The organism is Kocuria palustris (assembly GCF_007666205.1).
In the GTDB taxonomy this organism is placed as follows: Bacteria; Actinomycetota; Actinomycetes; order Actinomycetales; family Micrococcaceae; genus Kocuria; species Kocuria palustris_A.
Map to the genome: position 1 here is coordinate 55,875 of NZ_VDOR01000005.1, position 107,403 is coordinate 163,277.

The following is a 107,403-nucleotide window of genomic DNA, read 5'->3' on the forward strand; positions in this document are numbered from 1 at the left end:
CGCCGTGAAGCGCTCGGCGGGCAGCTCGGGAGCGTGGGAGGCGGCGATCAGGGCGTTCGTGTTGGCCGGATTGCCGACGACGACGGCGCGGAAGGACTCCGCGGCGCCGGCGCCGATCGCCCGCCCCTGCTCCGAGAAGATCCCGGCGTTCGCCTGGAGCAGGTCGGCGCGCTCTATGCCCCGGGACCGGGGCCGGGCCCCGATCAGCAGCCCGATCTCGCTGCCCTCGAAGGCCTGCACGGGGTCGTCGAAGACGTCGACGGACTCCACCAGGTCGAAGGAGCAGTCCGAGAGCTCCATCGCCACGCCCTCGGCCGCGCGCGCGGCCTGCGGCAGCTCCAGCAGGCGCAGCCGCACGGGGCGCTGCGGGCCGAGCAGATCGCCGGCTCCGGTGCGGAAGAGCGCGGCGTAGCCGATCTGTCCCGCGGCTCCCGTGACCGTCACGGTGATCGGGCTGAGGCGCTGCGCGCTGCTGCGCGGGTTCGGGTCCATGGCTGCTCCTGGCGTGGGTCCGGGCGAGTGATGCCCCTCACTCTAGAGCGCCCGGGCCCGCGGGTCAGGCGTCGATCTGCTCGGCGTCCAGGCGGGCCGCGCCCTCGATGATGAAGTCGCGCCGCGGGGCCACCTCGGAGCCCATCAGCAGCCCGAAGGCCCTCTCGGCCTCCTCGGCCTGGCTCATGGTGACCCGGCGCAGCAGCCGGTGGCGGATGTCCATGGTGGTCTCCGCCAGCTGATCGGCGTCCATCTCCCCGAGGCCCTTGTAGCGCTGGATCGGCTCCTTGTATGACCGGCCCTCCGCCTCGAGCCTCGCCAGCAGCTGCTGCAGCTGCGCCTCGGAGTACGTGTAGACGGTCTCGTTCGCCGTGGACCCCTTGGTGACGATCTCCACGCGGTGCAGCGGGGGCACGGCCGCGTAGACCTTGCCGGCCTCCACGAGCGGGCGCATGTAGCGGTAGAACAGCGTCAGCAGCAGCGTGCGGATGTGCGCGCCGTCGACGTCGGCGTCGGTCATCATGATGACCTTCCCGTAGCGGGCCGCATCGAGGTCGAACGTGCGCCCGGAGCCGGCGCCGATCACCTGGATCAGGGCGGCGCACTCGGCATTGGCGAGCATGTCCGGCAGCGAGGCCTTCTGCACGTTGAGGATCTTGCCGCGGATGGGGAACAGCGCCTGGTAGGCGGAGTCGCGGGCCATGCGGGCGGTGCCCAGCGCCGAGTCGCCCTCCACGATGAAGACCTCGGAGCGCTCGACGTCGGTCGAGCGGCATTCCACCAGCTTGGCGGGCATGGACGAGGTCTCGAGGGCGTTCTTGCGGCGCTGCGTCTCCTTGTGCAGCCGCGCCGAGATGCGCGACTTCATCTCCCCGACGACCTTCTCGAGCACCTGCCCGGCCTGGTTCTTCTGATCGCGCTTGGTCGAGGTCAGCGCCGCGGTGAGCTCCTTCTCCACGACCTTGGCGACGATCTGGCGCACGGCCGGCGTGCCGAGCACCTCCTTGGTCTGGCCCTCGAACTGGGGCTCCGCGAGCCGGACCGTGAGCACCGCCGTGAGACCGGCCAGGATGTCGTCCTTCTCGATCCGCTCGGTCCCGGCTTTGAGCCGGCGGGCGTTGGCCGAGATCTGCTTGCGGAAGACCTTGACCAGGGCCTGCTCGAACCCGCTCTGGTGCGTGCCGCCCTTGGGGGTCGAGATGATGTTCACGAAGCTGCGGAACTCGGTGTCGTAGCCGACCCCCCAGCGCAGCGCGACGTCGACCTCGCAGGTGCGCTCGAGGTCCTCGAGCCGCGAGCGGCCGCTGTCGTCGAGCACGGGGACCGTCTCGGTGAAGGTCCCCTCCCCCTGGAAGCGCCAGACGTCGGTCACGGATTCGTCGGCGGCCAGGAACTCGACGAACTCCGAGATGCCGCCGTCGTGCTGGAAGACCTCCTCGTGGGGCCCCGCCTCTCCGGCGGTGTCCGGCAGCCGGCGCTCGTCGCGCACCGTGATGCGCAGCCCCGGGATCAGGAACGCCGTGGTGCGAGCGCGCTTGACGAGCTCGTCGTAGGAGAACTGCGCATCGCGGGTGAAGATCTGCCGATCGGCCCAGTACCGCACGCGCGTCCCGGTCACGCCGCGCTTGGCCCGGCCCACGACCTCGAGCTCCGATTCGGCCACGAACGGCTCGAACGGCGCCTGCGGGCTGGGCGCGCCCTTGTCCTCGAACCGCCCGGGCTCGCCGTGGCGGAAGGACATCTGGTAGGTCTTCCCGCCGCGGTCGACCTGGACGTCCAGGCGCGAGGACAGGGCGTTGACGACGGAGGCGCCCACGCCGTGCAGTCCGCCGGAGGCCGTGTAGGACCCGCCGCCGAACTTGCCGCCGGCGTGCAGCTTGGTGAACACCACCTCGACGCCGGACAGGCCGGTGCGCGGCTCCTTGTCGATCGGGATGCCGCGGCCGTCGTCGTGGACCTCGACGCACCCGTCCCGATGCAGCACCACCGTGATCTGCTGCCCGTGGCCGGCCAGGGCCTCGTCGACCGAATTGTCGATGATCTCCCACAGGCAGTGCATCAGACCGCGGCCGTCGGTCGAGCCGATGTACATGCCCGGGCGCTTGCGCACGGCCTCGAGGCCCTCGAGCACCGAGAGGTGGCGGGCGTTGTACTCGGAGGTCGTGGGGGTCACGGCGGGAGCGCTCCTGCAGGTCGGGATCGGCGATCGGCCCGAGCGGCCGCGGGGCCGATCGCGATGGCGATGGGCCCCGCCGGACCAGCCGCGGGCGTCCTCAACTCTAGACCGGCGCCACGACACCTCGGCGTCGCCCCGACCGCCCCGCCCGGTGCGCGGGCAGCCCGGCCGCCGCGGGCCTCGTGCGCGGTGGGCGAAATCCCGCGCCCCGGGAAGCAAGCCGGGGGCGCTCGTGGTTCCATAGTCCGAACCGATGCACCGGCCCCACGCCGATGCGGTGCATCCGGCAGCGGTCCAGCGCCATGCTGGGCCGGAAGAGCCCGACCCGGCGCCGTGCGCCGGAGTCCGGACTCCGAGCACGAGGAGGAATCGTGAACACCACGCTTGAGACCCCAGAACTGAACGCCACCCACCGCTGCGACGCCTGCGGAGCCCAGGCCTACGTCCGCGTGGTCCTCGAGTCCACCGGCGGCGAGCTGCTGTTCTGCGCTCACCACGCCCGCGCGAACGAGGACAAGCTGCGGCCCATGGCCGCGCAGTGGCAGGACGAGACCGAGCGCATCTCCTGACGGCCGCTCGGCGTCCCGGCCCCCCGACCAGGGCCGACGAGCAGGGCCCCGCTCACCGATCGGTGAACGGGGCCCTGCTCGTGGCGCTGCCCGCGGCGCTGCGCGGTGCTCGGCTCAACCGACGCGCGTGAACAGATCGGTGCGCAGCTCGGCGGGGTCCATGCCCGGGCGGGGCTCCGTCGCGTAGACCTCCCAGAACGGGAGCTCGGGCGTCGCCCCGGCGGCCGACACGGCCCCCAGGAATCCGGTCCACGCCGCACCCAGCTGCTCGTAGCCGCCGAGGTGCGAGATGCGGGCGACCCGTCCGCCCGGCAGCCACGACGGCTCGAAGCGCAGGTCCCCCGCGGCGTCGATGACGGCCTCGGCCGGGCTGCTGAGCGGGAGCCCGACCTCGAAGTCGGCCGTCTCGTCGGGCATCCGGTGGTGCAGGCTGAACGCGGGCCGGCAGGGGTGAGACCGTGCCGGCCCATGGCCGGGAAGATCGCGCGGAACACCGCGTCGAAGACCTCCGGCATCCGGTCCGCCGGGTGGCCGTGGACCTTCACCACGAGGGTGGGGATCTGCGAGGCCTCGAAGATCTCGACCTCGCCCACCGGCTCGTCGCTCAGCTGCAGGCCGGAGGGCTGCTGGTCGTGGGGCATCGTGGCTCCTCGGCTCGGGCGGCCCGGCGGACCGCGGACGGGTCGTCGATCTCATCCTAGAGCCGGGCACCCCGAGATGTCCCCTCCCCGGGGACGGGCCGCAGAGGCGGCGCGCGCAGAGCTTCAGCCGATCCAGGAGTCGTCGACGGGGCCCTGGCCCCCGGCTGCGACGCGTGCCGCGCCGAGGATCAGGGCGACCGCGGCGGCCCCGGGATCGATGACGCCCTTCGACGCCTCGCCGACGTAGCTGGCGCGCCCGCGCCGGGCCGTGCCCTGAGCGGTGGCCTGGGCGGCCTCGACCGCGGCGCGCTCGGCGGCCTCGAGGGCCTGCGCGGCCTCCTGCCGCTGCTCGATCGCCGCGCCCACCGCGGCCGCGGCCGGCGCCAGGGCATCGACCATCGTCTTGTCCCCCACCTGCGCCTGCCCGTACTTCTGCACCACGGCCTGTCCGTCCGCCAGCGCCTGCGCGAGCTGCTCCAGGGTGAGCTGCCGGTCGTCGCCGGCCTTCGACAGCTCGCGGAACAGCATGCCGAACAGCGGCCCGCTCGTTCCGCCCACGCCCAGCCAGCCCCGGTACAGCGATGTGAGCCACTGCCGCCAGGACTCGGGGGCGGCGCGCTCGATCTCCCGGTCCAGCCCGGCGAGCGCGGTCCGCACGCTGGTGCCGAAGTCTCCGTCCCCGGCGCGGCGGTCGAGCTCCCCCAGGGTGTCGGCGGCACGGGCCAGCGTCTCGCGCGCGCCCAGGACGAAGTCCCGGCCGAACTGCGCGGGGGATGTGCTCAGCGTCGTCATGTCCGGTCTCCTCACCAGGTCAGGGCCGGGGTCCGCACGGGGGCGTCCCACAGCTGACGGGTCTGCTCATCCAGCGGCATCAGCGTGATCGAGATGCCGTGCATGTCCAGGCTCGTCACGTAGGACCCCACCAGGGACCGCCCGATGACGAGTCCCTCTCGCTGCGCGCGCCGGTGCGCGGCGCGGGCCACGAGGCTCAGCTCGAGCTGGGTCGCCGAGCCCAGGCCGTTGACGAATGCCAGGACCTCCTGGCCCCGCGGCAGCCCGAGGTGCTCCAGCAGCGGATCGAGCAGCAGCTCGGTGAGCCCGTCGGCGTCCGCGAAGGGAGCGCGGCGCGCCGCGCGCTCCCCGTGGATCCCCACACCGAGCTCGACCTCCCCGTCCGCGAGGTCGAACTGCGGCCGCTCGTCGCCGGGGGGCGTCCCTGCCGACAGTGCCAGGCTCATGGTCCGCGCGGAGGCGGCGGCGCGACGTCCGATCGCGGCCACCTCGGACAGGTCGGCCCCCTGCTCGGCGGCTGCGCCGCAGAGCTTCTCCACGATCAGGGTGGCCGCGGTCCCGCGGCGTCCGGGGCCGGCGCCGTCCTGCCCGTCGGTCGCGAGGTCGTCGTCGACGAGCACGATCTCGGTGTCGATCGCGTCGTCCCCGGCGATCTCCTCCGCGATGCGGAAGTTGAGGACGTCGCCGGTGTAGTTCTTGACGATCTGCACGACGCCGCGCCCGGAGTCGGCCGCTCTGGTGGCCTCCAGGACCTGCAGCGCGGTGGGGCCCGTGAACACGGCGCCGGCCACCGCGACGTCCAGCATCCCCGTGCCCACCATCCCGACATGCAGCGGCTCGTGCCCGGAGCCGCCGCCGGAGACCAGGCCCACCTTCCCCTGCGCCGGGGTCCGGCGCTTCACGAAGCGGTGCTCGGCGTCCAGGGCGAGCAGCTCGGGATGCGTCAGGACGAGCCCCTCGAGGGCCTGCGGCACCAGCTGGTCGGGGTCGTTGACGATGCTGCGGCGCATGGCTGCTCCTTGCACGGCGGTCGGGGGCGAGGACCGGTCCGCGGCCGCCGCGCATCGGCCGGGACCGTCGCGGAGCCGGCGGCGGCCGGACCTGCCGGGATCCGAGCCCAGGCTATGCGGTCGCGGCCCCGGGCGGGCAGGCCCCGCCCGTTAGCCGAGGATCAGTCCAGGTAGTCGCGCAGGACCTGCGAGCGCGAGGGATGGCGCAGCTTCGACATGGTCTTGGACTCGATCTGGCGGATGCGCTCGCGGGTCACCCCGTAGACCTTGCCGATCTCGTCCAGCGTCTTGGGCTGGCCGTCGGTGAGGCCGAAGCGCATGGCCACCACACCGGCCTCTCGCTCGGAGAGGGTGTCGAGCACCGAGTGCAGCTGCTCCTGGAGCAGCGTGAAGCTCACGGCGTCGGCCGGCACGACCGCCTCGGAGTCCTCGATGAGGTCGCCGAATTCGGAGTCGCCGTCCTCGCCCAGGGGGGTGTGCAGGGAGATGGGCTCGCGGCCGTACTTCTGGACCTCGACGACCTTCTCGGGCGTCATGTCCAGCTCCTTGGCCAGCTCCTCCGGCGTGGGCTCGCGGCCCAGGTCCTGGAGCATCTGGCGCTGGACGCGGGCCAGCTTGTTGATGACCTCGACCATGTGCACCGGGATGCGGATGGTGCGGGCCTGGTCAGCCATCGCGCGGGTGATCGCCTGGCGGATCCACCACGTGGCGTAGGTCGAGAACTTGAAGCCCTTGGTGTAGTCGAACTTCTCGACGGCGCGGATCAGGCCCAGGTTGCCCTCCTGGATGAGGTCCAGGAACAGCATGCCGCGGCCCGTGTAGCGCTTGGCCAGCGAGACGACCAGGCGCAGGTTGGCCTCCAGCAGGTGGTTCTTGGCCCGCTTGCCGTCGTGGATCACCCAGCGCAGGGCCTTGCGGTCCTCCTTGGAGAGCTTGTCCGCGTCCTCGCCCTTGTACTTGTGCTCGGCGAACAGCCCCGCCTCGATGCGCAGCGCGAGGTCGACCTCCTGCTCGGCGTTGAGCAGGGCGACCTTGCCGATCTGCTTGAGGTAGTCCTTGACGGGGTCGGCGGTCGCGCCGGCGGAGACGACCTGCTGCGCAGGGGCGTCGTCGTCGTCGTTGTTGGAGAGCACGAACCCGCGGACCGTGTCCGACTTGGTCTCGGTCTCCTTGCCCGTGCGCTTGGCGATGACCTCGGTGCCCGAGCGCGCCTTCTCGGCCTCGTCGCCCTGGATGACGACATCGTCGCCCTCGTCGGCGGAGTCCTCGGCCTCGTCCGCGGAGTCGAGGTCCTCGGCGGCCGCGTCCTGGAACTCGTCCTCCTCCGGCTCGACCTCGGCCGTGGCGGCGGCGAGCTTGCGGGGCGCCTCCGAGGGGGCCGAGGAGTCGTCGTCCGCAGGTTCCGCAGCCGCGGCGGTCTTCTGGGCCGCGGACCTGCTGGCCGCAGGCTTCTCGTCGGCCGCCTTCTTCCCGCCCGCGGTCTTCTTCTCGCCCGCCGTCTTCTTGGACGCGGTCTTCTTGGCGGCGGTCCTCTCGGCCGCCGGGGCCTTGGCGGCAGGCTTCTGCTGGCCCTCCTCCTGCGTGTCCGTCTTGGCGGCGGCCTCCTCCCCGGTCTCGGGAACCGAGGTCTTGGTCGACGAGGTCCGGGAGGCCGTGGACTTCGCGGCGCGGGACTTGGCGGCCGTGGACCTGGCCGCGCTCGTGCCGGTCCTGCGCGCAGCGGTGGTCTTCTTGGCCGCCGTCGTCTTCTTGGCCGCGGTCTTGGTCGTGGCGGCTCCGCCCGAGGACTCCGAGCCTGCGGCGTCGGCCCCGGCAGGGTCGCTCGTGCTCGCAGCGGCAGTCGTCTTGTTCTGGGCAGCAGGGGACACTGGTGACCTTTCCTCGCTAGACAGTGCGCACGACTCTTCAGCCATAACGCCTATGACCCTGTCAAGCCCCCGGTGCCGCGTGGCCGCTCCCGGTGGGCCTGAAGGGCCTACAGAGGGATCCAACCAGAGCCCCACTCCATTTGTTCCGCGATTCGCGGATGTCGCGGATCTTTTTTCGGCGGCCGCGGCTCACCTGCCCCGATGCCAGGCCGTGACCGGATCCGTGGCCCAGACGGGCACCGGGAACCGCGATCCGAGCAGCCGCGCCCTGGCAGCACCGGCATGTCCCGGGACGGCCTCCTCGGCCAGCTGCAGCCACTGGCTCGCCCAGCTGCCGCGCCCGCGGAAGCGCTCCAGGTGCGCCGTGGCCACCCACAGCCAGGCCTCCGCCTCCCGGAGGCAGGCGCTGCCGGACTCTCGGGCGGGAGCCCCGTGGAGCAGATCCAGCAGCAGCTCCAGCACGGACTCGAAGGCGGCCGCCCGGCCCCAGTCCGGTCGCCCGTCCCACCGGCCGCTGAGCACCGCCAGCATCCACCGCAGCTCGGCCCCGGCCGATCCGCCCGGGACGGCCGCGGCGGCCTGCTCCCACGCGACGGCCGCCGAGGCCGCATCGCCCGTGAGCACCGCGACGACCGCCGCATCGGAGCCCACCGGATCCATCACGACGCCGAGCAGATCGGCGAGACCGGCGGCGTCCAGCCGGGCGGCCGCCGCGGCAGCGCCCGCCGGCGTCGCGCACCCGGCGGCCGCCGGATCGAGCCCACCCGCCCGATCCGCTCCGCCGCGGGCTGCGTCGCCGGCGAGCACGGACTGCCATGCCGCGATCCCATCCGCCGCGCAGACCGCCGTTTCCGCTCCGCCCCAGCCGGTCCGCGAGCCGCAGCGCCGTTCGAGCTCGCGCACGAGCGCCCGGCAGTCCTCGACGCGCAGCGCCGCCTGCGCCTCTGCGGCGGCCTCGCCGCCACCGCCGGGCGCTGCCGGGACGCATGGCTCGCAGCGGCGCCGAGCGGGCCCGCGCGGCTCGTCCTCGCGCTCCGCCACGGCGCTGCCGGAGACCACCATGGCCGTCCACAGGGCGCTCGAGCGGATCTCCTCGAGCCGATGCAGGGCGCGGGGCTCGGCCTCTTCGAGATCGACCCAGTGCTCCGAGCCGACCTCCCAGGCTCCGGCCAGCGCGTGGCCCGACAGGGCCCCGGCCTCCCCGACCGCCTCGACCACGCGTTCGATCTCGTGGGGCGCCAGGCGCGTGCCCGCGATGAACACCGCCAGGTACACGCGGTCGCCGAGGACGTCGTGCTCGAGCAGGTCCGACAGCTCGGCCGTCCACTCGAGCACGGCGGCCTCGTCGGCCAGGACGCGGGACTCGGGAAGATCCACGCGCAGGCAGGGTCCGGGTGCACCCGCCGAGGCCGTGAGCAGCACGGCCGACCGGCGCGGCCAGCAGGCCAGGGTGTGCGGGATGATCGCCAGGAGATCCGCGGCGGTGCGGGCCACCGGGATGAACGGCTCGGCAGGCGCGGCGGCCGCTGCGCCGACGGGGGAGCCCGAAGCGACGGCCCGCGGGCTCGACGGCGCCGGGGCTGCGTCGCGCTGGTGGCGGGGGCCGGAGGACGGGGACTCGGCAGGCGATGCGTGGGTGCTCATGGGCACAGCGTGATCCGCGGAGGCACGGGCTCCGCTGCGTGGGGCGAGCGCATGCGCTCCCCGCCCCGCCGACCGGCCGCGGCCGGTCCTGTGGAGGCCTCAGACCGCCTGCGCGCCGTACTTGCCGCGCAGGCGTCGGGCCGAGAGCAGGCACAGGACCGAGCCGACCGCCGTGACCAGCAGCTGGGTGGCCATCGCGACCCGGAAGGCCGATGGCGAGTACAGCTCCTGGCTCACCCCCAGCGCGAGCTGCAGATCCAGCGCCGCGCCGATGAGGAAGATCGCGATCAGCCCGGCCACGAACCCGCCGACGTTCGCGATGCCCGTGGCCGTGCCGGTGCGCGTGCGCGGCGTGAAGGACTGGACGATGTTGAACGCGAGCATCGAGGCCGGCAGCGAGATCGCGATCATCACCACCGCCGCGAGCACGACCGGGAACGGCGCCTGACCGGGCCACGCCAGCAGCACGATCCAGGCCAGCGCGCCGCAGCCGATGACGGCGAAGGCCAGGCGCAGACGCCGGTGGGGCGCCCGCGAGACGATCCCGCCCAGCACGAGGCCGACCACGATGTTGGCCAGCACGAAGAACGTCATGATGAACGAGGCCTGCCCCAGCGACATCCCCTGCGCGTTCTGCAGGTACGGGTAGCCCCACATCAGGCCGAAGACGTTGCCGGGGAACTGGATGGTGAAGTGCAGCCAGAACGCGAAGCGCACGGCCGGATCGCGGAGGCTGCGCCGCAGCTGGACGCGGGTGCGCCGCAGCGAGGCGGAGCCGCCGGTGTCGGCGGCCCCCTGCGGCGTGTCGCGCAGGAAGGCCAGCACGAGCACGAGGGTCAGGACGGACAGTCCCGCCAGGGACAGGAACGACGGCACCCAGCCGGCGGCCGAGAGCAGGAGGCTGAACGGGATGACGGACAGCAGCTGGCCCAGGTTGCCGACAGCCCCCACGGCCATGGTGACCATCGGCGAGTAGCGCAGGGAGAACCACGCCGGGACGATCTTCAGGACGCAGACGAACGTCATGGCATCGCCGGCGCCCACGAACACGCGCGCCAGGACGCCCATCCCCACGGACTCGGCCATGGCCAGCAGCACCTGGCCCACGATCATCAGCGCGGCGCCCATGGCGACCATGCGCCGGGACCCGAGGCGATCGACCAGCACGCCCACCGGGATCTGCATCCCCGCGTAGATGAGCACCTGGAGCATGGTGAACAGGGACAGCTCCGAGGCGGCGGCACCGAAGCGGTCGGCGGCCTCGGTCGAGGCGACGCCGAAGCTCGTGCGCTGAGCCACTGCGACCATGTACGCGAAGACCCCGACCCCCATGACGAGGAAGGCCGTGCGCGAGTCGCGCTGCGGCACGGGCCGCGACGCCCCTGAGGACCTCACTGATCGTCGGATTCGGTGCGGTGCGCCAGGAACGCCTCGGCCGCGGCGCCGATCTCGTCGGCGTCCGGCAGATCCGCGGCGTCCCCCGCCAGCAGCGACCGGGGCGCGGCGCCGTCGACGGCCTCGTCGTAGCGCTGCTCGAGCTGGGCGATGACGGACTGGATCTCCGGCGACTCGCCGACCTGCTCCTCGATGCGCTGCAGCGCCTCGCGCGAGTCGTCGCGCAGGCCGTCGGTGGGGAAGGTCAGCGCCGTCGCGGCGGCGAAGTGCTCGAAGGCCGTCACCGCGATCTGCGGCAGCGTCGCCTCCGCCATGTACTGCGGGACGTGCACCGAGAAGCCCACGTGATCCACGCCGGCCTCGGCCAGGCGGATCTCGAGCTGCTGGGCCACGGACGAGCTCATCTCGATGATCGGCAGCCTGGTGAACGCCGAGCTCACCAGATCGGTCCGCGACCCGTGCGGGGTCACGAGGAAGGGCCGGGTGTGCGGCACCGGCATGGGGAAGCCGGTGACATCGGTGACGATCGAGGTCCCGAGCCGCTCCACGAGCTCCATGACCGCGTCCAGGAACCGGCCCCAGAGCAGGTCGGGCTCCGGGCCGGAGAGCAGCGTGAAGCGCTGCCCCAGCGGATCGGTCACCACGTGCAGGGCGAGCTCCGGACGGTCGATCCGCTCGAAGTGGTCCTGCACGAAGCGCACGTGCGGACGACGGGCGCGGTAGTCGTGCAACTGGTCGGTGTCGAAGCGCGCGACGACCTCCGAGGGCAGCTCCCCCAGCAGCGTCTCGCGCACCTGCTCCGCGAGATGCCCGGCATCCGCGTAGCCCGACAGCGCGACGATCATGGGGGCGCCGTGCATCCGGGGATCATCGAGCAGGCTCGGATTCGCCAGGTAGAGCTCGGATGCTTCAGCCACAGTTACTCCTCCGTCGACGTGCTGTGCGGCCCCGCCCGCGGCGGGATCGCTGTCCAGGGTCAAACCCGCTTCCGGGCCCGTTCTATTCCTGGCTGCTCCCGGGCCGCTGCGCCGCCGGGAGCGCCGCGGCCGCGGGTGCGGCGCGGCCGCATGCCGTCCAGTCTCGCACCGTCGGCGCCGGACTGCGCCCCGGACGCGTCCGGGGCGGCGGATACGATCGCCTCGTATGCCGGCCGGCGCGGCCGGGACGGACCTCCCGCAGACCCGCCCCCCGCCGCCTCCCGCCGGCACCGGGGCGCCCACCGCGCGCCGGCGACCACCGCGACCCAGAGGATGGAACAGCCCATGGCACGCTCCGCTCAGCACCGCAGCCCGGGACGCCGGCGCACCGGCGCCGACACGCCCGCCCGTCTCATCGACCTCGTGCCCTCCGCGGGCCTGCGCCTCGAGGCCAGCTCCAAGAAGGTGTCCTCGATCTCCGCCGATGCGCTCGTGCTCGGGGTGGAGAAGACCGCCGACGGCCCCGTCGTGGCCCTGCCCCTCGAGAGCAAGGGGCTGCCCGCGGACCTCCAGCTGCAGGCGGAGGCCCTGCGCATCACCGGAGCCGCCGACGAGGTCCGCACGCTGGCGGCCCCGTCCGGCGCGGCCTGGCCCGTGATCGTGCTGACCGGCCTGGGCGACGGCCGCGAGACCGACTCCCGGGAGGAGTCGCTGCGCCGCGCCGCCGGCGCCGCCGCCCGCTCGCTGGCCGATCGCGACCACGCGGTCCTCGCCCTGCCCGCTCAGACGCCGCAGGAGGCCGCCGCCGCGGCCGAGGGCGCGGCCCTGGGCGCCTTCGTGTTCGCCGCGCAGAAGCACACGACCCGCCAGTCCGCCGGCACCCCGCTGCAGCGGGCGACCCTCGCGGTCTCCGGCATCCCGTCCGGCAAGCTCGAACCCGCCCTGACCCGCGCCGAGACGCTCGGACGCGCCGTCGCCCTGTCGCGGACGCTGACCGATCTCTCCCCGGACACCGTCTACCCCGAGTCGCTGGCGGAGCTCGCCCGCGACCTCGCCGCGGCGGCGGCCCCCGGCGGCCGGGGCCGGCTCACCGTCGAGGTCCTGGCGGAGGACGAGCTCGCCGCCGGCGGCTACGGCGGGCTGATCGGCGTGGGCCAGGGGGCGGCCCATCCCCCGCGCCTGGTCCGCATCGGCTGGGAGCCCGCCAGGCCCGTGGACCACGTCGCGCTCGTGGGCAAGGGCATCACCTTCGACTCCGGCGGGCTGTCGCTCAAGCCGGGCACGGGGATGATGACCATGAAGTCGGACATGTCCGGGGCGGCTACCGTGCTGGCCACGGTCCTGGCCGCCGCCGAGGCCGGGGTCCCGGTCTCCACGACCGGCTGGCTGTGCTTGGCCGAGAACATGCCCTCCGGCACCGCGACGCGCCCCGGCGACGTCCTGCGCATGCGCGGCGGGCGCACCGTCGAGGTCCTGAACACGGACGCCGAGGGGCGCCTGGTCCTGGCCGACGGCCTCGTCGCCGCCCGCGAGGAGGACCCCGGGCTGATCGTCGACGTCGCCACGCTGACCGGCGCGCAGATGATCGCGCTCGGCAAGCGCACCGCGGGCGTCATGGGCGACGAGGAGGCCGTGGACGTGGTCGTCTCCGCCGCCGCGGACTCCGGCGAGGCCGTGTGGCCCATGCCGCTGCCCCAGCACCTGCGCGCCTCGCTGGACTCGCACGTGGCCGATCTGAAGAACATCGGCGACCGCGAGGGCGGAATGCTCGTGGCGGGGCTGTTCCTCCGGGAGTTCGGCGGTGCCGAGCACACCGGCTCCGCCGATGACCTCCGCCCCGCGGGACCCGCCGGCCCCTGGGCCCACCTGGACATCGCGGGCCCGTCGTTCAACGAGGACTCCCCGTGGGGCTACACGCCCCGGCAGGGCACCGGCATGGGCGTGCTGACGCTGTTCCGCGCGCTCGAGATCGTGGCCGGGCGCCCGGTCTGATCGCGCGGGCGCCGTCCCCGCGGTGACGAGGGCCGCACCGACCGCCGCGGCGCGGCCGTGCGGCGCGCTCGCCACCGCCTGGCGCCCGGGTGCGTCCGGGCTAGACTGAGCAGAAGCACAGCGGCCTCTCGACAGGGGCCCCAGCGCGGCGAAGACGCCGAGCGTTGTGGAAGAGATTGCAAGGGAGCGTCATCCGTGGCAGACAACGAATTCGACATCCTGGTGCTCGGCGGCGGCTCCGCCGGATATGCAGCGGCACTGCGCGGGGTCCAGCTGGGCTTCAGCGTCGCGCTGATCGAGAAGGAGAAGCTCGGCGGCACGTGCCTGCACTGGGGCTGCATCCCCACCAAGGCGTACCTGCACTCCGCCGAGCTGGCCTCCGAGGCCGAGCACTCGGAGAAGTACGGCGTGTCCATCGGCGACGTCACCGTCGACATGGCCAAGGTCCGCGAGTACAAGGACAGCATCATCGCGGGCAAGTTCAAGGGCCTGCAGGGGCTCGTGAAGTCCAAGAAGGTCACCGTCGTCGACGGCTTCGGCAAGCTGACCGGAGAGAACACGATCGACGTCGACGGCACGACGTACACCGGCAAGCACATCATCCTGGCCTCGGGCTCCTACTCGAAGACCATGGGCATCGAGATCCGCGACCGGATCATGACCTCGACCGAGGCCCTCGAGATCGACTGGACCCCCAAGTCCGCGATCGTCCTGGGCGGCGGTGTGATCGGCACCGAGTTCGCTTCGATGTGGAACTCCTTCGGCGTCGACGTCACCGTGATCGAGGGCCTGGACCACCTGGTCCCCAACGAGGATCCCGCGATCATCAAGATCCTCGAGAAGGAGTTCAAGAAGAAGGGCATCAAGACCAACCTGGGCACCTTCTTCGAGAAGGTCGAGCAGGACGACAACGGCGCCAAGGTCACGCTGGCCGACGGCAAGACCTTCGAGGCCGACGTCGTCCTGGTCGCCGTGGGCCGTGCCCCGCGCACCGAGGACATGGGCTTCGAGGAGGTCGGGATCCCCATGGATCGCGGCTTCGTCACCCCGAACGAGCGCCTGCACACCGGAGTGGGCAGCATCTACGCCGTCGGCGACATCGTCCCCGGTGTCCAGCTGGCCCACCGCGGCTTCCAGCAGGGCCGCTTCGTGGCCGAGGAGATCGCGGGCCTCGACCCGATCCCCGTCGAGGACATCAACATCCCCAAGGTCACCTTCACCGAGCCCGAGATCTCCTCGGTGGGCTACACCCAGCCCAAGGCCGAGGAGAAGTTCGGCAAGGAGAACGTCGAGGCCTTCGAGTACAACCTGCTGGGCAACGGCAAGTCCTCGATCCTCGGCACCGGCGGCATCGTCAAGATGGTGCGCGAGAAGGACGGCCCGATCATCGGCTTCCACGCGATCGGCAAGCGCATCTCCGAGCAGATCGGCGAGGGCCAGCTCATCGTCAACTGGGAGGCCTACCCGGAGGACGTCGCCCAGTTCATCCATGCGCACCCCACGCAGAACGAGGCCCTCGGCGAGGCCGCCATGGCCCTGGCGGGCATTCCGCTGCACGGCTGATGAGGCCCTTCGGCCGGCGGCGCCGACACGGTGCCGCCGGCCGATCTCGAGCACCGCACCGACCTGACGTCAGAAAGAGAATCTGAACATGTCTGAAACCGTGAACCTTCCTGCACTCGGTGAGTCCGTCACCGAGGGCACCGTGACCCGCTGGCTCAAGGAGGTCGGCGACGAGGTGGCCGTCGACGAGGCCATCGTCGAGATCTCGACCGACAAGGTGGACACCGAGGTCCCCTCGCCGGTGGCCGGTGTGATCGAGGAGATCCTGGTCCAGGAGGACGAGGACGTCGAGGTCGGCGCGCCGCTGGTCGTCATCGGCGACGGCTCCGGCTCGGGCTCCGACGGCTCGGACGACTCCGAGGCCTCCTCGGACGACGACTCCTCCGACTCCCAGGCCTCCGAGCAGAAGTCCGAGAAGGAGCAGCCGGCCGAGAAGCCGAAGGCCGAGACGAAGTCCTCGGGCGGCTCCGGCACCGAGGTCACCCTGCCCGCGCTGGGCGAGTCCGTGACCGAGGGCACCGTGACCCGCTGGCTCAAGGAGATCGGCGAGGAGATCGCCGTCGACGAGCCGCTGCTCGAGGTCTCGACCGACAAGGTCGACACCGAGGTCCCCTCCCCGGTCGCCGGCACCCTGCTGGAGATCCGCGTCCAGGAGGACGAGGACGCCGAGGTCGGACAGGTCCTGGCCGTCGTCGGCGACGCCGATGCCGCCCCGTCCTCCGATGACTCGGACGACTCCGCCGAGCAGGACTCCGACAAGGACTCCGGCGCCTCCGAGCAGAAGTCCGAGAAGGAGCAGCCGGCCGAGAAGCCGAAGGCCGAGACGAAGTCCTCGGGCGGCTCCGGCACCGAGGTCACCCTGCCCGCGCTGGGCGAGTCCGTGACCGAGGGCACCGTGACCCGCTGGCTCAAGGAGATCGGCGAGGAGATCGCCGTCGACGAGCCGCTGCTCGAGGTCTCGACCGACAAGGTCGACACCGAGGTCCCCTCCCCGGTCGCCGGCACCCTGCTGGAGATCCGCGTCCAGGAGGACGAGGACGCCGAGGTCGGACAGGTCCTGGCCGTCGTCGGCGACGCCGATGCCGCCCCGTCCTCCGATGACTCGGACGACTCCGCCGAGCAGGACTCCGACAAGGACTCCGGCGCCTCCGAGCAGAAGTCCGACGAGGAGATCGAGGACGCCGCCACGTCGTCGTCGACCCCCGAGGCCACCGACGAGGCCGCCGAGAAGAAGGCGGACTCCGGGGCCAAGGAGGACAAGAAGAAGGCCGATCAGGAGCAGGACTCGAAGAAGTCCGGCTCGGCCCGGAAGACGCCGGAGAAGGGGGAGTCCTCCGCTCCGGCGAAGAAGTCCGGCTCCGGCGATGCCGCGGGCTACGTGACGCCCCTGGTGCGCAAGCTCGCCCGTGAGAAGGGCGTCGACCTCAGCTCGATCGAGGGCACCGGCGTGGGCGGACGCATCCGCAAGCAGGATGTCCTGGCCGCCGCGGAGTCGGGTGCCCAGGCCCCGGCCTCGTCCGGCTCGGGCCAGCAGGGCGGGGCTCCGGTCGCCGACAGCGGCGAGCCGACCACCATCCAGCCGGTCTCCGAGAAGCGCGGCACCACGGAGAAGGCTCCGCGCATCCGCATGACGATCGCCAAGCGCATGCGCGAGTCGCTGCAGCAGTCGGCTCAGCTCACGCAGGTCACCGAGGTCGACATGACCCGCGTGGCGGCGCTGCGCAGCAAGGCCAAGAACCAGTTCCAGGAGAAGCACGGCGCCAAGCTGACCTTCCTCCCGTTCTTCGCCCAGGCCGTGGCCGAGGGGCTCAAGGCCAACCCGGCCCTGAACGCCACGTTCAAGGAGGACGAGAAGGAGATCATCTACAACGGCTCCGAGAACCTGGCGATCGCCGTGGACACCCCGCGCGGTCTGCTGGTCCCGGTCCTCAAGGACGCCGGCGACATGGAGCTGCCGGGCCTGGCCCAGGGCATCGCCGACCTCGGCGCCCGTGGACGCGACGGCTCGATCACCCCGGACGAGCTCGCCGGCGGCACCTTCACGATCACGAACATCGGCTCCTTCGGCGCCCTGTTCGACACCCCGATCATCAACCAGCCCCAGGTCGGCATCCTGGGCACGGGCACGATCGTGAAGCGCCCCATGGTCATCCAGGACGCCGACGGGAACGACGTCGTGGCCATCCGCCACATGTGCTACCTGTCGCTGACCTACGATCACCGCATCGTCGACGGCGCCGACGCCGGCCGGTTCCTCAAGGGCCTCAAGGCCCGTCTCGAGGAGGGTCGCTTCGAGGGCTCGCTGGGTCTGTGATCCCGAGCTGACCGAGGTCCCGTCGGGCCGAGCAGGCGGCTGACGCCGCTCGCCCGACGTCCAGCGGCCGCCCTGGGGAGGGCCCCGCACCGTGCACGCGGTGCGGGGCCCTCCCTCATGCGGTGGCTGAGATCACCGCGGTGAGACCGCTGCGCCGGCAGACGGCCTCCGGGCGACCGATAGGCTGACGAGCATGGCATTCGTGTACTCCCTCCTGGTCCTCGTCCACCTCTTCGGCGCCGCCGTCATCATCGGCACGTGGATCGCCACGTTCCGCAGCCCCACGGTCACCGCCTGGCAGTTCTGGTCCTCGGTGGTGATGCTCCTGTCCGGCCTGCTCCTGGTGGGCATCGCGGAGATGGGCGACGGCCCCGTCAACCACGCCAAGATCGCGGTGAAGCTGCTGCTGTCCATCGGCGTGTTCGTCGCCGCCCTGATCGGCCACCGCAAGGCCGCCAAGGGCGAGCCCGTCTCCACCGGCCTGGCCCACGGTGTGGGCGGCACCGCGCTGATCAACATGGCGGTCGCGGTCCTCTGGTGAGCTGACCGCGCGGCACCCGCTCCCCGGGGCCGCACTCGACCGATCCGACGACGAGCCGGGACCGATCCCCTTCGGTCCCGGCTCGTCGTCTGCACTCGGCGCGGCGGTCCTCACCTCCCGGGGCCCAGGCCGCCCGGGTCCGGGCATCAGCCCGGCACGACGTCCGCGATCCGCCACCGCTGCCGCTCGTCGACGACCAGGTGCACCGCGACCTCCTGCTCGATGACGGCGCGGCCCTCCACCTCCGGGTCCAGGCCCGTCCCGGAGGCCCGAGCCGTTCCCGACACGGCTGCCGTGCGCGGATCGCCCGGCCCGGGAGGAGGCTCGCCCTCGGCACCCGCGTCGCTCGGCAGCGGCCGGGCACGGGCCAGGACCATCGTCAGGTCCGAGAAGGCTCCCGAGCCGCGGGCGTCCTCCAGCGTGGCGCGGTCGTCGTGCAGATCGGAGGCCCCCGGAGCGTACACGGAGTCGAGCAGCCGCCGGTCGTCCTCGCGCAGGGCATCGGCGCGCAGGGAGATCAGGGCGGCCGCGGCGTACTCCGGGCTGTGCTCGGCGCTGACATCGGCGTCGGCCCCGTCCGTGTCTCCCGTCCCGGCCGTCCCGCCGCCGTGAGGGCCCTGTGGGTCCGAGGCAGCGCGGGTCGGCGCCGCCTCGGGCGCGGCCCCCGCCGGAGCAGTCCCGCCGTCGGGCGATGCGGCAGCGCTCGGCACGTCCGTCTCCTCCGCCGCGCCCGTCTCCCCCGGGGCCCGCGTCATGTCCGCCGCACCGCGACCCGCCGCCTGCCCCGCCGCGGAGGTCGCATCCGCGCCCCCGGTCACTCCTGAGAGGACCTGCCATCCCGACAGGGCGCCGGCCGCCACGACGATCGCTGCGGCGCCCAGCAGCACCGCGCCTGTCCGCCGGGGATCGCGGCGCCCCTCACGCGGAGCCGCCCGATCGCGTCCGAGCCGTCTCCGCGTCCGAGCGGGGATCGGCCGCGGCTGCCGGAGCCCGTGAGCCGCCCCGCCCGCAGTGCCCGTGCCGAAGCGGCGGTCCTCGGCCGGGACCGTTCGCCGGCGCTCCCCTCCGCGTGGCCCGGTGCGCCCCTGCGCGGCGACGGGCCCGTGCACCGCGACAGGCAGGACCTCGGTGTCTCCGTCATCGCGCCTGTCATCAGCCCCGCCGTCACCGCCCCGTCCCACGGCCGTGCCGCGCACCTCCGGTGCCCCGTCGGCGGGCACGACGGCGTTCCCGCCGCCGCGGCTCGGGTGGCGGCCCGCGGGCCCGGTCCGCGGACGGCTCCCGGTGCCCGCCTCGGCACCCGACAGCGCGTCAGGGCGCAGGAGCGCCTCGAGCTCCCGCGCGCTCATGGCAGAGCCGTCGGCCGCCGGATCACGGGCCCGGTCGAGCACGCCGTCCAGGGCATCGGCCGCGACGACGGGCAGCAGGGGATGCGTGGCCCGCAGCGGCGCCCGGGCCCGATGCTCGCTGGGGCGCCGCCCGGTCAGGACCGTGATCGCGGCGGAAGCCAGCAGGACGACGTCGGCCGCGCCCTGCTCCTCGAGCTGCGCACCGGCGGCCACCCGCGCCGCCGATTCCGGGCCCACGAGCAGCACCCACCCGTCATCGGCGCGCAGCACGTCCTGGAGCCGCAGCCGTCCCAGCACCGCACCGGCTGCATGCAGGTCCCGGAGCGCCGCGGCGATGTCGGCGGCCATGCCCAGCGTCCCGAGCTGGTCGTCCGCCGCGCCCGCCTCGAGGGTCTCGGCGAAGGACTCCCCCGTCCGCTCCGCCGTCTCGGCATAGAGCAGCGCCGCGCCGTCGTCGATCACGGCGCGCGGGACGATCAGCTCGGGGCTGTGCACGCAGGCCAGCGCCTCGACGAGCTCCTCCCAGCGCTCGGGATCGGCCCCCGCGGGCAGCGCGATCCGCACGAACACCTCCCCGGACTGCGCATGCCGCAGCCTGCGCCCGCGGCCGGCCGCCCAGGCGCCGTCGTCCCGCAGCAGGGCACGGAAGGGATCCGCCCCGGGCCCTGTCCTCGCGTCGATCTCGTCCATGGCCCCAGCATGCTGTCGGCGGACGATGACGCCGAGTTATCCACATCAGGGGCGCGGGCGTACCCTGGTGACATGTCCCTCTCCATCGAGTGCCTCGGTCTCGCCCCGGATCTGGTCCCCTACCGGCCGGCTCTGGAGCTGCAGCGGGCCGTCCACGACGAGGTCGTCGCGGGCACGCGCGGCAACACGGTCCTGCTGTGCGAGCACGAGCCCGTCTACACGGCGGGGCGCCGCGCCGCGGCCGAGGAGTACCCCACGGACGGCACCGAGGTCGTCGAGATCGGACGCGGCGGGAAGATCACCTGGCACGGGCCCGGCATGCTCGTCGTGTACCCCGTCATGAAGCTGACCACCCCGATCGACGTCGTGAAGTTCGTCCGGGACATGGAGCAGCTCGTGCTGGCCGTCCTGCGCCGGCTGGGCGTCGAGGCCGTGACCGTCGACGGCCGATCGGGCGCCTGGGTCGCCGCCGATGAGCGCGGCGGCGACCGCAAGATCTCCGCGATCGGCGTGCAGGTCTCCAAGCGGACCACGATGCACGGCATCGCGATCAACTGCAGCAACGGCCTGGAGCCGTTCGGCAGCATCATCCCGTGCGGCATCTCCGACGCCGGAGTGACCACGATCAGCCGGGAGCTCGGCCGCACCGTGACGCCCGCGGAGGTCAGGCCCCTCGTCGTCGAGGAGCTGATCGCCCGCGAGGCGGATCTCTGCGCCGTCAGCGAGATCCCCGCCGACGCCGCACCCCTGCCCTGGCCCGCCCCGAGCGCGGCCTGACCGGCGGCCCGCGTCCGCGGATCCGCGCGGACCGGACCGCAGCCCACAGACCGCCTGAGCAGCGCTCAGGACCACCGACGAGGAGAATGTCGATGACCATCGCCCCGGAAGGCCGCCGCCTGCTGCGCGTCGAGGCACGCAATGCCGAGGTCCCGGTCGAGAAGAAGCCCGACTGGCTCAAGAACACGGCTCGCACCGGTCCCGAGTACAAGAAGCTCAAGTCCATGGCCCGCGGCCAGGGGCTGCACACGGTCTGCGAGGAGGCGGGCTGCCCCAACATCTACGAGTGCTGGGAGGACCGCGAGGCCTCCTTCCTCATCGGCGGCTCGGTGTGCACCCGGCGCTGCGACTTCTGCGACATCTCCACCGGCCGCCCCGAGCCCCTGGACCGGGAGGAGCCCCGCAAGGTCGCGGAGTCCATCCGGGACCTCGATCTGCGCTACGCGACCGTCACGGGCGTGGCGCGCGATGACCAGGAGGACGGGGCCGCGTGGCTCTACGCGGACACGATCCGCGCCGTCCACGAGATCTCGCCGAGCACCGGCATGGAGATCCTCATCCCCGACTTCAAGGGGCGCCCGGAGTCGCTGCAGGAGGTCGTGGACGCCCGGCCCGAGGTCTTCGCGCACAACCTCGAGACCGTGCCGCGCATCTTCCGGAAGATCCGCCCGGCGTTCACCTACGAGCGCTCCCTCGACGTCCTCAGCTTCGGCAAGGACCAGGGCATGATCACCAAGTCCAACCTCATCCTGGGCATGGGCGAGTCCGACGAGGAGATCTACGAGGCCCTGTGCGACCTCCACGACGCGGGCTGCGACATCATCACGCTCACGCAGTACCTGCGCCCGTCGAAGCTCTTCCACCCCATCGACCGCTGGGTCAAGCCGGAGCAGTTCGTGGAGTACGGCCGGATGGCCGAGGAGATCGGCTTCCTGGGCGTCATGTCCGGGCCCATGGTCCGCTCGTCCTACCGCTCCGGGCGCCTGTGGGCCCGGGCCATGAAGAAGCTGGGCCGCGAGGTCCCCGAGAACCTCGCGCACATCACCGACGAGGGCTCGACCGCCCAGGAGGCCTCCACCCTGGTGGCCAAGCTCGGCCGCTGAACCGGCTCTCCTGGCCGCACGTCGTCGCGCAGTCGACGACGTGCGGCCCTCTCCGCGCTCCGGCCGGCCATGCCCGCAGCGGCTAGACTGGCCCCGCTCCGCCGCCCGAAGGCTCCCCGCGAGCAGCCGGGCGGCCTCACCGCACCCTTCGAACGACGAGGATCCCATCCGTGACCGACCGCAGTCCCTCCCGCCGCAAGGGCTCCACCGCCGCCGCTGACCGCCGGACCGCCAGGGCCGACGAGAAGCGGCAGAAGAAGGAGGCCAAGGCCCAGCGGAGGGCCGAGCGCGGTCCGGGCCCGTTCGCCCAGATCAAGCAGGTCTTCCGGATCACCAAGGAGCACGACTCCAACATCACGCTCAAGCTCGTCGCGATCGCGCTGTGCGTGCTGCTCGTGTTCCTGCTGATCGGCCTGCTGCTCGGCAACTGGATCACCTGGCTGCTGATCGGCATCCCGTTCGCCGTGCTGATCGCCTTCTGGTTCCTCTCCCGACGAGCGGAGAAGGCCGCCTTCGCGAGGATCGAGGATCAACCCGGAGCCACCGGCGCCGCACTGTCCACGCTGCGCCGCGGCTGGATCGTGGAGGAGCAGCCCGTCCAGATCGACCCCCGTTCGCGCGACCTGGTGTTCCGCGCCGTCGGCCGCCCGGGCGTCGTGCTCGTGACGGAGGGCCCCACCGGCCGGGCCCGCAAGCTCGCCGACAAGGAGCGCCGCCGGATCGGGCCGCGCATCCGCAACGTGCCGATCCACATCATCCCGGCCGGTGCGCGCGAGGACCAGGTCCCGCTCAACGGCCTCGCCCAGCACATGAAGGGCCTCGACAAGAAGCTGACCAAGCAGGAGGTCTCAGTGGTCCACCAGCGCCTGGCCAGCATCCCGGCCAATCAGCTGCCGATCCCCAAGGGCGTCGATCCCATGCGCGCCCGTCCGGACCGCAAGTCGCTGCGCGGCCGCTGATCCCCCGCGCGCGAGGACGAAGAGGGCCCCCGGACGTCGTCGACGTCCCGGGGCCCTCTTCGTGTCCGGGGAATCCTCAGCGGATGCGCACGAGCACGGTGCCGATCAGCCGATCGCTGAATCCGCGCTGGTCCTGATCCAAGAGCAGCGCCGGGATGACGAGCAGCGTCAGGAACGTGCGCACGAAGCCCCGGGCCATCCCGATCGGGCGCCCGTCGAGGGTCTGCACCTGCATCCCGAGCGCGAAGTGCCCGATCGTGTGCCCCGTGGCGCCGACGGCCAGGAAGGTCATCGCGAACCACGCTCCGATGATGCCGAGATTGACCCATTCATAGGGCAGCAAGGCCCAGGCCAGCGCCATGGCGATGCCCCAGTCGATGCACAGGCCGATCACGCGGCGCCCCAGACGGGCGATCGATCCGGGGCCCTCCGCGGGGCGGCCCAAGCGCTGCCCCGGATGGTCCTGGCCGGGGGGCGGCCCGTCCATCCAGCTGCCGATGTCCTGGCGATCGATCATCCGAGCACCCTATCCGGATCGCCTGGACGCGGCCGGTGAGCGCCGCGCCCCCACGAAGGGGCCGGTCCGCTTGCCGATAGACTGGGGTCTGAAACACCCGCGACGCACCAGGGCCGCGGCTGGGCAGCGGCACCTCCGCAGGGTCGAGGACGACCCGCGGCGGCGATGCCAGTCGTGCGGAGGCCGCGCAGCGGCACCAGCCCCCACACCACGAAGGAGTACGCCGTGTTCACCACATCAGAAGAGGTCCTCGCCTTCATCAAGGAGGAGGACGTCGTCTTCGTCGACATCCGCTTCACCGACATGCCCGGAGTCCAGCAGCACTTCAACCTGCCGGCCAAGTCCGTCGACGACGACTTCTTCGTGAACGGGCAGCTCTTCGACGGCTCCTCGATCCGCGGCTTCGCCGGCATCGCGGAGTCCGACATGCAGCTCATCCCGGACATCGAGACCGCGTTCGTCGATCCGTACCGCCTCGAGAAGACGCTGACGGTCACCTGCTCGATCGTGAACCCCCGCACGGGCGAGCCCTACCACCGCGATCCCCGCGGCGTGGCGGAGCGCGCCGAGGCCTACATGCGCTCGACCGGCATCGCCGACACCGCGAGCTTCGCCTCCGAGGCCGAGTTCTTCATCTTCGAGGACGTCCGCTACGACGTGCAGCCGCAGGGCTCCTTCTACGCCGTGGACTCCGACGAGGCCCCGTGGAACTCCGGGCGCCGGGAGGAGGGCGGCAACCTGGCCAACAAGACCCCGCTCAAGGGCGGCTACTTCCCCGTCTCCCCCACGGACAAGCAGGCTGATCTGCGCGATGCCATCTCCGTGACGCTGGGCGAGGTCGGCCTCGAGGTCGAGCGCGCCCACCACGAGGTCGGCGCCTCCGGCCAGGCGGAGATCAACTACCGCTTCGACAACCTGACCCACGCCGCCGACGACCTGCAGAAGTTCAAGTACGTCGTCAAGAACACCGCCGAGGCCTGGGGCAAGACCGCGACGTTCATGCCCAAGCCCGTCTACGACGACAACGGCTCGGGCATGCACTGCCACCAGTCGCTGTGGAAGGACGGCGAGCCGCTGTTCTACGACGAGAAGGGCTACGCCGGCCTGTCCGACCTGGCCCGCTGGTACATCGGCGGCCTGCTCGAGCACTCCTCGGCCGTGCTGGCCTTCACCAACCCGACCGTCAACTCGTACCGCCGCCTGGTGAAGGGCTTCGAGGCGCCGGTCAACATGGTCTACTCGCAGGGCAACCGCTCGGCCGGCATCCGCATCCCGATCACGGGCACGAACCCCAAGGCCAAGCGCCTCGAGTTCCGAGCCCCGGACCCGTCGTGCAACCCCTACCTGGCCTTCGCCGCGCAGCTCATGGCCGGCCTGGACGGCATCCGCAACCGCATCGAGCCGGCGGACCCGATCGACAAGGACCTCTACGAGCTGCCGCCCGAGGAGGCCAAGGACATCAAGAAGGCCCCGGAGTCCCTCGAGGAGGCCCTGGCCGCGCTCGAGGAGGACCACGAGTTCCTGCTCCAGGGCGACGTGTTCACCGAGGACACCATCACGTCCTGGATCGAGTACAAGCGCGAGAACGAGCTCAAGCCGCTGTCGCTCGTGCCGCACCCGCTCGAGTTCCAGCTGTACTACGGGGTCTGAGCCCCTCCGGAGCCCGATGGCCGTCGGGATCCGATCCCCGTGCACGAGGGCCGGCGGGCCCGCCAGCGCTCCGGCGCCGGCCGGCCCGCCGGCCCTCGTCCGTTCGGCTGCGCCTCCGGGGCCCGCCGGGCGCGCCCGGTCCGGCTCAGAGCCCGTAGAAGAGCCGTTCGAAGACCGCGCGGGCGTGGCGCGTGGTGCGCAGGTAGTCGTCCTCGAGCAGCTCCGAGCTGCCCGGCGGGTAGCCGCACCAGCGAGCGACGGCCTCCATGTCCCGGCCCGCAGAGGGCAGGACGTCGGAGGAGCGCCCTGTGCGCAGGACGTTCCCGTTGCGGATCGCGGTGCACAGCCGCCAGGCCTTGGCCAGCGCATGGGCGTCCTCGGACTCCACGAGACCGGCCTGGACCGAGGCCTCCAGACCCCCGAGGGTCGAGGTCGTGCGCAGGCCCGGATGCTCGTGGGCGTGCTGCAGCTGCAGGGTCTGCACGAGCCATTCCACGTCCGAGAGCCCGCCCCGGCCGAGCTTCACGTGCCGGGACGGATCCGCGCCGCGCGGCAGCCGCTCGTTCTCCACCCGGGCCTTCATGCGCCGGATCTCGTTGAGCTGCCGCTCCGTGAAGTCGGAGGGATAGCGGTACCGGTCGATGAGCTCGGCGAAGCGCTCTGCGAGCGCATCCGAGCCGGCCACCGGCCGGGCCCTGGTCAGGGCCTGGAACTCCCAGGTGTCGGCCCAGCGGGCGTAGTACTCCGTGTAGGACTCCAGGGAGCGGGCCATGGCCCCGGAGCGACCCTCCGGACGCAGGTCGTTGTCGATCTCGAGGGTCCGCTCGGCCATGATGGGCGGATCGCAGGGCCGCTTGAGCAGCTGCACCATGCGCTCGAGGACGCGCTTGGCCTGCTCGGCCGGCTCCTGCGCCGACGACCCGCGCTCGGATGCGTCGTCGGCCGCGTCCTGCTCGCCGCCGGTCAGACCGAGCTCCTCGCGGTCCTCGTGCTCGTGGTCATCGGCGCACGGGGTGTAGACGTAGAGCACGTCGGCGTCGGAGCCGTAGCCGATCTCCCGGCCGCCCTGCCTGCCCATGGCCACCACGAGCACATCCGCGGTCCACGGCTGCCCCTGTTCGCGGTGCAGCTCCCGCTCGGCGGAGTACAGCGCCCCGAGGATCGTCGCGCGGTCGATGTCCGACAGGGCCTCGACGACCTGCTCGACGTCGATCAGCCCCGCGGTGTCGGCCAGGGCCACGCGCAGCGACTCACGGCGGCGCATCAGGCGGATCATGCGCACCGCGGACTCGGCGTCGGCGTGCCGGGACATCTGGGCGTGCGTCTCCGCCCACAGGGTGGCGAAGGACCGGGGCCTGAGCTCCGCGTCCGTGCCGAGCCAGGCGGTGGCCTCCGGGAGGGTCTCGAGCAGATCGGAGATGTAGCGCGACGAGGCGAGCACGTGGCACAGGCGCTGGGCCCCGGTGTTGGAGTCGCGCAGCATCCGCAGATACCACGGCGAGGTGCCCAGCTCCTCCGAGACGCGGCGGAAGCCGAGCAGCCCGGCGTCGGGATCCACGCCCTCGGCGAACCACTCGAGCAGCACGGGCAGCAGCGTGCGCAGGATGCTCGCCCGGCGGCTCACGCCCCTGGTCAGCGCCTCGAGGTGGCGGTGGGCGGCCTTGGGATCCAGATAGCCCAGGGCCTTGAGCCGGTCGCGGACCTGGTCCTCGTTCAGCGCCACGCCGTCGAAGGACGTGTTGGTGATCGCGGCCAGCAGCGGCCGGTAGAAGATCCGCTCGTGCATGCCCCGCACGGCCCTGCGGACCTTGTGCCACTGCTCGAGCAGGTCGTCGCCGCCGGCGCGCGGGGAGGCCCCGGGCGGCTGCATGGCCACGGCCACGGCGGCCAGGTCCTCCGCCGAGGTCGGCATCAGGTGCGTGCGGCGCATGCGCAGGAGCTGGATCCGGTGCTCGAGCAGCCGCAGCCAGCGGTACCGCGAGTCGAACTGCTCCGCGTCCGCGCGGCTGATGTAGCCGGCGCGGGCCAGGGCGTCCAGGGAGTCGGTGGTCGCCTGGGTGTGCACGGAGTCGTCGGCCCGGCCGTGGACGAGCTGGAGCAGCTGCACCGTGAACTCGACGTCGCGCAGACCGCCCGGCCCGAGCTTGATCTGCCGGCCCTCCTCCTCGGAGGGGATGTTGTCCATGACGCGGCGGCGCATGGCCTGCACCGAGCTCACGAAGCCCTCCCGCTGGCTCGAGTCCCACACCATGGGCGCGATGGCCTCCGCGTAGCGGGCCCCGAGCTCGCGGTCCCCCGCGATCGGACGGGCCTTGAGCAGGGCCTGGAACTCCCACGACTTGGCCCACTTGCGGTAGTAGCGCACGTGCGAGCCCAGGGTGCGCGAGAGCGGGCCGTCCTTGCCCTCGGGACGCAGGTTGGCGTCGAGCTCCCACAGCGGGGCCTCGGGCCCGTTGGACATGATCGCCCGCGCCGTCCCGGAGGCCAGGGCGGTGGCCAGCACCGATGCGCGGTCGTCGTCGATGGGCTCGTTGCCGTCCTCGCCGCCGAACGGGTCGACGATGTCGTGCACGTGCACGACATCGACATCGGAGATGTAGTTCAGCTCGCGGGCACCGCACTTGCCCATGCCGATGACCGCGAGGCGGATGCGCTCGAGCTCGGCGGGCTCCGCCTGGGCGGACCCGCCGCCCGCGTGCAGGTCGGCGCGGGCGACCGCGAGCGCGGCCTCGACCGCGGCCCCCGCGAGATCGGCGAGCTGGCGTCCGACGGCAGGCATGTAGTCGACGGGGTCGGCCGCCCCCAGGTCCTGCAGCGCGATCCGGATCAGCTGACGCCGGTACTCCACGCGCAGGGCCGCGGCGCCGTCGTCCCCGGGGCGCTCGGCCACGGGGGTCTGCGCGTCCGGATCCGCTCCCACGCTGCGCAGCAGGCTCGAGCGCAGCTCCTCCTCCGGGATCTCGCCGGGCTCGTCCTCGGCGGGGGCGTCGAGCAGGTCCAGGTGCTGCGGGTGGGATGCCAGGAAGTCGCCGAGCGCCTCGGAGCACCCGAGCAGGCGGATCAGCGTGCGCGCTCGGGCGTCGTCCTCCAGCCGGTCGGCGGCGTGCGGCTCGGCCTCGATGAGCCGCACGAGGGAGCGGACCGCGGAGTCCGGGGACCCCGCGTGCTCGAGGTGCCCGAGCAGCGGCTCGAGCGGGGCTCCCTCGAGCTCGGGGAAGCCCAGCCAGCGCCTGGCGGTGCGCAGATCCGAGAACCCCGCCTTCACGAGGCGGCGGTCCGGGAGCTTCTCGAGCGCGTCGGGTAGCCGTGCGGGCCGGTCGTCCTGGTCGTCGCTCATTCGCCGGCCCCTCTCAGAGCAGCCCGAGGTTCGACTCGAGCTCGTAGCGCGTGACGACGGTGCGGTAGGCATCCCACTCGGCGCGCTTGTTGCGCATGATGTGCCCGAAGACCTGCTCGCCGAGCAGCTCCGCCATGAACTCCGACTCCTCGGCCAGGCGGATGGCGTCGTACAGGGAGCCCGGCATGGGCGTGTGCCCGGCGACCCTGCGCTCCGCGCTCGACATGGCGCCGAGGTCGTCCGACTCGACCTCCGGGAGCTCGAGCTTCTCCTCGATCCCCTTCAGGCCCGCGGCGATGACGCCGGCGTAGGCGAGGTACGGATTGGCCGCTGAGTCCAGGCCGCGGTACTCGATGCGCGCCGACTGCACCTTGTCCGGCTTGTAGAGCGGCACGCGCACGAGCGCCGATCGGTTGTTGTGGCCCCAGGAGACGTAGGACGGGGCCTCGTCGCCGCCCCACAGCCGCTTGTAGGAGTTGACGAACTGATTGGTCAGGATGGCCATCTCCGGGGCATGGCGCAGGACGCCGGCGATGAAGTGGCCGGCGACCTTGGACAGCTGGAACTCCGCCCCGGCCTCGAAGAAGGCGTTGGTGTCGCCCTCGAACAGCGAGAAGTGGGTGTGCATCCCGGAGCCGGGGTGGCTGCCGAACGGCTTGGGCATGAACGTCGCGTAGGAGTCGTGCTTGAGCGCGGACTCCTTCACGACGGTGCGGAAGGTCATGATGTTGTCCGCCGTCTGCAGCGGGTCCGCATAGCGCAGGTCGATCTCGTTCTGGCCCGGGCCGGCCTCGTGATGCGAGAACTCGACCGGGATCCCGACCTCCTCGAGCATGATCACGACGTCGCGCCGGAAGTTCTGGACCACGCCGCCCGGGGTGTGGTCGAAGTAGCCCTCGCTGTCCACGGGCGTCGGCTCGCCGGTGACCGGATCCAGCCGATCCGACCTCAGGAGGTAGAACTCGATCTCCGGGGAGGTGTAGCAGGTGATGCCCTGCTCCGTGGCCCTGGCCAGAACCCGCCGGAGCACGCCGCGCGGATCAGCCATGGAGGGCTCGCCGTCCGGGGTGCGGATGTCGCAGAACATGCGAGCGGTCGGCTGGTCCTCCCCGCGCCACGGCAGGATCTGGAAGGTCGAGGGATCCGGCTGCAGGAGCATGTCCGATTCGGTGACCCGGGAGAAGCCCTCGATCGACGAGCCGTCGAAGCCCAGCCCCTCCTCGAAGGCGGACTCGACCTCCGCGGGGGCCAGGGCCACCGACTTGAGGGTCCCCGTGACGTCGGTGAACCACATGCGCACGAACCGCACGTCCCGGTCCTCGATGGTGCGCAGCACGAACTCCTGCTGACGGTCCATGGGTCCTCCTCCTGCTCGCGGGCTCGCCCGAGCGGGTCGAGCGGGTCGCCGTGGGCGACCGGATGCTGTCCGGATCCCAGCCTATCGGCCGCCGCCGACGATGCGGAGCCGTCCTGTCGCGGCGCGTACCCTGTGCGCATGAGCGATGCAGCCGTCCCGGATCCCCCCGCACGTCCCGCCGAGACCGCGCCGTACGGGACGGGTCCGAGCGCAGGCGCCGAGGCGCGCGCCGCAGCCTCGGGGCTGGCCGACGCTGCGCGCGTGCGGACCCGTCACCTCCAGCAGGCCAAGGACGCCGGCGAGCGCTTCACCATGCTGACCGCCTACGACGCCACGACCGCCGGCGTCTTCGACGAGGCGGGGATCGACACCCTGCTCGTGGGCGACTCCGCCGGCAGCACCGTCTTCGGGGAGTCCTCGACGCTGCCGGTGACCCTCGAGCAGATGATCGCGCTCACGGCGGCCGTGTCCCGTGCCGCGCGGCGCGCCCTCGTGCTCGCGGACGTCCCGTTCGGCTCCTACGAGGAGTCCCCGCAGCAGGCGGTGCGCACCGCGGTCCGGCTCCTGAAGGAGGGCGGCGCGCACGCCGTCAAGATCGAGGCCGACGCCTCCCTGGCCGAGCACGTGAGCGCCGTCGTGCGCGCCGGGATCCCGGTGATGGCCCACGTGGGGTTCACCCCGCAGTCCGAGCACGCTCTGGGCGGGTACCGCATCCAGGGCCGCGGCGAGGCGGCCCGGAAGCTCGTCGACGACGCCCTGGCGCTGCAGGAGGCCGGGGCCTTCGCCGTCCTGCTCGAGATGGTCCCCGCGCAGGCCGCCGCCGAGGTCGACGAGGCCCTCGACGTCCCCACCGTGGGCATCGGCGCCGGCGGCTCGACCACGGGGCAGGTGCTCGTGTGGCAGGACATGCTCGGGCTCAGCGGCGGGCGCGTCCCGCGCTTCGTCAAGCAGTACGCCGACCTGCGCGCGACGATGGCCGAGGCCGTCGGGCGCTATGCGAGCGACGTCCGCGACGGCTCGTTCCCGGGCCCCGAGCACACGTACTGATCGCGCCGGCTCGGAAGCCCTCTTCGGCGCGGCCCCCGGGCCGGCCGCCGCGACTCAGTCGTCGCGGAACTCGCGCTCCCTGTCGTCCCAGGCCTTGGACTTGGCGGCCGCCGTCTCGAGCGCCTTCTGCGCCTCGGCCTCGGAGGCGTACGGGCCGATCAGCTGGCTGTAGTCCGACTGCTGGCCCTGCTCGACCTGCCCGGTCCTGAGGTTGTACCAGTACTCCACGATGCGTCCTGCCTTCCGTGCGCTGTCGCTGTGCCGGGCGTCCTCGCAGGCGCCCCGCCCGGCCCGCTCGGTGCGAGCCCTGCGCCGCCAGTATCCCCCGCGCCCCCGTCCGCGCCCCACCGCGCGAGGCCGCCGCGCGTCGGGCCCCTGCCCTCGCCTGCCTTCGACCAGCGCGGCGCAGCCGGCCGCGAGAACTAGACTGCACGGGATCGCCCGGGCGCGTCCCGGGAGCGGTCGCGACCGCAGCGCGCGCCCGCATGACCCGACCGTCCCCATGCTTCCCGAAGGAGCTCCGATACCGTGACCGCCCCGTCCCACAATCAGCCCGCCGAGCCCGGAGCGGCCCCCGTCGGCCGCCTGCGTCCCGGCCGGATCGGCTCGTCGCGGAAGGTGCCCGGAACCATCGCCCGGCCCGAGTACGTGGGACGGGCCGATCCGAACGAGGGCGGCGGCTCGAACATCTACTCCCCCGAGGAGGTCGAGCTGGTCCGCGCGGCCGGCACGATCGCCGCCGATGCCCTGCAGGAGGCCGGGCGGGCCTGCGTGCCGGGGACCACGACCGACGAGCTCGACCGGATCGCCCACGAGTACATGTGCGATCACGGGGCCTACCCGTCGTGCCTGGACTACCGCGGGTTCCGCAAGTCGATCTGCACGTCGCTCAACGAGGTCATCTGCCACGGCATCCCCGACTCGACCGTCCTGGAGGACGGCGACATCATCAACCTCGACGTCACCGCCTACAAGGACGGGATGCACGGCGACACCAACGCGATGTTCCTGGTCGGCGAGGTCGACGAGCAGTCCCGCCTGCTGGTGGAGCGCACCGAGGAGTCGCTGCGCCGCGCCGTGAAGGCGGTGCGGCCCGGCCGCGAGATCAACGTCATCGGACGCGTGATCGAGAAGTACGCCCAGCGCTTCGGCTACGGGGTCGTGCGCGACTTCACGGGCCACGGCGTGGGCCGCGAGTTCCACAGCGGGCTGATCATCCCTCATTACGATGCGGCGCCGTCCTATGCCACGGAGATGGTTCCGGGCATGATCTTCACCATCGAGCCCATGCTCACGCTGGGGACCATCCGGTGGGAGCAGTGGGACGACGACTGGACGATCACGACCGCCGACCGCATGCGCACCGCCCAGTTCGAGCACACCATGGTGGTCACCGAGGACGGCGCGGACCTGCTGACCCTGCCCAGCGCCGCCTGAGCCCACCCGCCGCCCGCCGACCGAAGGAGCGAGCCGACATGGCCGAGAAGAAGACCGCGAAGAAGCCCGTCGAGGAGATCACCACCCAGGACGTCGCACCGGATCAGGACGTGCGCGCGGACGACACGACGCCCCCGGCCCCGTCGAAGGGCTCCGCGTCGAGCTCGCGGCGCTTCATCGGCATCGACGTCGGCGGCACCGGGATCAAGGGCGGCATCGTCGACCTCGAGGTCGGCGATCTGATCGGCGAGCGGTACCGCATCCCCACGCCGCAGCCGGCCACCCCGGAGGCCGTGGGCAAGGTCATCGGCGACATCGTCGCGGTGCTGCAGCAGCGCGAGGGGGCCCCGGAGCCCGATTCCCCGATCGGCGTGATCGTCCCCTCGATCGTGAAGAACGGCGTGACCAAGCTGGCCGCCAACATCGATCCGTCGTGGGTCGGGGCGAACATCGCCGAGTCCTTCGAGCAGACGCTGGGACGGCCGGTCGCCGCTCTGAACGACGCCGACGGCGCCGGGCTGGCCGAGGCCCTCTACGGCGCGGGCAAGGGCGTCGACGGCCTCGTCATCATGATCACCCTGGGCACCGGCATCGGCGGCGCCATGATCATGGACGGGCGCCTGGTCCCCAATGCCGAGCTCGGCCATCTCGAGCTCGACGGCCACGACGCCGAGTCCCGCGCCTCCGCCGTGGCCCGGGAGCGGCAGGACCTCTCGTTCAAGAAGTGGGCCACGCAGCGGCTGCAGCCGTACTTCGAGCACGTGCAGATGCTCTTCTCCCCCAACCTGTTCATCGTGGGCGGAGGGGTGTCCAAGAAGTCGGACAAGTTCCTGCCCCTGCTCGAGCTCGAGACGCCGATCGAGGTCGCCCAGCTGCGCAACAACGCGGGCATCGTGGGCGCCGCGCTGTGGGCCGAGGTGGATCAGCAGCAGCACCGGGCCGGCTGAGCCGGGGCGGCCCGGTCGGCGGCACCGGGCCGGTTGGGCCGGGGCGGCTGCCTCGACCGGTCGGCCCTCGAGGCCTCCGTCCTTCGGCCCACGGACGGGCATGGCAAAGGCCCGCCAGGTGTCGCGGCTTCCCCTCCGCAACCCCTGACGGGCCTTGTGACCCCACTATAGGACGCCGTCCCAGGGCGCGGCAAGCACGGGGTCGTCATGGCCGCCCCCTCGTGTCCGCCGCGGTGGCGGGAACCGGACCCTGGCACGGCCGGGGGGGACGGTCACAGCAGGCGCGCCTGCTCGGGCGCCTCCTCCGCCTCCTGCGCCGCTGCGCGCCTGCGGGCCGGCCCGGCCCCCGCCGCGTCGCCGTTCGCAGTGCTCGCTCTGACGGCCCGGGCCGGCGCCCGGCGCTTGGACCGTCTCGGGGCGTCGACCCCGTCGGCCACGAGCGCCTGCTGCCCGTTGGCCTGAGCGGCGCGCTCGGAGCGCAGGACCTCGATCGCGTTCTCGAAGTCGTCGAGGTCGCTGAAGGCCTGGTAGACGGAGGCGAAGCGCAGGTAGGCGACCACGTCCAGACGGCGGAGGGGCTTGAGGATCGCCAGTCCGACCTCGTCGGCCTCGATCTCTGCAATGCCCGCCGAGCGGACGGACTCCTCGACCTCCTGGGCCAGCTTGGCCAGGTCGTCCTCGCTCACGGGGCGGCCCTGGCAGGCCTTGCGCACTCCCGAGACGATCTTCTGCCGCTCGAACGGCTCCGTGACCCCCGAGCGCTTGATCACGGAGATGGTCGTGGTCTCCATCGTGGAGAAGCGCCGCTTGCACTGCGTGCACTGGCGGCGGCGGCGGATCGCGCCGCCGTCGTCCGTGGTGCGCGAGTCGACGACCTTGGAATCGGGATGGCGGCAGAACGGGCAGTGCACTCTCAGCCCTCCGACGCCGCAGCGGCCGGCGATGAGGCGCCGGACTCCGAGCGCACCGCGACCGCGACTGCGTGGTTCGGCAGGTCCTCGGCCTCGGCCAGCGCCGAGATCGCGGGCTCGAGCCGGGCCAGCGCCTCCCGGTCGTACTCGATGACCTGGACGGCCTTCATGAAGCTCGTGGTGCACAGACCCTGGGCGTGCACGGCCGATCCGCCCGTGGGCAGCACGTGATTGGACCCGGCCGCGTAGTCCCCCAGCGGGACCGGGCTGTAGGGGCCGACGAAGATCGCCCCGGCATTGCGCACGCGCGCCGCCACGGCCCGGGGGTCGGCCGTGTGGATCTCGAGGTGCTCCGCGGCGTAGGCGTCGGCGACCGCGATCGAGGCCTCCAGATCATCGGTGAGCACCGCTCCGGACTGCTCCCCCTCCAGCGCCGTGCGGATGCGCTCGGCATGGCGGGCCCGGCCGGCGAGCTCGACGATGGCGGCGGCGACCGCGTCGGCGATCTCCGGCCGGTGCGTGATGAGCACCGAGCCGGCCATCGGGTCGTGCTCCGCCTGCGAGATGAGGTCGGCCGCCACGTAGCGCGGGTCCGCGGTCTCGTCGGCGATCACGGCGATCTCGGTCGTGCCCGCCTCGGCGTCGACGCCCACGATCGAGCGCAGCTGCCGCTTGGCGGTGGCCACGAACAGATTGCCCGGCCCGGTGATCGTGTGCACGGGCTCGAGGACGTCGCAGCGGCCCTGCGCGTCATCGCGCACGCCGTGGGCCATGGCGGCCAGGGCCTGCGCACCGCCCACGGCCCAGACCTCGTCGACCCCCAGCAGTCCCGCCGCGGCCAGGATGGTGGGATGCGGCAGGCCGTCGAACTCGGCCTGCGGGGGCGTGCACAGCACCACGGACTCGACGCCTGCGGCCTGGGCGGGGACGACGTTCATGACCACGGACGAGGGATAGACCGCCAGCCCGCCGGGGACGTACAGGCCGACCCGCTGCACGGGCGTCCAGCGGTGGACCAGCCGGGCTCCCGGAGCCACCTCGATCTCGGCGTCGGCCGGACGCTGCGCTCGGGCGAAGGCGCGGCAGCGCTCGATGGCCGACTCCAGGCCGGCGCGCACGTCGGCGTCGAGCTCCTCGACGGCCCGGCGGATGTCCTCGGCCGCGACGCGGATGCGTCCCTGCTCGACCCGGTCGAAGCGCGCCGCGTACTCGCGCAGCGCCTCGGCGCCGCGGTCGCGGACGTCGGCGATGATCGCCCGGACGCTGTCCTCGGCGTCCTGGCGCGCGGCGGAGGTCTGCCGCGGCACGACGGCGCGCAGCTCGGCCCAGTCCAGGTCCTGCCCGCGCAGATCGATCGCGCGCAGCGCGGGACCCGCCCCGGTGCTGTCGTGCGCGGCGCCGGGGCCCTCCGGCGCGCTCGGATCGGCGGAGGGCACGGGGTTCTGGGGATTCGCAGTCACGGCGCCAGTCTACGACGCGCGCTCCCGCCCGGACTCAGGCCTCGAGGCAGGCGGGGCCGAGCAGCACCTTGAGATCGCCGTAGAACGCCGGTCCGGCCTCGACCCGGAACTGCGGGGGGAGCTGCCACACCTGGGTGCAGCGCTGGGTCGACACGCGCAGCCGGACCTCGGAGTCGCCGCGGTGGCTGCGCAGGACATCGGAGAGCTCCCCGACCGTCTGCGCGTCGAGCCGTCGCTCCGGCACCGAGATCGTGACGGGCCCGGCGTGGCCCTCGGGGTGGATCTCGGGCAGGGTCAGCTCCATCGCGGACATCGAGGTGGAGCCGTCGTCGCGCTTCTGCAGGCGGCCCTTGATCGAGCAGATCAGGTCCTCGGCCAGGACGCCGGCGATCGGGGCGTAGACCTTGCCGAAGAACATGATCTCGATCGAGCCGGTCCGGTCCTCCAGCTCGATGCGCGCGTAGGCGTTGCCCGAGGACTTGGCGATCCTGCGCTGCACCGAGGTGATCATGCCCGCGACGGTGACGATCGCGCCGTCCTGCTTGCCGCCCTCCTCCGAGAGCAGCTGCTGCACCGAGGTGTCGGAGTGCTCGCCGAGGGCCTGGTCGAGGCCGCGCAGCGGGTGGTCGGAGACGTAGAGCCCGAGCATCTCGCGCTCGAACGAGAGCATGTCCTTGCGCTCCCACTCGGGCAGGTCCGGGACGACGACCTGCAGCCCCTCCCCCTCGGTCTCCGGGGCGTCGCCGCCCATCGCGAAGATGTCGAAGGTGAACTCGCCCTTGGCCTCGTTCTTCTTCTGCGCCACGACGTCGTCGATGGCCTGCTCGTGCACGTCCACGAGCGCGCGGCGGGTGTGCCCGAGCTGGTCGAAGGCCCCCGACTTCACGAGCGATTCGATCGTGCGCTTGTTGCACACGACGAGCTCGACCTTGGAGAGGAAGTCGTTGAAGGAGGTGAAGCCGCCCTTGGCCTCGCGCGAGCGCACGATGGCCTCTACCACGTTGGCGCCCACGTTGCGCACCGCGGCCATGCCGAAGCGGATGTCCTCGCCCACCGGGGTGAAGTTGACCGCCGACTCGTTGACGTCCGGGGGCAGCACCGTGATCCCCATGTGGCGGCACTCGTTGAGATACAGCGCGAGCTTGTCCTTGTCGTCGCCCACCGAGGTCAGCAGCGCGGCCATGTACTCGGCCGGGTAGTGCGCCTTGAGGTAGGCGGTCCAGTAGGAGACGAGCCCGTAGGCGGCCGTGTGGGCCTTGTTGAACGCGTAGTCGGAGAACGACTCGAGCACGTGCCACAGGGTGTCGGCGGCGTCCTGGGAGTAGCCGTTCTTCTGCATGCCGCCGAAGAAGATGTCCTTCTGCTTGTCGAGCTCGGACTTCTTCTTCTTGCCCATGGCCCGGCGCAGCAGATCCGCCTGGCCCAGCGTGTAGTCCGCGACCTTCTGGGCCACGGCCATGACCTGCTCCTGGTAGACGATCAGGCCGTAGGTCAGGTCCAGGATCTCCGCCAGCGGCTCCTCGAGCTCCGGGTGGATCGGGGTGATCTCCTGCTGGCCCGTCTTCCGCAGCGCGTAGTTGATGTGCGAGTTCACGCCCATGGGGCCGGGGCGGTAGAGGGCCAGGACCGCGGAGATGTCCTCGTACTGGTCGGGGCGCATCATCTTGAGCAGCTGGCGCATGGGGCCGCCGTCGAGCTGGAAGACGCCCAGGGTGTCGCCGCGGGCCAGCAGGGCGTAGGAGGCCTTGTCGTCCAGGGGCAGGGCCTCGAGGTCCAGGACGAAGCCGTCGCGGTTGAGGGTGATGTTCTCGAGGGCGTCGGAGATGATCGTGAGGTTGCGCAGCCCCAGGAAGTCCATCTTGATCAGCCCGAGCCCCTCGCACGTGGGGTAGTCGAACTGCGTGATGATCTGCCCGTCCTGCTCGCGGCGCATGAGCGGGATGATGTCGATCAGCGGGTCCGAGGACATGATCACGCCGGCGGCGTGCACGCCCCACTGCCGCTTGAGGCCCTCGAGGCCCTGGGCGGTCTCGAAGACCTTCTGGGACTCGGGGTCCTCGGCCAGGACCTCGCGCAGCTCGGCGGCCTCGTCGTAGCGCTTGGCGTCCTCGTCGTAGACGTCGGCCAGGCTGATGCCCTTGCCCATGATGTCCGGCGGCATGGCCTTGGTGAGCTTCTCGCCCATCGAGAACGGGTAGCCCAGCACGCGCGAGGAGTCCTTGAGGGCCTGCTTGGCCTTGATCGTCCCGTAGGTCACGATCATGGCCACGCGCTCGTCGCCGTACTTCTCCGTGACGTACTGGATGACCTCCGGACGGCGACGGTCGTCGAAGTCGATGTCGAAGTCCGGCATGGAGACGCGCTCCGGGTTCAGGAAGCGCTCGAAGATCAGCCCGTGCTCGAGCGGGTTCAGCTCCGTGATGCGCATGGCGTAGGCGACCATGGACCCCGCGCCCGAGCCGCGGCCGGGGCCGACGCGGATCCCCTGCCCCTTGGCCCACGTGATGAAGTCGGCCACCACCAGGAAGTACCCGGGGAAGCCCATCTGCAGGATGATGCCCTTCTCGTACTCGGCCTGCTGCCGCACCTCGGAGGGCACCCCGTCGGGGAAGCGGAACTCGAGCCCGCGGTCGACCTCCTTGGCGAACCAGGACTGCTCGTCCTCGCCCTCCGGGACCGGGAACCGGGGCATGAACTTGCCCACGGACTCGTCGAACTCGACGTGGCAGCGCTCGGCGATCTCGAGCGTGTTGTCGCAGGCCTCCGGGTAGTCCCGGAACAGGTCGCGCATCTCCGCGGCGGACTTGAGATAGAACTCGTCGGCGTCGAACTTGAAGCGCTTGGGATCGGCCAGCGTGGAGCCGGACTGCACGCACAGCAGCGCCGCGTGCGCCTTGGCGTCCTCGGCGCGGGTGTAGTGCAGGTCGTTCGTGGCCACGAGCGGCAGCTGGAGGTCCTTGGCCAGCTTCATCAGGTCCTGGTGGACGTCCTTCTCGATCCCCAGGCCGTGGTCCATGATCTCGCAGTAGTAGTTCTCGGCGCCGAAGATGTCGCGGAACTCCGCGGCCGCCTCCCGGGCCTCGCGGTACTGGCCCAGCCGCAGCCGGGTCTGGATCTCGCCCGACGGGCAGCCCGTGGTGGCGATCAGGCCCTTGCCGTACCGGTGGAGCAGGTCCCGGTCCATGCGCGGCTTGTAGAGCTGGCCCTCCAGGGAGGCGTAGCTCGAGGCGCGGAAGAGGTTCTGCATGCCCTCGGTGGTCTCTGCCAGCAGGGTCAGGTGGGTGTAGGAGCCGGCGCCCGAGACGTCGTTGCGCCCGCCGTCGGCGAACTTCACGCGCGAGCGGTCGGTGCGCGCCGTGCCGGGGGTCAGGTAGGCCTCCACGCCGATGATCGGCTTGATCCCCGCCTTGTTGGCCCGCGACCAGAAGTCGTAGGCCCCGAACACGAAGCCGTGGTCCGTGGTCGCCAGCGAGTCCATGCCCTGCTGGTGGCAGGCCTCGAAGAGGTCGTCCAGACGCGCGGCGCCGTCGAGCATCGAGTACTCGGTGTGCACGTGAAGATGCGTGAATCCCTTGCCCTGAGTCATCGCCAGGATCCTATCCCCCGGCTCCGACGCGCCGGCCCGGTCACGGGCGGCGGTCCCTCAGCGCGGTCCGCCGTCGCGCAGCGTCTCGAGCGCCCAGTCCAGATCGGCCGGGTACCTGCTCGTGAACGAGACCTGCTCGCCCGTGCCCGGGTGCTCGAAGCCGAGGCGATGGGCGTGCAGCCACTGCCGCGTCAGCCCGAGCCCCGCGGCGAGGGCGGGATCGGCGCCGTACGTGAGATCGCCCGCGCAGGGGTGCTTGAGCGCGGAGAAGTGGACGCGGATCTGGTGCGTGCGCCCGGTCTCCAGATGCACCTCCAGCAGCGTCGCGCGCCCGAACGACTCGAGCGTCTCGTAGCGGGTCACGGACTCGCGCCCGCCCTCGATCACGGCGAAGCGCCATTCGTATCCGGGGTGCCTCCCGATCGGCGCCTCGATCGTGCCCTCCATGGGCTCCGGCATCCCCTGCACGATCGTGTGGTAGACCTTCTCGACCGTGCGCTCCTTGAACGCGCGCTTGAGGGCGGTGTAGGCGCGCTCCGAGCGCGCGACGACCATCAGTCCCGACGTCCCGACGTCCAGGCGGTGCACGATGCCCTGCCGCTCCGCGGCCCCGGAGGTGCTCACGGCGATGCCGACGCCCGCCAGCGCGCTGAGCACGGTGGGCCCTGCCCACCCGGGCGAGGGGTGCGCCGCGACGCCGGCCGGCTTGTCGACCACGACGATGTCGTCGTCCTGGTGGATCACGCGGAAGCCGTCGACGACCTCGGGGACGATCGCCGAAAGGTCGACCTCCTCCGGCATGAGCACCGAGAGCTCGGCGCCCCGGGGCAGCTTCCGCGACTTCGCGATCTCAGCGCCCCCGATGCGGATCTCCCCGGCCTCGAAGAGCCGGCCGGTGGCGGTGCGGGACAGGCCCGTCAGCCGGGCCACGATCGCATCGGCCCGCGCGCCGTCGAGCTCCTCCGGCACCTCGAGGGCGCGGGTCGGCCGCTCGCTCATCGCCCGTCCCCCCGGTCGGCGGCGCGGGAGCCGTCCGGGTCGCGGCCGAGCAGGATCAGCGCGGCCACCAGGATCACGCCGACGACCACGCCCGAATCGGCGATGTTGAAGACCGCGAAGCCCTGGACGTGGATGAAGTCCACCACATGCCCGTTGGGGAAGCCGGGCCAGCGCAGGAGCCGATCGGTCAGGTTGCCCAGGGCGCCGCCGAGCACCAGCCCGAGCGACAGCGCCCACAGCAGCGAGCGCACGCGCGGCAGGAAGAGGAGGATGCCCGCCGAAGCGATCGCCATGACGGCGGTGAAGACCCAGGTGAGGCTCTCGCCCATCGAGAACGCGGCCCCCGGGTTGAGGATGTAGTGCCACTGCAGCAGGCCGTCGATCAGCGGGATCTCCTGACCGAGGGTCATGGTGCGCTCCACGATCGCCTTGGTGGCCTGATCCAGCCCGTAGACGACGGCCGCGGTCAGGATCGCGAGCGCGAGCACGGCCCGTCGGCTCCGGGGACGGGCCTGCGGGGCCGAGGCTGCTGGTGATGACATGAGCTGGGTTCCGGACCTCTCGCGGGCGCTGATCGGGGCCGAGGAGCCTCCGTCGGACGGGGTCGTGACGCGACGACGCCGCGCGCCGCCCGGATCCCGGGCCGCGCGCGGCGTGCGCTCACATCATCGGCGCTCGGCGGAGGAGCCGTCCGCGTCCTCCGGGGCCAGGGACGGGGCGGTCCTGATCTCCTGGAGCTGGCCGTCGATGAAGGCGGTCAGGCGCTCGCGGTAGGAGGTCTCGAAGCTGCGCAGCCCCGAGACCGCGTCCTCGAGGCCGCGGCGCTCGTCCTCGAGGGAGGAGAGGACCTCCGCCTTGGAGGTCTCGGCGTCCGCGACCAGGGTGTCGGCCTGGGCGCGCCCCTCGGCGATCAGGCGCTCGCGCTCGGCGCGGCCCTCGCCGACGTACTGGTCGTGCAGCTGCTGGGCCATGGCGAGCACGCCGGCCGCGCTCTGGGCCGAGTCCGTGTAGTCCGCCGCCGGGGCCTGCTCGGACACGGAGGCCCGGGTCGCCGGCTGCGCCGGCGAGGAGCCCTGGGCGGCTGCGGCGGGCGCGGCCTCGGCCGTCGCCTGCTCCCCCGCGGCGGCCGTCTCGGCCGAGGCCCCCGTCGTGGCGGCGGCCTTGCTCTCCCGGACGGCGGCGGAGTCCTTCCCGGACCCCTCGGTCGCGGTGGCGCCGTCGGCGGGCTGCGCGTCGGCCGCCGACTCCTGGGCCCCGCGATCCGCGGCACCGCCGGCGTCGACCTGAGCGCGCAGGTCCGCATTCTCCTGGTTCAGCCGACGCAGCTCCACGACGATCTCGTCCAGGAAGTCGTCGACCTCGTCCTGGTCGTAGCCCTCACGGAACTTGGTGGGCTGGAACCGCTTGTTGATGACGTCTTCCGGGGTCAGAGCCATGGGGATGTGCCTCTCGTCGAAACTGTGGGGGTCGGGAGCCGACGCCCGGGTCGGTCGATCCGGCAGTCGGTCGTTCCTGCCCGGGGGCGACCCGCGGGCGAGCCGTCCGTGCGCGCCCCGCACGACACGTCCCGCCGCGGCTCGCCTCGGCGGGCGGTCGCATCGGTTCAGGGTACATGCTCCGGCACCGGCGCAGCGGGCTCCGGCACTGATCGCCCGAGACCCCCGCACCGGCTGCCCGCGGGCCCGCGCCCCGTCCGGAAAGGGCGGGCTGCGCGGCGGGCTCAGGCCGACAGGAAGGCCGTGCCCAGGATCATCTGCAGGATGCCCAGCCCGAGGATCAGCACGAGCGAGGACAGGTCGAGGGCGACGCCGCCCATGCGCAGCGGCGGGATCAGCTTGCGCAGCGGGGTCAGCATCGGGTCCGTGACCGCGTAGAAGGTCGAGGCCAGCACGAGGGCCGCGCCCTGCGGCCGCCAGCCCCGCGCGAAGGACTGGACCATCTCGACGACGAACCGCCCGAGCACGATCAGGATCAGGACGTGGACCGCCAGGTACAGGATGCCGAAGACGACTGCCATGCGGATCAGGCCTGGACCGCGTCGAGGTCCTCGTCCGGAGCTGCGGAGGAGTCCACGACCTCGACGTACGAGGGGGTGAGCAGGAAGACGGTGGTGGTCACGCGCTCGATCGACCCGTGGAGGGCGTAGACCAGGCCCGCGGCGAAGTCGACGAGGCGCTTGGCCTCGGGCTCGGCCAGATCGCTGAGATCCATGATGACCGGGGTGCCGTCGCGGAAGGACTCGCCCACCGACTTCGCATCGTTGTAGGAGCGCGGGTGGACGGTCGTGATGGTGCGCATGTCGTCTGCATCCTCTCGGGACGTCGAGGGGGCACGCTTGATCGGCGTGACGGGGGCTCGGTACTCGGAGTCGCGGCGGGGTTCGCGCTGGGGCCGGGAGCGCGCGGGCTCGGCCGACCGTCGGCTCTCCGGCGGCGGCACCGCGCTCGAGCCACCGCGGGCGGTCTGCGGCTCCGGCCCGCGCTCCTGGCGCGGCTCCGGCTGCGGGGCCCGGCGCTCCTGCCGCTCCGGGGAGCGGGGGCCGGCGACGTCGTCCTCGTAGCCCTCCGGCTCGGCCAGGCCCAGACGGATCATCGCTCGGCGCATCGACTGGCTCACGCGCGGCCCTCCTCGCTCTCGCTGCGGTGCAGCTGGTTGTCTCGGCTCGGACCCTCCCGGGAGCCGGCCCCGGCGGCGGGGCCGCGGCGGTCGCCGGCTCGAGGCCGCCCGACTCGCGGATCGGGGGCAGGGAGGTCGACGGCCAGGTTACCCGACGAGCCCGGACGCGCGGTCCAGGCCGTCGGCGCCCCGGCGGTGGGCACAGGACCGGTGGGCGCCGCTCATCCCCCGATCACGGCGCCCGGCACGGGGGCGACGATGCCCGCGATCCGACCGCTGGAGGGATCGCGGCGATGGGAGGAGAGGCCCTCGTTCTCGAGGGTGCACCGGGAGGTGGCCGCCTCCGCCAGCTCGACGCGCGCACCGAGCCGGCGCAGCTGGCGGGCGGCCGAGCCCGGGAGGTCCAGGCCGGGGGTGCCCCATGAGGTCGTGGTGCGGATGCCGGGCAGCGACCGCTCGGACTCCTCGGCCATCTGCTCGGGCACCTCGTAGCACCCCGCGCACACGCACGGCCCGATCCGGGCGCTGATCTCCCGGGCGCCGCGCTCGCGCATCGCCCGGACCACCTCGAGCAGGACACCGTCCAGCAGACCGCGTCGCCCCGCGTGGGCCACGGCGGTGACGGGATGCGCGCGGCCCGCGCCGTCGTCGGCAGGCTCGCCCACGAGCACGACCGGCACGCAGTCAGCGACCATCACCGCCAGCGGCCTGCCGGTCGTGGAGACGGCCGCATCGCCGGTCGGGGCGCTGCCCGGCGCCGCGGCGTCGGCATCCACCACCCGGGTCCCGTGGACCTGGTCCAGGTACAGGACGGAGTCCGGGTCGTGGCCGAGGTCACGGGCCGCGCGGCGCCGGCGCGCCAGGACCTCCTGGGCGTCGTCGGGAACGTGCAGCGCGAGATTGCCGAGCTCCCGGTCGGTGAACACGGTGCGGATGCCGAGCGCCTCGCTCGAATGCCAGTACATGCGCCCGACCCTAGCGCCGGCCGCCGACGGCCGCACGGCGCAGGCCGGCGGCGCGGACGGCAGGACCGGCGGCCGGAACGACGACAGCGCGGCGGCCCCGACCGTCGGGTCGGGGCCGCCGCGCTGGGAGAGCCGGCTCGCCCGGCGGACGGACGAGTCAGCGGCTCACTTGAGGAAGTCCGGGAAGTCCAGGGAGTCCTTGCGACCGGAGGAGCGGGGGGTGCCGGACTCCGGCGGCAGGTCGACGTCGAAGCCGGCGTCGTCCGGGACGTCGTCGTTCGAGGCCTGGCTCGAGGAGCTCGAGCCGCTGCCCGACCACGACCCCGAGCCCTGGCCGCCGCGCTGGGCGGAGGACGAGGAGGCCGAGGACGGGGCGCCGGCACCGGCGCCGAAGGCGGCGCGGGTCGAGGCCGCCTGCTGCGCGGCCGGAGAGGTGGCGTTCGCGTTGGTCTCCTGCGACAGCGAGTCGAAGCCCGCGGCGATGACGGTGACGCGGGCGGAATCGCCCAGGGCGTCGTCGATGACCGCGCCGAAGATGATGTTGGCCTCCGGATGGGCGACCTCCTGCACCAGGCGCGCGGCCTCGTTGATCTCGAAGAGGCCGAGATCCGAGCCGCCCTGGATGGACAGCAGCACGCCGTGGGCGCCGTCGATCGAGGCCTCGAGCAGCGGCGAGGCGATCGCCAGCTCGGCGGCCTTGACCGCGCGGTCCTCGCCCTGCGCCGAGCCGATGCCCATGAGGGCGGAGCCCGCGCCCTGCATGACAGACTTGACGTCGGCGAAGTCGAGGTTGATCAGGCCCGGGGTCGTGATCAGGTCCGTGATGCCCTGGACGCCGGAGAGCAGGACGGTGTCCGCCGACTTGAAGGCGTCGAGCATGGAGACGTTGCGATCGGAGATCGACAGGAGCCGGTCGTTCGGGATGACGATGAGGGTGTCCACCTCGTCGCGCATGGTCTCGATGCCGTTCTCCGCCTGGTTGGACCGGCGGCGGCCCTCGAAGGTGAACGGACGGGTGACCACGCCGATGGTCAGCGCCCCGAGCGAGCGGGCGATGCGCGCCACGACCGGCGCGCCGCCGGTGCCCGTGCCGCCGCCCTCGCCGGCCGTCACGAAGACCATGTCGGCCCCCTTGAGGACCTCCTCGATCTCCTCGTGGTGATCCTCGGCGGCCTGCCGCCCGACATCCGGGTTCGCTCCGGCGCCGAGACCGCGGGTCAGCTCGCGGCCGACGTCGAGCTTGACGTCGGCATCCGACATCAGCAGGGCCTGGGCATCCGTGTTGATCGCGATGAACTCCACGCCGCGGAGTCCCTCCTCGATCATGCGGTTGACGGCGTTGACGCCGCCGCCGCCGATGCCGACGACCTTGATGACGGCCAGATAGTTCTGGGGCGTGGTGTCCATGATCACCTGTCTTGAATCGGGGCCGCCGACCTGCGCCGGCGGTGGGGTCCTCGCTGAACCCCCAGTTTCAACCTTCGATTCAAGGTTGAGATATATTCCTGAGGACTCATGCTCTGATGTCCGGGCCAGCCTAACAACGGAGGCCGCGCGGCAACGAGTGGACCCCGCGTGTTGGCCGCAATGAGTCCCCCGTTTCGGGGGCAGCACCTCGAGTCTCACGTCAAGGTCGGAGGAATCGACCTAGGATGCTCCTATTCGAGCACCGGGTGCCGGGGCGCGGAGACGTCGTAGACCCCGACCTCGCCCGTGGCCGCGGGCGAGTCGACGAGCGCGGCCAGGACCTCCGCCTTGAGACCGCTCTCGGTGTCATCGCCCCACCGCACGGTCACCCCGTCCTCGAGCTCGAGCATCACGATGCCGCCGGACTCCGCCCGCGCGGTCTGCACCTGCTCGAGCAGCGAGGCCGGCAGCGTCGCGAGCACGGCGCTCACCGTGTCCCAGTCGTCGGTGCCGAGGACCCCGGTGCCGCCGTCGATCACGGGGACCTGCACCGATCCGCGGTCCTCGACGCTGCGCACCTGCACGCCGTCCCGGTCCACGAGCGACCAGCCGCCGTCGGCCTCCACCGCGGCCACGGGGATGCGCTCCTGGACCGCGACGTGCAGAGTGCCGCTGCCGCCGGCGCTGGTCTGCGCACCGCTGATCGCCGGATGGCCCTCGAGCAGCTCCCGGGCGTCGTCGTCGGAGATGCGGGTCATCGGCACCCCCTCGAGCGGCTGCAGCGATTCGGCCACGGCCTCCTGATCCGACAGGGACACGCCCTCGACGTCGATCGTGCGCACGGCGAAGATCCGGGAGAAGAACACGGCCCACAGCAGCACCAGGACGAGCAGCAGGGCGACGGCCGCGATGAGCGCCCGGCGCAGAGCAGGGCTCATCCGGGGGCGGTCCCGGTCGTCCTCGGGGCCCTTGCGCGCCGAGCCGCGGGAGCCCGAGCGCGCCGAGCCGAGCTGGAGCGTGCGGCGCCAGTCGCTGAAGCGGCCCCCGCCCGTGGGCACGGGCTCGAACTCGCTCTCGCGCTGCTCGTCGAGCGCGGCGACCTTGCCCTGGCTGTTCACCCGCACCCGCGTGGAGCCGGTGCGGCCGCCGGGCGGCCCGGTCGCGTCGGCAGCACCGGTCCCATCCGGCCCCCGGGCGTCGTCGGCTCGCCCGCCGCTCCGGTGCTCGCCGGCCCTGTGCTCGGCCGCCGCGGACCCGCCGGCAGCGGGCCCGGCATCGGCGGCGCGGCCCCGGGAGGCGGCGTCCTCGCTGCCCCGCCGATCCTCCGCGCGGGCGAAGCGCGGCTGGTGCGGACGCGGTCCGCCGGCCATCAGGCCGAGACCCCGGCAGCGCCGGCGTCCCCGGCGCCGCCGCCCGCCCCGATGCCTTCGGCGTCCTCGAGGGCGGCGAGCAGACGAGCCCCGAACGCGGTGACGTCGCCGGCTCCCACGGTCAGCACGAGATCGCCCGTCTGCGCGGCGGCGGCGATCTGCTCCACGGCCTCCTGGGGGTCGAAGGCGCTGACCACGGACTCCCCCGCCGCTTCGGAGATCAGCTCCGAGGAGACGCCGTCGACGGGGTCCTCGCGGGCGGCGAAGATCGGCAGCACCCAGGACCGGTCGGCGAGCTCGAGGGCCTCGGCGAACTCCGGGGCGAAGGCCCGGGTGCGCGAGAACAGGTGCGGCTGGAAGAGCACCAGGACGCGGTGCTCCCCCGCCACACGCCGGGCGGCCGCGAGCGCGGCGCGCACCTCCGTGGGGTGGTGGGCGTAGTCGTCGATCACGCGGATGCCGCGCGCCTCGCCCTTGAGGTCGAAGCGGCGGTCCGAGCCGTGGAACTTGGCCAGCCCGCGCAGCGCATCCTCGGCCGGCACCCCGGCGATCTGCGTGACCGCGAAGGCCGCGGCCGCGTTGAGCACGTTGTGCTCCCCCGGCACCTCCAGGCGCATCCGGTGCGTCCGCAGGTCCGCGCCCTCGCCGACCGAGACGGTCGCGGTGGCGCCGATGCCCTCGGTGCGGATGTCGCTGATGCGGATCTGCGCGGAGGCGTCCGTGCCGTACGTCAGCACGCTGCCGCCCCGGCGCCGCACGGCCTCGGCCAGACGGCGCGAACCGGCATCGTCCTGGCAGGCCACGAGGGTCCCGCCGGGGCGCAGGGTCGCCGCGAAGTCGTCGAAGGCCCGGAAGAAGGCCTCCTCGGAGCCGTAGTGGTCGAGGTGATCCGGCTCGATGTTGGTCACCACGGCGATCGTCGGCCCGTAGCTCAGGAACGACCCGTCGGACTCGTCGGCCTCGGCCACGAACCACTCCCCGCGGCCCAGGTGCGCGTTGGTGCCCAGATCCGCGACATGGGCCCCGATCGCCCACGAGGGGTCGCGCCCCGACTCCTGGAGGGCGACGGCGGCCATGGACGAGGTGGTCGTCTTGCCGTGCGTCCCGGCCACGGCCACGACCCGGGAGCCGTGCATCGACACGGCCAGGGCCTCGGAGCGGTGCAGGACGCGCAGGCCCTGCTCGCGCGCGGCGGCCAGCTCGGGGTTCGTGTCCCGGATCGCGGTCGAGACCACGACGGTCTGGGCATCGGCGATGTTCTCGGCGCTCTGGCCGATGCTCACCGCGGCGCCGCGCTCGCGCAGGGCGGCCAGACCGCGGGACTCCTGGGCGTCCGAGCCCGAGACGCTCACGCCGTGGGCCAGCAGCAGGCGAGCCACGGCCGACATGCCGGCGCCCCCGATGCCGATGAGGTGCGTGCGCCCCAGGTCCCGGGGGTCGGTGCCGACGCCCACGGGATCCTCCCGGTGCCCGCTGCGGGGTTCAGTGCTCACGTCGTGCCTCCTGCAGGATGAGTTCGGCCATGGTCGCGTCCGCGTCGCGCACGCCCGCCCCGTGGGCGGCGCGCTCCATCTCCGCCAGGCCCCCGGGGGCCGTGAGGAGCGGGACGACCCGGGAGCGGTACCACTCGGGGGTGAAGTCGGAGTCCTCGACCAGCCGCGCCGCCCCGGCCTCCACGAGGTGCCGGGCGTTGAGCGCCTGCTCGCCGTTGCCGATCGGCAGCGGGACGAAGATCGCCGGCAGCCCCACGGCCGCGACCTCGGAGACGGTGGCCGCTCCGGCGCGCGCGATCAGCAGGTCGGCGGCCGCGTAGACGTCCTCCATCCCGTCGACGTACTCGACCTGGCGGTAGTTCGGCGCCCGGAGCGGCTCGAGGTCCTCCGTCAGCACGGGCTTGTCGCGGCCGGTGATGTGCAGCAGCTGGTATCCGCGCTCGGCGATCTCGGGCACGATCTGCTGGATCGTGCGGTTGATCGCCACGGCGCCCGAGGAGCCGCCGGTGACGATCACGGTCGGCAGGTCCGGGTCCAGCCGCAGCCGCTCGCGGGCCCCGCGGCGCGCGGCCGCCCGGTCCAGCTGGGAGATCTCCCGGCGCATGGGCATCCCGACGGTCCGGGCTCCCCTCAGGGGCGTGTCGGGGAAGGCCGTGGCCACGACGGCGGCGAAGCGGGCGCCCACGCGGTTGGCGAGCCCGGGGCGGGCGTTCGCCTCGTGGATGACGACGGGGACCCCGCGGCGGCGCGCGGCGAGGTACATGGGGGTGCAGACGTAGCCACCGACGCCGACGACCGCGTCCGCGCCGTGCTCGTCGATGATCCGCCCGGCCTGGCCGATCGCGCCGCGCAGGCGCATCGGCAGCCGCAGCAGGTCCGCGGAGGGGCGGCGCGGCAGCGGCACCCGGTCGATGGTCTCCAGCGGCAGCCCGGCCGCCGGCACGAGCCGGGTCTCCATGCCGGAGGCGGTCCCGACCGCCGTGACCTCCGCGGTCGGCTCCGCCCGGTGCAGCGCGGCCGCGATGGCCAGCAGCGGGGAGACGTGGCCCGCGGTCCCGCCGCCGGCCAGCACCACCGAGACCGGTCGGCCGGACGGTGTCGTTCGGGTGTTCTCGTCGCTCATTCGGCTGCTCCTGCCCGGGCGGGCGTCGTCGTGCGGCTCAGGATCCGGACTGCCGCCGGATCACGCGGCCGCGTCGGATGTCGTGGACCTCGGCGATGGGCTCGCGGTCGTCGTAGGGATGCATGTCGTGCCGGCCGCGGGGATCGTCGTGCCAGGCGTCGTGCCAGGCGTCGTCGTGGTGGCCGCGGTCGCGGGCATCCCGGCCTGCGGCGCGCGGCTCATCGTACGCACGCACGCCGCTGATCGGAGCGCTCCGGTCGATCGGGGCGCCCGGTCGGCGCGGGACGGGCCGCAGCTCGACCATCCCGCTCGAGGGCCGGCGCGCGAAGGACATCACGACGCCGACGGCCGCCAGGCACATCAGCAGCGACGACCCGCCGTAGCTGATGAACGGCAGCGGGACGCCGATCACGGGCAGCACGCCGGTGACCATGCCGATGTTCACGAAGGCCTGCCCGATGAGCCAGGCCAGGATCCCTCCGGTGACGATCCGCTCGAAGCCCGAGGTGCAGCGCAGCAGGACGCGGGCCATGGCCACGGCCATCACCGCGAACAGGCCCAGGATCAGCACGGTGCCGAGCAGGCCCAGCTCCTCGCCGATGATCGCGAAGATGAAGTCGTTGTGCGCCTCGGGGACGTAGTTGTACTTCGAGCGCGACTGCCCGAGCCCCACGCCCCACCAGCCGCCGGTGGCCAGGGCGGACAGCCCGTGCATGGCCTGGTAGCAGCCGGCCGAGGGATCGCAGTCGCCGGTCAGCCAGGACTGGACGCGCCCGATGCGGTGCGGGGCGGAGACGATGAACAGCGCCGCGACGACGAAGCCCCCCGCGAAGGCGATGAGGATCCAGCGCATCGGGACCCCCGCGAAGAACACCGCCGCGAGGTAGATCAGCAGGAAGATCGCCGCGGTGCCCATGTCCCGGCCGTACATCACGAACAGGACCGGGATGCCGACGGCCATGGCCGAGGGCCACAGCGCCTCCTTGGGCGTCCGGATGCGCCCGGCGACCCGGCCCAGCCACACGCCCAGCGCCAGGACGCACGTGAGCTTGGCGATCTCCGAGGGCTGCACCGACAGCCCCCCGATCGACAGCCAGTTCCGGTTGCCGTTGACCTCGACGCCGAAGGGCACGACCAGGGCGAGGATCACCACGGAGATCCAGAATCCCGGCAGGGCCAGCGCCCGCATGGCCCGGGCGGGCACGCGCGAGAGCACGAGCATCACGACGATGCCGAGAACGCCGAAGACGACCTGGCGCATGAACAGCCCGTAGGCCGACTCCTCCGCGGAGATCGACTCCACCGCCGAGGCGGAGAGCACCATCATGACGCCGATCGCGGAGAGCAGCACCGAGCAGGCGAACAGCGCGTAGTAGGAGTGGATCAGCGGGCCGTCGCGGACCTTGCGCTCCACGGTGCGCAGCGGCCCCGCGGGATCGTCGATGCGATCGAGCAGCCGGGTGCCCGCGGACCGGAGCGAGCTCACTTGAGGCGCTCCACCAGATCGGCCACGCTCAGCGCGAAGGAGTCCCCGCGGTGGGCGTAGTCCCGGAACTGGTCCATCGAGGCGGCGGCCGGGGCCATCAGCACGGTGTCGCCGTCGACGGCCACCCCGTGGGCGGCCTCGACGGCCGCGCGCATCACGGCGTCGCCGTCGGCGGCATCCGCGAGGTCCTCGCCGGCGCGCAGGATCGGGACCTGGGGCGCGGAGTCGGCCAGGGCCGCCTCGAGCCGGGCGTTGTCGGTGCCGATCAGCACGACGGCCCGCAGCCGCGCGGCGTGCTTGGCCACCAGCTCGCGGCTGTCCGTGCCCTTGGCCAGCCCGCCGGCGATCCACACGACGGACTCGAAGGCCGACAGGGAGGCATCGGCGGCATGGGGGTTGGTGGCCTTGGAGTCGTCGACCCAGACCACCCCGTGGGTCCTGGCCACCGGCTGGATGCGGTGCCCGCCCGGCTCCCAGGCCTCCAGCCCGGAGGCGATGTCCTGGGGCTGGACGCCGGCGGCGCGCGCGAGGGCGGCCGCGGCCAGGGCATTGGAGACCCCGTGGGCGGTGGGGACCGGCTTCAGCGACTGCACAGCCCCGATCTCAAGGGCCTGGCTGCGCCGGTCCGTCAGGAAGGCCCGGTCCACGAGCAGGTCCTCGACGACGCCGAGCATGGACACGTCCGGGCTGCCCGCGGTGAACCCGATGGCCCGGCAGCCCTCGACGACGTCGGCCTCCTCGACCATCTCCCGGGTGCGCGGATCGGCTTCGTTGTAGACCGCGGCGACGCGGCAGCCCTCGTAGACGCGGGACTTGTCGGCGATGTAGTTCTCGAAGCTCCCGTGCCAGTCCACGTGGTCCTCGGCGATGTTCAGGCACACCGCGGCCAGCGGGGAGATCGAGTGCGCCCAGTGCAGCTGGAAGCTCGACAGCTCCACGGCCAGGACGTCGTAGTCGACCGGGTCGCGCAGGGCGTCGAGGATGGGAGTCCCGACATTGCCCACGGCCAGGGCCTTGAGACCGCCGGCCTGCAGCATGGACTCGACCATCTGCACGGTGGTCGTCTTGCCGTTGGTGCCGGTGATGCACACCCACTGCGCGGTCGGCCGCCCGGCCCGCTCGCGGACCCGCCAGGCGAGCTCGACGTCGCCCCAGATCTGCACCCCCTGCCCGGCGGCCTGCGCGAGCACGGGGTGCTCGGGCCGCAGGCCCGGGGAGGTGACGACGAGCTGCGGGGCCAGTCCGTCCACCTGCGGCAGCCGGCCGGCGGCCTCGCCGAGCAGCACGTCCGCGGCCCCCACGATGCGCAGGGTCTCGGCCTTCTGCCGATTGACCTCGGAGTCCAGCCCGTCGAGCACGACCACGCGGGCGCCGAGCTCGATGAGCGTGTCCGCCGCGGCGAAGCCCGAGACGCCGATGCCGAGCACCGCGACGCGCAGGCCCGCCCAGTCGGCGTCCCAGCTCGTGAGCGCGTCGAGCCGGGGATCGGAGAGGATGGGGTTCTCGTTGCTGGCGTGGATCACAGGAGCGCGCCTCCGTTGGAGATGAGCCACTCGCCGTAGAACACCGCGAGGGCGATGGCCGTGAACAGCCCGGCGATGGTCCAGAACCGCACGACGATGGTGACCTCCTGCCACCCCTTCAGCTCGAAGTGGTGCTGCAGCGGCGCCATCTTGAAGATGCGCTTGCCGCCGGAGATCTTGAACCAGCCGACCTGCAGGATCACCGAGACGGTGATGATCACGAACAGCCCGGCGATCAGCACGAGCAGCAGCTCGGTGCGGGAGAGGATCGCGAACGCGGCCAGGGCGCCGCCGAGGCCCAGCGAGCCGGTGTCGCCCATGAAGATCTTGGCCGGGGAGGTGTTCCACCACAGGAAGCCGATGAGCGCGCCCACGAGCGCCGCGGCCAGGACCGTGAGGTCCGAGGGGTCGCGCACGGTGTAGCACAGCCCCGGCTCGCCGTCGCCGCACAGGCGGCCGCTCTGCCACAGGGTGATGAGCAGGTAGCCCGAGAACACGAGGATGGCGGCGCCGGTGGCCAGCCCGTCGAGGCCGTCGGTGAGGTTCACGGCGTTCGTGGTCGCGGTCGCGATGAGGTTGACCCACACGATGTAGAGGATCAGCCCGAGCAGCACGAGGGCGATGGCGCGCTCGGAGGTCAGCGCCTCGATCAGCCCCCCGGCCATCTGGCCGAAGCCCAGGTCGAGGCCCGTGTCGCGGGTGGCCGAGACGGCCGTCGAGCCGGGCGTGACCCCCCGTTCGTCGGGGAACATCAGCGTGAGCACCGCGAAGACCGTGCCGATCGTGCCCTGCAGCGCGATCTTTCCGCCGGGGCTCAGACCGAGGTTCTGCTTCTTGGTGATCTTCTTGGCGTCGTCGATCCCGCCGACGAAGCCCATGCCGAGCATCAGGAACACGGCCAGCAGCCCGGAGGCCGTGGGCCCCGTCCACTCCCCCGTGAGCAGCCCCACGACGACGTGCGAGATCGCGTACGCGATGACGGCCGCGCCCAGGATGGCCAGGCCGCCCATGGTGGGGGTGCCGCGCTTGGTCTGGTGGCTCGAGGGCCCGTCCTCGCGGATGAACTGGCCGTAGCCGCGCCGGGCCAGGAAGCGGATGAACATCGGGGTGCCCAGCAGCGACAGGATCAGCCCCAGCGCGGAGGCGACGATGATCTGGATCATGCCCGGCCTCCCTCGCTCCGCCCGGCGATCCGGTCGCCGAGGTCCTTGAGCCCCGCGGAGTTCGAGGACTTGAGCAGCACGATGTCCCCGGGGCGCAGGTGCTCCGCCAGATAGGCCTCGGCGGCCCCGATGTCCTCGACCCAGTCCGCCTCATCTCCCCACGAGCCCTCGAGCTGCGCGGTGACGTAGGTCGGGCGGGCCAGCGGTCCGACGGCCAGCAGCCGGGAGATGTTGTAGCGCACCACGAGCGAGCCCAGGCGGTTGTGCTCCTCGAGCGAGGAGTCGCCGAGCTCGTACATCTCCCCCAGCACGGCCCAGGTGCGGCGGTGCTGCGGGGAGCCCTCCGGGCCGCCCAGCCGGGCCAGGGTCTGGAGGGCGCCGGCCATGGACTGCGGGTTCGCGTTGTACGCGTCGTTGAGGATCGTCACGCCGTCCGGGCGCTCGGTGCGCTCCATGCGCCACCGGCTGCCCGGGCCGAGGCCCTGCAGGACGGCGGCGATCGTCGCGGTCGGCACCCCGGCCATCGAGGCGGCGGCCGCCGCGGCCAGGATGTTGGTGACGTGGTGCTCCCCGATCAGCCCGGAGACGATCCGGTGCTCGGAGCCGTCCGGGAAGTGCAGGGTCAGCGCCGGGTGGCCGTCGTCGTCGGAGGAGACGCCGTCGGCCCACACGCGCGCCGCCGGGACCGCGGGCATGGTGTTGAGGCGGCCGGTGCCGAAGAGCACGACGGGCGCCTGGGTGCGCTCGTGCATGGCGCGCACGCGCTCGTCGTCGTCGTTGAGGATCGCCACCCCGTCCGGGGAGAGGGACTCGACCATCTCGCCCTTGGCGCGCGCGATGTTCTCGACGCCGCCGAACTCCCCGGCGTGCGCGGAGCCGACGCACAGGACGGCGCCGACGTCCGGGCTGACCATGTGGCACAGGTAGGAGATGTTGCCGATGTGCGTCGCACCCATCTCCACCACCAGGTACCGGGTCTCGGCGGTCGTGCGGAACACCGTCAGGGGCACGCCGACCTCGCCGTTGTAGGAGCCCTGCGGTGCCACGGTCGGGCCCATCTCCGAGAAGATCGCGCGCAGGAGGTCCTTGGTGGTCGTCTTGCCGACCGAGCCGGTCACGGCCACGACCTTGAGGTCGTTCTCCTGGCGCAGGTGGCGCACGACCCAGTTGGCCAGCGTGCCCATGGCCGCGACGACGTCCGGGACGCGCACGGACGGGAACACGGAGCCGTCGTCGGCGGCGACCTCGCGCTCGACGAGGGCGAGCCGCGCCCCGGCGTCGAAGGCGGCCGCGACGAAGCGGTGCCCGTCGGTCACCTCGCCGGGCTTGGCCACGAAGAGGGTGGACTCGGCCGCTTCGCGGGAGTCCGTGGTGACGTGCTCGACGACGGGGCCGTCCTGCTGCGGGTCGAGCCCGAGCAGCTCGCCCCCGACGATCTCGGCGATGCGCTGGGCATTGAGAGGGATCACGAGTGCTCCCACCGTCCTTCCTGCGTGTCGTGCAGAGCCTCGCGCAGCTCCTGGCGGTCATCCAGCGGGTGGTCGACGCCGGCGATCTCCTGCGTGGTCTCGTGGCCGCGCCCGGCGATCAGGATCGAGTCGCGGGGCCCGGCCATGGCCACGGCCGTGCGGATCGCGGTCGCGCGCGGGAAGACCTCCTCGAGCGCCGCGGCGCGGGCCCTGCCCGACTCCACGGCCTCGCGGGCCCCGGCCATGACCTCGGCGCGGATCGCGGCGGGGTCCTCGTCATGGGGGTCGTCGTCGGTGACGATCACGACGTCGGCCCCCTGCGCGGCGATCCGGCCCATGAGCGGGCGCTTGGTCGTGTCGCGCTCGCCCGTGGCGCCGAAGACCAGGATGACCCGGCCGTCGCCCTCGGGCGGGTCCACGGCCTCCAGCGCCCGGGTCAGGGCATCCGGGTTGTGCGCGAAGTCCACGACGGCCGTCGGCTCGCTGCCGATGAGCTGCATGCGCCCGGGCACGTCCGTGGTCAGGGGGTCCTCCGCGTCCAGGACCGCCTGGAGGGTCTCCAGCGCGACGCCCGAGGCCAGGACCATCAGCACGGCCAGCGCGGCGTTGGCGACGTTGAACGCGCCGGGCAGCCCGGTGGACACGCGCAGGCGGCGGCCGTCGCGGTGCACGAGCTCGAAGCGGTGGCCGATCCCGCGCCGCGACAGCGAGCCCAGGGTCCAGTCGGCGCCGCGGCGCTGCGGCCCCGGGTCGCGGTCCTCGACGACGCCGCCGCGCAGGGCGATGACCTCGACGCGGTCCGCGCCCAGCTCCGCCCGGGCGTGGCGGGCCATGCGGATGCCCCACTCGTCCTCGTCGTCGGCGACCACGATCACGGCGCGGTCGGTGCGCTGCGCGGTGAACAGCCGGGCCTTGACGTCGAAGTAGGCCTCCATGGTCCCGTGCAGGTCCAGGTGGTCCTGGGTCAGGTTCGTGAACCCGGTGACGTCGTAGTGCACGCCGTCGACGCGGTGGAACTCGATCGCGTGCGACGAGACCTCCATCGACGCCCCGGTCATCCCGGCCTCGCGCATGACCGCCAGCAGGGCGTGGACCGAGGGGGCCTCGGGCGTGGTCAGCAGGGAGGGGATGCGCTGGGAGCCGGCGAGGATCTCGATCGTGCCGATCAGGCCGGTCGTCCTGCCCAGGGCCTTCTGGATCGAGTTGAGGAAGTACGTCGTGGTGGTCTTGCCGTTGGTCCCGGTCACCCCGAACAGCGGCATCTGCGCCCGATCCCGCTCGGTGCCGCCGTAGAGCTCGGCGCTGATCCGCCCGACGAGCTCGCGCGGGGTCCGCGCGACGATCACGGGGACGTCCAGCGGCCCCCCGCTGCGGATCTCCTGCAGCCCCGCCTCGTCGGTGAGCACGGCCGCCGCCCCCGCCTCGACGGCGCCGGCGGCGAAGGCCGCCCCGTGGAAGCGAGCGCCGGGCAGCGCCGCGTAGAGGTCCCCGGGGCGCACCGAGCGGGAGTCGATGCTGATGCCGGTGATCTCTGCGGGTTCCCGGGGCGCCTCGGCGGTCCCGGCGACCTCGGGGCGCGCGCCGATCCGCTGCGCCAGCTGCGGGGCCGGCACGGCGCTCACGCCCCGGGGACGCAGCCGGGCCGCGTCGAGCCCCTGCTCAGGCAGGTTCTGCATGTCGTCCTTCCTCGGATCGGCCGGCTGAGGGGCCGGCCGTCGCATCGGTGCGAGGCCCGTCCGGGCCCCGGCGGTCGCGGAAGCCAGTGCGCTGCCCCGGCCCGCGGAGGACGCCCATCCTCGAGGACGGCGGGGAAGAGCCGTTTCCGGACGTGGAGAGTCTAGTCCGCGATCCCAGACCCGGATGAGAGCCCACGCGCGCGCAGGGCGAACGCTCAGGCGATCCCCGTCGGGGTGTCGGGCAGGTCCTCGTTGCGATCGGCGTCGTCGCCGAAGAACTTGGGCAGGCCCACGGCCCCGCCGGTCGAGGGGGGCACGCCGTAGTGGCGCAGCACCTGCCCCATGATCTGGGCGAAGGCGGCCGATGCGCCGATCTCGGCGACCGAGCCCTCCGGGCGGTGCACGGTGGTGGCCACGATGTACTGCGGATCCTCCATGGGCCCCATGCCGGCGAAGGAGGTCGTGTAGCCCTCGTAGCCGCCGTCCTCGCTGGCCGCCTCGGCGGTGCCGGACTTGCCGCCCACCCGGTAGCCGTCGGTCGCCGCATCGGGCGCGCCGCCGACCGTGATGACGGACTCCATCATCTCGCGGACCTGGGCGGCGGTCCCCGGCGAGAACAGGCGCTTGCCCTCGGGCCGGGGGATCTCCGTGCGCGTGCCGTCGGGGTCGATCACGGCCTGCAGCAGCCGCGGCTCGATCAGGACCCCGTCGTTGCCCGCGGCCTGGAAGATCGTGGCCGTGCGCAGCGGAGACTGCGAGACGCCCTGCCCGAAGAGCACGGTGTACTGCTGGCGGATGTCCCAGTCCTCCCAGTCCGCCAGCAGGCCCGGGGACTCGCCCGGCAGCTCGATGCCCGTGAGCTCGCCGACCCCGAACTTCTTCATCCAGTCGTAGCGCGCCTGCCGGTCCAGCCGGGAGCCGACGAGCACCGTGCCCGTGTTCATGGAGTCGGCGATGATGCCCGCGAAGGTGCGGTCCTCCTCTCCGTGGTCGAACGCGTCGCTGATCGTCTGGCCGTCGATCTCGAGTTCGGGCGGGACCGTGACCTCGGAGAGCTTGTCCGCGTGCCCGGCGTCGATCGCGGCCGAGGCGGTGAGGATCTTCTGGGTCGAGCCCGGCTCCACGGCCGAGGTCACGCTGCGCGGCTGGAAGTCCGCGGCGTCCTCCGTGCGGCTCGTGTCGTTGGGATCCACCATCGACGAGTCCGCCAGGGCCAGGACCGCTCCGTCGGAGATGCGCAGGACCACGGCCGTGCCCCACTCGGCGTGGAGCTCCTCGACCCGGCGGGTGATCACCTGCTGCGCGTAGTACTGGACGTCGCGGTCCAGCGAGAGCTCGACGGAGGAGCCGTCCTGCGCCGCCGTCTCGTCCTGCGGGGCCACGGGGATCCGCACCCCGTCGGCGCCGATCTCGAAGCTGCGCTCGCCGTCGATGCCCCGCAGGTGCTCGTCCTGGGTCAGCTCGATGCCGCCCAGGGCCTCCTGCTCGTCGCCCAGGAAGCCGACCACGGACCCGCCCAGGGACCCGTTGGGGTAGCTGCGGTGGGCGACCGGCTCGCCGGCGATGTACCCCAGGCGCAGGTCCTCGATCCGGTTCCACTGCTCGGGCGTCGCGCCCCGGAAGAGGTACTCGAAGTTCTTCCGCTCCCCGGCCGGGACGTCGGCGTCGCCCTGCAGCTTGTCCTTCACCTCCTGGTCCGGCATCCCCAGGATGTCGGCCAGGCTGCGGATCGCCGAGTGCACCGAGATCTCCTCGGCGGTGCCGTCCGGTCCGTGCACGGTGAGGTCCTGCACGATCGTCTGGTCGACGGCGACGTCGTAGCGCTGGATGCTGCGGGCCAGCACCGCGCCGGTGCGGTCCAGGATCTCGCCGCGGCGCGCCGGGATGACCTGCACGCGCAGCCGGCTGGCCTCGGCCTGCGCGGCCTGCCCGCGCAGGTCGAGCCCCTGGACCCACACGAGCCGCACGGCCAGCAGGACCAGGGCCAGCAGGCCGATCAGCAGTCCGCCGAACTCGCGACGGCTCATGCCCTCGCCGGCGCTGCCGCTGTCATCGCGGGTGCTGCCGCTCACCGGCTCTCCCCCTCCTGCTGCTGGGCGCCGTCCTCCGGCGCATCGGGCGTCTCGGCGGGCCCGCTCAGCGGGGTGTGCCCCTCCGGGGCGGCCGCATTGCCGTCGGCCTCTCCGTCCGTGCGCTGCGCGGCCTCGTCCGGGGAGCCCCCGGTCTCGGAGCCCGGGCCGGAGCGCTGCTGCGGGGCGGGGATCGTGCCGCCGTGCAGGTCCACGTCGCCCTCGACGTCGCGGGCCTCCTCGAGCTGCTCCCGCGCCTCCTCGTCGGAGGACGGCAGGGCGTCGCGGCGTTGACGGGCCTCGTCCTCGGCCTCGTCCGCGGCCGAGGAGCCCGGCTGGACGGGCGGCGGGATCGCGATGTCCACCTCGTCGTCGTCGCCCTCGGACGCCGGCTCGGCGGTGCCGCTGACCTCGTCGGTCGTCAGGTCGACGACCCCCTGCTCCGAGGGAGCGGGCACGAGGCCCTCCTCCTGGGCGCGGCGGGCGAGGTTCTGGGGCGCCTGGTGGAACTCGAGGTCCTGGGTCAGGGACTCGTTCTCCTGGTCGAGGGCCTGCTCCTGGGCGCGCAGCTCGACCAGCCGGTACTGGCCGTCCGTGATCCGGACGGTGATCAGCAGGATCGCGGCGAACGTCGCCACGAGCGCGAGCACCGCGGCCAGGACGGGCAGCAGCCGCGACCACAGGCCCGTCCGGCGCTCGCGGGGCCGGTCCCGCGCCGTGCGCCCCCGGCGCGGGAGCCGCAGGCGCCGCGCGGCGCCGATCATCCTGTCCGCTCGTGTGCTCATGAGTGCTTTCCGTGCCGGGTGTCGATCCTGATCCGCTCGGCCGCGCGCAGCCGCGCCGAGGCCGCCCGCGGATTCGCCGCGATCTCCTCCGCCGTGGGGGTGTGCGTGCCCCGCGTCAGCATGCGGAACGTGGGCTTGTGCTCCTCGAGCTCGACCGGCAGGCCCTTGGGCGCCGACGACGACGAGCGCCGTGCGAGCTCCTGCTTGACCATCCTGTCCTCGAGCGAGTGGTAGCTCATGGCAGCGACGCGCCCGCCCAGGCTGAGAGCATCCAGGGCATTCGGCACGGCCCGGCCCAGGACCTCGAGCTCCTGGTTCACCTCGATGCGCAGGGCCTGGAAGGTCTGCTTCGCCGGGTGGCCCTTCTTGTGCGCGGCCGCCGCGGGCTTGGCCGCACGGACGATCTCCACGAGCTCCCCCGTGCTCGCGATCTCCCCCTGCTGCCGTGCGCGCACGATGGCCTGGGCGATCCGGCCCGCGAAGCGCTCCTCGCCCCATTCGCGCAGGATCCTGCGCAGGTCCTGCTCCGAGTACTCCATGACGACCTCGCGGGCCGTGCGCTCGGCCGTGGAGTCCATGCGCATGTCCAGCGGGGCGTCGTAGGAGTAGGCGAAGCCGCGCTCGCGCTCGTCGAGCTGCATCGACGAGACGCCCAGGTCGAAGAGGATGCCGTCCGCGCTCGCCGCACCTGCCGCGGCCAGGGCCGCGTCGATCTCGTCGTACGTGGCGTGGAGCGGGGCGAACCGCTCGCCCCACGGGCGCAGCCGCTGCCCGGCCAGGCGCAGCGCCTCCGGGTCCCGATCGATGCCCACGAGCCGCACGGTCGGGAAGCGGGCCAGGATGGCCTCGCTGTGCCCGCCCATGCCCAGCGTCGCATCGATCACGACGGGCGCCGGGCCCTCCAGCGCAGGGGCCAGCAGGTCCAGGCAGGCCTCGAGCAGGACCGGGACGTGCCGATCGCCGGCCGGGCGCTCGAGATCGTCCATGGATCGTCCTCCTGGTGATGAGCGGGCGGCCGCGCGGATGCGCCCCCGCAGGTGCCGTCGTCGCGCTCGCGCGCCGTCCGGCGGCAGGGCGGTCGGGCTCGAGGGCGACAGCGGGTCCCGGTGAGGGGCCCACCCTATCCGGCGAGCCCGGCCGCCCCGGCCGAGGCGCCGCCCGGCCGGCCATGAGACCCGCCACGTCCGGGACAGGCACGTCCGCGCGCCACACAGGAGAGCACCGCATCGGCGGCTCCAAGGCGAGAACCCCAACCGCTGACCATCCCTCGAATCCGGCCTGACTCAGGGGAAGGTGAGTCAGGACGGTGATGGCAGTGCGGGTGGAGATCCCGGCCGGGAGATCCCGATGCGGTGCTCTGGTCCTGCGATGCTGCTGTCCTGTCCGCCGTCTCACGACGGGAGCTGTCAGAGGAGCCCGGGGATGACCTCCTCCTCGGTGTCCGAGAAGGCCTTCTCCTGCTCCTCCAGGTACGTCTGCCAGGCCGCCGCGTCCCAGATCTCGGCTCGCGAGCCCGCGCCGACGACGGCGAGCTCGCGCTCCAGACCTGCGTACTGACGCAGCGGTGCGGGGACGGTGACCCGGCCCTGCTTGTCCGGCACCTCGTCCGAGGCACCGGAGAGGAACACGCGGATGTAGTCGCGAGCCTGCTTGGAGGTCAGCGGAGCCGACCTCATCTGCTCGTGGACCCTCTCGAACTCAGCTGCGCTGAAGACGTAGAGGCACCGCTCCTGGCCCCTGGTCAGGACCAGGCCGTCCGCCAGCTCCTCGCGGAACTTGGCCGGAAGGATCAGGCGCCCCTTCTCGTCCAGGCGGGGTGAGTGCGTTCCGAGGAACATGCCCACCGCCCTTCGATCCGGGACGTCCTGTGTTCTCTCTCCTGCGCACCACTTTACTCCACTTCCCTCCACCGTCAACGGAGCCCGTCGCCGGCGACTGCGGCACGGCCGCCGGCAGGCGCGCTCGCCCGCCGTCGGGGGCGATCATCGACGCAGGTCGGACGCGGTTTCCATGGCGGGGCCGACGCAGGCCGCGGACTGCGGCGATCACCGGCAGGGGTCGGCGGGAGCGCCGAGCGGACGACAGCGGGCAGGCACCTGCGAGCCGTGCCTCGAACGGCGGCTGCCCTGTGCTGACGCGGTTCGCGGGTGGTCGGCAGCGCCGGCAGGCGCCGTGGTGGAGGACGGTGGAGCAGCGAGGTGGAGGACGGTGGAGCCCTCAGACCCCCGGAAGGCGCGAACGGGCGATCCCGTGCGCGGCAGGACGCCGCAGCGCACGGGATCGCCCGTTCGGCGGGGGAAGGTGGGCGCCGGGCGGTTCCGGGTATGAGGAAGGCCCCTCCCGGAGGAGAGGGGCCTGGGAGGCGACGGGGCCGTAGCGGACGCCCAGAGGTCGGACGGGCGTGGGATCAGGGCATGGCCCCAGAGCCGCCGGTGCGGGTCAGCTGCCGGAGCGGCGCTCGTCCCACTTGTCCTCGAGGCTGCGCATGAACCGGGAGGGCTCCTTCTTCTTCGCGGTGCGCGACGCCGGGCCCGACGAGGCCTCGGCCGAGCCGCCCTTCTCCGACGACGAGCGGGTCGAGGCCCAGTAGACGCCGAAGGACATCGCGAGGAAGCCCAGGAGGCCGACGAGGATCGAGTCGAGGACGACGCCTCCGATGACGATGCCCAGGCCGACCACGCCGATCACCGCGCCCAGCACGACGGCCCGGGTGGAGAAGGTGGGCTGGACGGGACGTGAGTCCATCTGGCTGACGAACTGCGGGTCCTCCGCATTCAGCTGCTGCTCCAGCTGGGCCAGCAGCTGCTGCTCGCGCTCCGAAAGGGCCACGGCGTCCCTCCTGGGGTCTACCTCGGGTCGAGGGACGTCGGCGCCATCCCTCCAGTGAGCAGAGTCTACCCGGAAAGCCCCGCCGGGAGCACGCGGGGGTCGGACGGCGGGCGCCGGCTCGCGCCCGACCTCATCCCGAGCGACGCTGCCCGGGCCCCAGCCCGGTCCCGGCGTCGTCGACGTGGCCCGTCCGCCGCTCGCGGCGCCCGACCGTGTCCTCGGGCGGACGCAGCATCGAGGCCGGCCCGAGGACCGTCGACCCGAAGCGCTCCCGGGCTCGGTCCATGGCGGTCTCGGCGGCCGCCCACTCCTCCTCCCGGCCGTCGAGGCTCAGCTGCATCGCGGAGTCGCCGTGCTCGAGCGACTCGGCCCGCACGCCGATCAGGCGCACGGGGCTGGGAAGCGGCAGCTCGGCCGAGAAGAGCTCCTCCGCGTAGGTGTAGAGGTCGTGGCCCGAGGTGAAGGGATGGCTCACGGTCCGCGAGCGCGAGATGGTCGTGAAGTCGGCCCAGCGCAGCTTGAGCCCCACCCGCCGGGCCCGCAGCCCCTGGCGCCGCAGCCGGGCCGCGGTCCGGTGGGACAGCCCGAGCAGCTCGCGGCGCAGCGAGGCGGGATCGGAGACGTCGACCTCGAAGGTCTGCTCGGCCCCGAGGCTCTTCTCCTCCCGCTCCGGGGTGACCGGGCGGGGATCGTTCCCGTGGGCCAGGGCGTGCAGGTGCGCGCCGGCGGCCTGTCCGACCACGCGGGCCAGCTGCTGGGGGCTGCGCTGGGCGATCTCCCCCACCGTCCGCAGTCCGGCGCGGTGCAGGGTCTCCTCGGTCCGCTTCCCGACGCCCCACAGGGCGCCCACGGGCAGCTCCGCCATGAAGGCGACGGTGTCCTGGGCGCGCACCAGCAGCAGGCCGTCCGGCTTGGAGCGGGTCGAGGCGATCTTGGCCACGGTCTTGTTGGCGCCGATCCCGATCGAGGCGGTCAGGCCGGTCTCGGCCCTGATCCGAGCGCGCAGGTCCCGGGCGATCTGCACCGGGGGCCCCAGGCGCCGGACGGCTCCGGAGACGTCCAGGAACGCCTCGTCGACGCTGATCTGCTCCACGAGGTGCGTCAGGTCCCGGAACATGGACATGACCCGGCGGGAGTACCCCGGGTAGTCCGCGTACGACGGATCCATCAGGATGCCCTGCGGGCACAGCGCGCGGGCGCGGGAGACCGGCATGCCCGAGTGCACGCCGAACTCCCGGGCCTCGTAGGAGGCCGAGAGCACGACGGAGCGCCCGGAGTCCCGCGCCACGATGACCGGCCGGCCCACCAGGTCCGGGCGCTCCAGGAGCCCGACGGCCACGAAGAACATGTCGAGGTCGACGTGCATGACGGCCGCGCTGCGCCACTCCTGCAGACGCTGCGGGTCGGGGCGGCCCGGCCCGCCGCCGTGCGGGGCCGCGCCCGATCGGCCGCCGGTGCCCGCCGGCGCGCCTCGAGCCTCCATGGAGCACCTCCTGCCGTCGTGTCCGCCGTCGTCGTCGTCCGGTCCGGGACCCCGGCGTCCGCCGGGGCGCCTGCCGGGGTCTGTGGGCGCCGTCCGGAGGCCGCCGCCGGCGCCCGGCCGCCGCCGGATGCGGCGCTACCCTGGGGTCGCGGCACCATGACCGCCGCTGCCGATCCGAGACCGCCAGGAGCCCCTTGTCCGAGTCCAGCCTCCCACCCGCCTCCGACACCTCGACCGCCCCGCAGCAGCGCATCGCCGCCGCGGAGGCCGAGGCCTTCCGCGCCGAGTTCGACGCCGTCCTGCAGGGGTGGTTCGAGGACCAGCGGGCGATCGCCGCGGGGATCTCCGAGGCCGCCGGCCCCGTGGTCGAGGCCATCGCCCGGCTGTCCGAGGGCGGCAAGCGCACGCGGGCGCTGCTGCTCTACTGGACGTGGCGCGCAGCCGGCGGCGCGGCCGACTCCCGCATCCCCCGGCTGGCCGGCGCGGGCCTGGAGCTCTTCCAGACCGCCGCCCTCATCCACGACGACATCATCGACCGCTCGGCCACGCGCCGCGGCATGCCCGCGGTGCACGTCATGTTCGCCGAGCGCCACCGGGCCAGCGGCTGGAGCCAGGATGCCGGGCACTTCGGCGCCTCGGCGGCCGTGCTCACCGGCGACCTCGCCCTGACCTGGTCGGAGCAGCTCTTCGCGGAGGCGGTCGAGCTCGCCGGTCACCCCGACGGCGCCGCCGCGGACTTCACGGCCATGCGCACCGAGGTGATGCTCGGGCAGTACCTCGACCTCCACGCCGAGGTGGCCGCGGCCGACCTGCCCCCGGAGAAGGCCATCGAGCGGGCCTTCCAGGTGCTGCGCTACAAGTCGGCCAAGTACTCCGCCGAGCACCCCGCCGCCCTGGGGGCGCTGCTGGCGGGGGCGTCGTCGGGGTTCGTGCAGTCCTGCCGGGACTTCGCCCTGCCGCTCGGCGAGGCCTTCCAGATCCGCGACGACGTGCTGGGCGTCTTCGGCGACCCCGCGACCACGGGCAAGCCCGCCGGCGACGACCTGCGCGAGGGCAAGCGGACCGTGCTGATCGGCCAGCACCTGCGCGATGCCGAGGACGAGGACGCCGCGCTCGTGGCCGGCGCCCTGGGCGATCAGGACCTCACGGAGGACGACGTCGAGCGGCTGCGCCGCGCCCTGCGCCGCAGCGGGGCCCTCGAGGCCACCGAGCGCACGGTCGAGGAGCTCTCGACCCGCGTGGCGCAGGCCCTGGAGGCCCTGCCTGCCGAGCCCGTCGCCGGTGCCGGCCTGCAGCACATGGCCGACGCCCTCATCCGCCGCGCCCGCTGAGCCGGGCGGGCCTCACCAGTCGAGGGTCTGGGCCCGCCGGCGGATCTCCGTCTTGCGCCCGCTGCGCAGGAGGTCGATGGGCCGCCCGGGCAGCGATTCGTCCTCGGTGAACAGCCATGTCACCGCCTCGAGGTCCGTGTAGCGGTTGTCGCGCAGGACGCTCATGGTCCCGCGCAGGGAGTCCAGCGGCCTGCCGTCGACCAGGAACGCCGCGGGGATGCGGCGCACGCCGTCGCGGGGGTCGCGGAAGGCCACGAGGGTCCCGTCCTCGGCCATCGAGTGGACCCTGGTCACGATGACGCCCAGGGACTCGGCGACGTCCGGGAACGTGGTCCACTCGCCGACCAGGGCGTCGAGGGCCTCGAACTGCTCGGGCGTGGGCGCTGCTGTGCTCGTCTCAGACTTCTTCACCCCACCAGCGTGCCACGAACCGCCGCCGCGCGGCGCCACCGGGCCCGGCTGCGCCTTCCGGGTAATCTTCAGGCAGCGGCGGTCCGCACTTCCCCCGGACCGCGTCTCCCCCAGCTCGAGGTCATCCCACCATGCAGCACACCCCCGAGGGTCCCAGCTCCCAGGATCCGGGCTCCCGGAGCCAGGAGCCCGCCCGCGACGGCTCGCGGGACGCCGGCCGCGCCCGGCGCTCCGCCGCGGCCCTGGCCGCGCTGGCCGTGTTCGGCGCCTCCGGCACGACCGGCGCCCACGCCGTCGACCAGGAGCAGGCGCCGTCGCCGAGCACGGACCCCGACGGTCTCGAGGGCTCCACCCGGATCGTCCAGCCCGGGGACAGCCTGTGGTCGGTCGCCACGGCCCACGGGCTGTCGGTCGACGACCTGATGGAGTGGAACGAGCTCTCCGGCGACGCCGCGGTCTCCCCCGGCGACACCCTGCGGCTGCGCGACCCCGAGGTCGAGGCCGGGCACGATCCCGGCCCCGGCGACGAGGCTGCGCGCGTGGTCGATCCCGCGCACCGGCCCGGCCCCGCGCCTGCGGCCTCGCAGCACCGGACGGCCCCGGGCGACTCCCTCTGGTCGCTGTCCCAGCGCCACGGGATCACGGTCCAGCAGCTCGTCGAGGCCAATGACCTGGACATCGCGGCGCCTCTGGGGGTCGGCCGCATGCTCGAGATCCCTGCCGCGCCGGGCCCGCAGGACAGCCCCGCGCACGAGGCTGCGCCGACGACCGCCGACGACGCGGACGCCGGGGCCGCCGACGCCGCGCCCGCTCGCGCCGGGGCCGATGCGGAGCCGTCGGACGACGGTGCGCAGGGTCCGGAGCACGACGACGGGACCCGGGCCTCCGCCCAGCGCCACCTGGCGCAGCTGCACGAGCGCCCGTCGCCGTCGGCGGAGCAGATGCAGCGCATGGTGCGGCTGACGGCGCAGGAGATGGGCGTGGACCCCGCGCTCGCACTGGCCCATGCCGAGCAGGAGTCGGGCTTCGTGCACCGCAGCGTGTCCCCCGCCGATGCCGTGGGCACCATGCAGGTCCTGCCGTCATCGGGAGCTTGGGCCTCCGAGCTCGTGGGCCGCGACCTGGATCTGCTCGATCCCCAGGACAACGTGACGGCCGGGGTCGCGATCATCCGGGAGAACCAGCGGGCCGCCCCGAGCCTCGAGGTGGGGATCGCCTCCTACTACCAGGGGGCCTTCGGCGTCGAGGAGTACGGCATGTACGACGACACCAAGTCCTACGTCCGCGGCGTCAAGGAGCGGATCGGCGGCTGGGAGCACGCCCGCTGATCCGAGGACGCGCCGTCATCCGCACGACGCCGTCGCACCTCGTCCAGGATCGGCCCAGCGCCCTCCCCTACTGTGGGCCCCGTGCAGAAGCCAGTTGACGACCACCTGACCGGCACCGTCCTCGAGGGCCGCTACACCATCGGCCCCCGCCTGGCGCGCGGCGGGACCGCCGGCGTGCACCGGGCCGTCGACGAGCGCCTGGACCGCACCGTCGCGGTCAAGATCATGCACCCCCACCTCACCGAGGATCCGTCGTTCGTCGACCGCTTCGCCCGCGAGGCCCGCGCCGCCGCACGGCTGTCGCACCCCGCGGTGGTGGCCGTCCTGGACCAGGGCCGCACCGACGACGGGCTCGTCTTCCTGGTCATGGAGTACGTCGAGGGCGGCACCCTGCGCGACGTCCTTCGGCGCAAGCGGTTCCTGCGCCCGGGCGAGGCGCTGACCATCCTGGCCGCCGTGGCCTCCGGGCTCGGGGCCGCGCACGGCGCCGGGCTGATCCACCGCGACATCAAGCCGGAGAACGTCCTCATGCGCCCCGACGGAACCGTGAAGGTGGCTGACTTCGGGCTCTCGCGCGCCGCCGGGCAGCACACCGCCTCCGGGGCGGTGCTGGGCACCGTGGCCTACGCGGCCCCCGAGCTCGTGACCGAGCAGTCCCTCGACGCCCGCTCCGACCTCTACTCGCTGGGCGTCATGGCCTGGGAGATGCTCACCGGTCGTCGCCCGTTCGATGGCAGCCCGTGGGCGATCGCCCGCGCCCACGCGGAGAAGCCGGTGCCCTCGCTGCTCGAGGCCGTCCCCGGCATCGACCTCCGCCTCGCCGAGGCCGTCTCGGCGTGGACCGCCAAGGACCCCGCGCAGCGCCCCTCCGACGGCGCCGAGATCGCCGCGATGATCGGGCGGCTGCGTCGCGAGCTCGATCCGGACGCCCTGGATCATGTCCCCGGCGGGTGGGAGCAGGGCCCGGGACCCGCGGCGCCGCAGCGCGAGGATCCGGGCGCGACCATCCTGCCGCGCACCGCGCCGGCCACCGGCCCGATCGATCTGCCGGCGGTCGGCCGCGGTGCCGACGACGAGCCGCCGATCACTCAGGTCCTCAGCGTTCCCCTGACGGGCCGCGACGGCCTGGAGACCGCATCGCACTCCGGCAGCACGCGGGCGGACGCGTCCTCGGACGAGGACGCGGACCCGTCGGCGGATCCTGCCGGGCACCGGCCCCCCGGCCGGGAGCTCGGGCGCGAGGCCTCAGGCCCCGGCGTCGGCGGCGCGGGCTTCGGGCTCGGCACGGGCGCCGGGGCGGCGGCCGGTGCGACCGCGCGCGGCGAGGCCCCGGGGGATCACGACACCGCGCGCACCACGGTGCTCAGCGGCCTGGGCGGCGCCGGCCCGCGCCCGCCGTCCGAGGACGAGGCGCGCACCGAGGCGCTGCCCGGTCGGCACGGCGCCGTCGACGACGATCGCACCGAGGCGCTGCCGGATCTGCGCAGCGGGTGGGACGAGGAGGACGATGCGAGCCGCACCTCCGTGCTGCCCCCGCTGGGACGGGCAGCGGCCGCCGGCACGGGGGCCGGCGCAGGGGCCGCGGCCGCCGGGGCCGCCGCGACGGCCGGCCGCTCCGGCTCGACGGCCGTGCATGCGCTCGGCGGCGACGCGGCAGGCGGCGACCGCCTCGGCGCCTCCGTCGATCCGGAGGCCCGCCGCGAGAGCCGCGGCCTCGAGCGCCTCGCGGCCTTCGACGATGCCGCCGAGGCGGACGGCCGCGACGGGGACACCATCGAGCAGGACACGCGCTCGGGGCTGCAGGAGTCGGCGCCCGTCGACCCGTCGAAGCCGACGGTGCGCCTGCAGCGCCACAGCCCGCTGCGGATCGCCGTCGCCCTGGCCCTGGCCGTGCTGCTCACGGCGCTGGCCGGGTTCCTGGGGTGGATCCTCGGCTCGGGCAGCTTCCGCACCGCCGTCGTCCCCGAGGTCGCGGGCACGAGCCAGGAGGTCGCCCGGTCGGCCGTCGAGACGGAGGGGTTCTCCAACGTCGCGGTGCACGAGGAGTCGAGCACCGAGGTCCCCGAGGGCTCCGTCATCGGGACGACGCCGGACGCCGGCAGCGAGGCGCGGGTCGGCGAGCAGATCGTCCTGAGCGTGTCGACCGGCCCGGAGCAGGTCGAGATCCCCTCGGTCGAGGGCCTCGCGCAGTCGGAGGCGCAGACGCAGCTCACCGACGCCGGGCTGAGCGTGGGCTCCGTGAGCGAGCAGTTCGACGAGGCCGACGAGGGCACCGTCGTCTCCGCCTCCCCCGCCCCGGGATCCCGCGTGGCCGAGGGCACCAGCATCGACCTGATCGTCTCGATCGGGCCGCAGCCCGAGGACGTGCCCCGCGTGGTCGGACGCGATGCCGACGACGCCCGCGGCGAGCTCGAGGAGCTCGGGTTCACGGTGGAGGTCGAGGAGGTCGCCGGCGGGAACCTGAACCGGGTGGTGTCGCAGGACCAGGACGGCACCACGATCACGCTGCGGGTCATCTGAGGCCGACGAGCGCGTCCCGCGCGGAGCGCGGCGCCGACGGATGCGGCCTTCGGCCCTGCGTCGGGTCCGAAGGCCGCGCGTCGATCGGCAGCCGGCTCAGACGCGGTCGCCCGAGAGGTGGCCGGCCACCAGGAAGGCCACCTCGAGCGACTGCATGTGGTTCAGCCGCGGGTCGCACAGCGACTCGTAGCGATCGGCGAAGTGGGCCTCCTCGATCGTGTCGGAGCCGCCCAGGCACTCGGCCACGTCGTCGCCGGTCATCTCCACGTGGATGCCGCCGGGGTGCGAGCCGATGGCCCGGTGCACCTCGAAGAAGCCGCTGATCTCGTCGACCACGTCGTCGAAGTTGCGGGTCTTGAAGCCCGAGGGGGTCGAGACCGTGTTGCCGTGCATGGGATCGGTGACCCACACGACCTTGGCACCCGAGTCCTCGACCGCCTGGACGACCGGAGGCAGGCTCTCCCTGATGTTCTTGGCGCCCATGCGGGTGATGAACGTCAGGCGGCCGGGCTCGCGCTGCGGGTCGAGCTTGTCGATCAGGCGCAGGGCGTCCTCGCCGGTGGTCTTGGGCCCGAGCTTCACGCCGATCGGGTTCTGCACGCGCGAGAGCAGGTCCACGTGGGCGTCGTCGATCCCGCGGGTGCGCTCCCCGATCCACAGGAAGTGCGCCGAGGTGCCGTACGGCAGGTGCGTGCGGGAGTCGATGCGGGTCAGGGCGCGCTCGTAGTCCAGCAGCAGGGCCTCGTGGCCGGTGAACAGCTCCGTGGTGCTCAGCGCGTCGAAGTCGGCGCCGCACGCGGCCATGAACTTCACCGCGCGGTCGATCTCCTTGGCCAGCTTCTCGTAGCGGGCGTGGGCCGGGTTGGCGGCGAAGCCCATGTTCCACGAGTGGACGTGGCGCAGATCGGCGAAGCCGCCGCCGGTGAAGGCGCGGATGAGGTTCAGCGTCGAGGCCGACGTGTGGTAGCCGCGCAGCATGCGCTGCGGATCGTGCGCCCGCGACTCCGGGGTGAAGTCGAAGCCGTTGACCATCTCTCCGCGGAAGCTCGGCAGCGTGACGTCCCCGCGGGTCTCGTCGTCGGACGAGCGCGGCTTGGAGAACTGCCCCGCCATCCTGCCCATCTTGACCACGGGCATCGAGGCGCCGTAGGTGAGCACCGCGGCCATCTGGAGCAGCGTCTTGACGCGCCCGGAGATGCGGTCGGCCGTCGCGCCCTCGAATGTCTCGGCGCAGTCGCCGCCCTGCAGCAGGAAGGCCCGGCCCTCCGCGACCTCGGCCAGCCGGCGCTTGAGGGTGTCGACCTCCCCCGCGAAGACCAGCGGCGGCACCCCCTCGAGCTCGCGCATGGTCTCCTCGAACGCCGGGTGCTGCGCCCAGTCCGGCTGCTGATCAGCCTGGAGCTCGCGCCAGCGATCCAGGCCCTGATAGTCCTGCGCGCTCGGCCTGGGGCCGGGCTTGAAGGGGGTGGGCTGGTCGGCGGACAGCGGCTGGGTCACGGTGATCGTCCCTCGTTCTTCCTCAGGTCGGATGATGCCTTCCGCGGCGGGCGGGCCCGCGCGGCGCACGACGGCGGACGTCGGGCATCGCGGGGCGCGCCCGACGGCTGCGGCATCGGGGCAACGCTATCGCAGGGGCGGCCATTCCCCCGCCTCGGGCTCCGACCGGGACGATGCAGGCCCTCGGACCTCGGCTCAGCGGGCGGGCGCCTCTCAGCGGGCGGGCGCCTCCGAGGCCCGGTCCTGCAGACCGCGGCGGACGTCGGCGGCGTAGGCGTCCACGTACTCCTGCCGGGACAGCCGCTGGATCGACTCCATGATGCGGTCGGTGATCTCGCGGGCGGCGACGCGGTCGCCGGTGCGGCCCCGGTACTCCGAGAAGTCGAGGGGCTCGCCGAAGATCGTGCGGACCTTCCGGCCCTTCAGCCGCCACGGGGCTGGGAACCGGGTGCCCCGCGGCTGCGCGATGTCGGTGTTGATCATGGCGATGGGGACCACGGGCGCCCCGGTCTCCATCACGAGGCGGGCCACGCCGATCTTGCCGCGGTAGAGGCGGCCGTCGTGCGAGCGCGTGCCCTCGGGGTAGATGCCGAGCAGCTCGCCCTCGGCCAGCTTGCGGCCGCCGGCCGAGAGGGAGGCCGTGGACTTGCGCCCCCTGGAGCGGTCCATGGGGATCTGGTTGATCGCACGGAAGAACGCGGCGACGGCGCGGCCCTTCAGGCTGCCGCCCGCGAAGTACTCCGACTTGGCCAGGAAGAAGATCTGCCGCTGCACGGCGATCGGCATGAAGAGGTGGTCCGAGGCCGAGAGATGATTGCTGGCCAGGATCGCCGGCCCGGTGCTCGGGACGTGCTGCGCGCCCTCCACCTCGGGACGGAACACCGCCTCGAGCAGCGGCTTCACGAACCAGTCCTTCAGGAACATGTAGACCATGGCTGGGTGCTCTCCTCCGGCCCGGCAAGAGGTCGGGCGTCGTTGCTGGGACTTCGCTGAATCGCCGCGGCACGCTGGGTTTCGGGGGCCCTCGGCCCTCGCCGCGCGGAGATTGTCGCACGGCCGAGGGCGCACATCGCTCACCGCACCGGCCTGCCGCGGACGAAGATGAGATGATGACGACATGACCGCCGCATCCCTCCCGCCCCGGATCTCCCGGGCGCTCCTGTGCGACATCCCCGGCATGCGCCTGCACGGCATGCTCCGCGTGCGGCGGCGCGGCGCGTGAGCTCCGCCGGCGGGCCCGAGCGCGACCCCGACGACGAGGCCCGGGCCTGGGACGACATCGTGCGCCGCCTCCGGGACGACGACGAGCCGACGGCCCCCGAGCCCGCCGCCGATCGCGAGCTCGCGGCGGATCCGGAGGCCGAGGACGACTGGGAGCCGGAGGACCCGGGCGACGTGACGGCCGGGATGCGACCGGGCACGCTCATGGCCTGGGGCGTGCTGCTGGGCGTGTCGGCGGTGCTGCTGGTGCTGGGCTTCCTCCTGGAGGGGCTGCCGTGGTGGCTGTGGTTCCCGGGTCTGGCGCTCGTCCTCGGCAGCCTCGTCTCGCTGTTCCAGGCGCTGCCCGAGCAGCGCGGCGACGACGACGACGGGGCCCGGGTCTAGGCTGGCCACGGCCCTGCGTCGTCGGCTCACGGCGCAGCGCCCCGTCAGCTCCGAGCAGATCGGACCTGCCGCGCACCCTCCACCCCCGCTCATCCGGCCGAAGCCGCCGCCCCAGGAGGACCTCCGTGACCATTGCAGCCGAAGCGCCGCTCGTGACCGATCTTCAGGCGCAGCGGATCACCGACTTCCTCGTCCAGCACGCGGGGTCCCCGCAGAACCCGGTGCTCTACGAGCGCCTCGACGCCCGGGACGCGCAGACGGCGGAGGTGACGGCCCGGGCCTTCCGGGACGAGGTCGCGGCGGTCGCCAAGGGCCTGATCGGGGCAGGGATCGAGCCCGGCGACCGCGTGGGGATCCTCTCGCGCACCCGGTACGAGTGGACGCTGGTCGATTTCGCGATCTGGTGGATCGGCGCGGTCTCCGTGCCCGTCTACGACTCCTCCTCGGCCGATCAGATCGCCTGGAACCTGGGTGATTCCGGGGCCCGGGCGGTGTTCGTCGAGGACGAGCGGCTCGAGGACGCCGTCCGGGAGGCGGCCGCCGATCTGGCGGCCGGCCGGCTCCACGGCTTCGACGACGCGCCGGAGCTGCCCGGTCGGCTCGAGGCCGCCGAGCGCATCTGGCGCCTGGACGGGACGGGCCGCGGCCTGGATCAGCTGATCGCCGACGGCGCGGGCGTGTCGGACCAGGAGGTCGAGCGCCGCCGGGTCCGCACGGGGCTCGACGACACGGCCACGATCGTCTACACCTCCGGGACCACCGGCCCGCCGAAGGGCTGCGAGCTGACGCACCGGAACTTCGTGTTCCTGTGCGAGAACGTGCGCCCGTATCTCCCGGAGGTCATCCGGCCCGGCTCCCGGACGGTGCTCTTCCTGCCCCTGGCCCACGTGTTCGCCCGCATGGTCGAGGTCGTCGCCCTGTTCGGCGGCGTGACGCTGGCCCACACGCCGAACGTCAAGACGCTCATGAAGGATCTGCAGCGGGTGCGGCCCACGTTCCTGCTGGCCGTCCCCCGCGTCTTCGAGAAGATCGTGACGACGGCGCGCCTCAAGGCCGAGGACGGCGGCCGGGTGAAGTCCGCGATCTTCCGCAGGGCCCTGGCCGACGCCGAGCAGCTCTCGCGCCGGCGGCAGCAGGGCTCCGTCCCTGCCGCCCTGCGGCTGCGGCACCGGCTGTGGGATCGGCTCGTGTACGCCCCGCTGCGCGAGGCCATGGGCGGGCGGGTCCGGTGGGCGATCTCGGGCGGCGCCGCCCTGGGCGAGTCGCTGGCCCACGCGCTCAACGGCATGGGGATCTTCGTCGTCGAGGGCTACGGGCTGACCGAGACCACGGCTCCGGTGGCGGCCAACACCCCCCTGACCGAGGCGCTGGGCACCGTGGGACGGCCGCTGCCGGGTCACGAGATCAGGCTGGCCGACGACGGGGAGGTCGAGGTGCGCGGTCCGCATGTGCTGGCGCGGTACCACGGCCGCCCCGATCTCAGCCAGGAGGCGCTGCGGGACGGCTGGTTCGCCACGGGCGACCTCGGCGCCTTCGACGAGCGCGGGATGCTGCGCATCACGGGGCGCAAGAAGGAGATCATCGTGACCGCAGGGGGCAAGAACGTGATCCCCGACGTCCTCGAGACGCCCATCCGGGCCTCGGCCATGGTCAGCCAGTGCATGGTGCTCGGCGACGGCCGCAAGTTCATCGCCGCGCTCATCACCCTGGATCCGGAGCTGCTGCCGCACCGGCTCGAGAACCTCGGGCTGGATCCGTCCATGTCGGTGGCCGAGGCCGCCGAGCATCCGAGGGTCGTCGAGCGCGTCCAGGAGCTCGTGGACTACGCGAACCGGCGCGTCTCCAAGGCGGAGGGCATCAGCGCCTTCCAGATCCTGCCCGTGGACTTCACCCCCGAGTCGGGGCATCTGACCCCGTCGCTCAAGCTCAAGCGCCAGGTGATCCTGCGCGACTACGCCGAGGTCATCGAGGAGATCTACTCCCGGCCTGCGCCGCCCCCGCGCCAGGAGATGTCCAAGGAGCGGGCGGCCCAGCTGCGCGAGGAGTTCCAGGCGCTGCGCGAGCGGCTGCGCGAGTCCTCGGAGTCGTCGATGGAGCGGCTGCGCGAGTCCTCGGAGGCCTCCCTCGAGCGGCTGCGGGAGCTGCGCCAGGGGCCGCACGACGGCCCGGCCGGCCGTCGCCCGGACGAGCGGGGCTGAGCGTCTGGGCGGACGAGCCGACCTGCGGCTACGCTGACCCGATGCCGTCGTCCGCCCCTTCCCCGTCCGGCTCGCCGGGTCCTGCGCTCGGGCCGCAGCGGCTGCGCCGCGGCCGCCTGGGCGCCGCGCTGCTGTTCCTGGTCAACGGGGCGGTCTTCGCGAACCTCCTGCCCCGGCTCCCGGAGATCAAGGACGCGTTCGAGCTGTCGAACACGGCCTACGGATTCGTGGTGATCGCCTTCCCGCTGGGCTCGCTGCTGGCGGGCACCGCTCCGGCTCCGATCATCCGGCGCTGGGGCTCCGGGCGCACCGCCGTGCTCGGCTCCATCGCGATCGCGGTCATGATCATGCTGGCCGGGATCTCCGGAGGCCTCGGCGGCGGGCCGGCGGTCCTGCTGGCCTACGTCGTCCCGCTGATGCTCGCGGGAATGCTCGACGCCGTGACCGACACGGCGCAGAACGCGCAGGCCCTCGACGTCCAGCGCGGCATGGGCCGGTCGATCCTGAACTCCATGCACGCCCTGTGGAGCCTGGGCTCGGTGATCGGCGGTCTGATGGGCACCGCCGCGCTCGCCCTGCAGGTGCCGCTGGCCGGTCATCTCGCCGCGAGCGGACTGCTCTTCTCGCTCGTGGCGGTCTTCGCCGGGACCAGGGTCCTGTCCGCGGGCGAGGCCGCCGCCGCGCGGCAGGTCGCCGCCGACGGGCCCACGGCCGGGGCGCCGTCGGCGGACCCCGCGCTCGACCTGCCGGGGCAGGCGGAGCAGGACGCCCCGGGAGTCGCCGCGGCGGCCGGTCAGGACGCTGCGGTCGGCGCCGACATGCCCTCGCAGCCCCGGGACGCGTCGGCGGGGCGTTCGTCCGCGGCTGCCGGATCCTCCGGAGGCCGGCCGGTGCGGGCGGCCCTCGCGTCGCTGCTGCTGATCTCCCTCGTGGCGATCACCGGCGTGATGATCGAGGATCTCGGGCAGAACTGGTCCGCCCTCTACCTGCGCCAGGTGCTCGAGGCGACCGCGACCATGGCCGGGCTCGGGCTCGTCGCGCTCATGACGGCGCAGTTCCTCGGCCGGCTGGCCGGGGATCGGCTCGTCGACCGCCTCGGCCACGTGCTGATGGCCCGGCTCGGCGCGTTCGTGATCGCCCTGGGGATCGGTCTCGTGGTGACGGCTCCCGCGCCCGTCGTCGCAGTGGCCGGCTTCTTCCTGGCGGGCTTCGGCTCGGCGACGCTCGTGCCCTCTGCCTACCACGCCGCCGACCTCGTGCCCGGGCTGAAGCCCGGCACCGGGCTGGCCGTCGTGAGCTGGCTGATGCGCGGGGCGTTCCTGACGCTCTCGCCGTTCGTGGGAGCGGTCTCGGACGTCGTGGGGCTGCGGCTGGCGCTGCTGGTGGTGCCGATCGCCGGCATCGCCGCCCTGTTCGCCGCACGCTCCCTGCGTCAGCCCGGCGCGGCCTGAGCCTGCTCCCCGCCCCTCCGCGGTTCCCGCTCCTGCTCCCGCCGCGCCGCGCCGTGGTCGTCGAGCGGCCGATTCCCCACCCCATATCCCGCGACCGGCCGATTCCTCACCCCATATCCCCCGAGCGGCCGAAAGCTCACCGTTTCAGCTCGGAATCAGTGAGGAATCGGCCGCTCGCGGGGAAGGGCGGGTCGAAACGGTGAGGAATCGGCCGCTCGCGCAACCCACGGGGAGTGCAGTGCCGCGGCGTCGCCTCAGTGCTCGAGGGCGCGAGCGTCGTCGACCTCGACGTCGAGGCCCAGCAGCGCGTTCTCCACGACCTCGGCCAGGGCGGGGTGGATCCAGTACTGGCCGCGAGCCATCGAGGAGACGTCGAGCCCGAAGCTCATGGCCTGGATCAGCGGCTGGATCAGCGACGAGGAGCTCTCCCCGATCAGGTGCGCCCCGAGCAGCTGCCCGGTGGAGCGGTCGGCGATCAGCTTGCACAGCCCCACGCGCTCCTCCATGGCCCAGCCGTAGGCGACGTCGCCGAACTCCTGGCTCTTGACCGCGATCTCGGTCCCGTGCTCGGCGGCCCAGCGGCGGGCCTCATCCTCCGTCAGGCCGACCGAGGCGATCTGCAGGTGCGTGAAGACGGCGGAGGGGATGAAGCGGTGGTCCGAGCGCAGCAGCGCCTCCGGATGCAGCAGGTTGTGCGCGACGACCCGCGCCTCGTGGTTGGCGACGTGCTTGAGCTGCCGCGGGCTGCAGATGTCCCCCAGCGCCCAGACGCCGTCGACGACCTCGCCCTCGGGCGAGAGGACGCGCTGGTGCTCGTCGACCCGCAGCAGCTGCGTGCGCTCGTCGACCCCGAGCCCACCGGCGGCCGGATCCAGGAGATCCGTCGCCGGGCGGCGCCCCGTGGCCAGCAGGACGACGTCGGCGACGTCCTCGCGGACCTCGCCGGCCGGAGCGGATCCGTCGCCGCTGGCGAGGGATCGGACGGTGACGGTGCCGTCGCCGTTGTCGACGATGGCGTCGATCCCCTGGTGCAGGACGAGATCCCACTGCTCGGCCGCGGAGGCCGTGAAGCGCTCGACGATCTCGGCATCGTGCTCGCGCAGCAGGCGCCCCGAGCGGTTGAGCTGCACGACCGAGGAGCCCAGGCCGTGGAAGATGTGCGCGAACTCGGCGGCGATGAACCCGCCGCCGACCACGACGACGCGCTGCGGCAGCTCATCCACTCTCATCACGGTGTCGGAGGTGTGGACCTGCGGGAGATCCTCCCCGGGCACGCCCGGGGTCGTCACGTGCGAGCCCGAGGCGATCACGATCTGGTCCGCGGTGAGCTCTTCGCCCGAGGCGGTCGTCAGTGTCCGCGGGCCGGTGAACCGGGCGAACTCCTGGTACACCGTCACGTTCTCGAGCGACTGCCGATAGGCCAGCCCGCCCTCGGAGATCGCGTCGATCCGACCGAAGATCCGGTCCCGGAGCTCGCGCCAGCGCACGTCCTGGACCGCGGCGCTGACGCCCAGCCGCTCGGCTTCGCGGGCCGACTGCGCGACCTCCGCCGGATAGACGTACATCTTGGTGGGGATGCAGCCGACGTTGATGCAGGTGCCGCCGAAGATGCCGCCGTCGATCAGCGCGATGTCCTTGTCGGCGTAGTCGTCGGAGAGGATCGTGTTCCCGGACCCGGAGCCGATGATGATGATGTCGAAGCGTTGCATGGGCCTCACTGTAGCCTCGGGGTCGGACCGCCCTGCCGGGCCCATCGGCCGCCGGCCGCGGCCGGGCCGGCGGACCGTCGGCGCCGGGTCGACGGCGGGTCGCAGGCCGGTCGCTGGGTACGATGAATCCGCCCGTGCTCGTGCTGAGCCCCCCTGCTGCGGGTGCGTCGACTTCGGAGGATCCCACTGTGCAGATCGTGAGCGTCTCGAGCCTCAAGGGCGGCGTCGGCAAGACCTCTGTGGCCCTGGGGCTGGCCTCGGCGGCCATGCACGACGGTCACCGCGCCCTCGTGGTCGATATGGACCCCCACGCCGATGCGACGACCGGCCTGGGTGCCGAGGCTCGGGCCGGGGCCGACGTCGGCTCGGTCCTCGACGGACGCGTCGCCCGATCGGCCGCGCGGAGGGCCGTGGTGCCCTCGGCGTGGATCGAGCGCGAGCGCGCGGCGCAGCGTGATGCCGGAGGCGCTGAGGGCGCTCCCCGCCTCGACGTTCTGCCGGGGTCGTCGACCTCCTCCCGCCTGGACCGCTCGACCTTCCGCGGCAAGGACCTCGACAGGCTCTCGCGAGCGCTGGACGGGCTCGATCCCGACTACGACCTTGTGCTCGTCGACTGCCCGCCGAACCTGAGCGCCCTCACCCGCATGGCCTGGGCCGCCTCGGACAAGGTGCTCACGGTCGCCGAGCCGTCGCTGTTCTCCGTGGCCGGCGCACAGCGCACCATGACCGCGATCGGCCAGTTCGAGGCCAGCTCGAAGCGCGCGGTCCCCTCCGCCTCCGTGGTCGTCGACAAGGTCGTCGAGGACGACGCCGAGCATCAGCACCGCGTCCGGGAGCTGCAGGAGCTGTTCGGCCCGCTGCTGGTCGAGCAGGTCATCCCGGACCGAGCCGTCTGGCACCGCGCGCAGGGCGCCGCGTGGCCGATCCACCGCTGGCCCGGGGCTCAGGCCGCAGACATGGCGGGCCGATTCACGACGATCCTGCGCGGTCTCCTCGACTGACCGCCGTCGTCGCCGTGGCCGGTGAGGCGCTCTTCACCCCGCCCGAGCTCCGACGCCCCAGCCCTGCGCGCACCTCTCGGTTCTCGCCCCCCCCCCCGCGAGCGGCCGATTCCCCACCGTTGCGAGCTTCCGCCCCGCCAGTGGCCGATTCCTCACCGTTGCGCACCCTTCCTGCGCGCGAGTGGCCGATTCCTCACTGATTCGACGCTGAATCGGTGAGAAGTCGGCCGCTCGCGACAGGTGAGGTGAGGAAGCGGCCGCTCGCGGTCAGCTGACGTTCTGCTGGCGGCGGGCACGACGGGCCGAGAGCTCGTCGCCGGGGAACTCCCCGGCCTCGCCGGTGCCGTTGGCCGGGGGCATGCCGGCCAGGGAGCCCTCGACCTCGCGCCACACGCGCCCGACGGCGATGCCGAAGACGCCCTGCCCGCCCTGGACGAGGTCGATGACCTCCTCCTGGGAGGTGCACTCGTACACGGAGGCGCCGTCGCTCATCAGCGTGAGCCGGGCCAGGTCCTCCACGCCGCGCTCGTGCAGGGCGCGGACGGCGGAGCGGATCTGCTGGAGGGAGACCCCGGTGTCCAGGAGGCGCTTGACGATCTTGAGCACCACGATGTCGCGGAAGCTGTAGAGGCGCTGCGTGCCGGAGCCCTTGGCGCTGCGGACCGTGGGCTCGACGAGCTCGGTGCGCGCCCAGTAGTCGAGCTGGCGGTAGGTGATGCCGGCGACCTTGCAGGCGGTGGCGCCGCGGTACCCGACGGTGTCGTCGAGGACCTGCCGCTCGTCGTCGAAGAGCACGCCCTGGGTGCCGCCGGTCAGCGAGGTGAAGATCGGCAGGGTCGGATCCTCGGCGGGGTCCTCGTCGGAGCATCCCGAGGACGGGAACTCCACGTGATCGATGCTCTTCACGCGCGTCCTCCGTTCCTGTGCTTCGGGTGCCGTCCTCGGGAGCTGCCGGAGGCGACGCGGGTCCGATCCGACGGGGCCGGACCGATGAGACGACGTTAGACGCGTCGTGAGGCCCGATCAAAGACCCCGGGCTCGGAAGCCGGTCGTGTCGCCGGGCCCGCGTGCGCGGCGCGTCCGGATGCTGTGCCCTCGAGTCTACCCGTCAGCCCTGGAAATCCTCGGGATCGACGGTGTCGAGGAAATCGCGGAACTCGCGGACCTCCTGGTCCGCCTCCTCCGCCGAGGCCGGCTCGGCGCGCTCCGCAGGAGCATCCGCGGGGTCGCGCAGCTCCCCGTCGGCGGTCATGATCAGCCCGGCCGTCTCGAGCACCGAGTCCGCGCACAGCACGGGGCAGTCCACGCGCACGGCCAGGGCGATGGCGTCGGAGGCCCGCGAATCGACCACGGTCCCGTCGTCGAACACGAGGGAGGCGTGGAACACGGTGTCCTCGACCAGGTGCACGCGGACCCGTTCGAGGGTGCGCCCGAACGACGACGCCACGCTCAGCAGCAGGTCGTGGGTCAGCGGCCGGGGCGGTTCCAGGCCCTGCACGGCGAAGACGATCGAGGTGGCCTCGCTGCTGCCGACCCAGATCGGCAGGTAGCGGCTCCCGTCGGCCTCGCGCAGCACCACGACGGGCTGCGAGGACGGCACGTCCATGCGCACGCCCTCGATCTCCATGAGGTGGTCCTTCTGGGACACGCTGTCCTCCGATCGTTCGTGCTCGGGCACTCGGGCCGCGAGCGCTCAGCCGCCCGGGGACTCCTCGGGCGCGATCCCGCGCTGCAGCTCCTGCAGCCGGCTCGACACGAGCGAGGCATGCAGGCTCAGGCACAGGCGGGAGATCTCCTCGGCGCGCTGCGCGGCACGGCGCGACGACTCCCTGGTGCGGCGGGTGGCCTCGGTGGCGACCGCCTGCTCGACGAGCCCGATCTCCCGGTCGGCGGCCTGCTTGAGGGTGCGCAGGTGCCGGGGCTCGACGCCGAAGGCATGCAGCTCCCGGGCGGCGGAGGCCACGACGACGTCGTGCCCGTCGAAGCGCCCCGGCCCGTCCTGGAGCAGCCCGAAGCTGAGCAGCTCGCGCACCAGGGGCATCCCGGCCCCCGAGCGGCGGCACAGCTCCCGCAGGCTCATGGGCCCGTCCTCGGAGCCGGCCGCCGGGCCCGTGCGGCCGTCGCTCGATGCTGCCGTCCCGTGATCGGGCTGCTCCGCGGCCTCCGACGACGGCTGCGCGGCAGCGGCGTCGCGGGCGGACCCCCCGGGCTCCTGGAAGTCCATGAGCCGCCCGGCCTCGGCGAGCTCGCGGATCACCTTGAGCGGCATGTAGTGCTCGCGCTGCAGCCGCAGGACGGCGCGCAGGCGCTCCAGGTCCTCGGCGGCGTACTTGCGGTACCCGGCCGGCGTGCGCTCGGGGTGCACGAGCCCCTGATCCTCGAGGAAGCGGATCTTGGAGGCCGTGATCCCCGGGAAGTCGGGCTCCAGCAGCCGCAGCAGGGGCCCGATGCTGATGCGCCGGGCCGGCTGCTCGGCCCCGTGCTGATCGCTCACGCAGGCCTCCCCTGGCGCTGCCGCGGCGCGGTCCGTGGACGGTGCGGGATCGCTCTCGACCTCAGGCGCCCAGTCCGCCGCGCTGCGCGGAGCTGTAGTAGACGAACGTGAACTTGCCGATGCGGACCTCGTCGCCGCTCGTGAGCTGGACGGAGTCCACCCGGTCGTTGTTGACGTAGGTGCCGTTGAGGGACCCGGAGTCGACGAGCTCGTAGCCGCCCTCGCGGCGCAGGAAGCCGACGTGCTTGCGCGAGACCGTGACGTCGTCCAGGAAGATGTCGGAGCTGGGGTGGCGGCCCGCCGAGACCTCGTCGGTGTCGAGCAGGAAGCGCGAGGCGCGCGCCCCGTTCTCCACGGTCTCGACGAGGATGGCCGTGCGCGGGGGCAGCGCCTCGACGGCCGCCTGCTCCTCGGCGGTCAGGCGGCGGTTGGCGGCCCGCGACAGGGTGTCCGTGACGACCTGGATGGACGTGGTCTCCGGGCCCGCGGCGGGGGCGCTGCTCTCGGACGGGGTGCTCATGGCTTCCGTGCTCCTGGGTCGACGTCGTGATCGTCGGGCTGCGGACCGGCCCCGGGTCGGCGCGCGGTCCGCGCGCCGGGCGCGATCCCCTCAGCCCTCCGGCCCACCGGACAGTGCTGATGATCACCGGACAGTCTAGTCATGCCCGCGGAGTGCTCCGCTCCCTCTCCGGCAGGACGGCGAAGGCATCCCACACGGTCCGCAGGAGGCTGCTGCCGGGCCCCTGCTCGAGGCGCATCTCCTCGCCGTCGCGCACGGCGACGAAGAGCTGCGCGAGCTCCGCGGCCGGCAGCTTCAGCTCGATCCCGTGCTGCTGGGCGTGACCGAGCGCCTGCTCCGCGGCCTGGAGCAGGCGCTCGTACTGCTCGTCGACGAGCCGGCGCATCTCGTCGCTGCGGTGGGCGGCCAGATGCATCTCGAGGCGGAAGAGCCGCCACGTGGCATCGCCCGAGACGCCGGCGATGGCGTCGACCGCACCGGCGACGACCCGCTCGTAGGCCTCCCCGGCGTCGAGCTGCTCGACCACGCGGTGCAAGAGCAGCTCGACGAGCTGATCCACGTGATCGACGTAGATCGCCGCCGCGAGCTCCTCCTTGGTCGAGAAGTTGCTGTAGAAGGCCCCCCGGGTGAACCCGGCCGCCGAGCACAGCTGCGCGACGCTGGCGCCCCCGATGCCCTTCTCCACGAAGACGCGCGGAGACGCCTCGATCAGGCGGCGGCGGGTCTCGGCCCGCGACCTCTTGGCGGTGCCTTCGTCGCCCCGGTGCGTCTCGTCGCGCATCTCACGTCCTTCCGTTCCCTGTCGGTCGGATTCCGAGTGTACTCTGGAAGATTGGAAATCAATACATATCTGTATTGAACTGCCTTCCGACCCCGTCTCCCGGAGCCTGCCATGTCATCCGCCCTGTCCCGCGACTCGCGCCCGCCCTATCGCCGCCCGCTGCCGCGCACCCTCCGGTGGCTCCTGCCGCCGGCCGTGGTCGTCGGGATCGGCTTCCTGGGGATCCTGCTCTACCTGGGCGGGCTCGGCGCGCCCACCGACCACCTTCGGGAGTTCCCGGTCGCCGTGGTCAACGAGGACGAGGGCGCGGAGATGCCGTCGCCCGGCGGCTCCCCGACCGAGGTGCAGATGGGCCAGGAGGTCGCCGACGGCATCGTGGAGGAGGGCGAGGACAACGACGAGGTCGACTTTCGCGCGATGTCCCGGGACGAGGCGGACGATGCGCTGAGCAGCGGCGATGCCTACGGCGCGATCGTGATCCCGTCCGACTTCAGCGAGCGCTCGGTGGCCCTGGTCAGCTCCTCCCTGGGCGGGGACGGCGAGGGAACCCAGCCGGTGATCGACATCGTGACCTCCCCGCAGGCCGGGTCCATGACCTCTCGTCTGGCCACCGGCGTGATGGATCCGGCGGTCGAGGGCGCTTCCTCCGGCGTCGGCGAGCAGCTGCTGCCGGCGGCCCAGGAGCAGATCCGCCAGCTCGAGGAGGCCGATCGCCCCGCGCCCACCCTGACCCCGGTGGCCGAGTCGGTGCTCCAGGATCCGGTCGTGGAGGAGCAGCGCGAGTGGGAGGAGCTGCCCTCGGGCACGGCGCTCGGCATGGCCCCGTTCTACTGGGCGATCGTGGCGCTCGTGGTCGGGCTCTCCGGCTCCGTGGCCGTGTCCACCCTGGTCGACGGCCTCCTGGGCGTCACCCCGTGGGAGATGGGCCCCAAGCTGGATCGCTACCGCCCGGCCGGTCTCTCCCGTCCTGCGACGTTCGCGCTCAAGGCGGGGCTCGTCGTGCTCGGCGGCGCAGGCGCCGCCGGGGTCATGATGCTCGCGGGCGCCATCGTGGACCTGCCCATGCCGCACGGCGGCCTGCTCTACCTGACGACCTGGCTGGGCATCGCGGCCATCGGCGTCACGACGCTGTCGATGATCACCATGCTGGGCAGCGCCGGGATGCTCTTCGCCATGTTCTACCTCGTGTTCATGGGCCTGCCCTCGGCCGGGGCGGTGTCCCCGCAGGAGGCGCTGCCCCCGTTCTTCGCGGGTCTGGCCAAGTGGGAGCCGCTGCACTACCTGTGGCTGTGCACGCGCGACATCCTGTTCTTCGACGCCCAGATGGATGCCGGCATGGGCCAGGGCATCGCCGGTCTCGCGGTGATCCTGGTCGTGTTCACCGTCCTGGCCCTCGTCGTCGGCGCCCTGTGGGACCGGCTCACCGGCCGCCGCGGCATCGTCCGGGGATCCGGTAAGCACGCGGCCGCCTGAGCCTCCAGGCAGGCCCCTGCGCCCCGGCGATCCGCCCACCGCCCGCGGATCGCCGGGGCGCCGTCGCGCGGGGACGTAGGATCGACCGGCACCGCGGGACGCCGCCCGCTCCGTCAGATCGCGAGGGACCCCGATGGCCGAGCCGAGACCCGCCGACAGCGCCTCGACGGATCCCGCACGAGCCCGTGCGGACGGCGGGCACGACGATCGGGCGCGCGGTGCGCCCGACCGGGCGCACGACGAGCCCGGAGCAGGCCCCCGAGAGGACGGGCTGGTGCGCGGTGCGGACGGGCTGCTGCGTCCGGCGTGGGCCGCGACGGACCCGCTGCTGCAGGAGTACTACGACACCGAGTGGGGCATGCCGGTCCGCGACGAGCAGGGGCTCTTCGAGCGCCTGAGCCTCGAGGCCTTCCAGTCCGGGCTGTCCTGGGCCACGATCCTGCGCAAGCGCCCGGCCTTCCGGGCCGCCTTCGCCGACTTCGATCCCGACGCCGTGGCGGCCTTCGACGACCGCGACGAGGCCCGCCTCCTCCAGGACGCCGGCATCGTGCGCAACCGCGCCAAGATCCGGGCCACGATCACGAACGCGCGGGCCGCCGTCGCGCTGCGCGACAAGGGCGGGCTGGCCGCGCTGCTGTGGTCCTTCCAGCCCGAGTCCACGCCGCAGCCGCGCAGCATGTCCGAGCTGCCCGCGCGCTCCGCGGAGTCGGCCGCGATGTCGCGGGCGCTCAAGGCCGAGGGCTTCGTCTTCGTGGGGCCCACGACCATGTACGCGCTGATGTCCGCGGTCGGGATGGTCGACCTGCACCTCATGGGCTCCCACCGCCGCGGCAGCTCCGGGATCTGGCCGGCCTGAGGCGCGGTGCTCGGGCGGCCCGGTGCCGATCCGCCCGGGGACGGCGCTCAGGCGCCGACGTAGTCCGCCAGGTGCCTGCCGGTGAGCGTCGAGCCGTCCGCCACGAGCTGCGCGGGCGTCCCCTCGAAGACGACGCGCCCGCCCTCGGATCCCGCCCCGGGGCCGAGATCCACGAGCCAGTCGGCGTGGGCCATGACGGCCTGGTGGTGCTCGACCACGATCACGCTGCGCCCCGAGTCCACGAGCCGGTCCAGCATCGCCAGCATGGCCTCCACGTCGGCCAGGTGCAGCCCGGTCGTCGGCTCGTCGAGGACGATGACCCCGCCCTTGTCCCCCAGATGCGTCGCCAGCTTGATCCGCTGTCGCTCGCCGCCGGAGAGCGTGCTCAGCGGCTGGCCCAGGCGCAGGTAGCCGAGCCCGACGTCGGCCAGGCGCTGCAGGATCCGGTGCGCGGCCGGGATGCGCGTGTCCCCGCTGCCGAAGAGCTCCTCGGCCTGGGCGACGGACATCTCGAGGACCTCCGAGATGTCCCGGCCGCCGAAGGTGTGCTCGAGCACGGCGGCGTCATAGCGCCGTCCCTCGCAGAGCTCGCACGTCGCGGCGGCAGAGGCCATGACGGACAGGTCCGGGTAGGTGACGCCCGCCCCTCCGCACTGCGGGCAGGCCCCTTCCGAATTGGCGGAGAACAGCGACGGCTTCACGCCGTTGGCCTTGGCGAAGGCCCTGCGGATCGGCTCGAGCATCCCGGTGCACGTCGCCGGGTTCGACCGGCGCGAGCCCTTGATCGGGGCCTGGTCGATGCTCACCACGCCGTGCTCCCGCACCGCCGAGGGCGGCAGGCAGCCGTGGATCAGCGAGGACTTCCCGGATCCGGCCACGCCCGTGATGACGGTCAGCACGCCCAGCGGGATGTCGACGTCGACGTCCCGCAGGTTGTGCTCCCGGGCGCCGCGGATCTCCAGGGCCCCCGTCCGCTGCCGCACCTCGTCCTTGAGCCGGGCCCGGTACTCGACGTGGCGGCCCGTGGGCGTCTGCGAGCGCCGCAGCTCGTCGTAGGAGCCCTGGAACGTGATCTCGCCGCCGTCGGCGCCGGCGCCGGGCCCGAGGTCGACGACATGATCCGCGATGCGCATGACCTCGGGCTTGTGCTCGACGACGAGCACGGTGTTGCCCTTGTCGCGCAGCCCGAGCAGCAGCCGGTTCATCCGCTCGATGTCGTGCGGGTGCAGACCGGTCGTGGGCTCGTCGAAGACGTAGGTGACGTCCGAGAGGGCCGAGCCCAGATGGCGGATCATCTTGGTGCGCTGGGACTCTCCCCCGGACAGCGTCCCGGTGGGCCGTTCCAGGGACAGGTAGCCCAGGCCGATGTCGATGAACGAGTCCAGGATCCGCTGCAGGGACCCGAGCAGGGGCGCGGCCGAGGGCAGGTCGCGGGTGCGGACCCAGTCGGCGAGCTCGGTGATCTGCAGCGCGCACAGATCCGCGATGCTCATCCCGTCGATCGTCGAGGACAGGGCCTCCCGGCTCAGGCGCGTGCCCCGGCACTGCGGGCACTGCGCGAAGGTCACGGCCCGGTCCACGAACTCCCGGATGTGGGGCTGCATGGACTCGCGGTCCTTGGCGAGCATCGACGAGCGGATCTTGGGGATGAGCCCCTCGTAGGTCGTGTTGATGCCCCGGAAGCTGATGCGCTCCGGCTCGTGGTGCAGGAAGTCGTGCAGCTCCTGCTCCGAGTAGTCCCCGATCCGCTTGGCGGGATCCAGGAAGCCGGACTCCGCGTAGTAGCGCACCGACCATCCGCCGGCCTTGTAGCCCGGGACGCGGATCGCGCCCTCGTCCTCGAGGGACTTGTCCGGGTCGTAGAGCTCGTGCGGGTCCAGGTCGGAGACCGTGCCGCGCCCCTCGCACTGCGGGCACATCCCTCCGGTGCGCGTGAACGAGCTGACCTGCTTCTGCTGCCGGCCCCGGGCCACGGTGATCGAGCCCCGGGCCGTGACAGACGGGGTGTTGAACGAGAACGCCGGGGGCGGGCCGATGTGGGGCTGCCCGAAGCGGGAGAACAGGATCCGCAGCACCGCATGGGCGTCCGTGGCCGTGCCCACCGTCGAGCGCGGGTTCGAGCCCATGCGCTCCTGGTCCACGACGATCGCGGCGGTCAGCCCCTCCAGGACGTCGACCTCGGGGCGGGCCGTCGAGGGCATGAAGCCCTGCACGAAGGAGCTGTAGGTCTCGTTGATCAGCCGCTGCGACTCGGCGGCGACGGTCGAGAACACGAGCGAGGACTTGCCCGATCCGGACACCCCGGTGAACACCGTCAGCCGTCGCTTGGGGATCTCGATCGTGACATCGCGCAGGTTGTTCTGCCGCGCCCCGGACACGCGGATGACCTCGTGGGCGCGATCGGCGGAGGCGGCGGCTGCGGCATCGGCTGCGGCGGTGGACGGCGCGGGCTGGCTCATGGCAGCACCCTACGGAAGGCGGCCGGGAGGATGCCGGAGGACCGCCCGGGCCCGGTTGGTCCGGGCCGGGCCGGTCTGTCTAGCCTGACAGGATGCGCACATCCGAGGATCTCCGCCGCGAGCTGCACCGCATGGACGGCCGCGGCTACCCCGCCTACCGCGATCTGAAGGGCGCCTGGGATCTGGGCCCGGCCCTGCTGCACGTCGATCACCTGCAGTCGGATCCGTACGCGCCGCCGTCGAAGATCCGCCTCGAGCTGCCGCGCGAGGCCACGGGCGTTCCGGTCGAGCTGCTCGGCAGCCGCGCTCGGCGCACCGCGGTGGGCGATCACCTGCTGCGCCGTCTCGCCGACGCCCTGCACCGCGCGGGCGCCGGCGGCCGGGACAAGGCGGCGGGCTCGCTGCGGATCATGGCTCCGGGGCAGCAGGTCCTGGAGCGCACCGCGGTCATCGCCGATGCGGACCGGGTCGAGGTGCGCCTCGAGGCGGCGCTGCCCGCGAACGGGAGGCGGATCCGCGGGAAGGCCGCGGCGACCCTGCTGGCCGAGACCCTGCCGGCCGTCGTCGAGCGGTCCCTGCTGGCGGCCGCCCTGGACCAGGAGGCCCTGCGCCGCCACGTCGAGCTGCTCCAGGATCAGGAGCACCTCCAGGCGCAGCTGGCCGAGCGCGGCCTCGTGGGCTTCGTGGGCGACAACGCCGTCCTGCCGCGCGCCTCCGGGGACTCCGATCTGCCGCTGCGCCGCGGGGCGGAGCCGTTCCGCGCCCCCGATTCGCTGCGGGTCCGCTTCGAGCTGCCCAGCGGGCGCACCGTGTCCGGGATGGGCGTGCCGGAGGGAGTCACGGTCATCGTCGGCGGCGGCTACCACGGCAAGTCCACCCTGCTGCGGGCGCTGGAGCGCGGAGTGCACCCGCACATCGCCGGCGACGGCCGGGAGTGGGTGCTGTCCCGCCGCGACGCCGTGTCGATCCGCGCGGAGGACGGGCGCAGTGTGGCCGGGACCGACATCTCGGCCTTCATCGCGGATCTGCCGCAGGGCACCGACACCTCGGCCTTCACGACGACGAACGCCAGCGGCTCGACCTCGCAGGCCGCGGGCCTGGTCGAGGCGCTCGAGGCCGGGGCCCCGGCCCTGCTGATCGACGAGGACACCTCGGCCACGAACTTCATGATCCGCGATGCCCGCATGCGGGCGCTGATCCCGGCCGACCGCGAGCCGATCACCCCGTTCGTGGACCGCGTCCGCACCCTGCGAGCGCAGCAGGGCGTCTCCACCGTGCTGGTGGCCGGCGGCTCGAGCGCGTTCTTCGAGGCCGCCGATCACGTGATCGCCATGGAGTCGTATCAGCCGCGCGATGTCACCGCGGAGGTCCGGCGCCTCATCGAGCAGTCGCCCGCGCCGCTGGCCGAGACGGAGGAGGCACTGTTCCCCGACGGCGTCGATCGCCTCCTGCCCGCGGGCTCTCTGCCCGCTCCCGGGACCCAGGGCGGCGGGAGGGGCCGCGGCCGGGCGAAGCCGTCGCGTGCCCGCGGGTTGCACACGATCCAGCGCGCCGGCACGGACATCGACCTGTCGGCGGTCTCCCAGCTGGCCGAGGCCGGGCAGACCCAGGCCATCGCGCTGGCCCTGGACGCCGCGGCCGAGCACCTCGACGGGCGCACGACGGTGGCCGAGGCGATCGGGCGGGTGCTCGAGGTCATCGACCGCGATGGGCTGGACGGGCTCTCCCCCTTCCGCGGCCATCCCGGCGACATGGCCCGGCCCCGCCGAGCGGAGCTGCATGCGGCCCTGAGCCGCTGCCGAGACCTGGCCGAGTCCCTGCGCTGATCCGGCCGCGCCGTCCCCGGCGCGAGCCGCCTCCCGGCCCCGGGGCCGCTCGCCCCGGGGCCGGGGCCGGGAGGCGGATCAGCGCGGCACCAGGATTCAGAAGGTGCTCTCCTCCATCACCGGCGGCTGCACGGTGGCGTCGACCCAGCGGGCCCAGACGACGCTGAGGCCCACGAGGATCCCGGTCTCGGGATCGGGCTTGCCTCCCGGGTGGGCGGCGCTCAGGGCCTGGCCGCCCTCGCCGGCCTCGGGGCCCTCCAGGACGCGGGCCTCCGCGCGGGCCTGGATCTCGTGGCCCTCGCCGTCCACGAACACGAGCGAGACCCGGGGATCGGCCTGGAGGTTGACGGCCTTGCTGGTCTCCTTCGAGGTGCCGAAGACGATGAGACCCGCGTCGGTCACGGCCGTGTTGACCCAGGCGGACTCGGGGTAGCCACCCTCAGCCGAGGCGGTCGCGATCACCGCCCCGCTGCAGGCGGCCGCGAAGCGGGAGACGGCGGCGGACGGGCTGTCGGTGAAGTCGCTCATGGATCCTCCTGGTGGTCGTGCGGCGGGCGTCATCGCCCGCCGTCTCCACGCTAGAAGAGCGCGGCGACCGGCTCCACGAGTTCCGGCGAATTGTTCCGCACGTTGCCGACGGCCTGTCCGATCGGACGCAGCTCCCAGGTCGCGGCCACGTCCTCCCGCTGGGCCACGACGCGCTCGATCAGCGCCTGCGCCTCGTCCTTGGACTCCGCGGCCGGATCGAGCCACGCGTCGAGGGCATCGCGGTCCATGGCCACCGGGGTGCGGTCGTGGATCGCGGCGAGACCGGCCAGGGTCTCGTCGTCGCTGTCCGGGCCCGGGGAGGCCGCGGTGAGGATCGAGCACGAGAGGATCCACGCGCCCTGCGGGTCCTGCCACCACTCGTAGAGCCCAGCGAACCAGATGTTCCGGGACTGCTCCGGCGGGTGGATGAAGTACGGCTGCTTGGCCGGGGCGTCCTTGGTCCCCTTGGCCGGCGTGCCGTCCGGGCCCAGGCGCTTCTGCCATTCGTAGTACCCGTTGGCGGGGATCGCGCAGCGGCGCTTCCTCACGGCGGCGCGGAACGACGGCTTCTGCGCCGCGGTCTCGGAGCGGGCGTTGAACATCCGCGCGCCCACCGAGAGGTCGTCGGCCCACGACGGCACCAGCCCCCAGCGCGCCACGTGCAGCTCGCGCAGGACCTCGCCGTCCTCGACCCGCTCGAGCACGACGGGGATCTCGGTCGTGGGGGCGACGTTCCAGTCGGCTCTCAGCTCGTCGAGGTCCTCGCCCCGGAACGGCTCGCCGGGACGGGCGTCGACGTCGGCCATCAGGTCGCCCGCTGCTCGGGCGATCACGAAGCGTCCGCACATCAGAAGGCCTGCTCTCTCAAGGATCCGTAGCCCATGTGGCGGGCGTACATGCCGTAGACCTTGCGCACCGCGGCCTCGACCTCCGCGACCCGGGTGCCCGGGCGCAGATCGTCGACGGCGCCGCACGTGGCGGGGTCCCATTCCATGCCGAGGTCCCGGTAGACGTCCGTGAGCACCGAGCGCAGCGGCTCCGACTGCTCGACGACGACGACGGTGGAGAAGTACCAGGCGTCGGAGACGACGCGCTGGGCCGCGCCCGCCAGCTTGAGCTGCGCCCGGGGACGATCCGCCGTGCGGCCCGTGCCGTGGACGCTGTGCTCGCCCGGGCAGTACTCGCCGGGCAGCTCGCCGACGTCGGCGTGGATCTCGAGCTCCTCGAGCGCGGCCACGATCATGTCCCCGAACAGCTCGAAGCGGTCCTGGATCCCCGCCTTGGGGTCCTCCGAGGGCTCGATGTGATCGATGATCAGGCAGCCGCGGTGGTAGGCGGCCGCCCGCCCGCCGACCTTGCGCACGAGCGGGAAGAACGCGCTGCGCCGCGCCGAGCGCTCGGCGGCGCCGAACCCGGCGAGCAGCTCGTCGCGCCGCCCGAAGGCCACCGTGGGGCGGGGCTGGTAGAGGCGCAGGACGGGCTCGCGACCGGTGCGCACGGCGCGCAGCAGGCGCTCCCCCGCGGTGTAGTCCAGCTCCGCGCCCAGGGACTCCCGCTGCCGGATGAGCTTCATGACAGGCCCCCGTCCTGCCCCGCGGGGGCCGGCTCGGCGCGGCGCAGGCCCTCGATGCTCTGCGCGTACCAAGCGGCGAGCTCGCGGGCCGAGACCTGCACCCGGTCGAGCCATTCGAGGGCCTGGGCGCCGGCGTCGTCCGAGACGTGCTTGACCATGCGCATCCGCACTCCGAGCTCGCGGCACGCGGTGGCCACCGCGAAGCCCTCCATGTCGACGAGCTGGGCGCGCTCGGCCAGGGCGTCGCGCACGGGTCCTCCTGCCACGAGGGAGTCGCCGGTGGCCAGGATCGACCCGTCGCCGACCTGGCCGAGCTCGGCCAGGGGGATGCGGTCGTCGGGCTCGGAGCCCATGGCCCGCAGCAGCTCGGCGTCCACATCGCGGTTGAGCACCACGGAGGGCTCGAAGATCCCGGACAGCCCGGGCTGCAGGCCCCCGCAGCTGCCGAGGTTGACCACGACGAGATCCCGGCGCTGCTCGGGCGACGGCGCCCGCTCCAGCACGGCCCGGGCGGTCAGCGCGGCGGCGCGGGACATGCCGATGCCGGTCACGGCCACGTCGGCCTCCGGGGGCAGCTGGGCGGTCTCCGCCGGATGGGCCGCGATGACGAGCACTCGATTCACGGCCCCCACTCTACTGGGAGCGCTCTGCCGGACGGGGCGCGCGCCGTCGCGAGCCGCGCCGCCGCCGGTCGAGCCGCATCCACATGCGCCGCTCGACCGGTTCGACCACCCGGACCGCGAGCGCGGTGGCCGCGGCGACGGCCAGCAGGCAGGCCGCCACCGAGCCGGGCACGGACGCCGACTCGCCCGTGAGCAGATGGCTCAGCACGATCGACAGGGGCCAGCCGATGAACAGGACCCCCATCCAGATGTCATGCCGGCCCAGCGCGCGCGGCAGGCGCAGATCCAGCAGGGCCGTCAGCGCGATGGCCAGCATGAGGTGGCCGAGGCTCGCTCCGACCGCTGCCTGGGGGATCAGGAGGACGAAGCCCAGCAGGGACAGCAGCCGCATGGACCAGCGGAACGCGCGCCCGCGGGAGTCCAGGAGATCGCCCAAAGCGACCATCAGGGCTCCGGCCCAGTAGCAGTACCCCAGAGCCAGGACCGCGACCAGCGTGCTCGGCTCCACGCCGCCGCACGAGGTCACGGAGTCCTGGACGGCCGAGCCCGCGCCCCGCGTGCGCTCGGGCCCCACCGCCAGCGCCCAGACCAGCCACGCGGCGAGGGCGAGGATCGAGATCGCGGCCGCGTGCCGGCGCAGGGGGTGCAGGGCCAGCAGCAGCTCCGACAGCGTCATGACCAGCGGGTAGGCGAGGACGGCCGCGAGCAGGAAGCGCGGGGCGGACAGGCCCGCCGGGTCGAGCTGCGCGGCCGCCGCGTGCAGGGCGGCGGCGACCAGCACCGTCACCAGCAGACCGACCATGCGGGTCGCCCAGAAGCCCGGGACGCGATGCGGCGGGTGACGCAGGATCGTGTGCGTGGCGTTCATGCCGGTGAGCACGAAGCACGCCTGGAGGCAGGACACCGCCGTCAGGTAGCTCACGTGCTGGACCGGGCTGCCCCACTCCGGGCCGGCGCCGCCCAGCACCTCCCGGACCAGCCAGTCCGACGAGCCCAGGAAGCCGATCAGGCTGATCACGGCAAGGGCATTGCGCGCCGCCCTCACGCTGCTGCGACGCGACGGCGGCATGCTCAGCACGAGCCCGGCGGACAGCTGCTCCCCGTCCACACCCGTCGCCGCGCCCTCCGATCGCTGCCCGGGGCTGCCGAAGCCGGCCGAGGTCTCCTGGACGACACGGGTCATGGGCGGCGGCTCCTGGTGCGAGGGGACGGACTGGGGGGGGGCGGACGTGACCGGGCGGCCCCGGCGCAGGACACAGGGGCGCGAGCCGGGCTGCGACGCGGTCAGGGTAGCGCCGCCCCGGGGCGCGGTCGCGCTGCGGAGCCGCTGTTGCACGGCTGGTTGCAGGACCGTTGGGGGCGCAAGAGGGGCGCTCGCGTGCGCGGGGCGAGCCCGGTCACGTGGTGAGGCGCCCCAGCAGGATGGACAGCGGCGCCCCGAGGGCGACGGCGCACGCGGCGCACCAGGACGAGTCGATCCGACCGGCGATCAGCAGGCTGCCGGTGAGCCCGAAGGCCCAGCCGAGGGTCAGCAGGGGCAGCCCGATGTCGTAGTCGGCGATGGCGCCGGGCATCGCGACATCGGCCAGCGGGGCGAGCGCGACCGCCAGCATGAGATGGCCGATGCTGGCCCCGGTGAGCATCTGCGGCAGGAAGATCACCGTGCCGATCCCGGCCAGCGCCGGAACGAGGGCGCGGACGACCGGGGCGCTGCCGTCGACGAGATGCCCGAGGCAGACGACCACGGCGCCCGCCCAGTGGCAGCAGCCCAGGGTGATGATCACGGCCAGGGTCTCCGACTCGAACAGCCCGCCCAGCCCCGTGGAGGCCGCGACGGCCGTCGACGGCCCGGCCGTCTGCACCGTCCCCGCCGCCAGCCCGAGCGCCATCCAGACGGCGAAGCCCAGCACCGGGACCACCCAGGCCCAGCGCCGCAGGAGCATCGGCGCCAGCAGGGCGCAGAGGACCGCGCTGCACAGCTGGAAGGCGGCGACCACCCCCACCAGCAGGCGCGGCACCGGCAGGGGGCCCTGGGCCAGGACGCCGCCGAATCCCAGCACCGCGGCCGTCGCCAGGAGCAGCCCGGCGGAGCCGACGAGCCGATCGACGAGCAGGCGCACGCCGGGTCGGGGCGGCCGGCTGATCACCCCGTGCGCGCTCAGCATGCCGCTGAGCACCATGGCGACCTGCAGCAGGACGGTCGCGGCCAGGACGCCGAGCTCATCCGACTCGGACAGCCAGTCGGCCCGGACGTGGGCGGTCGTGCCCGCGGCGAGGGACTCGGCGCCGACGCAGAGTCCGAGCAGGGCTCCCAGCGCGGCCAGGTTCCGGGCGCCGCGGAGGCTGCGCCGACGGCGCTGTCCCAGCACCATCACGAAGGACTCGGCGAGCTCCGGCTCATCCGCGCGGCTGCTGGACATATCGCCCTCTCCCTCGACGCCGGGCGACGGCAGCCTGTCTGCCCGTCGGAGGGCGCAGACTACCCCGCCCGCCTGACCGGTCGGTCGGGATCCGGGCGCGCGGCCGGCTCAGCCCCGCGGGGCCGGCCGGCTCCCGAAGATCGAGCGGCCCACGCGCACGCACGTGGAGCCCTCGGCCACGCCGAGCTCGAGGTCCTCCGACATGCCCATCGACAGCTCGCCGTCGCCGGCGAATCCCGGCCCGTCCTGCTGCGCCCGATCCCGCAGCACGCGCAGCCGCCGGAAGCATGCGCGGACCCGGTCCTCGTCCTCGGAGGCCATCGCGATCGTCATCAGTCCGGTGACCCGCAGCGAGGCGAACTGCGGCAGCTGCTCGAGGAACTGCGGGACCTCCTCCGGCGGCATGCCGAACTTGGAGTCCTCCCCCGAGGTGTTGACCTGGACCATCACGTCGAGGCCGCGCCCCTCGCCCTGCAGCCGACGGTCCAGCGCCTCGGCCAGCCGGAGGCTGTCCAGCGCCTGGAACTCGTCGGCGAAGGCGGCCACGTCCTTGGCCTTGTTGCGCTGCAGGTGCCCGATGATCGACCACCGGACGCCCAGGTCGGCCATCGCGGAGGCCTTGCCCGCGGCCTCCTGGACCTTGTTCTCCCCCAGCTCGGCGCATCCGGCGGCCACGGCCGCGCGCAGCCGGTCCTCGGGAACGGTCTTGGACACGGGCAGCAGGCGGATCTGCTCGGCATCCCGGTCCACGGCGCGGGCGGCTGCGTCGATGCGCTCGCGCACGGCCGCCAGGGCCTCGGTGATCCGCTGAACCTCGTGCGGATCCGGCTGCGCGCCGTCGGCGGAGCGGGTCTGGGGCTCAGGCGTCGTCTCGTCCATGGCCCCCACGGTAGGCCACGCCGGCCGGGACGACGGGAGCCGAGGAGACGGTGCCGTCAGGACACGGCCCGGCGGACCACGTCGACGACGGCCGGCCCGTACCGGTCGAGCTTCTTTGCGCCGATGCCGCTGACGCCGTGGAGGTCCGAGGTCGTGTCGGGTCGGCGCTGGGCGATCGCGATCAGCGTGGCGTCGGCGAAGACGACGTAGGCCGGGACCTCCTGCTCCTTGGCCTGCTCGGTGCGCCAGCGCCGCAGGGCCTCGAAGACCTCGATCTCCTCGGGCGACAGCTCGCTGCGCGCGGCCGAGGTGCCCGAGCGGGAGGACCGGGCCGCCGTCGTCCTCGTCCTGCCGGTCTCCCGGCGCAGCTCGAGCGTCGTGCGCCCGCGCAGGACCCCGTCGGCCTCGGGCCCCAGGGCCAGGGTCGCGTAGTCGCCCACGGCGGCCAGGACGTCGCGGGCCAGCAGCTGGCGCACGAGGCCCTTCCACTGCTGGGCGCTGAGGTCCTGGCCGATCCCCCACACGCTCAGCGCCTGGTGATCGGATTCGTCCGAGCGGGGATTGGGCTTGCCGCGCAGGATGTCGATGATCTGCCCCGAGCCGAAGTGCTGCCGTCGCTCCCGGTCCAGGCGGATGATCGCGGAGAGGATCTTCTGCGCGGGGACCGTGGCGTCCCAGCCCTGGGGCGGGTTCAGGCAGTTGTCGCAGTTGCCGCAGGGCTCGCCGGTCTGCCCGAAGTAGCTGAGGATCTGCACGCGGCGGCAGGTCATGGTCTCGCACAGCGCGAGCATGGCGTCCAGGTGCCGGCGCTGCGAGCGCTGGTGCTCCGCGGTGCCGTCGGACTGGTCGATCATCCGCCGCAGCTGCACGACGTCCTGCAGCCCGTAGGCCAGCCATGCGGTCGCGGGCAGGCCGTCGCGGCCGGCGCGGCCCGTCTCCTGGTAGTACCCCTCGATGGACTTGGGCAGGTCCAGGTGCGCGACGAAGCGGACGTCGGGCTTGTCGATGCCCATGCCGAAGGCGATCGTGGCCACCATGACCACCCCGTCCTCGCGCAGGAACCGGGCCTGGCGCTCGGCCCGCTGCTGCTCGTCGAGACCGGCGTGATAGGCCTCCGCGTCGATGCCCTGCTTGCGCAGGAACTGCGCGGTCTGCTCGACGGACCTGCGCGACAGGCAGTAGACGATCCCGGCGTCGCCGGGGTGCTCGGTGCGGATCAGGCTCAGCAGCTGCTGGCGCGGCTGGTCCTTCTCCACGATCCGGTACTGGATGTTGGGCCGGTCGAAGCTCGCGACGAAGTGCGCGGCGTCCTGCAGGGACAGGCGCTGCGTCAGCTCCCGGTGCGTGGCCTCGGTCGCGGTCGCGGTGAGCGCGATCCGGGGGACGTCGGGGAAGCGCTCGGCCAGCACCGACAGGCCCAGGTAGTCCTTGCGGAAGTCGTGGCCCCACTGGGAGACGCAGTGCGCCTCGTCGATCGCGAACAGGGAGACGTCCGAACGGGCCAGCAGCTGCAGGGTGCGGGGCTGCACGAGCCGCTCGGGAGCCATGTAGACCAGGTCGAGCTCGCCGGCCAGCAGGCGGCGCTCGACCTCGTCGGCCTCCTCGAAGGACAGGGAGGAGTTGAGGTATGCGGCCTTCACGCCGACGGCGGCCAGGGCGTCGACCTGATTGGCCATCAGGGCGATCAGCGGGGAGACCACCACGCCGGTCCCGGGGCGCAGCAGCGCGGGGATCTGGTAGCACAGCGACTTGCCGCCGCCCGTGGGCATGAGCACGACGGCATCGCCGCCGGCGGCCACGTGCTCCACGATCTCCGCCTGCTTGCCGCGGAAGGACTCGTAGCCGAAGACCGACTCGAGGATCTGCAGCGCCTCCGTCCCCAGCTGCGGTGAAGCGGATGTCGCCACGGAGAACCCGGCCTGCCTCTCGTGCTCGGTGGATGTGCCCGAGCAGTCTAGCCCTCGGCCGGCGGCACGGCCCCGGCCTGCCGCCGGCCTGCGGTCACTGCGGGCCCGCGGTCACCGCCGGGCGGCGCGCACCTGGACGCGGCCGCCCTCCACCCGGACCTCCCAGGCGGGCTGCGGAACGGTCGCGGGGCCGCGCTCCACGCCGCCGTCCTCGACCCGGAAGCGGCTGCCGTGCCACGGGCAGACCAGGCAGCCGTCCTCGACCGAGCCCTCGTGCAGCGGGGCGCCGGCATGCGTGCAGACGTCGGAGACGGCGTGCAGCGTCTCCCCCTGGCGGATCAGCACGAGGTCGCGGCCGTCGGCGGTGACCTTCTGCAGCTCGTCCTGGCTCAGCGCATCGCAGGAGGCGACGTCGATCCAGTCCTCGGCCGGCTCCTCCCCTGCCGCCTTGTTCACGCCGACGCCCTGGACGAACGACAGGTGGCCGCCCAGGTATCCGGCCGCCCCGGTCAGGCCGATCGCGGCCAGACTCAGCGCCGCGCCGACGCCCCGCCTGCCGCTGCCGCGCACGATCCAGGAGGCGATCTGCAGCCCCGCGGCCGTCTCGTTGGCGAGGCCGTGGACCAGGCCCACGCGGCTCGCGGCGCCGTGCTCGTAGGACCAGTCCGAGGCGCCGGAGGCCGCCGCCGGCAGCGCGCCCAGGATCCCGGCCCCGACGAGCTTCCGGGCCGCGTCCTCGGCTTCGTCCCCGCCGACGAGATCCAGGAAGGTCGCCGCGCCCCAGGCGCCGATGGGGACCTGCACCATGATCGGGTGGAGCTGATGCCCCAGCCACGAGCCGGACAGGGCATTGCGCACGACGGTGGGGGCGGTGGCCGCACCCACCGCCTCGGAGGCCTTCTCCGCGACTCCATCGACGGCCGAGAGGCTCTCGATGCGGCGGACGATGCTCTGGAGGGTGTCAGCTGGGCTGCGCATGGCGGTCTCTCTTCCGGGCCTGGGCCCCTCGATGCGGGCCGGGCGGCCCGCGGTCATGCCATCGGTCTACCGGCGATCAGCAGGCTGGTCAACCAAGGCTGACCTGCCCGGATCGGCATGTGGGCGGGCATCGGGGCGGTCCCTGCCGGCACCTGCGCCTTCCCGGCCGATGGCTCGGCGGCGCCCGGTCCCGTGGCTCGCGTCGCTCCCCGGCCTCGTCGCGCGGAGCACAATGGACCGCGAGGGGGTCGTCGGCCCCTGTCCCCGCTGCTTCCGATGGACCCGCATGCCCCGATCCCCTGTGCCCTTGTCCGACGGCGACGCCCCGGCTGCGGCCCGCCGCGATCGCCCTGATCATCTGCGCCCGGCCCCGATCGCCCTGGTGTTCCTGGGCGGCGCGGCCGGGACCGGCGCGCGGGAGGCGCTCACCCTGGTCCTGCCCCAGACCGGCCGGCTTCCCCTCACGATCCTGGGGATCAATCTGATCGGGGCCTTCCTGCTGGGTGTGCTGCTCGAGAGCCTGGCTCGCCTCGGCCCGGATGCCGGCCCCCGACGAGGTCTGCGGCTGCTGCTCGGCACCGGCTTCCTCGGCGGGTTCACCACGTACAGCGCTCTTGCCGCGGATTCGGCCCTGCTGCTCGGCCAAGCGGCCGTCGGCCTCGGGCTGGCGTACGCCGTGGGCACCGTGGTCCTGGGGGCGCTGGCCTCCCTGGGCGGTATCGCCGTCTGCGCCGCCGTCCGATGCACGGACGGGGCCCGCGCGCCATGACCCCGCTGCTCCTTCTGGGCATCGCGGCGGCCGGCGGGCTGGGCGCCGTGGCGCGCTTCGTGCTCGACGGCTTCCTCCGCGCGGCGCTCCCCAGTCGACTGCCGTGGCCCACGCTCCTGATCAATGGGAGCGGCTCCCTGGCGCTGGGGCTGCTCGCCGGTCTGGCGGCGCGTCTCCTGGTCCCGGAGGCGTGGGAGCTGATCCTGGGGACCGGGTTCCTGGGCGGCTTCACGACCTTCTCGACGGCCAGTGCGGAGACCGTCCGGCTGCTGCAGGACCGCCGCTGGGCGGCAGCCGCGGCCCACAGTCTGGGGATGCTCGCGGTCGCTGTCGCGGCGGCCGGGGCAGGGCTGGCTCTCGGGCTGGGGATCGGGACCGGAGGCGGTGCCGGGGCCTGACGGCCGGGGGGCGTCCGCATCCGGTCTGTGACCGGCCGGCGACGGCATCGCCGTGGCCACCTCGCACACGGCACCGGGGTGAGCCTCGACACGGCTGCTTGCCGCAGCTCATCGCGGCCGGCCACGAGACGATGTTGAATGGGGGTGACCGCGGATTCCTGGTCGGCGACGGGTCCGCTCGCCGAGATCCGCACCGACAGGAGGCCCCCATGAAGCTCTGGATCCGTTCCGCCGCCCTGACCGCCGGGCTCGCCCTGGCCCTGACCGGCTGCGGCAGCGGGGAGGATGAGTCCTCGTCCCCCGAGAGCTCCGAGGCGTCGGAGTCCACCAGCGCGGAGAGCTCCCCGACCTCGTCGGAGGAGTCGTCGGCCCCCGAGACGGACGAGCCGGAGACGGAAGCCCCCGCGGACCCGGCGACGACCCCGGAGCAGGCCGCGCCCACCAGCGAGGCGGCGCCCCACGCCGCCCCGGCGGAGGAGGGCGCGGTGCCCGCGAACCCCCGCCCCGAGGACATCCCCGATCTGGCCGAGGGAGCGCCGGCGGGCGCCGGTCAGGCACCGGCGGAGCAGGGCGAGGCCGCAGACGGCGCGACCGGCGGAGGCGCAGCCGGCGGAGGTGCGGCCGGTCCGGGGGCAGGCGGCGCGACCGGCGGAGGCTCCGCAGGCGGCGGCGCGGGCCAGGGCGCGACCGGCGGCCAGGCACCGGGCCAGGCGGGGGCCGGCTCCGCCGGGCTGTCCGCCGAGGCCTATCGCCACTTCGAGCTCGGCGGCTCCTGCTACTCGGACTACTTCCCGGCCGGGATCCCCAGCGGCCCCGCGCTGCAGGAGATCAAGGACTACTGCGCCACCACCGACGTCTCCCAGTGGGATGTCACCGACGGCGTTCCGAACCCGTTCGGCATCCCCGACCCCGTGCAGTGACGCGCCCGCCGCAGTGACGGCGCCCCACGAGGTCGTCGGACCCGCGGTCGGAGACCGGAGCCGCCGGAGCACGGGGCCTGTCCGACCGGGCGGTGATCCGGGCCGTCTGCGGGGCGCGCCGACGGACGATGCGACGGACGTCGGTCCGCCGGGATAGGGTCCCGCGCATGCCCTCGAACTATCAGGCCACTGACGACTTCGCGATCCGCCTCGGCGACTCCCTGCTCCGCGCGGGCGCCAGCTCCGCCAGCACCACCACCTCCCTGCTCGCCGTCTATCGCCGCTCGGACGTCATCGACGTCAGCGTCGCCGTCACGATGGGCCAGGTCACCATCAGCCATGCCGGCCGCGATGGAGCCACACCCAGCACTCGGGTCAACGAGACCGCCACCGGAACGCTCGACGTGGGGCTGCGCTCCGAGACGAACCGGATCCTCGAGGACTTCGTCCTGGGGCACATCGACGCCGAGGAGGGCCTGCGCGCCCTGAACGAGCTCGAGGCGCAGCGCAGCCATGCCTCCCACTGGCCGTCCGTCCTGGGCTACACCGCGCTGGGCCTGGGCTTCAGCCTGGTCCTGGGCGGGAACACCGTCACGACGATCGCGGCCACCCTCCTGTCCGCGGCCGTCTACGGAGCCTTCGCCCTGCTCGAGCGGCTGCGCGCCCCCGGGATCTTCAGCCTGGGCGCCGGGGGGATGATGGCCGTGGCCGGGGCCAGCGTGGTCACCGTGCTGTTCGACGACGTCCAGACGGCCGTGTGCATCGTCGCGGCGCTGGCAGCCTGGCTCGCGGGCATCGCCGCCTACGGGGCGGTCCAGGACCTCATCACCGGCTGGTATCTCTCGGCCACGGGCCGGCTCATGGACGTGATCACGCGCACCGCCGGCCTGGTGGCCGGAGTGGCCCTGGGCATCCACCTCATCGAGCCCCTGCTGGGCTCGGACCCCGGGTACCTCGAGTCCCTGCAGGCCGACAGCTCCCGGTGGATCCCGTCGATCATCGGCGCCGTGTTCGTCTCCGCGGGCTTCGCCCTCTCGGCCGGCGGCCGCGGGAAGGTCCTGGCCTCCCTCGGGCTCTTCGGCGGGCTGGTCCAGCTCTCGGTGCTGATCATGGGCGCGGCCGGGATGAGCTCCTTCGCCTCGATCCTCACCGCCTCCGTCGTGGCCGGCGCACTGTGCGTGGTCCTGACCCGAGCGCTGGACCTGGCGTCGAACGCCACCATGACCGTGGTGCTGCTGCCGCTGTTCCCGGGCATGTACGTCTACCAGGGGCTGCTCGGCACGATCTTCGCCACCGAGGGCGCCGGCGCCGCCATGCTCCAGGGCGCGATCACCGCGTTCTGCCTGTCCGTCGGCGGCCTGCTGGGGCAGTACATCGCCTCCGAGGCCCTCTGGGCCACCCGCGCCCGGCAGTTCGCCCGCGCCCACCCCGGGCGCACCTTCCGCAAGGAGGTGCCCGACGAGGTGAACTCGAGCGACATCATGGTCCCGGTCTTCTCCCGGCCCTTCACCCACTGAGGACGACGGCCGCCGACTTCTGGCTGCACGGGGAAGCCGCCGGCCCGCCCCGCCGGGGCCTCGACCCACAGGTCATGAGGCGGGCGTCGTCAGCGGCGGGTGAGGTCCGCCCCAGCCGATTCCCACGGCCCGCCCCGGCCCTGAGCACGCCTGCCCCAGCCCACGCATCTGCGCCGCCGCTAGCGTTCCCGCCATGTCGACGCGAGAAGACGACGCCTTCCGTCTGGCCGCCCTGCTGGGCGAGGCCCTGATCCGCGGCGGAGCCAGCTCCGCCGCCACGACCACGTCGCTGCAGCGGGTGCTCCGCAGCACCGGCATGGACGACGCGGCCGTCGGGATCACCATGGGCCAGATCATCATCAGCCGCCCGGCTGCCGGACGCGGCGGCGCGATCACCCACGTGGCGGAGGCCCCGCCCGGCTCGCTGGACCTCGAGCTGCGAGCGCGGGTCATGGCCCTGATCGAGGACCTGACGCACGGCCGCCGCACGCTGCGGGAGTGCCTGGCCGAAGTCGAGGGCCGGGTCGACGGCAGGGTCGATGGCGCATGGCAGGACCACGTGCCGGCGGCCGCGGGCTTCAGCATGCTGGGTGCCGGGTTCAGCATGATCATGGGCGGCAGCCTCGCCACGACAATCAGCGCCGGTCTGATCGCCGCGGCTGCCTACGCCGCGTTCCTGGCGATGGAGCGGCTGCGCTCCCCGGGCATCTTCGGCCTGGCCGCCGTCGGGCTCACCTCGGTGCTGGGGGCGACGGCCGCGACCGTGCTGCTCGACGATGCGCAGACCGCCCTGTGCATCGTCGCCTCGCTGGCGGCCTGGCTCGCCGGGATCACCGCCTACGGCGCCGCCCAGGACATCATCACCGGCTGGTACCTCTCCGCGGCCGGCCGCCTCATGGACGTCGCCTCCCGCACGGCCGGGCTCGTGGCCGGCGTGGCGCTGGGGATCCACCTGATGGCCCCGTTCGTCGGCGAGTCCGTGGCCTACATCGACGCCCTGCACCCCGACAGCCACCACTGGAGCCTCTCGGTGCTGGGCGCGCTCGGGGTGGCCGGCGGCTACGGGCTGGCCAGCCGAGGACGCGGCAGGCGGCTGCTCGCCCTGGCGGGTCTGGGCGGGCTCGCGCAGCTGCTCGTGCTGCTCCTTCAAGCCGCCGGGCTGAGCTCGTACCTGGCGATCCTGGGCGCCGCGATCGTCATCGGCGCGGTGTGCGTGCGCGCCTCCGCGCGGCTGGGGCTGCCGTCCCACGCCTCGATGACGATCGCGCTGCTGCCCCTGTTCCCCGGGACCCACGTCTACCAGGGGATGCTCGGCACGCTCTTCGGGGTGAGCGGCACCGGCGACGAGCTGACCGCCGGTGCCATCACCGCCTTCTGCCTGTCGATGGGCGGGCTGCTGGGCCAGTTCCTGGCCTCGCGGACGGCGCCCGGCCCCGCGTGGCCGCGGCGCGACGTCAGCCGATCGCCCGCTCCCCGGTCGGAGCGGCGCGATCTCGCGGTGGACACGCTCCAGCACGTGCGGCTGTGATCGTGATGTCACCGGCCTCGTCCGAGCCATGCGGCTGGTCGGACAGCGGCGCGCGGGCGGAGGCGAGGCCCGCCTGACCCGTCCCGGCACCGCCCCTCAGCGGCTCAGCAGCAAGGCGTCGCCCTGGCCCCCGCCGCCGCACAGCGAGACCGCAGCCTTGCCGCTGCCTCGGCGGTTCAGCTCGTACGCGGCCGTCAGTGCCAGGCGAGCGCCCGAGGCGCCGATGGGGTGCCCCAGGGCGATCGCTCCGCCGTGGATATTGGTCTTCTCCAGCGGGTAGTCCAGATCCGCCAGGGACTGACACACGACGGCCCCGAAGGCCTCGTTGATCTCGATGAAGTCCAGCTCGTCCGCGGTCCAGCCGGCCTTGGCCAGCGCGGCCTTGATGGCGTTCGAGGGCTGCGAGTGCAGGGACGAATCCGGACCGGCCACCTGGCCGAAGCCCTCGATCGAGGCCAGGATCCTCAGCCCGTGCTCCTCGGCGTAGGCCCGCGACGTCACCAGGACGGCGGCCGCCCCGTCCGTCAGCGGCGACGAGTTGCCGGCGGTGACCGAGGCACCCTCCTCCTTCGAGAACGCGGCCCGCAGCCTGCCCAGCGACTCCGGAGTGGTGTCGGGGCGCACGCCCTCGTCCTGGCTCACCCGCACGGGGTCGCCCTTGCGCTGCGGGATCTCGGTGGCCACGATCTCCTCGTCGAACGTGCCGTCGGCCTGGGCCGCGGCGGCACGCCGGTGGGAGGCGGCGGCCGCCTCGTCCTGCTCGGCGCGCTGCAGTCCGCGCTCCGCGTTGCCCCGCTCGGTGAGCAGCCCCATGGACTCCCCGGTCACGGCATCGGTCAGTCCGTCGTGGGCCACGGAATCCACGAGCTCGACCCCGCCGTACTTGTGCCCGGCACGCGAGTTCGGCAGCACGTGCGGGCCGTTCGTCATGGACTCCTGTCCCCCGGCCACCACGACCGAGGCCTCACCCAGGCGCACCAGGCGAGCGGCGTCGATGACAGCGGCCAGACCCGACAGGCAGACCTTGTTGATCGTCGTGGCCGGGACGTCCCAGCCGATGCCCGCGGCGATCGCGGACTGCCGCGCCGGGTTCTGTCCGCAGCCGGCCTGCACGACCTGGCCCATGAGCACGGTGTCCACGGCATCGGGGCTCACACCGGAGCGCTCGAGCGCGCCGCGGATCGCGGCCGCGCCCAGGTCGACGGCGCTCAGGGAGGCCTGCGCGCCCAGCAGACGGGTGAACGGGGTGCGGGCCCCGCCCACGATGACGGGATCGGTGGTCGCGGATGCGGCAGTCATGTCAGTCCTTCTCGTGGTGGATCTCGAAGCAGTCGCTCAGCACGAGGATCACGACCGTGATCATCGCGAGGTCCTCCTAAGACTGCCCGCGGGTGAGCGCGCTCACAAGTCGCAGCGTCGCGAGCGCCGTCGCGGTGGGCCATGACGTGTGCTCATATCGAGGACAGGATCTGTCCTGACGTGGAGTGCCCGGCGTTGAGGGAACCTGCCCGCCGCCGCACACGTATCGTGCGGAGTTCCAACAGCGCATTGTCATCCCAACCGTCCCGCGGCGAAGGAGGCCCCACACCATGAGCGAGACTCAGCCCGAGTGGTTCAGCACCCAGCAGATCCTGGAGCGCGTCAGCCCGGACCGCGCCCGTCGGCTCATCCGGCAGGCGATCCTCGACGGCTTCGATCCCGCCGCAGACCCGCACCGCATCACCACCCCGGCCGGCGAGGGCCATCTGCTGCTGATGCCCTCGACGCTGTCCCGGTGGACCGGGGTCAAGGTCGCCTCCGTCTCCCCCGGCAACCCCGAGCTCGGCCTGCCCCGCATCCAGGCGACCTACCTCCTGCTGGACAGCCGCACCCTGACCCCCACGGCCCTGCTCGACGGCGCCGCGCTCACCGAGCTGCGCACCCCGGCCGTCTCCGCGGCCGCCGCGGACGTCCTGGCCCCCGACGACGCCCGTCACCTCGTCGTCTTCGGGACCGGGCCCCAGGCCATCGCCCACGTGCACGCCATGCTGGCGATCCGCCCGCTGGAGCGCGTCACGATCGTGGGCCGCAGCCCGGAGAAGGTGCAGAAGGCGGTGGCCGAGCTGGCGCAGATCGGCCCGGTCGTCGTCGCCGGCACCGCGCAGGATGCTGCCCAGGCGGATCTCATCGTGTGCGCGACGTCGGCGGCCGAGCCGCTGTTCGACGGCTCCCTGGTGCCCGATGGCGCCTGCGTGATCGCCATGGGCTCGCACGAGCCGGATCGCCGCGAGCTCGACGCCGCGCTCATGGGCCGCTCCCAGGTCGTCGTGGAGGACCGAGCTGCGGCGCTGCGTGAGGCCGGGGATGTCGTCCTGGCGATCGACGAAGGCACTCTGGCTGAGCCCGATCTCGTGCCCCTGCGGGCCGCGATCACCGGCGAGATCCCCCGACGCGACGACCGCCCGAACGTCTTCAAGGGCACGGGCATGTCGTGGGAGGACCTGGCGGTGGCCGTCGGGGTGCTGGAGCCTGAAGCCTGAGCAGCCCCTCAGCAGCTGTGAGCCGGGGCCTGGAACGACCACGACCCGGATGGGCCGTCCAACGCCCGTGAGCAGGGGCTGGGGACCGATCCCTTGAACCCGGACACCGACGGGGGCGGGCTCTCCGACGGCCGCGAGGTCCTGGAGATGAAGGACCCCGCCACCGGTCAGGCCACCGCGAGTCCCTGGAGCGCCGACACCGATCACGACGGCCGCTCCGACGGCCAGGAGGTCGCCGCCGGCACCGCCCCGGTGCATCCCGGACCTGCCGGCCACCGGCTACGTGGAGGCCCGGGACTGCTACGAGGACCGCGACGCCGACGGGTTCAGCGATCAGCGCGAGCACCGCTCGGTGCAGTCCAACTACTCGGAGTCCTGGACCACCGACACGGACGGCGACGGCGTGCCCGACGGCGTGGAGTACTTCGGGCTGAGCAACGCGGAGTGGGGCGCGGACACCGTGGCCACCGCCACCCGCTCCTCCTCCCCCGACTCCGACGACGACGGCCTGACCGACGGCCAGGAGATCGGCCGCGGCATCAACGCCCAGAGCACCGACAGCGATGTCGACGGGCTGGCCGATGCCGCCGAGGGCTTCAATCTGGTTCCCGACGTGGCCTGGTTCGCGAAGTCGCTGTTCATCCACACGGATCCGCTGCTGGCGGATCAGAACCGCAACGGAGTGCCCGACGGCCGCGAGTTCAGCCTGCAGTGGCTGCCCCAGGCCTGAGGCCGGGCAGGTCTACCCTGGAGGGCTGTAGATCCTGCACCGAAGCACGTGAGCCCGGTGCGGGAGCCGCCATCCACGAGGAGGCACAGCCATGAGGATCGCCATCGCCGGAGCCACCGGCACCGCCGGACGCGCCACCGCTCAGGCTGCCGAAGACGCAGGGCACGAGGTCGTCGCCCTGTCGCGGGCCAGCGGCGTGGATCTGCGCACCGGCCAGGGGCTCGACGACGCTCTGACGGGTATCGACGCCATGATCGACACGTCCAACCCGCTCCCGGAGGACCCCGACGCCGGCCTGGTCGAGACCTTCGCGGCAGCCACCCGCCATCTGGCCGAGGCCCGCCAGCGCAACGGTGTGGCGCGGCTGGTGCACCTGTCGATCGCAGGCATCCACGACGCCGGCCTGGACGACTTCGAGTACTACGTGGCCCAGCGCGCCCGAGAGGAAGCGCTGGCCGCAGCGGAGGTGCCGCACACGCTGATCCGCTCGGCGCAGTGGATGGAGTTCGCCCTCAACCCGAATGCCGTCACGGAGTCCGAGCAGGAGGCCCGCGTGGAGGACTGGCTGATCCAGCCGATCGCCGAGGCCGAGGTCGGCTCGGCGCTGGTCTGCGCCGCTGCGGAGGACCCCGCGGACAGGACGGTGGCCGGTCCCGAGCAGGTCCGCCTGCCGGAGCTCACCCGCGCCCTGCTCGAGGCCCGCGGCGACGGGCGACAGGTCGTGACGGTCCCGGCGTCCCTGCCGGCCTTCGGGGATGGGACGCTGCTGGCGCCGGGCGAGGCCGAACTGCGGGGGCCAACTGTGGCGCAGTGGGCAGCGGCAACTGCCTGAGGCTGACTCGGGGAGCTATCTGATGGGCCGCAGCAGCTCTCGCTTCACTGCTCGGCCGAACCGGAACCGTCTGGACCGGCGGACCACTCAGTCAACGCCTCGCTAAGTGTTGTGGGTCATGAGGTTCTTGGCGCGGGTGCGTCGATGAGATGAGGAACGGGCTCCTCGTCACAGGATGGAAGTTCCTACACCGTCCGCCCGCACGAGAGAGCCCGTTCATGACCCACGTTAATGCACCCCTGACCCCGACCGGCCGGCTGCGCATGGTGTTGCGCCACCTCGACGACGGGATCCCCAAGGCCCACGTGGCCGCCGAGTTCCGCGT

At 73.1% G+C, this 107,403-nt stretch carries 88 protein-coding genes and 2 pseudogenes (1 of these 90 cut by a window edge); 32 read left to right on the forward strand and 58 right to left on the reverse strand.

Annotated elements, in window-relative coordinates; genetic code table 11:
- Together FSY66_RS06890 and FSY66_RS06895 are read right to left on the reverse strand one after the other, a co-directional pair.
- Positions 1 to 492, reverse strand: the start of a protein-coding gene (locus FSY66_RS06890; protein ID WP_144792703.1) for a malate dehydrogenase. Its footprint begins 549 nt before the window's first position; 492 of the gene's 1,041 nt are visible here — the first part of the coding sequence; the start codon lies at positions 490 to 492; its stop codon lies beyond the left edge, outside the window.
- Positions 493 to 556: 64 nt separating this feature from the next.
- Entirely contained in the window at positions 557 to 2,665 is a 2,109-nt protein-coding gene (locus tag FSY66_RS06895; protein WP_144792706.1) for a DNA gyrase/topoisomerase IV subunit B, read from the reverse strand.
- 374 nt (positions 2,666 to 3,039) lie between these two features.
- On the opposite strand from FSY66_RS06895, the gene FSY66_RS06900 reads away from it, so the two are divergent.
- Positions 3,040 to 3,237, forward strand: coding sequence for a DUF7455 domain-containing protein (locus tag FSY66_RS06900; RefSeq protein ID WP_006214873.1), 198 nt, complete (start codon positions 3,040 to 3,042; stop codon positions 3,235 to 3,237).
- Positions 3,238 to 3,351: 114 nt separating this feature from the next.
- On the opposite strand, the gene FSY66_RS12855 is transcribed toward FSY66_RS06900, so the two are convergent.
- The 7 genes from FSY66_RS12855 to FSY66_RS06935 all read right to left on the reverse strand — a co-directional run bounded on the left by FSY66_RS12855 (position 3,352) and on the right by FSY66_RS06935 (position 11,504).
- Positions 3,352 to 3,654, reverse strand: a complete 303-nt coding sequence (locus tag FSY66_RS12855) for a GyrI-like domain-containing protein (RefSeq protein ID WP_260853554.1) — start codon at positions 3,652 to 3,654, stop codon at positions 3,352 to 3,354.
- A gap of 347 nt (positions 3,655 to 4,001) precedes the next feature.
- Positions 4,002 to 4,670, reverse strand: coding sequence for a dihydroxyacetone kinase subunit DhaL (dhaL, locus tag FSY66_RS06910; RefSeq protein ID WP_144792709.1), 669 nt, complete (start codon positions 4,668 to 4,670; stop codon positions 4,002 to 4,004).
- Between the two features lie 11 nt (positions 4,671 to 4,681).
- Positions 4,682 to 5,680: a dihydroxyacetone kinase subunit DhaK gene (locus tag FSY66_RS06915; protein ID WP_144792711.1), complete on the reverse strand. Its 999-nt coding sequence runs from the start codon at positions 5,678 to 5,680 to the stop codon at positions 4,682 to 4,684.
- Positions 5,681 to 5,841: 161 nt separating this feature from the next.
- On the reverse strand, positions 5,842 to 7,548 hold the full coding sequence (locus FSY66_RS06920) for an RNA polymerase sigma factor (RefSeq protein WP_260853555.1): 1,707 nt from the start codon (positions 7,546 to 7,548) through the stop codon (positions 5,842 to 5,844).
- Between the two features lie 189 nt (positions 7,549 to 7,737).
- Entirely contained in the window at positions 7,738 to 9,192 is a 1,455-nt protein-coding gene (locus FSY66_RS06925) for a hypothetical protein (protein ID WP_144792717.1), read from the reverse strand.
- A gap of 99 nt (positions 9,193 to 9,291) precedes the next feature.
- Entirely contained in the window at positions 9,292 to 10,560 is a 1,269-nt protein-coding gene (locus FSY66_RS06930) for an MFS transporter (RefSeq protein ID WP_260853556.1), read from the reverse strand.
- 23 nt (positions 10,561 to 10,583) lie between these two features.
- Positions 10,584 to 11,504 carry a PAC2 family protein gene (locus tag FSY66_RS06935; RefSeq protein ID WP_144792720.1) on the reverse strand — a complete coding sequence of 307 codons (921 nt, stop codon included), beginning with the start codon at positions 11,502 to 11,504 and terminating at the stop codon, positions 10,584 to 10,586.
- A 345-nt stretch (positions 11,505 to 11,849) separates the two neighbouring features.
- On the opposite strand from FSY66_RS06935, the gene FSY66_RS06940 reads away from it, so the two are divergent.
- The 4 genes from FSY66_RS06940 (at position 11,850) to FSY66_RS06955 (ending at position 17,914) form a co-directional block, all read left to right on the forward strand.
- A complete protein-coding gene (locus FSY66_RS06940; RefSeq protein ID WP_144792723.1) occupies positions 11,850 to 13,496 on the forward strand; it encodes a leucyl aminopeptidase in 1,647 nt (548 codons plus the stop codon).
- A gap of 195 nt (positions 13,497 to 13,691) precedes the next feature.
- Entirely contained in the window at positions 13,692 to 15,059 is a 1,368-nt protein-coding gene (lpdA, locus tag FSY66_RS06945; protein WP_144792726.1) for a dihydrolipoyl dehydrogenase, read from the forward strand.
- Between the two features lie 88 nt (positions 15,060 to 15,147).
- The gene (gene sucB, locus FSY66_RS06950; RefSeq protein ID WP_144792729.1) at positions 15,148 to 17,373 is read left to right on the forward strand and encodes a 2-oxoglutarate dehydrogenase, E2 component, dihydrolipoamide succinyltransferase; all 2,226 of its coding nucleotides are present in this window, start codon (positions 15,148 to 15,150) and stop codon (positions 17,371 to 17,373) included.
- A 193-nt stretch (positions 17,374 to 17,566) separates the two neighbouring features.
- A complete protein-coding gene (locus FSY66_RS06955) occupies positions 17,567 to 17,914 on the forward strand; it encodes a hypothetical protein (protein WP_144792732.1) in 348 nt (115 codons plus the stop codon).
- A gap of 146 nt (positions 17,915 to 18,060) precedes the next feature.
- Here the strand turns inward: FSY66_RS06955 and FSY66_RS12575 are convergent, their stop codons facing one another.
- The gene (locus tag FSY66_RS12575; RefSeq protein ID WP_186304485.1) at positions 18,061 to 19,953 is read right to left on the reverse strand and encodes a hypothetical protein; all 1,893 of its coding nucleotides are present in this window, start codon (positions 19,951 to 19,953) and stop codon (positions 18,061 to 18,063) included.
- A gap of 72 nt (positions 19,954 to 20,025) precedes the next feature.
- Here FSY66_RS12575 and lipB point away from each other — a divergent pair, with 72 nt between their 5' ends.
- The 3 genes from lipB (at position 20,026) to FSY66_RS06975 (ending at position 22,792) form a co-directional block, all read left to right on the forward strand.
- Positions 20,026 to 20,730, forward strand: a complete 705-nt coding sequence (lipB, locus tag FSY66_RS06965) for a lipoyl(octanoyl) transferase LipB (protein WP_144792735.1) — start codon at positions 20,026 to 20,028, stop codon at positions 20,728 to 20,730.
- Between the two features lie 92 nt (positions 20,731 to 20,822).
- On the forward strand, positions 20,823 to 21,833 hold the full coding sequence (gene lipA / locus FSY66_RS06970; RefSeq protein WP_144792738.1) for a lipoyl synthase: 1,011 nt from the start codon (positions 20,823 to 20,825) through the stop codon (positions 21,831 to 21,833).
- Between the two features lie 170 nt (positions 21,834 to 22,003).
- Positions 22,004 to 22,792, forward strand: coding sequence for a DUF4191 domain-containing protein (locus FSY66_RS06975; RefSeq protein WP_144792741.1), 789 nt, complete (start codon positions 22,004 to 22,006; stop codon positions 22,790 to 22,792).
- A 76-nt stretch (positions 22,793 to 22,868) separates the two neighbouring features.
- On the opposite strand, the gene FSY66_RS06980 is transcribed toward FSY66_RS06975, so the two are convergent.
- Entirely contained in the window at positions 22,869 to 23,309 is a 441-nt protein-coding gene (locus tag FSY66_RS06980; RefSeq protein WP_144792744.1) for an RDD family protein, read from the reverse strand.
- 225 nt (positions 23,310 to 23,534) lie between these two features.
- Here FSY66_RS06980 and glnA point away from each other — a divergent pair, with 225 nt between their 5' ends.
- On the forward strand, positions 23,535 to 24,959 hold the full coding sequence (glnA, locus tag FSY66_RS06985) for a type I glutamate--ammonia ligase (RefSeq protein WP_144792747.1): 1,425 nt from the start codon (positions 23,535 to 23,537) through the stop codon (positions 24,957 to 24,959).
- A gap of 145 nt (positions 24,960 to 25,104) precedes the next feature.
- On the opposite strand, the gene FSY66_RS06990 is transcribed toward glnA, so the two are convergent.
- The gene (locus FSY66_RS06990) at positions 25,105 to 28,296 is read right to left on the reverse strand and encodes a bifunctional [glutamine synthetase] adenylyltransferase/[glutamine synthetase]-adenylyl-L-tyrosine phosphorylase (protein WP_144792751.1); all 3,192 of its coding nucleotides are present in this window, start codon (positions 28,294 to 28,296) and stop codon (positions 25,105 to 25,107) included.
- 13 nt (positions 28,297 to 28,309) lie between these two features.
- A complete protein-coding gene (locus FSY66_RS06995; protein WP_144792754.1) occupies positions 28,310 to 29,653 on the reverse strand; it encodes a glutamine synthetase family protein in 1,344 nt (447 codons plus the stop codon).
- A 138-nt stretch (positions 29,654 to 29,791) separates the two neighbouring features.
- Here FSY66_RS06995 and panB point away from each other — a divergent pair, with 138 nt between their 5' ends.
- Entirely contained in the window at positions 29,792 to 30,700 is a 909-nt protein-coding gene (gene panB / locus FSY66_RS07000; RefSeq protein ID WP_144792757.1) for a 3-methyl-2-oxobutanoate hydroxymethyltransferase, read from the forward strand.
- Between the two features lie 54 nt (positions 30,701 to 30,754).
- Here panB and FSY66_RS07005 read toward each other — a convergent pair whose 3' ends face one another.
- Positions 30,755 to 30,928, reverse strand: coding sequence for an SPOR domain-containing protein (locus FSY66_RS07005; RefSeq protein WP_313955542.1), 174 nt, complete (start codon positions 30,926 to 30,928; stop codon positions 30,755 to 30,757).
- A 300-nt stretch (positions 30,929 to 31,228) separates the two neighbouring features.
- Between FSY66_RS07005 and map the strand changes: the two genes are divergently transcribed.
- Together map and ppgK are read left to right on the forward strand one after the other, a co-directional pair.
- Entirely contained in the window at positions 31,229 to 32,137 is a 909-nt protein-coding gene (map, locus tag FSY66_RS07010) for a type I methionyl aminopeptidase (RefSeq protein ID WP_144792761.1), read from the forward strand.
- A gap of 38 nt (positions 32,138 to 32,175) precedes the next feature.
- Positions 32,176 to 33,084 carry a polyphosphate--glucose phosphotransferase gene (ppgK, locus tag FSY66_RS07015; protein ID WP_144792764.1) on the forward strand — a complete coding sequence of 303 codons (909 nt, stop codon included), beginning with the start codon at positions 32,176 to 32,178 and terminating at the stop codon, positions 33,082 to 33,084.
- A 272-nt stretch (positions 33,085 to 33,356) separates the two neighbouring features.
- Here ppgK and nrdR read toward each other — a convergent pair whose 3' ends face one another.
- The 24 genes from nrdR to dinB form a co-directional block, all read right to left on the reverse strand.
- The gene (nrdR, locus tag FSY66_RS07020) at positions 33,357 to 33,995 is read right to left on the reverse strand and encodes a transcriptional regulator NrdR (RefSeq protein WP_144792767.1); all 639 of its coding nucleotides are present in this window, start codon (positions 33,993 to 33,995) and stop codon (positions 33,357 to 33,359) included.
- A 2-nt stretch (positions 33,996 to 33,997) separates the two neighbouring features.
- Entirely contained in the window at positions 33,998 to 35,455 is a 1,458-nt protein-coding gene (gene hisD / locus FSY66_RS07025; protein WP_144792770.1) for a histidinol dehydrogenase, read from the reverse strand.
- Positions 35,456 to 35,489: 34 nt separating this feature from the next.
- Positions 35,490 to 39,041, reverse strand: a complete 3,552-nt coding sequence (gene dnaE / locus FSY66_RS07030) for a DNA polymerase III subunit alpha (protein ID WP_144792773.1) — start codon at positions 39,039 to 39,041, stop codon at positions 35,490 to 35,492.
- A gap of 57 nt (positions 39,042 to 39,098) precedes the next feature.
- A complete protein-coding gene (locus tag FSY66_RS07035) occupies positions 39,099 to 40,040 on the reverse strand; it encodes an RluA family pseudouridine synthase (RefSeq protein WP_144792777.1) in 942 nt (313 codons plus the stop codon).
- Positions 40,037 to 40,582 carry a signal peptidase II gene (gene lspA / locus FSY66_RS07040; RefSeq protein WP_144792780.1) on the reverse strand — a complete coding sequence of 182 codons (546 nt, stop codon included), beginning with the start codon at positions 40,580 to 40,582 and terminating at the stop codon, positions 40,037 to 40,039. Before lspA ends, FSY66_RS07035 begins: the two co-directional genes overlap by 4 nt.
- Positions 40,583 to 40,705: 123 nt before the next feature.
- A complete protein-coding gene (locus tag FSY66_RS07045; RefSeq protein WP_144792784.1) occupies positions 40,706 to 41,476 on the reverse strand; it encodes a DivIVA domain-containing protein in 771 nt (256 codons plus the stop codon).
- Between the two features lie 284 nt (positions 41,477 to 41,760).
- Positions 41,761 to 42,057 (reverse strand): YggT family protein, encoded by a 297-nt coding sequence (locus FSY66_RS07050; protein WP_144792787.1) that lies wholly within the window; start codon positions 42,055 to 42,057, stop codon positions 41,761 to 41,763.
- 5 nt (positions 42,058 to 42,062) lie between these two features.
- Positions 42,063 to 42,656 (reverse strand): cell division protein SepF, encoded by a 594-nt coding sequence (locus FSY66_RS07055; protein WP_186304486.1) that lies wholly within the window; start codon positions 42,654 to 42,656, stop codon positions 42,063 to 42,065.
- Positions 42,657 to 42,877: 221 nt separating this feature from the next.
- Complete coding sequence (locus FSY66_RS07060) at positions 42,878 to 43,621, reverse strand: purine nucleoside phosphorylase YfiH/LACC1 family protein (RefSeq protein WP_144792790.1); 744 nt, start codon at positions 43,619 to 43,621, stop codon at positions 42,878 to 42,880.
- Between the two features lie 165 nt (positions 43,622 to 43,786).
- Entirely contained in the window at positions 43,787 to 45,028 is a 1,242-nt protein-coding gene (gene ftsZ, locus FSY66_RS07065) for a cell division protein FtsZ (protein ID WP_144792793.1), read from the reverse strand.
- A 251-nt stretch (positions 45,029 to 45,279) separates the two neighbouring features.
- A complete protein-coding gene (locus FSY66_RS07070; RefSeq protein WP_144792796.1) occupies positions 45,280 to 46,398 on the reverse strand; it encodes a cell division protein FtsQ/DivIB in 1,119 nt (372 codons plus the stop codon).
- Complete coding sequence (gene murC / locus FSY66_RS07075) at positions 46,398 to 47,786, reverse strand: UDP-N-acetylmuramate--L-alanine ligase (RefSeq protein ID WP_396350885.1); 1,389 nt, start codon at positions 47,784 to 47,786, stop codon at positions 46,398 to 46,400. The genes FSY66_RS07070 and murC overlap by 1 nt, the downstream gene beginning before the upstream one ends.
- Before the next feature lie 94 nt (positions 47,787 to 47,880).
- Positions 47,881 to 49,014, reverse strand: coding sequence for an undecaprenyldiphospho-muramoylpentapeptide beta-N-acetylglucosaminyltransferase (gene murG, locus FSY66_RS07080; RefSeq protein ID WP_144792802.1), 1,134 nt, complete (start codon positions 49,012 to 49,014; stop codon positions 47,881 to 47,883).
- Positions 49,015 to 49,051: 37 nt separating this feature from the next.
- Positions 49,052 to 50,500 (reverse strand): putative lipid II flippase FtsW, encoded by a 1,449-nt coding sequence (ftsW, locus tag FSY66_RS07085; RefSeq protein WP_144792805.1) that lies wholly within the window; start codon positions 50,498 to 50,500, stop codon positions 49,052 to 49,054.
- The gene (murD, locus tag FSY66_RS07090; RefSeq protein ID WP_144792808.1) at positions 50,497 to 52,023 is read right to left on the reverse strand and encodes a UDP-N-acetylmuramoyl-L-alanine--D-glutamate ligase; all 1,527 of its coding nucleotides are present in this window, start codon (positions 52,021 to 52,023) and stop codon (positions 50,497 to 50,499) included. Before murD ends, ftsW begins: the two co-directional genes overlap by 4 nt.
- Positions 52,020 to 53,186 carry a phospho-N-acetylmuramoyl-pentapeptide-transferase gene (mraY, locus tag FSY66_RS07095; protein ID WP_144792812.1) on the reverse strand — a complete coding sequence of 389 codons (1,167 nt, stop codon included), beginning with the start codon at positions 53,184 to 53,186 and terminating at the stop codon, positions 52,020 to 52,022. The genes murD and mraY overlap by 4 nt, the downstream gene beginning before the upstream one ends.
- Positions 53,183 to 54,655, reverse strand: coding sequence for a UDP-N-acetylmuramoyl-tripeptide--D-alanyl-D-alanine ligase (locus FSY66_RS07100; RefSeq protein ID WP_144792815.1), 1,473 nt, complete (start codon positions 54,653 to 54,655; stop codon positions 53,183 to 53,185). The genes mraY and FSY66_RS07100 overlap by 4 nt, the downstream gene beginning before the upstream one ends.
- Positions 54,652 to 56,331 carry a UDP-N-acetylmuramoyl-L-alanyl-D-glutamate--2,6-diaminopimelate ligase gene (locus FSY66_RS07105; protein ID WP_144792819.1) on the reverse strand — a complete coding sequence of 560 codons (1,680 nt, stop codon included), beginning with the start codon at positions 56,329 to 56,331 and terminating at the stop codon, positions 54,652 to 54,654. The genes FSY66_RS07100 and FSY66_RS07105 overlap by 4 nt, the downstream gene beginning before the upstream one ends.
- A 215-nt stretch (positions 56,332 to 56,546) precedes the next feature.
- Positions 56,547 to 58,403 (reverse strand): peptidoglycan D,D-transpeptidase FtsI family protein, encoded by a 1,857-nt coding sequence (locus FSY66_RS07110; protein WP_144792822.1) that lies wholly within the window; start codon positions 58,401 to 58,403, stop codon positions 56,547 to 56,549.
- Positions 58,400 to 59,185 (reverse strand): cell division protein FtsL, encoded by a 786-nt coding sequence (gene ftsL / locus FSY66_RS12580; protein ID WP_186304487.1) that lies wholly within the window; start codon positions 59,183 to 59,185, stop codon positions 58,400 to 58,402. The genes FSY66_RS07110 and ftsL overlap by 4 nt, the downstream gene beginning before the upstream one ends.
- Positions 59,182 to 60,171 carry a 16S rRNA (cytosine(1402)-N(4))-methyltransferase RsmH gene (gene rsmH / locus FSY66_RS07120; RefSeq protein ID WP_144792825.1) on the reverse strand — a complete coding sequence of 330 codons (990 nt, stop codon included), beginning with the start codon at positions 60,169 to 60,171 and terminating at the stop codon, positions 59,182 to 59,184. Before rsmH ends, ftsL begins: the two co-directional genes overlap by 4 nt.
- A gap of 420 nt (positions 60,172 to 60,591) precedes the next feature.
- Positions 60,592 to 61,023 carry a division/cell wall cluster transcriptional repressor MraZ gene (mraZ, locus tag FSY66_RS07125; protein ID WP_144792828.1) on the reverse strand — a complete coding sequence of 144 codons (432 nt, stop codon included), beginning with the start codon at positions 61,021 to 61,023 and terminating at the stop codon, positions 60,592 to 60,594.
- Between the two features lie 601 nt (positions 61,024 to 61,624).
- The gene (locus FSY66_RS07130) at positions 61,625 to 62,014 is read right to left on the reverse strand and encodes a DUF3040 domain-containing protein (protein ID WP_144792831.1); all 390 of its coding nucleotides are present in this window, start codon (positions 62,012 to 62,014) and stop codon (positions 61,625 to 61,627) included.
- A gap of 130 nt (positions 62,015 to 62,144) precedes the next feature.
- Complete coding sequence (dinB, locus tag FSY66_RS07135; protein ID WP_260853563.1) at positions 62,145 to 63,380, reverse strand: DNA polymerase IV; 1,236 nt, start codon at positions 63,378 to 63,380, stop codon at positions 62,145 to 62,147.
- Positions 63,381 to 63,691: 311 nt separating this feature from the next.
- On the opposite strand from dinB, the gene FSY66_RS07140 reads away from it, so the two are divergent.
- Positions 63,692 to 64,828 carry a polyprenyl synthetase family protein gene (locus tag FSY66_RS07140; RefSeq protein WP_144792838.1) on the forward strand — a complete coding sequence of 379 codons (1,137 nt, stop codon included), beginning with the start codon at positions 63,692 to 63,694 and terminating at the stop codon, positions 64,826 to 64,828.
- Between the two features lie 12 nt (positions 64,829 to 64,840).
- Here FSY66_RS07140 and FSY66_RS07145 read toward each other — a convergent pair whose 3' ends face one another.
- Positions 64,841 to 65,239 carry an Rv2175c family DNA-binding protein gene (locus FSY66_RS07145; RefSeq protein WP_144792841.1) on the reverse strand — a complete coding sequence of 133 codons (399 nt, stop codon included), beginning with the start codon at positions 65,237 to 65,239 and terminating at the stop codon, positions 64,841 to 64,843.
- Positions 65,240 to 65,370: 131 nt separating this feature from the next.
- Here FSY66_RS07145 and FSY66_RS07150 point away from each other — a divergent pair, with 131 nt between their 5' ends.
- Together FSY66_RS07150 and FSY66_RS07155 are read left to right on the forward strand one after the other, a co-directional pair.
- Complete coding sequence (locus FSY66_RS07150) at positions 65,371 to 66,567, forward strand: LysM peptidoglycan-binding domain-containing protein (RefSeq protein WP_144792844.1); 1,197 nt, start codon at positions 65,371 to 65,373, stop codon at positions 66,565 to 66,567.
- A gap of 81 nt (positions 66,568 to 66,648) precedes the next feature.
- Complete coding sequence (locus FSY66_RS07155; protein ID WP_144792847.1) at positions 66,649 to 69,087, forward strand: Stk1 family PASTA domain-containing Ser/Thr kinase; 2,439 nt, start codon at positions 66,649 to 66,651, stop codon at positions 69,085 to 69,087.
- A gap of 96 nt (positions 69,088 to 69,183) precedes the next feature.
- On the opposite strand, the gene FSY66_RS07160 is transcribed toward FSY66_RS07155, so the two are convergent.
- Both FSY66_RS07160 and FSY66_RS07165 read right to left on the reverse strand, forming a co-directional pair.
- Positions 69,184 to 70,584, reverse strand: coding sequence for a class II 3-deoxy-7-phosphoheptulonate synthase (locus FSY66_RS07160; protein ID WP_186304488.1), 1,401 nt, complete (start codon positions 70,582 to 70,584; stop codon positions 69,184 to 69,186).
- 213 nt (positions 70,585 to 70,797) lie between these two features.
- Entirely contained in the window at positions 70,798 to 71,517 is a 720-nt protein-coding gene (locus FSY66_RS07165; protein ID WP_144792850.1) for a lysophospholipid acyltransferase family protein, read from the reverse strand.
- A gap of 285 nt (positions 71,518 to 71,802) precedes the next feature.
- Here FSY66_RS07165 and FSY66_RS07170 point away from each other — a divergent pair, with 285 nt between their 5' ends.
- From FSY66_RS07170 to FSY66_RS07180, 3 genes are all read left to right on the forward strand, one after another.
- Positions 71,803 to 72,189: a hypothetical protein gene (locus tag FSY66_RS07170; protein WP_144792855.1), complete on the forward strand. Its 387-nt coding sequence runs from the start codon at positions 71,803 to 71,805 to the stop codon at positions 72,187 to 72,189.
- 125 nt (positions 72,190 to 72,314) lie between these two features.
- The gene (locus FSY66_RS07175; RefSeq protein ID WP_144792858.1) at positions 72,315 to 74,387 is read left to right on the forward strand and encodes an AMP-dependent synthetase/ligase; all 2,073 of its coding nucleotides are present in this window, start codon (positions 72,315 to 72,317) and stop codon (positions 74,385 to 74,387) included.
- A 41-nt stretch (positions 74,388 to 74,428) separates the two neighbouring features.
- Positions 74,429 to 75,838, forward strand: coding sequence for an MFS transporter (locus tag FSY66_RS07180; RefSeq protein ID WP_144792861.1), 1,410 nt, complete (start codon positions 74,429 to 74,431; stop codon positions 75,836 to 75,838).
- 254 nt (positions 75,839 to 76,092) lie between these two features.
- On the opposite strand, the gene FSY66_RS07185 is transcribed toward FSY66_RS07180, so the two are convergent.
- A complete protein-coding gene (locus tag FSY66_RS07185) occupies positions 76,093 to 77,547 on the reverse strand; it encodes a mycothione reductase (protein WP_144792864.1) in 1,455 nt (484 codons plus the stop codon).
- 188 nt (positions 77,548 to 77,735) lie between these two features.
- Between FSY66_RS07185 and FSY66_RS07190 the strand changes: the two genes are divergently transcribed.
- The gene (locus tag FSY66_RS07190) at positions 77,736 to 78,548 is read left to right on the forward strand and encodes a ParA family protein (RefSeq protein WP_144792867.1); all 813 of its coding nucleotides are present in this window, start codon (positions 77,736 to 77,738) and stop codon (positions 78,546 to 78,548) included.
- A 267-nt stretch (positions 78,549 to 78,815) separates the two neighbouring features.
- Here the strand turns inward: FSY66_RS07190 and FSY66_RS07195 are convergent, their stop codons facing one another.
- The 5 genes from FSY66_RS07195 to FSY66_RS07215 form a co-directional block, all read right to left on the reverse strand.
- Positions 78,816 to 79,382, reverse strand: coding sequence for a MerR family transcriptional regulator (locus tag FSY66_RS07195; protein WP_186304493.1), 567 nt, complete (start codon positions 79,380 to 79,382; stop codon positions 78,816 to 78,818).
- Between the two features lie 274 nt (positions 79,383 to 79,656).
- Positions 79,657 to 80,175, reverse strand: a complete 519-nt coding sequence (locus tag FSY66_RS07200; protein WP_144792975.1) for a bifunctional nuclease family protein — start codon at positions 80,173 to 80,175, stop codon at positions 79,657 to 79,659.
- 66 nt (positions 80,176 to 80,241) lie between these two features.
- Positions 80,242 to 81,042: a transcriptional regulator FtsR gene (gene ftsR, locus FSY66_RS07205; protein WP_186304489.1), complete on the reverse strand. Its 801-nt coding sequence runs from the start codon at positions 81,040 to 81,042 to the stop codon at positions 80,242 to 80,244.
- A gap of 61 nt (positions 81,043 to 81,103) precedes the next feature.
- On the reverse strand, positions 81,104 to 81,562 hold the full coding sequence (locus FSY66_RS07210; protein WP_144792874.1) for an FHA domain-containing protein: 459 nt from the start codon (positions 81,560 to 81,562) through the stop codon (positions 81,104 to 81,106).
- Between the two features lie 139 nt (positions 81,563 to 81,701).
- Positions 81,702 to 82,343: a TetR/AcrR family transcriptional regulator gene (locus FSY66_RS07215; RefSeq protein ID WP_144792877.1), complete on the reverse strand. Its 642-nt coding sequence runs from the start codon at positions 82,341 to 82,343 to the stop codon at positions 81,702 to 81,704.
- A gap of 111 nt (positions 82,344 to 82,454) precedes the next feature.
- Here FSY66_RS07215 and FSY66_RS07220 point away from each other — a divergent pair, with 111 nt between their 5' ends.
- A complete protein-coding gene (locus FSY66_RS07220; RefSeq protein ID WP_144792880.1) occupies positions 82,455 to 83,816 on the forward strand; it encodes a YhgE/Pip domain-containing protein in 1,362 nt (453 codons plus the stop codon).
- Positions 83,817 to 83,949: 133 nt separating this feature from the next.
- Positions 83,950 to 84,672, forward strand: coding sequence for a DNA-3-methyladenine glycosylase I (locus tag FSY66_RS07225; protein WP_144792883.1), 723 nt, complete (start codon positions 83,950 to 83,952; stop codon positions 84,670 to 84,672).
- Positions 84,673 to 84,719: 47 nt separating this feature from the next.
- Here FSY66_RS07225 and FSY66_RS07230 read toward each other — a convergent pair whose 3' ends face one another.
- A complete protein-coding gene (locus tag FSY66_RS07230) occupies positions 84,720 to 87,131 on the reverse strand; it encodes an ATP-binding cassette domain-containing protein (protein WP_144792886.1) in 2,412 nt (803 codons plus the stop codon).
- 92 nt (positions 87,132 to 87,223) lie between these two features.
- Here FSY66_RS07230 and FSY66_RS07235 point away from each other — a divergent pair, with 92 nt between their 5' ends.
- Complete coding sequence (locus FSY66_RS07235; protein ID WP_144792889.1) at positions 87,224 to 88,957, forward strand: ABC-ATPase domain-containing protein; 1,734 nt, start codon at positions 87,224 to 87,226, stop codon at positions 88,955 to 88,957.
- A 96-nt stretch (positions 88,958 to 89,053) separates the two neighbouring features.
- On the opposite strand, the gene FSY66_RS07240 is transcribed toward FSY66_RS07235, so the two are convergent.
- From FSY66_RS07240 to FSY66_RS07280, 9 genes are all read right to left on the reverse strand, one after another.
- Positions 89,054 to 89,485, reverse strand: coding sequence for a pyridoxamine 5'-phosphate oxidase family protein (locus tag FSY66_RS07240; RefSeq protein ID WP_186304490.1), 432 nt, complete (start codon positions 89,483 to 89,485; stop codon positions 89,054 to 89,056).
- Between the two features lie 50 nt (positions 89,486 to 89,535).
- Positions 89,536 to 90,333, reverse strand: a complete 798-nt coding sequence (locus tag FSY66_RS07245; protein ID WP_186304491.1) for an SOS response-associated peptidase — start codon at positions 90,331 to 90,333, stop codon at positions 89,536 to 89,538.
- Positions 90,333 to 91,058 carry a lipoate--protein ligase family protein gene (locus FSY66_RS07250; RefSeq protein WP_144792898.1) on the reverse strand — a complete coding sequence of 242 codons (726 nt, stop codon included), beginning with the start codon at positions 91,056 to 91,058 and terminating at the stop codon, positions 90,333 to 90,335. Before FSY66_RS07250 ends, FSY66_RS07245 begins: the two co-directional genes overlap by 1 nt.
- Positions 91,055 to 91,681, reverse strand: a complete 627-nt coding sequence (locus FSY66_RS07255) for a nucleosidase (protein ID WP_144792901.1) — start codon at positions 91,679 to 91,681, stop codon at positions 91,055 to 91,057. The genes FSY66_RS07250 and FSY66_RS07255 overlap by 4 nt, the downstream gene beginning before the upstream one ends.
- Positions 91,682 to 91,691: 10 nt before the next feature.
- Complete coding sequence (locus FSY66_RS07260) at positions 91,692 to 92,864, reverse strand: hypothetical protein (RefSeq protein ID WP_144792904.1); 1,173 nt, start codon at positions 92,862 to 92,864, stop codon at positions 91,692 to 91,694.
- Between the two features lie 214 nt (positions 92,865 to 93,078).
- A complete protein-coding gene (locus FSY66_RS07265) occupies positions 93,079 to 94,101 on the reverse strand; it encodes a hypothetical protein (RefSeq protein WP_144792908.1) in 1,023 nt (340 codons plus the stop codon).
- A gap of 108 nt (positions 94,102 to 94,209) precedes the next feature.
- Positions 94,210 to 94,980 carry a YggS family pyridoxal phosphate-dependent enzyme gene (locus FSY66_RS07270; RefSeq protein ID WP_144792913.1) on the reverse strand — a complete coding sequence of 257 codons (771 nt, stop codon included), beginning with the start codon at positions 94,978 to 94,980 and terminating at the stop codon, positions 94,210 to 94,212.
- Positions 94,981 to 95,036: 56 nt separating this feature from the next.
- On the reverse strand, positions 95,037 to 96,887 hold the full coding sequence (gene recQ / locus FSY66_RS07275; protein WP_144792916.1) for a DNA helicase RecQ: 1,851 nt from the start codon (positions 96,885 to 96,887) through the stop codon (positions 95,037 to 95,039).
- Between the two features lie 111 nt (positions 96,888 to 96,998).
- Positions 96,999 to 97,865 carry a Rieske (2Fe-2S) protein gene (locus FSY66_RS07280; RefSeq protein WP_144792919.1) on the reverse strand — a complete coding sequence of 289 codons (867 nt, stop codon included), beginning with the start codon at positions 97,863 to 97,865 and terminating at the stop codon, positions 96,999 to 97,001.
- Positions 97,866 to 98,151: 286 nt separating this feature from the next.
- Between FSY66_RS07280 and FSY66_RS07285 the strand changes: the two genes are divergently transcribed.
- The 5 genes from FSY66_RS07285 to FSY66_RS07305 all read left to right on the forward strand — a co-directional run bounded on the left by FSY66_RS07285 (position 98,152) and on the right by FSY66_RS07305 (position 102,997).
- A complete protein-coding gene (locus FSY66_RS07285; protein ID WP_144792923.1) occupies positions 98,152 to 98,634 on the forward strand; it encodes a CrcB family protein in 483 nt (160 codons plus the stop codon).
- Entirely contained in the window at positions 98,631 to 99,032 is a 402-nt protein-coding gene (gene crcB / locus FSY66_RS07290; RefSeq protein ID WP_144792927.1) for a fluoride efflux transporter CrcB, read from the forward strand. The genes FSY66_RS07285 and crcB overlap by 4 nt, the downstream gene beginning before the upstream one ends.
- 209 nt (positions 99,033 to 99,241) lie before the next feature.
- The gene (locus FSY66_RS07295; RefSeq protein WP_144792930.1) at positions 99,242 to 99,952 is read left to right on the forward strand and encodes a hypothetical protein; all 711 of its coding nucleotides are present in this window, start codon (positions 99,242 to 99,244) and stop codon (positions 99,950 to 99,952) included.
- Positions 99,953 to 100,119: 167 nt separating this feature from the next.
- Positions 100,120 to 101,469, forward strand: coding sequence for a threonine/serine exporter family protein (locus FSY66_RS07300; protein ID WP_186304492.1), 1,350 nt, complete (start codon positions 100,120 to 100,122; stop codon positions 101,467 to 101,469).
- Positions 101,470 to 101,662: 193 nt separating this feature from the next.
- A complete protein-coding gene (locus FSY66_RS07305) occupies positions 101,663 to 102,997 on the forward strand; it encodes a threonine/serine exporter family protein (protein ID WP_144792933.1) in 1,335 nt (444 codons plus the stop codon).
- Between the two features lie 96 nt (positions 102,998 to 103,093).
- Here the strand turns inward: FSY66_RS07305 and FSY66_RS07310 are convergent, their stop codons facing one another.
- Positions 103,094 to 104,296 (reverse strand): acetyl-CoA C-acetyltransferase, encoded by a 1,203-nt coding sequence (locus tag FSY66_RS07310; RefSeq protein ID WP_144792936.1) that lies wholly within the window; start codon positions 104,294 to 104,296, stop codon positions 103,094 to 103,096.
- Between the two features lie 290 nt (positions 104,297 to 104,586).
- Between FSY66_RS07310 and FSY66_RS07315 the strand changes: the two genes are divergently transcribed.
- From FSY66_RS07315 to FSY66_RS07330, 5 genes and pseudogenes are all read left to right on the forward strand, one after another.
- A complete protein-coding gene (locus FSY66_RS07315; RefSeq protein ID WP_144792939.1) occupies positions 104,587 to 105,516 on the forward strand; it encodes an ornithine cyclodeaminase family protein in 930 nt (309 codons plus the stop codon).
- Positions 105,517 to 105,663: 147 nt separating this feature from the next.
- Positions 105,664 to 105,762: pseudogene (locus FSY66_RS13105) on the forward strand (hypothetical protein); the annotation flags it as partial.
- Positions 105,763 to 105,799: 37 nt separating this feature from the next.
- Positions 105,800 to 106,246: a hypothetical protein gene (locus tag FSY66_RS07320; RefSeq protein ID WP_144792942.1), complete on the forward strand. Its 447-nt coding sequence runs from the start codon at positions 105,800 to 105,802 to the stop codon at positions 106,244 to 106,246.
- Between the two features lie 91 nt (positions 106,247 to 106,337).
- A complete protein-coding gene (locus FSY66_RS07325; protein WP_144792945.1) occupies positions 106,338 to 107,078 on the forward strand; it encodes an SDR family oxidoreductase in 741 nt (246 codons plus the stop codon).
- A gap of 218 nt (positions 107,079 to 107,296) precedes the next feature.
- Positions 107,297 to 107,403: pseudogene (locus tag FSY66_RS07330) on the forward strand (IS481 family transposase); the annotation flags it as partial.

Bases quoted from the DNA above. Each gene is read 5' to 3' on its own strand.
- FSY66_RS12855 (WP_260853554.1), bottom strand. From the start codon at position 3,654: ATGCCCGACGAGACGGCCGACTTCGAGGTCGGGCTCCCGCTCAGCAGC.
- dhaL (WP_144792709.1), bottom strand. From the start codon at position 4,670: ATGACGACGCTGAGCACATCCCCCGCGCAGTTCGGCCGGGACTTCGTC.
- FSY66_RS06915 (WP_144792711.1), bottom strand. From the start codon at position 5,680: ATGCGCCGCAGCATCGTCAACGACCCCGACCAGCTGGTGCCGCAGGCC.
- FSY66_RS06925 (WP_144792717.1), bottom strand. From the start codon at position 9,192: ATGAGCACCCACGCATCGCCTGCCGAGTCCCCGTCCTCCGGCCCCCGC.
- FSY66_RS06940 (WP_144792723.1), top strand. From the start codon at position 11,850: ATGGCACGCTCCGCTCAGCACCGCAGCCCGGGACGCCGGCGCACCGGC.
- sucB (WP_144792729.1), top strand. From the start codon at position 15,148: ATGTCTGAAACCGTGAACCTTCCTGCACTCGGTGAGTCCGTCACCGAG.
- FSY66_RS06955 (WP_144792732.1), top strand. From the start codon at position 17,567: ATGGCATTCGTGTACTCCCTCCTGGTCCTCGTCCACCTCTTCGGCGCC.
- FSY66_RS12575 (WP_186304485.1), bottom strand. From the start codon at position 19,953: ATGGACGAGATCGACGCGAGGACAGGGCCCGGGGCGGATCCCTTCCGT.
- lipB (WP_144792735.1), top strand. From the start codon at position 20,026: ATGTCCCTCTCCATCGAGTGCCTCGGTCTCGCCCCGGATCTGGTCCCC.
- lipA (WP_144792738.1), top strand. From the start codon at position 20,823: ATGACCATCGCCCCGGAAGGCCGCCGCCTGCTGCGCGTCGAGGCACGC.
- FSY66_RS06980 (WP_144792744.1), bottom strand. From the start codon at position 23,309: ATGATCGATCGCCAGGACATCGGCAGCTGGATGGACGGGCCGCCCCCC.
- FSY66_RS06990 (WP_144792751.1), bottom strand. From the start codon at position 28,296: ATGAGCGACGACCAGGACGACCGGCCCGCACGGCTACCCGACGCGCTC.
- FSY66_RS06995 (WP_144792754.1), bottom strand. From the start codon at position 29,653: ATGGACCGTCAGCAGGAGTTCGTGCTGCGCACCATCGAGGACCGGGAC.
- panB (WP_144792757.1), top strand. From the start codon at position 29,792: ATGAGCGATGCAGCCGTCCCGGATCCCCCCGCACGTCCCGCCGAGACC.
- ppgK (WP_144792764.1), top strand. From the start codon at position 32,176: ATGGCCGAGAAGAAGACCGCGAAGAAGCCCGTCGAGGAGATCACCACC.
- dnaE (WP_144792773.1), bottom strand. From the start codon at position 39,041: ATGACTCAGGGCAAGGGATTCACGCATCTTCACGTGCACACCGAGTAC.
- FSY66_RS07035 (WP_144792777.1), bottom strand. From the start codon at position 40,040: ATGAGCGAGCGGCCGACCCGCGCCCTCGAGGTGCCGGAGGAGCTCGAC.
- lspA (WP_144792780.1), bottom strand. From the start codon at position 40,582: ATGTCATCACCAGCAGCCTCGGCCCCGCAGGCCCGTCCCCGGAGCCGA.
- FSY66_RS07045 (WP_144792784.1), bottom strand. From the start codon at position 41,476: ATGGCTCTGACCCCGGAAGACGTCATCAACAAGCGGTTCCAGCCCACC.
- FSY66_RS07050 (WP_144792787.1), bottom strand. From the start codon at position 42,057: ATGGCAGTCGTCTTCGGCATCCTGTACCTGGCGGTCCACGTCCTGATC.
- FSY66_RS07060 (WP_144792790.1), bottom strand. From the start codon at position 43,621: ATGTACTGGCATTCGAGCGAGGCGCTCGGCATCCGCACCGTGTTCACC.
- ftsZ (WP_144792793.1), bottom strand. From the start codon at position 45,028: ATGGACACCACGCCCCAGAACTATCTGGCCGTCATCAAGGTCGTCGGC.
- FSY66_RS07070 (WP_144792796.1), bottom strand. From the start codon at position 46,398: ATGGCCGGCGGACCGCGTCCGCACCAGCCGCGCTTCGCCCGCGCGGAG.
- murC (WP_396350885.1), bottom strand. From the start codon at position 47,786: ATGTCGGCCGTGGCTCGCCTGCTGCTGGCCCACGGCGTGAGCGTCTCG.
- murG (WP_144792802.1), bottom strand. From the start codon at position 49,014: ATGAGCGACGAGAACACCCGAACGACACCGTCCGGCCGACCGGTCTCG.
- mraY (WP_144792812.1), bottom strand. From the start codon at position 53,186: ATGATCCAGATCATCGTCGCCTCCGCGCTGGGGCTGATCCTGTCGCTG.
- FSY66_RS07105 (WP_144792819.1), bottom strand. From the start codon at position 56,331: ATGCAGAACCTGCCTGAGCAGGGGCTCGACGCGGCCCGGCTGCGTCCC.
- ftsL (WP_186304487.1), bottom strand. From the start codon at position 59,185: ATGAGCACACGAGCGGACAGGATGATCGGCGCCGCGCGGCGCCTGCGG.
- rsmH (WP_144792825.1), bottom strand. From the start codon at position 60,171: ATGGACGATCTCGAGCGCCCGGCCGGCGATCGGCACGTCCCGGTCCTG.
- mraZ (WP_144792828.1), bottom strand. From the start codon at position 61,023: ATGTTCCTCGGAACGCACTCACCCCGCCTGGACGAGAAGGGGCGCCTG.
- dinB (WP_260853563.1), bottom strand. From the start codon at position 63,380: ATGCACGTCGACCTCGACATGTTCTTCGTGGCCGTCGGGCTCCTGGAG.
- FSY66_RS07150 (WP_144792844.1), top strand. From the start codon at position 65,371: ATGCAGCACACCCCCGAGGGTCCCAGCTCCCAGGATCCGGGCTCCCGG.
- FSY66_RS07165 (WP_144792850.1), bottom strand. From the start codon at position 71,517: ATGGTCTACATGTTCCTGAAGGACTGGTTCGTGAAGCCGCTGCTCGAG.
- FSY66_RS07180 (WP_144792861.1), top strand. From the start codon at position 74,429: ATGCCGTCGTCCGCCCCTTCCCCGTCCGGCTCGCCGGGTCCTGCGCTC.
- FSY66_RS07185 (WP_144792864.1), bottom strand. From the start codon at position 77,547: ATGCAACGCTTCGACATCATCATCATCGGCTCCGGGTCCGGGAACACG.
- FSY66_RS07200 (WP_144792975.1), bottom strand. From the start codon at position 80,175: ATGGAGATCGAGGGCGTGCGCATGGACGTGCCGTCCTCGCAGCCCGTC.
- FSY66_RS07210 (WP_144792874.1), bottom strand. From the start codon at position 81,562: ATGAGCACCCCGTCCGAGAGCAGCGCCCCCGCCGCGGGCCCGGAGACC.
- FSY66_RS07215 (WP_144792877.1), bottom strand. From the start codon at position 82,343: ATGCGCGACGAGACGCACCGGGGCGACGAAGGCACCGCCAAGAGGTCG.
- FSY66_RS07220 (WP_144792880.1), top strand. From the start codon at position 82,455: ATGTCATCCGCCCTGTCCCGCGACTCGCGCCCGCCCTATCGCCGCCCG.
- FSY66_RS07225 (WP_144792883.1), top strand. From the start codon at position 83,950: ATGGCCGAGCCGAGACCCGCCGACAGCGCCTCGACGGATCCCGCACGA.
- FSY66_RS07230 (WP_144792886.1), bottom strand. From the start codon at position 87,131: ATGAGCCAGCCCGCGCCGTCCACCGCCGCAGCCGATGCCGCAGCCGCC.
- FSY66_RS07235 (WP_144792889.1), top strand. From the start codon at position 87,224: ATGCGCACATCCGAGGATCTCCGCCGCGAGCTGCACCGCATGGACGGC.
- FSY66_RS07240 (WP_186304490.1), bottom strand. From the start codon at position 89,485: ATGAGCGACTTCACCGACAGCCCGTCCGCCGCCGTCTCCCGCTTCGCG.
- FSY66_RS07245 (WP_186304491.1), bottom strand. From the start codon at position 90,333: ATGTGCGGACGCTTCGTGATCGCCCGAGCAGCGGGCGACCTGATGGCC.
- FSY66_RS07250 (WP_144792898.1), bottom strand. From the start codon at position 91,058: ATGAAGCTCATCCGGCAGCGGGAGTCCCTGGGCGCGGAGCTGGACTAC.
- FSY66_RS07260 (WP_144792904.1), bottom strand. From the start codon at position 92,864: ATGACCCGTGTCGTCCAGGAGACCTCGGCCGGCTTCGGCAGCCCCGGG.
- FSY66_RS07265 (WP_144792908.1), bottom strand. From the start codon at position 94,101: ATGTCCAGCAGCCGCGCGGATGAGCCGGAGCTCGCCGAGTCCTTCGTG.
- FSY66_RS07270 (WP_144792913.1), bottom strand. From the start codon at position 94,980: ATGGACGAGACGACGCCTGAGCCCCAGACCCGCTCCGCCGACGGCGCG.
- FSY66_RS07280 (WP_144792919.1), bottom strand. From the start codon at position 97,865: ATGCGCAGCCCAGCTGACACCCTCCAGAGCATCGTCCGCCGCATCGAG.
- FSY66_RS07285 (WP_144792923.1), top strand. From the start codon at position 98,152: ATGCCCCGATCCCCTGTGCCCTTGTCCGACGGCGACGCCCCGGCTGCG.
- crcB (WP_144792927.1), top strand. From the start codon at position 98,631: ATGACCCCGCTGCTCCTTCTGGGCATCGCGGCGGCCGGCGGGCTGGGC.
- FSY66_RS07295 (WP_144792930.1), top strand. From the start codon at position 99,242: ATGAAGCTCTGGATCCGTTCCGCCGCCCTGACCGCCGGGCTCGCCCTG.
- FSY66_RS07300 (WP_186304492.1), top strand. From the start codon at position 100,120: ATGCCCTCGAACTATCAGGCCACTGACGACTTCGCGATCCGCCTCGGC.
- FSY66_RS07305 (WP_144792933.1), top strand. From the start codon at position 101,663: ATGTCGACGCGAGAAGACGACGCCTTCCGTCTGGCCGCCCTGCTGGGC.
- FSY66_RS07310 (WP_144792936.1), bottom strand. From the start codon at position 104,296: ATGACTGCCGCATCCGCGACCACCGATCCCGTCATCGTGGGCGGGGCC.
- FSY66_RS07315 (WP_144792939.1), top strand. From the start codon at position 104,587: ATGAGCGAGACTCAGCCCGAGTGGTTCAGCACCCAGCAGATCCTGGAG.
- FSY66_RS07325 (WP_144792945.1), top strand. From the start codon at position 106,338: ATGAGGATCGCCATCGCCGGAGCCACCGGCACCGCCGGACGCGCCACC.